Annotated in this window: 99 protein-coding genes and 1 tRNA gene (1 of these 100 only partly in view); 52 read left to right on the forward strand and 48 right to left on the reverse strand. The window is 61.8% G+C overall.

Features of this window, described 5'->3' with window-relative positions; all coding sequences use genetic code 11:
• On the reverse strand, positions 1–129 hold the 5' end (the start) of the coding sequence (gene galU, locus C0V73_RS02470) for a UTP--glucose-1-phosphate uridylyltransferase GalU (RefSeq protein WP_102018397.1). 759 nt of this gene lie to the left of the window's left edge; the window shows 129 of its 888 coding nt (coding positions 1–129); its start codon is at positions 127–129; the stop codon falls past the left edge of the window.
• A gap of 194 nt (positions 130–323) precedes the next feature.
• Here galU and C0V73_RS02475 point away from each other — a divergent pair, with 194 nt between their 5' ends.
• The gene (locus tag C0V73_RS02475; RefSeq protein WP_102018398.1) at positions 324–1,535 is read left to right on the forward strand and encodes a lytic murein transglycosylase; all 1,212 of its coding nucleotides are present in this window, start codon (positions 324–326) and stop codon (positions 1,533–1,535) included.
• A gap of 115 nt (positions 1,536–1,650) precedes the next feature.
• Entirely contained in the window at positions 1,651–2,868 is a 1,218-nt protein-coding gene (locus C0V73_RS02480; protein WP_102018906.1) for a DUF459 domain-containing protein, read from the forward strand.
• A gap of 77 nt (positions 2,869–2,945) precedes the next feature.
• Here C0V73_RS02480 and C0V73_RS02485 read toward each other — a convergent pair whose 3' ends face one another.
• Both C0V73_RS02485 and gltB read right to left on the reverse strand, forming a co-directional pair.
• Entirely contained in the window at positions 2,946–4,400 is a 1,455-nt protein-coding gene (locus C0V73_RS02485; protein WP_102018399.1) for a glutamate synthase subunit beta, read from the reverse strand.
• An 87-nt stretch (positions 4,401–4,487) separates the two neighbouring features.
• The gene (gltB, locus tag C0V73_RS02490; RefSeq protein ID WP_245407876.1) at positions 4,488–9,176 is read right to left on the reverse strand and encodes a glutamate synthase large subunit; all 4,689 of its coding nucleotides are present in this window, start codon (positions 9,174–9,176) and stop codon (positions 4,488–4,490) included.
• A gap of 446 nt (positions 9,177–9,622) precedes the next feature.
• Here gltB and C0V73_RS02495 point away from each other — a divergent pair, with 446 nt between their 5' ends.
• From C0V73_RS02495 to C0V73_RS02515, 5 genes are all read left to right on the forward strand, one after another.
• On the forward strand, positions 9,623–10,669 hold the full coding sequence (locus C0V73_RS02495) for a low specificity L-threonine aldolase (RefSeq protein ID WP_102018401.1): 1,047 nt from the start codon (positions 9,623–9,625) through the stop codon (positions 10,667–10,669).
• Positions 10,670–10,814: 145 nt separating this feature from the next.
• On the forward strand, positions 10,815–11,117 hold the full coding sequence (locus tag C0V73_RS02500; RefSeq protein WP_102018402.1) for a DUF2282 domain-containing protein: 303 nt from the start codon (positions 10,815–10,817) through the stop codon (positions 11,115–11,117).
• A 101-nt stretch (positions 11,118–11,218) separates the two neighbouring features.
• The gene (locus C0V73_RS02505; protein WP_102018907.1) at positions 11,219–12,115 is read left to right on the forward strand and encodes a DUF692 domain-containing protein; all 897 of its coding nucleotides are present in this window, start codon (positions 11,219–11,221) and stop codon (positions 12,113–12,115) included.
• Positions 12,105–12,887 carry a DNA-binding domain-containing protein gene (locus C0V73_RS02510; RefSeq protein ID WP_102018403.1) on the forward strand — a complete coding sequence of 261 codons (783 nt, stop codon included), beginning with the start codon at positions 12,105–12,107 and terminating at the stop codon, positions 12,885–12,887. Before C0V73_RS02505 ends, C0V73_RS02510 begins: the two co-directional genes overlap by 11 nt.
• On the forward strand, positions 12,884–13,483 hold the full coding sequence (locus C0V73_RS02515; RefSeq protein ID WP_102018404.1) for a DoxX family protein: 600 nt from the start codon (positions 12,884–12,886) through the stop codon (positions 13,481–13,483). Before C0V73_RS02510 ends, C0V73_RS02515 begins: the two co-directional genes overlap by 4 nt.
• A 26-nt stretch (positions 13,484–13,509) precedes the next feature.
• Here C0V73_RS02515 and C0V73_RS02520 read toward each other — a convergent pair whose 3' ends face one another.
• On the reverse strand, positions 13,510–13,980 hold the full coding sequence (locus tag C0V73_RS02520) for an Hsp20 family protein (protein ID WP_102018908.1): 471 nt from the start codon (positions 13,978–13,980) through the stop codon (positions 13,510–13,512).
• A gap of 396 nt (positions 13,981–14,376) precedes the next feature.
• Here C0V73_RS02520 and C0V73_RS02525 point away from each other — a divergent pair, with 396 nt between their 5' ends.
• Positions 14,377–15,366, forward strand: a complete 990-nt coding sequence (locus tag C0V73_RS02525) for an alpha/beta hydrolase (protein WP_102018405.1) — start codon at positions 14,377–14,379, stop codon at positions 15,364–15,366.
• A gap of 21 nt (positions 15,367–15,387) precedes the next feature.
• On the opposite strand, the gene hisN is transcribed toward C0V73_RS02525, so the two are convergent.
• Positions 15,388–16,164, reverse strand: a complete 777-nt coding sequence (gene hisN / locus C0V73_RS02530) for a histidinol-phosphatase (protein ID WP_102018406.1) — start codon at positions 16,162–16,164, stop codon at positions 15,388–15,390.
• Positions 16,165–16,487: 323 nt separating this feature from the next.
• A complete protein-coding gene (locus C0V73_RS02535; RefSeq protein ID WP_102018407.1) occupies positions 16,488–17,363 on the reverse strand; it encodes an N-formylglutamate amidohydrolase in 876 nt (291 codons plus the stop codon).
• A gap of 198 nt (positions 17,364–17,561) precedes the next feature.
• Between C0V73_RS02535 and cpdR1 the strand changes: the two genes are divergently transcribed.
• Positions 17,562–17,924 carry a response regulator CpdR1 gene (gene cpdR1, locus C0V73_RS02540; RefSeq protein WP_006726917.1) on the forward strand — a complete coding sequence of 121 codons (363 nt, stop codon included), beginning with the start codon at positions 17,562–17,564 and terminating at the stop codon, positions 17,922–17,924.
• 95 nt (positions 17,925–18,019) lie between these two features.
• Positions 18,020–18,094, forward strand: a tRNA-Val gene (locus C0V73_RS02545).
• A gap of 88 nt (positions 18,095–18,182) precedes the next feature.
• Here C0V73_RS02545 and C0V73_RS02550 read toward each other — a convergent pair.
• Entirely contained in the window at positions 18,183–18,608 is a 426-nt protein-coding gene (locus tag C0V73_RS02550; protein ID WP_102018408.1) for a hypothetical protein, read from the reverse strand.
• Between the two features lies 1 nt (position 18,609).
• Positions 18,610–19,311 (reverse strand): fumarylacetoacetate hydrolase family protein, encoded by a 702-nt coding sequence (locus tag C0V73_RS02555; RefSeq protein WP_245407853.1) that lies wholly within the window; start codon positions 19,309–19,311, stop codon positions 18,610–18,612.
• A 262-nt stretch (positions 19,312–19,573) separates the two neighbouring features.
• Here C0V73_RS02555 and C0V73_RS02560 point away from each other — a divergent pair, with 262 nt between their 5' ends.
• From C0V73_RS02560 to C0V73_RS02645, 18 genes are all read left to right on the forward strand, one after another.
• Positions 19,574–21,001 (forward strand): mannose-1-phosphate guanylyltransferase/mannose-6-phosphate isomerase, encoded by a 1,428-nt coding sequence (locus C0V73_RS02560; RefSeq protein ID WP_102018410.1) that lies wholly within the window; start codon positions 19,574–19,576, stop codon positions 20,999–21,001.
• Between the two features lie 132 nt (positions 21,002–21,133).
• On the forward strand, positions 21,134–24,478 hold the full coding sequence (locus tag C0V73_RS02565; RefSeq protein ID WP_102018411.1) for a transglutaminase family protein: 3,345 nt from the start codon (positions 21,134–21,136) through the stop codon (positions 24,476–24,478).
• Between the two features lie 4 nt (positions 24,479–24,482).
• The gene (locus tag C0V73_RS02570; protein ID WP_102018412.1) at positions 24,483–26,897 is read left to right on the forward strand and encodes a circularly permuted type 2 ATP-grasp protein; all 2,415 of its coding nucleotides are present in this window, start codon (positions 24,483–24,485) and stop codon (positions 26,895–26,897) included.
• Between the two features lie 4 nt (positions 26,898–26,901).
• A complete protein-coding gene (locus C0V73_RS02575; RefSeq protein WP_102018413.1) occupies positions 26,902–27,783 on the forward strand; it encodes a transglutaminase family protein in 882 nt (293 codons plus the stop codon).
• A 92-nt stretch (positions 27,784–27,875) separates the two neighbouring features.
• Positions 27,876–29,141 carry a TadE/TadG family type IV pilus assembly protein gene (locus C0V73_RS02580; RefSeq protein ID WP_210200146.1) on the forward strand — a complete coding sequence of 422 codons (1,266 nt, stop codon included), beginning with the start codon at positions 27,876–27,878 and terminating at the stop codon, positions 29,139–29,141.
• A gap of 258 nt (positions 29,142–29,399) precedes the next feature.
• Entirely contained in the window at positions 29,400–31,862 is a 2,463-nt protein-coding gene (locus tag C0V73_RS02585) for a glycogen/starch/alpha-glucan phosphorylase (protein WP_102018415.1), read from the forward strand.
• A complete protein-coding gene (glgB, locus tag C0V73_RS02590) occupies positions 31,862–34,075 on the forward strand; it encodes a 1,4-alpha-glucan branching protein GlgB (RefSeq protein WP_102018416.1) in 2,214 nt (737 codons plus the stop codon). Before C0V73_RS02585 ends, glgB begins: the two co-directional genes overlap by 1 nt.
• Before the next feature lie 13 nt (positions 34,076–34,088).
• Entirely contained in the window at positions 34,089–35,348 is a 1,260-nt protein-coding gene (glgC, locus tag C0V73_RS02595; protein ID WP_102018417.1) for a glucose-1-phosphate adenylyltransferase, read from the forward strand.
• Between the two features lie 8 nt (positions 35,349–35,356).
• Positions 35,357–36,796, forward strand: a complete 1,440-nt coding sequence (gene glgA, locus C0V73_RS02600; protein WP_102018418.1) for a glycogen synthase GlgA — start codon at positions 35,357–35,359, stop codon at positions 36,794–36,796.
• Positions 36,797–36,799: 3 nt separating this feature from the next.
• Positions 36,800–38,428 carry an alpha-D-glucose phosphate-specific phosphoglucomutase gene (locus C0V73_RS02605; RefSeq protein ID WP_102018419.1) on the forward strand — a complete coding sequence of 543 codons (1,629 nt, stop codon included), beginning with the start codon at positions 36,800–36,802 and terminating at the stop codon, positions 38,426–38,428.
• A 116-nt stretch (positions 38,429–38,544) separates the two neighbouring features.
• Positions 38,545–38,904, forward strand: a complete 360-nt coding sequence (locus tag C0V73_RS02610; protein WP_102018420.1) for a metalloregulator ArsR/SmtB family transcription factor — start codon at positions 38,545–38,547, stop codon at positions 38,902–38,904.
• 10 nt (positions 38,905–38,914) lie between these two features.
• Positions 38,915–39,424, forward strand: a complete 510-nt coding sequence (locus tag C0V73_RS02615; protein WP_102018421.1) for an arsenate reductase ArsC — start codon at positions 38,915–38,917, stop codon at positions 39,422–39,424.
• A gap of 5 nt (positions 39,425–39,429) precedes the next feature.
• Complete coding sequence (locus tag C0V73_RS02620) at positions 39,430–40,131, forward strand: MIP/aquaporin family protein (protein ID WP_102018422.1); 702 nt, start codon at positions 39,430–39,432, stop codon at positions 40,129–40,131.
• The gene (gene arsC, locus C0V73_RS02625; RefSeq protein ID WP_102018423.1) at positions 40,128–40,553 is read left to right on the forward strand and encodes an arsenate reductase (glutaredoxin); all 426 of its coding nucleotides are present in this window, start codon (positions 40,128–40,130) and stop codon (positions 40,551–40,553) included. The genes C0V73_RS02620 and arsC overlap by 4 nt, the downstream gene beginning before the upstream one ends.
• Positions 40,528–41,256: an arsenical resistance protein ArsH gene (arsH, locus tag C0V73_RS02630; protein WP_102018424.1), complete on the forward strand. Its 729-nt coding sequence runs from the start codon at positions 40,528–40,530 to the stop codon at positions 41,254–41,256. The genes arsC and arsH overlap by 26 nt, the downstream gene beginning before the upstream one ends.
• Before the next feature lie 80 nt (positions 41,257–41,336).
• Complete coding sequence (glgX, locus tag C0V73_RS02635) at positions 41,337–43,295, forward strand: glycogen debranching protein GlgX (RefSeq protein WP_102018425.1); 1,959 nt, start codon at positions 41,337–41,339, stop codon at positions 43,293–43,295.
• 88 nt (positions 43,296–43,383) lie between these two features.
• Entirely contained in the window at positions 43,384–43,872 is a 489-nt protein-coding gene (locus C0V73_RS02640) for a MaoC family dehydratase (RefSeq protein WP_102018909.1), read from the forward strand.
• Positions 43,873–43,891: 19 nt separating this feature from the next.
• Complete coding sequence (locus C0V73_RS02645) at positions 43,892–44,959, forward strand: DUF2332 family protein (protein ID WP_102018426.1); 1,068 nt, start codon at positions 43,892–43,894, stop codon at positions 44,957–44,959.
• 61 nt (positions 44,960–45,020) lie between these two features.
• On the opposite strand, the gene C0V73_RS02650 is transcribed toward C0V73_RS02645, so the two are convergent.
• The 5 genes from C0V73_RS02650 to C0V73_RS02675 form a co-directional block, all read right to left on the reverse strand.
• Entirely contained in the window at positions 45,021–46,154 is a 1,134-nt protein-coding gene (locus tag C0V73_RS02650; protein WP_102018910.1) for an esterase-like activity of phytase family protein, read from the reverse strand.
• A gap of 214 nt (positions 46,155–46,368) precedes the next feature.
• On the reverse strand, positions 46,369–46,923 hold the full coding sequence (locus C0V73_RS02660; RefSeq protein WP_102018428.1) for a sarcosine oxidase subunit gamma: 555 nt from the start codon (positions 46,921–46,923) through the stop codon (positions 46,369–46,371).
• Entirely contained in the window at positions 46,916–49,909 is a 2,994-nt protein-coding gene (locus tag C0V73_RS02665; protein ID WP_102018429.1) for a sarcosine oxidase subunit alpha, read from the reverse strand. The genes C0V73_RS02660 and C0V73_RS02665 overlap by 8 nt, the downstream gene beginning before the upstream one ends.
• Positions 49,906–50,226: a sarcosine oxidase subunit delta gene (locus C0V73_RS02670; protein ID WP_054148190.1), complete on the reverse strand. Its 321-nt coding sequence runs from the start codon at positions 50,224–50,226 to the stop codon at positions 49,906–49,908. Before C0V73_RS02670 ends, C0V73_RS02665 begins: the two co-directional genes overlap by 4 nt.
• A 17-nt stretch (positions 50,227–50,243) precedes the next feature.
• Positions 50,244–51,497 (reverse strand): sarcosine oxidase subunit beta family protein, encoded by a 1,254-nt coding sequence (locus C0V73_RS02675; protein ID WP_102018430.1) that lies wholly within the window; start codon positions 51,495–51,497, stop codon positions 50,244–50,246.
• Between the two features lie 305 nt (positions 51,498–51,802).
• On the opposite strand from C0V73_RS02675, the gene rpsU reads away from it, so the two are divergent.
• Together rpsU and C0V73_RS02685 are read left to right on the forward strand one after the other, a co-directional pair.
• Complete coding sequence (gene rpsU / locus C0V73_RS02680; protein ID WP_054148188.1) at positions 51,803–52,030, forward strand: 30S ribosomal protein S21; 228 nt, start codon at positions 51,803–51,805, stop codon at positions 52,028–52,030.
• A gap of 221 nt (positions 52,031–52,251) precedes the next feature.
• Entirely contained in the window at positions 52,252–53,031 is a 780-nt protein-coding gene (locus C0V73_RS02685) for a tetratricopeptide repeat protein (RefSeq protein ID WP_245407877.1), read from the forward strand.
• Between the two features lie 145 nt (positions 53,032–53,176).
• Here C0V73_RS02685 and C0V73_RS02690 read toward each other — a convergent pair whose 3' ends face one another.
• The 3 genes from C0V73_RS02690 to C0V73_RS02700 all read right to left on the reverse strand — a co-directional run bounded on the left by C0V73_RS02690 (position 53,177) and on the right by C0V73_RS02700 (position 56,790).
• Positions 53,177–53,401: an aa3-type cytochrome c oxidase subunit IV gene (locus C0V73_RS02690; RefSeq protein ID WP_102018431.1), complete on the reverse strand. Its 225-nt coding sequence runs from the start codon at positions 53,399–53,401 to the stop codon at positions 53,177–53,179.
• A gap of 132 nt (positions 53,402–53,533) precedes the next feature.
• Positions 53,534–54,298, reverse strand: a complete 765-nt coding sequence (locus C0V73_RS02695; RefSeq protein WP_245407878.1) for a hypothetical protein — start codon at positions 54,296–54,298, stop codon at positions 53,534–53,536.
• A gap of 182 nt (positions 54,299–54,480) precedes the next feature.
• The gene (locus C0V73_RS02700; protein WP_102018432.1) at positions 54,481–56,790 is read right to left on the reverse strand and encodes an EAL domain-containing protein; all 2,310 of its coding nucleotides are present in this window, start codon (positions 56,788–56,790) and stop codon (positions 54,481–54,483) included.
• A gap of 379 nt (positions 56,791–57,169) precedes the next feature.
• Here C0V73_RS02700 and C0V73_RS02705 point away from each other — a divergent pair, with 379 nt between their 5' ends.
• Positions 57,170–57,733 carry a TRAP transporter small permease subunit gene (locus tag C0V73_RS02705; RefSeq protein WP_102018433.1) on the forward strand — a complete coding sequence of 188 codons (564 nt, stop codon included), beginning with the start codon at positions 57,170–57,172 and terminating at the stop codon, positions 57,731–57,733.
• Between the two features lies 1 nt (position 57,734).
• On the forward strand, positions 57,735–59,570 hold the full coding sequence (locus C0V73_RS02710; protein WP_102018434.1) for a TRAP transporter large permease subunit: 1,836 nt from the start codon (positions 57,735–57,737) through the stop codon (positions 59,568–59,570).
• 139 nt (positions 59,571–59,709) lie between these two features.
• Here the strand turns inward: C0V73_RS02710 and C0V73_RS02715 are convergent, their stop codons facing one another.
• From C0V73_RS02715 to C0V73_RS02735, 5 genes are all read right to left on the reverse strand, one after another.
• Entirely contained in the window at positions 59,710–60,816 is a 1,107-nt protein-coding gene (locus C0V73_RS02715; RefSeq protein WP_102018435.1) for a TRAP transporter substrate-binding protein, read from the reverse strand.
• A gap of 256 nt (positions 60,817–61,072) precedes the next feature.
• Entirely contained in the window at positions 61,073–61,552 is a 480-nt protein-coding gene (locus C0V73_RS02720; RefSeq protein ID WP_102018436.1) for a hypothetical protein, read from the reverse strand.
• Positions 61,553–61,628: 76 nt separating this feature from the next.
• Positions 61,629–62,591 (reverse strand): 2-hydroxyacid dehydrogenase, encoded by a 963-nt coding sequence (locus C0V73_RS02725; protein ID WP_102018437.1) that lies wholly within the window; start codon positions 62,589–62,591, stop codon positions 61,629–61,631.
• Between the two features lie 57 nt (positions 62,592–62,648).
• Positions 62,649–63,665 carry a LacI family DNA-binding transcriptional regulator gene (locus C0V73_RS02730; RefSeq protein WP_102018438.1) on the reverse strand — a complete coding sequence of 339 codons (1,017 nt, stop codon included), beginning with the start codon at positions 63,663–63,665 and terminating at the stop codon, positions 62,649–62,651.
• Between the two features lie 76 nt (positions 63,666–63,741).
• Entirely contained in the window at positions 63,742–64,269 is a 528-nt protein-coding gene (locus C0V73_RS02735) for a MarR family transcriptional regulator (RefSeq protein WP_102018439.1), read from the reverse strand.
• A gap of 90 nt (positions 64,270–64,359) precedes the next feature.
• Here C0V73_RS02735 and C0V73_RS02740 point away from each other — a divergent pair, with 90 nt between their 5' ends.
• The 6 genes from C0V73_RS02740 to C0V73_RS02765 all read left to right on the forward strand — a co-directional run bounded on the left by C0V73_RS02740 (position 64,360) and on the right by C0V73_RS02765 (position 70,282).
• Complete coding sequence (locus C0V73_RS02740) at positions 64,360–65,151, forward strand: creatininase family protein (protein ID WP_102018440.1); 792 nt, start codon at positions 64,360–64,362, stop codon at positions 65,149–65,151.
• 58 nt (positions 65,152–65,209) lie between these two features.
• Entirely contained in the window at positions 65,210–65,488 is a 279-nt protein-coding gene (locus C0V73_RS02745; protein WP_102018441.1) for a type II toxin-antitoxin system prevent-host-death family antitoxin, read from the forward strand.
• Positions 65,485–65,880: a type II toxin-antitoxin system VapC family toxin gene (locus C0V73_RS02750; protein ID WP_102018442.1), complete on the forward strand. Its 396-nt coding sequence runs from the start codon at positions 65,485–65,487 to the stop codon at positions 65,878–65,880. Before C0V73_RS02745 ends, C0V73_RS02750 begins: the two co-directional genes overlap by 4 nt.
• Positions 65,881–65,980: 100 nt before the next feature.
• The gene (locus C0V73_RS02755; protein ID WP_102018443.1) at positions 65,981–67,093 is read left to right on the forward strand and encodes a GTP-binding protein; all 1,113 of its coding nucleotides are present in this window, start codon (positions 65,981–65,983) and stop codon (positions 67,091–67,093) included.
• A 67-nt stretch (positions 67,094–67,160) separates the two neighbouring features.
• Positions 67,161–68,147: a WD40 repeat domain-containing protein gene (locus C0V73_RS02760; protein WP_102018444.1), complete on the forward strand. Its 987-nt coding sequence runs from the start codon at positions 67,161–67,163 to the stop codon at positions 68,145–68,147.
• A 299-nt stretch (positions 68,148–68,446) separates the two neighbouring features.
• The gene (locus C0V73_RS02765; RefSeq protein WP_102018913.1) at positions 68,447–70,282 is read left to right on the forward strand and encodes a HAMP domain-containing methyl-accepting chemotaxis protein; all 1,836 of its coding nucleotides are present in this window, start codon (positions 68,447–68,449) and stop codon (positions 70,280–70,282) included.
• A 70-nt stretch (positions 70,283–70,352) separates the two neighbouring features.
• Here C0V73_RS02765 and C0V73_RS02770 read toward each other — a convergent pair whose 3' ends face one another.
• The 4 genes from C0V73_RS02770 to odc2 all read right to left on the reverse strand — a co-directional run bounded on the left by C0V73_RS02770 (position 70,353) and on the right by odc2 (position 74,139).
• Entirely contained in the window at positions 70,353–70,985 is a 633-nt protein-coding gene (locus C0V73_RS02770) for an outer membrane protein (RefSeq protein ID WP_172450047.1), read from the reverse strand.
• 393 nt (positions 70,986–71,378) lie between these two features.
• Positions 71,379–72,077 (reverse strand): OmpW family protein, encoded by a 699-nt coding sequence (locus C0V73_RS02775; RefSeq protein WP_280950970.1) that lies wholly within the window; start codon positions 72,075–72,077, stop codon positions 71,379–71,381.
• Positions 72,078–72,339: 262 nt separating this feature from the next.
• Entirely contained in the window at positions 72,340–72,936 is a 597-nt protein-coding gene (locus C0V73_RS02780) for an N-acetyltransferase (RefSeq protein ID WP_102018447.1), read from the reverse strand.
• Positions 72,937–73,005: 69 nt separating this feature from the next.
• A complete protein-coding gene (gene odc2 / locus C0V73_RS02785) occupies positions 73,006–74,139 on the reverse strand; it encodes an ornithine/lysine decarboxylase (protein ID WP_102018448.1) in 1,134 nt (377 codons plus the stop codon).
• Positions 74,140–74,706: 567 nt separating this feature from the next.
• Between odc2 and C0V73_RS02795 the strand changes: the two genes are divergently transcribed.
• From C0V73_RS02795 to C0V73_RS02805, 3 genes are all read left to right on the forward strand, one after another.
• Positions 74,707–75,600, forward strand: coding sequence for a LysR family transcriptional regulator (locus tag C0V73_RS02795; protein ID WP_102018450.1), 894 nt, complete (start codon positions 74,707–74,709; stop codon positions 75,598–75,600).
• 128 nt (positions 75,601–75,728) lie between these two features.
• Positions 75,729–76,334: a DUF1007 family protein gene (locus tag C0V73_RS02800; protein WP_245407854.1), complete on the forward strand. Its 606-nt coding sequence runs from the start codon at positions 75,729–75,731 to the stop codon at positions 76,332–76,334.
• Positions 76,328–77,446, forward strand: a complete 1,119-nt coding sequence (locus C0V73_RS02805; protein ID WP_102018452.1) for a nickel/cobalt transporter — start codon at positions 76,328–76,330, stop codon at positions 77,444–77,446. The genes C0V73_RS02800 and C0V73_RS02805 overlap by 7 nt, the downstream gene beginning before the upstream one ends.
• A gap of 5 nt (positions 77,447–77,451) precedes the next feature.
• On the opposite strand, the gene C0V73_RS23215 is transcribed toward C0V73_RS02805, so the two are convergent.
• From C0V73_RS23215 to C0V73_RS02825, 4 genes are all read right to left on the reverse strand, one after another.
• A complete protein-coding gene (locus tag C0V73_RS23215) occupies positions 77,452–77,853 on the reverse strand; it encodes a hypothetical protein (protein ID WP_245407855.1) in 402 nt (133 codons plus the stop codon).
• Between the two features lie 14 nt (positions 77,854–77,867).
• A complete protein-coding gene (locus tag C0V73_RS02815) occupies positions 77,868–78,557 on the reverse strand; it encodes a GNAT family protein (RefSeq protein ID WP_102018453.1) in 690 nt (229 codons plus the stop codon).
• Positions 78,558–78,665: 108 nt separating this feature from the next.
• A complete protein-coding gene (locus C0V73_RS02820) occupies positions 78,666–79,364 on the reverse strand; it encodes a tellurite resistance TerB family protein (RefSeq protein ID WP_102018454.1) in 699 nt (232 codons plus the stop codon).
• Positions 79,365–79,451: 87 nt separating this feature from the next.
• Positions 79,452–80,090: a 2-dehydro-3-deoxy-phosphogluconate aldolase gene (locus C0V73_RS02825; protein WP_102018455.1), complete on the reverse strand. Its 639-nt coding sequence runs from the start codon at positions 80,088–80,090 to the stop codon at positions 79,452–79,454.
• 154 nt (positions 80,091–80,244) lie between these two features.
• Between C0V73_RS02825 and C0V73_RS02830 the strand changes: the two genes are divergently transcribed.
• Together C0V73_RS02830 and C0V73_RS02835 are read left to right on the forward strand one after the other, a co-directional pair.
• Positions 80,245–80,733, forward strand: coding sequence for a CYTH domain-containing protein (locus C0V73_RS02830; protein WP_102018456.1), 489 nt, complete (start codon positions 80,245–80,247; stop codon positions 80,731–80,733).
• Positions 80,717–81,625: a CHAD domain-containing protein gene (locus C0V73_RS02835; protein WP_102018457.1), complete on the forward strand. Its 909-nt coding sequence runs from the start codon at positions 80,717–80,719 to the stop codon at positions 81,623–81,625. The genes C0V73_RS02830 and C0V73_RS02835 overlap by 17 nt, the downstream gene beginning before the upstream one ends.
• Here the strand turns inward: C0V73_RS02835 and C0V73_RS02840 are convergent.
• The 4 genes from C0V73_RS02840 to C0V73_RS02855 are packed head-to-tail and all read right to left on the reverse strand — an operon-like array spanning position 81,622 to position 86,286.
• Complete coding sequence (locus C0V73_RS02840) at positions 81,622–83,025, reverse strand: ATP-binding cassette domain-containing protein (RefSeq protein ID WP_102018458.1); 1,404 nt, start codon at positions 83,023–83,025, stop codon at positions 81,622–81,624. The genes C0V73_RS02835 and C0V73_RS02840 overlap by 4 nt on opposite strands.
• A complete protein-coding gene (locus C0V73_RS02845) occupies positions 83,022–83,840 on the reverse strand; it encodes an ABC transporter permease subunit (protein ID WP_172449980.1) in 819 nt (272 codons plus the stop codon). Before C0V73_RS02845 ends, C0V73_RS02840 begins: the two co-directional genes overlap by 4 nt.
• The gene (locus C0V73_RS02850) at positions 83,837–84,772 is read right to left on the reverse strand and encodes an ABC transporter permease (protein ID WP_102018459.1); all 936 of its coding nucleotides are present in this window, start codon (positions 84,770–84,772) and stop codon (positions 83,837–83,839) included. Before C0V73_RS02850 ends, C0V73_RS02845 begins: the two co-directional genes overlap by 4 nt.
• On the reverse strand, positions 84,769–86,286 hold the full coding sequence (locus C0V73_RS02855; RefSeq protein WP_102018460.1) for an ABC transporter substrate-binding protein: 1,518 nt from the start codon (positions 86,284–86,286) through the stop codon (positions 84,769–84,771). Before C0V73_RS02855 ends, C0V73_RS02850 begins: the two co-directional genes overlap by 4 nt.
• Positions 86,287–86,458: 172 nt before the next feature.
• Between C0V73_RS02855 and C0V73_RS02860 the strand changes: the two genes are divergently transcribed.
• The gene (locus C0V73_RS02860) at positions 86,459–87,403 is read left to right on the forward strand and encodes a rhodanese-related sulfurtransferase (RefSeq protein ID WP_102018461.1); all 945 of its coding nucleotides are present in this window, start codon (positions 86,459–86,461) and stop codon (positions 87,401–87,403) included.
• Positions 87,404–87,455: 52 nt separating this feature from the next.
• Here the strand turns inward: C0V73_RS02860 and C0V73_RS02865 are convergent, their stop codons facing one another.
• Positions 87,456–89,690, reverse strand: a complete 2,235-nt coding sequence (locus C0V73_RS02865) for a bifunctional diguanylate cyclase/phosphodiesterase (RefSeq protein WP_172449983.1) — start codon at positions 89,688–89,690, stop codon at positions 87,456–87,458.
• Positions 89,691–89,874: 184 nt separating this feature from the next.
• Complete coding sequence (locus C0V73_RS02870; RefSeq protein WP_102018462.1) at positions 89,875–90,513, reverse strand: NAD(P)H-dependent oxidoreductase; 639 nt, start codon at positions 90,511–90,513, stop codon at positions 89,875–89,877.
• 163 nt (positions 90,514–90,676) lie between these two features.
• Between C0V73_RS02870 and C0V73_RS02875 the strand changes: the two genes are divergently transcribed.
• Entirely contained in the window at positions 90,677–91,072 is a 396-nt protein-coding gene (locus tag C0V73_RS02875; RefSeq protein ID WP_102018463.1) for a helix-turn-helix domain-containing protein, read from the forward strand.
• Positions 91,073–91,104: 32 nt separating this feature from the next.
• On the opposite strand, the gene C0V73_RS02880 is transcribed toward C0V73_RS02875, so the two are convergent.
• Together C0V73_RS02880 and C0V73_RS02885 are read right to left on the reverse strand one after the other, a co-directional pair.
• Entirely contained in the window at positions 91,105–92,478 is a 1,374-nt protein-coding gene (locus C0V73_RS02880) for a GH1 family beta-glucosidase (protein WP_102018464.1), read from the reverse strand.
• A gap of 405 nt (positions 92,479–92,883) precedes the next feature.
• Positions 92,884–94,056 carry a Gfo/Idh/MocA family oxidoreductase gene (locus tag C0V73_RS02885; RefSeq protein WP_102018917.1) on the reverse strand — a complete coding sequence of 391 codons (1,173 nt, stop codon included), beginning with the start codon at positions 94,054–94,056 and terminating at the stop codon, positions 92,884–92,886.
• A 183-nt stretch (positions 94,057–94,239) separates the two neighbouring features.
• On the opposite strand from C0V73_RS02885, the gene C0V73_RS02890 reads away from it, so the two are divergent.
• Positions 94,240–94,875 carry a CatB-related O-acetyltransferase gene (locus C0V73_RS02890; RefSeq protein ID WP_102018465.1) on the forward strand — a complete coding sequence of 212 codons (636 nt, stop codon included), beginning with the start codon at positions 94,240–94,242 and terminating at the stop codon, positions 94,873–94,875.
• 3 nt (positions 94,876–94,878) lie between these two features.
• Here C0V73_RS02890 and C0V73_RS02895 read toward each other — a convergent pair whose 3' ends face one another.
• From C0V73_RS02895 to C0V73_RS02910, 4 genes are all read right to left on the reverse strand, one after another.
• Entirely contained in the window at positions 94,879–95,931 is a 1,053-nt protein-coding gene (locus C0V73_RS02895) for a sugar phosphate isomerase/epimerase (RefSeq protein ID WP_102018466.1), read from the reverse strand.
• A 141-nt stretch (positions 95,932–96,072) separates the two neighbouring features.
• Positions 96,073–97,026, reverse strand: a complete 954-nt coding sequence (locus C0V73_RS02900; RefSeq protein WP_102018467.1) for a substrate-binding domain-containing protein — start codon at positions 97,024–97,026, stop codon at positions 96,073–96,075.
• Positions 97,027–97,095: 69 nt separating this feature from the next.
• Positions 97,096–98,106, reverse strand: a complete 1,011-nt coding sequence (locus C0V73_RS02905) for an ABC transporter permease (protein WP_102018468.1) — start codon at positions 98,104–98,106, stop codon at positions 97,096–97,098.
• A gap of 94 nt (positions 98,107–98,200) precedes the next feature.
• Entirely contained in the window at positions 98,201–99,727 is a 1,527-nt protein-coding gene (locus C0V73_RS02910) for a sugar ABC transporter ATP-binding protein (RefSeq protein ID WP_102018469.1), read from the reverse strand.
• A 176-nt stretch (positions 99,728–99,903) separates the two neighbouring features.
• Here C0V73_RS02910 and C0V73_RS02915 point away from each other — a divergent pair, with 176 nt between their 5' ends.
• The gene (locus C0V73_RS02915) at positions 99,904–100,923 is read left to right on the forward strand and encodes a LacI family DNA-binding transcriptional regulator (protein WP_102018470.1); all 1,020 of its coding nucleotides are present in this window, start codon (positions 99,904–99,906) and stop codon (positions 100,921–100,923) included.
• 15 nt (positions 100,924–100,938) lie between these two features.
• Here the strand turns inward: C0V73_RS02915 and C0V73_RS02920 are convergent, their stop codons facing one another.
• Complete coding sequence (locus tag C0V73_RS02920) at positions 100,939–101,751, reverse strand: hypothetical protein (RefSeq protein WP_102018471.1); 813 nt, start codon at positions 101,749–101,751, stop codon at positions 100,939–100,941.
• A 157-nt stretch (positions 101,752–101,908) separates the two neighbouring features.
• On the opposite strand from C0V73_RS02920, the gene greA reads away from it, so the two are divergent.
• The gene (gene greA / locus C0V73_RS02925) at positions 101,909–102,391 is read left to right on the forward strand and encodes a transcription elongation factor GreA (RefSeq protein ID WP_102018472.1); all 483 of its coding nucleotides are present in this window, start codon (positions 101,909–101,911) and stop codon (positions 102,389–102,391) included.
• 51 nt (positions 102,392–102,442) lie between these two features.
• On the opposite strand, the gene C0V73_RS02930 is transcribed toward greA, so the two are convergent.
• A complete protein-coding gene (locus tag C0V73_RS02930) occupies positions 102,443–103,315 on the reverse strand; it encodes an aldo/keto reductase family oxidoreductase (RefSeq protein WP_102018473.1) in 873 nt (290 codons plus the stop codon).
• Between the two features lie 113 nt (positions 103,316–103,428).
• On the opposite strand from C0V73_RS02930, the gene C0V73_RS02935 reads away from it, so the two are divergent.
• Positions 103,429–104,340, forward strand: coding sequence for a LysR family transcriptional regulator (locus tag C0V73_RS02935; protein ID WP_245407856.1), 912 nt, complete (start codon positions 103,429–103,431; stop codon positions 104,338–104,340).
• A gap of 70 nt (positions 104,341–104,410) precedes the next feature.
• Here the strand turns inward: C0V73_RS02935 and xylA are convergent, their stop codons facing one another.
• From xylA to C0V73_RS02960, 5 genes are all read right to left on the reverse strand, one after another.
• The gene (xylA, locus tag C0V73_RS02940) at positions 104,411–105,721 is read right to left on the reverse strand and encodes a xylose isomerase (protein ID WP_102018474.1); all 1,311 of its coding nucleotides are present in this window, start codon (positions 105,719–105,721) and stop codon (positions 104,411–104,413) included.
• A 182-nt stretch (positions 105,722–105,903) separates the two neighbouring features.
• Positions 105,904–107,358: a xylulokinase gene (gene xylB / locus C0V73_RS02945; RefSeq protein ID WP_102018475.1), complete on the reverse strand. Its 1,455-nt coding sequence runs from the start codon at positions 107,356–107,358 to the stop codon at positions 105,904–105,906.
• Positions 107,359–107,381: 23 nt separating this feature from the next.
• Complete coding sequence (locus tag C0V73_RS02950) at positions 107,382–108,407, reverse strand: LacI family DNA-binding transcriptional regulator (RefSeq protein ID WP_102018476.1); 1,026 nt, start codon at positions 108,405–108,407, stop codon at positions 107,382–107,384.
• Between the two features lie 167 nt (positions 108,408–108,574).
• Positions 108,575–110,158, reverse strand: a complete 1,584-nt coding sequence (locus C0V73_RS02955; protein WP_102018477.1) for a DHA2 family efflux MFS transporter permease subunit — start codon at positions 110,156–110,158, stop codon at positions 108,575–108,577.
• A gap of 33 nt (positions 110,159–110,191) precedes the next feature.
• Positions 110,192–111,376: an HlyD family secretion protein gene (locus tag C0V73_RS02960; protein WP_102018478.1), complete on the reverse strand. Its 1,185-nt coding sequence runs from the start codon at positions 111,374–111,376 to the stop codon at positions 110,192–110,194.
• Between the two features lie 157 nt (positions 111,377–111,533).
• Here C0V73_RS02960 and C0V73_RS02965 point away from each other — a divergent pair, with 157 nt between their 5' ends.
• The 3 genes from C0V73_RS02965 (at position 111,534) to C0V73_RS02975 (ending at position 115,002) form a co-directional block, all read left to right on the forward strand.
• Positions 111,534–112,220, forward strand: a complete 687-nt coding sequence (locus C0V73_RS02965; RefSeq protein WP_102018479.1) for a TetR/AcrR family transcriptional regulator — start codon at positions 111,534–111,536, stop codon at positions 112,218–112,220.
• A 111-nt stretch (positions 112,221–112,331) separates the two neighbouring features.
• The gene (locus C0V73_RS02970; protein ID WP_102018919.1) at positions 112,332–113,090 is read left to right on the forward strand and encodes a TerC family protein; all 759 of its coding nucleotides are present in this window, start codon (positions 112,332–112,334) and stop codon (positions 113,088–113,090) included.
• Between the two features lie 142 nt (positions 113,091–113,232).
• Positions 113,233–115,002: an SLC13 family permease gene (locus C0V73_RS02975; protein WP_102018480.1), complete on the forward strand. Its 1,770-nt coding sequence runs from the start codon at positions 113,233–113,235 to the stop codon at positions 115,000–115,002.
• Positions 115,003–115,343: the final 341 nt, after the last annotated feature.

Here is a 115,343-nt window from a genome sequence, read left to right on the forward strand (position 1 = left end):
ATACTGGATGACCGGCTTGTCGACGACTGTGAGCATTTCCTTCGGCACGGCCTTGGTGGCGGGCAGAAAACGGGTGCCGAGACCGGCAACGGGAAACACGGCTTTCCGGAGCTTTTTAGACTGAACCACTCATCCCTCCTCGAGGATATAATCGATTAACGCCTTCATAACGCGGTCACGGCCAGTAACATACAATTGCTTCAAATTGGCAAAGACTAAGCTTGGGCAGACAACGTGGTAAAGGGTTTGTTGACTGAACAGCATTAACCTGTGGTGAACAGCCTTGTTCCGGCTGCCAACACGAGAATGCACGGGAGATGCCCATGAAAAGACACCGCCCCAGCCTGCTCGGCGCGATCGCCTTGACGCTATCGACGGCGCTCATCCCGCTGGATGCCTTTGCAGACGCCGGTTTCCAGAAGTGGATCCGAGATTTTTATCCAACGGCCGCCAAGGCCGGCATCACCGAGCGAACCTATCGCCAGGCCTTCAAGGGTGTGAGCGAGCCAGACCAGTTCGTGCTCGAGAAAGCGGCCTACCAGCCTGAATTCAAGTCCCAGATCTGGGACTACCTCGACAGCCGCGTGAACCCCTATACCGTCAAGATCGGCCAGGAGATGCTCTCCACGCATGGCCGCCTGCTGACGGCACTGGAGAACCATTTCGGCGTCGACAAGCACGTCCTGCTTGCCATCTGGTCGATGGAATCCAACTACGGCGCAGCACTTGAGCGTCCGGACCGCCTGCACAATGTGCCGCGTTCGCTGGCAACCCTCGCCTATGCCGACAAGAAGCGGGCGAAATACGCGCGCACCCAGCTGATCTCGGCGCTCAAGATGCTGCAGAACGGCGATGTGTCCAATGACAATCTGATGGGCTCCTGGGCCGGCGCCATGGGTCACACCCAGTTCATTCCGTCGAGCTACCTGCTTTACGGCATCGACGCCGACGGCAATGGCAGCAAGGACATCTGGCACTCGATCCCGGACGCTCTTGCAACGGCCGCAAATCTGCTTGCTAAGAACGACTGGCAGACCGGCCGCACCTGGGGCTACGAAATCGTCGTCCCGCGTGGTGGCAACAAGTTTGCCGGCCAGACCAAGACGCTCGCCCAGTGGCAGGCGCTCGGCTTTGCCCGTCCGACCGGCAAGGGCTTCAAGAACGGTGCCGAACGGGCCGAACTCAAGATGCTGGGCGGCGCAAACGGACCGGGCTTCCTGATGACCAAGAACTTCTTTGTTCTCAAGCGCTACAACGCGGCCGACAGCTATGCGCTTGGCGTTGGACTGCTCGCCGATGAAATCGCCGGTTACGGCGGCATGAAGCAGCGTTGGCCCCGTCCCGATGGATCGCTCGACATCAAGGAGAAGTTCGAGCTGCAGAGCCGCATGCAGGCGCTCGGCTATTACGACGGCAAGATCGACGGCAATTTCGGCTCAGGCTCGAAGGCGGCCATCACCGCCATCCAGCAGCGCCTCGGCATGGCTGCAGACGGCCAGCCGTCGCGCGTCCTGCTCGACGCGCTTCGCAACTGATCGCAACCGCTCCACACGACGGAACGATTGACTTGCCCTCCGCCGCGATCCAGAAACATGGGATCGCGGCGGATTGCTTTTGAACGCTGCCGCGACGACGCCGAAGGAGTTTGACGTGAAGAGCCCCCGCGGAACCCTTGCCCGTTTGCTGTGCCTCGGCCTGGCCGTGATGCTCGCCGCAACGACCTTCCTTGGTTCGACCGCAGAAGCGCAGCAACCAGAGCGGCGGCGCACCCTCTTGGACATGCTCTTCGGCCAGCGACAGCCGGCCTACGTGCCGCCGCAGGACGTTCAGCCGCCGAGGGAAGGCAAGACCCGCAAGAAAAACAGTGGCAGCGTCACCACCATCAAGACCCGCACCCCAACGACACGCACCGCGGCCGCTCCGCCGCCACCGCCAAAGCTCGACACGGCCAAGAAGGTGCTCGTGGTCGGCGATTTCGTCGCCAATGCGCTTGGAGACGGCTTGAAAGCGGCCTTCGAGGATTCGCCCGGCGTCATCGTCGAGAGCCGGGCCAATGGCTCGTCCGGCTTGGTGCGCGACGATTTCTACGACTGGCCGGCAGCACTGCCTTCTCTTGTCTCCGAGATCAAGCCCAGCGTGCTGGTCATCCAGATCGGCGCAAACGACCGCCAGCAACTGGTGACCGCAGAAGGCCGCCTCGATTTCCGTACCGATCCCTGGTTCACCGCCTATGGGGAACGTGTGGCCCGGCTGGCGACGGTGGCTGCGGAAACGCGCGTGCCAGTGATCTGGGTCGGCCTACCGGCGTTTCGCCCGCAAAACATGACGGCGGACGCGCTCCGTCTCAACACCATCTATCGATCGAGCATCGAGAAGGTCAGTGGCGAGTTCGTTGACGTCTGGGAAGGCTTCGTCGACCAGGAGGGCCGCTTCATCGTGACCGGCTCCGACATCAACGGCCAGCCGGTGCGCCTGCGCGGCAATGACGGCATCAACTTCACAGGCCCCGGCAAGCGCAAGCTCGCCTTCTATGTCGAGAAGTCCGCGCGCCGCTATCTCGGCGACATGACGAGCCCGGATCTCGTGCGCCTCGATGGCAGCAACCTGCCGGAACTGCTGAGCCTGCCACCCTCGGAAAGCAAAGCCATCGTCACCACCCCGCCGATCGACCTCTTCGATCCGGAACTCGATGGCGCAGACGAGTTGCTGGGTGGCACGCTCCCGCCCTCCTCCAGCTTCCCCACACCCCGCGACCAGCTCGTTCAGAACGGTCGCCTGCCGGATCCGCCGGTCGGCCGAGTGGATTACGTGAAGCGTGTGCCGGCCACCGCAGCGACGACAACAACGCCGGCAACGGCCACGCCTTAAGCTCGCGTGAACACCATCCAAAATTAAAAGGGGCCGCTCGAAAGCGACCCCTTTATCGTTTCTCGATGTGCGCCTTATCAGCGCGGCAGCACGCTCTCGCCCATCAGTGCCTCATCGATGGCACGCGCGGCCTGACGGCCCTCGCGGATCGCCCAGACGACCAGCGACTGGCCGCGACGGGCGTCACCGGCGACCCAGACCTTGTCGACCGACGAACGATAGTCCTTGTCGTTGGCAACGACATTGGTCGAGCCACGACGGTCGGTGTTGAGCTCCAGCTTGCCGTCGAGATCCTTCAGCACGCTGTCGGTGAACGGACCGGAGAAGCCGATCGCGATGAAGGCGAGATCGGCCTTGATGATGAACTCGGTGCCCGGGATCGGCTTGCGGCGTTCGTCGACCTGGCAGCACTTCACGCCCGTCAAAACGCCGTCTTCGCCGACGAATTCGAGGGTTGCCACCTGGAACTCGCGGTTGGCACCTTCGGCTTGGCTCGACGAGGTGCGCATCTTGGTCGCCCAGAAGGGCCAGATGGCGAGCTTGTCTTCCGTCTGCGGGGGACGCGGGCGGATGTCGAGCTGCGTTACCTTGACGGCGCCCTGGCGGAAGGCGGTGCCGACGCAGTCGGACGCCGTATCACCACCACCGACGACGACGACATGCTTGCCGCCGGCGAGGATCGGATCGGCCGGCCAGCCGACGCTGTCGATGTTTTCGCGGCCCACACGGCGGTTCTGCTGGACAAGATAAGGCATGGCATCATGCACGCCATGGAACTCGACGCCTGGAATGCCGGCTTCGCGCGGGGTTTCCGAACCGCCGCAATAAAGCACGGCATCGTAGTCCGCGCGCAGCTTCTCGACGGTCACGTCGACGCCGACATTCACGCCGCAATGGAAGGTGACATTTTCGCCCTTCATCTGCTCTACGCGGCGATCGATGAAGTTCTTCTCCATCTTGAAGTCCGGGATGCCGTAGCGCAGCAGCCCGCCGGGCTTGGACTCGCGCTCATAGACATGCACTTCATGGCCGGCGCGGCCGAGCTGCTGGGCAGCCGCCAGACCCGACGGACCCGATCCGATGATCGCGACCTTCTTGCCGGTATGGATGGTGGCCGGCTGCGGCACGATGAAGCCAAGCTCATAGGCCTTGTCCGCGATCGCCTGCTCGACGGTCTTGATCGCGACCGGCGTATCCTCGAGGTTCAGCGTGCAGGCTTCCTCGCAAGGCGCCGGGCAAACGCGACCGGTGAATTCCGGGAAGTTGTTCGTCGAGTGGAGGTTGCGGATCGCCTCCTCCCACTTGTTGTTGTATACGAGGTCGTTCCAGTCCGGGATCTGGTTATGAACAGGACAGCCGGTCGGACCATGGCAATAAGGAATGCCGCAATCCATGCAGCGCGCCGCCTGCTTGGTCACCTCGGCATCCGACATGGGAATAGTGAATTCGCGGAAATGGCGGATGCGATCGGAGGCCGGCTGATACTTCGCCACCTGCCGGTCGATTTCCATGAAACCTGTAACCTTGCCCATTTTAAAGTCCTGCTAATCTGAGCTTCAACTGCACGGCCGAGCCGTGGGCGGCGACATCCCGGCCCATCCGGGATGTCGAGGTGGCAATCATTCGGCGGCAACGCCCATGCGCATGCGTTCCATTTCCTCAAGCGCACGGCGGTATTCCACCGGCATGACCTTGCGGAACTTCGGACGATACTCGGCCCAGCTGTCGAGGATCTGCTTGGCGCGGTTCGAGCCCGTGTAATGCAGATGGTTCGAGATCAGCTGATAGAGTCGCTCCTCGTCGTGGCGGGTCATATCGCCGGACACGTCGACCAGGCCCTTATGCATGAGATCGCCGCCGTGGTGGTGCAGCTTCTCCAGCATGTCGTCCTCTTCCGGAACCGGCTCGAGTTCGACCATGGCCATGTTGCAGCGCTTGGCGAAATCGCCGCTCTCGTCGAGCACGTAAGCCACACCGCCCGACATGCCGGCTGCGAAGTTGCGGCCGGTTTCACCGAGCACGACAACCACGCCGCCCGTCATGTATTCGCAGCCATGGTCACCCACGCCCTCGACGACGGCGATCGCACCCGAGTTACGGACGGCAAAACGCTCGCCGGCCACGCCACGGAAATAGCACTCACCGGAGATCGCGCCGTAAAGCACGGTGTTGCCGACGATGATCGAGTTTTCCGCGACGATGCGGGCATTTTCCGGCGGACGCACGATGATGCGGCCACCCGAGAGGCCCTTGCCGACATAGTCATTGCCGTCGCCGACGAGGTCGAAGGTGATGCCACGCGCCAGGAAGGCGCCGAAGGACTGACCGGCGGTGCCGTTCAGCGTGACATGGATCGTGTCGTCCTTCAGACCCTTGTGGCCGTAGCGCTTGGCGACTTCGCCAGAGAGCATGGCCCCGGCCGACCGGTCGACGTTCTTGATGTCGACGTCGAAGACGACAGGCTGCTTGGCTTCGAGCGAAGGCATCGCCTTTTCGATCAGCTTGCGATCGAGAATGTCGATGATCGGGTGGTTCTGGCGCTCGGTCCAGTAGGTGGCGGACTTAGGCGCATCGACCTTGTGGAAGATCTTCGAGAAATCGAGCCCCTTGGCCTTCCAGTGAGCGAGCATCTCGTCCTTCTCCAGCAGCTCGGAAGCGCCGATGATCTCATCCAGCCGGGTAACACCCAGCGAAGCAAGGATCTCGCGCACTTCTTCGGCGACGAAGAAGAAGTAGTTGATGACATGCTCGGGCGTGCCCTTGAAGCGCTTACGCAGCACCGGATCCTGGGTGGCAACGCCAACCGGGCAGGTGTTGAGATGGCACTTGCGCATCATGATGCAACCGGCCGCAATCAGCGGAGCGGTCGCAAAGCCGAACTCGTCAGCGCCGAGCAGCGCGCCAATGATGACGTCACGGCCGGTCTTCAGACCACCGTCGACCTGCAGCGCGATGCGTGAACGCAGACCGTTCAACACCAGCGTCTGCTGGGTTTCGGCAAGGCCGATTTCCCAAGGCGAGCCCGCATGCTTCAGCGAGGTGAGCGGGGACGCACCTGTGCCGCCATCGAAGCCGGAGACAGTGATATGGTCGGCGCGGGCCTTGGCAACACCGGCGGCAACCGTGCCGACGCCGACTTCCGAAACGAGCTTCACGGAGACATCGGCTTCCGGGTTGACGTTCTTCAGGTCGTAGATCAGCTGTGCCAGATCTTCGATCGAATAGATGTCGTGATGCGGCGGCGGCGAGATCAGGCCAACGCCGGGCGTCGAGTGACGGGTCTTGGCCACCGTCGCATCGACCTTGTGGCCGGGCAGCTGGCCACCCTCGCCGGGCTTCGCACCCTGGGCGACCTTGATCTGCAGCACGTCTGCATTGACCAGATACTCCGTCGTCACGCCGAAGCGGCCGGACGCGATCTGCTTGATCGCCGAACGCTCGGGGTTGGCCGAGCCGTCCGCCAGCGGCAGGTAACGATCGCTTTCCTCGCCGCCCTCGCCCGTGTTCGACTTGCCGCCGATCCGGTTCATGGCAACGGCAAGCGTCGTATGCGCCTCTCGGCTGATCGAGCCGAAGGACATGGCACCGGTGGAGAAGCGCTTGACGATGTCGACGGCAGGCTCAACCTCGTCGATTGAGATCGGCTTGCGGCCCAGTGCTTCCGCCGACTTGATCTTGAACAGGCCGCGAATGGTGTTCATCCGCAGATTGCTGCCGTTCACCATCTCGGCGAATTCGCGGTAGCGGTCCTGGCTGTTGCCGCGCACGGCATGCTGCAGGGACGCGATGGAGTCAGGGCTCCAGGCGTGGTTTTCACCACGCATGCGGTAGGCATATTCGCCGCCGATATCGAGCGTGTTGGCGAGAACCGGATCCTTGCCGAAGGCCGAAGAGTGACGGGTGACGGTCTCCTCGGCGATTTCGGAAAGGCCGATGCCCTCGATCGTCGTCGCGGTGCCGAAGAAATACTTGTCGACCAGCTCGGAGGACAGGCCGATTGCGTCGAAGATCTGCGCGCCGCAATAGGACTGATAGGTCGAGATGCCCATCTTGGACATGACCTTGAGGATGCCCTTACCCACGGCCTTGATGTAGCGGTAAACGACTTCGTCTTCCGACACTTCCTTCGGGAATTCGCCATGCTTGTGCATGTCGAGCAGCGTGTCGAAGGCGAGATAGGGGTTGATCGCCTCGGCGCCGTAGCCGGCGAGACAGCAGAAGTGGTGCACTTCGCGCGGCTCGCCCGATTCCACAACGAGACCCACCGAAGTGCGCAGGCCCTTGCGGATCAGGTGGTGATGCACGGCAGCGGTCGCGAGCAGCGCCGGGATAGCGATGCGATCGGGACCGATCTGGCGGTCAGAGAGCACGATGATGTTGTAGCCGCCGCGCACGGCCGCTTCCGCCCGCTCGCAGAGGCGGTCGAGCATTTCCGGCATGCCTTCGGCACCGCGCTCCACGTCATAGGTGAAATCGAGCGTCTTGGTGTCGAAACGGTCTTCCATGTGACCGATGGAGCGGATCTTTTCGAGATCGCCATTGGTCAGGATCGGCTGGCGCACTTCCATGCGCTTGGCGTTCGCCATGCCTTCATGGTCGAGGATGTTCGGACGCGGACCGATGAAGGAGACGAGGCTCATGACGAGCTCTTCACGGATCGGGTCGATCGGCGGGTTGGTGACCTGGGCGAAGTTCTGCTTGAAGTAGGTGTAGAGCAGCTTCGACTTGGTCGACATTGCCGAGATCGGCGTATCGGTGCCCATGGAGCCGATGGCTTCCTGGCCCGTGGTCGCCATCGGCGACATCAGGATCTTGGTGTCTTCCGTGGTGTAGCCGAAAGCCTGCTGGCGATCGAGCAGCGACACGTCGCGGCGAAGAGCACGCGGCTCCACCGGCTTCAGGTCTTCGAGGATCAGCTGCGTGCGGTCTAGCCATTCGCGATACGGATGACTGCCGGCAAGCTGCGACTTCACTTCCTGGTCGGAAATGATGCGGCCTTCGGCCATGTCGATGAGCAGCATCTTGCCCGGCTGCAGGCGCCACTTCTTGACGATGCGCTCTTCCGGAACCGGCAGCGTGCCAGCTTCGGATGCGAGGATCACACGGTCGTCGTCGGTCACGAGATAACGGGCCGGACGCAGACCGTTGCGGTCGAGCGTGGCACCGATCTGCTTGCCATCGGTAAAGCAGACGGCGGCCGGGCCATCCCACGGCTCCATCATCGCGGCATGATATTCGTAGAACGCCTTGCGCTCTGGCGACATCAGCTGGTTGCCCGACCATGCCTCGGGGATCAGCATCATCACGGCATGCGCCAGCGAATAGCCGCCGCGCTGCAGGAATTCTAGCGCGTTGTCGAAGCAGGCAGTGTCCGACTGGCCTTCATAGGAGATCGGCCAGAGCTTGGAGATGTCGTCGCCGAAGAGCGGCGAAGACACCGACGCCTGACGAGCCGCCATCCAGTTGACGTTGCCGCGCAGCGTGTTGATTTCGCCGTTATGGGCGACCATGCGGTACGGGTGCGCCAGCTTCCACGACGGGAAGGTGTTGGTCGAAAAACGCTGGTGAACGAGGGCAACCGCCGACTCGAAGCGCGGATCGGCGAGGTCCTTGTAATAGGCGCCGACCTGATAGGCGAGGAACATGCCCTTGTAGACGATGGTCGAGGACGACAGCGACACGGGATAGAATCCGGTTTCCTGACCGCCATACTGGTCGTAGATGCGGTTGGAGATAACCTTGCGCAGCAGGAACAGGCGACGTTCGAACTGGTCCTGGGTGGCTGCATCACGGCCAGCGCCGATGAAGACCTGGATCTGGCGCGGCTCGGTCGCGGCAATCTCGGGAGCCTTCGACAGCGAGGAATTGTCGACCGGCACATCACGATAGCCGATCAGCGTCTGGCCTTCGGACTGACAGACTTCTGCGATGACCTGCTTGAAATGGGCGATCTGCTGTTCGTCCTGCGGAAAGAAGAAGTGACCGACGGCATATTCGCCTGCCTTCGGCAGGGTCACACCCTGAGCCGCCATCTCTTCGCGGAAGAAACGATCGGGGATCTGCACCAGGATACCGGCGCCATCGCCCATCAGCGGATCGGCACCGACGGCACCGCGATGCGTCAGGTTCTCGAGGATGAACAAGCCGTCCTTGACGATCTGATGCGACTTCTGCCCCTTCATATGGGCGATGAAGCCGACGCCGCAGGCATCGTGTTCGTTGCGAGGGTCGTAGAGACCCTGTTTCGGAGGCAGACCGGTGCGCGCGATCGCCGTCTCGGCGACTGCTTCCGCACTGGCGGACCGCATGATCTCTTCGGATGACGGAACCTTCGTCATGACCTTTACCTCCGTTGAAGCCGGACTGGCCGGACTGATTGGACCCATTTCAGGCGCCGATGGGCGCCAGCGACAGCCTCGCCATCCCGATACGGATTGCTTGACCACCCCATGACGCCCGAAAACATGTCGCCTTCGAAATCGGAATTAGGTCAACTAGTCTGACCTAATTTCTGCTTTTCCTATGACAGAAAGTAAACGCTCATGCAAGACGCGGCCAGGAAAATTAACCGGGCAAAGGACGCGAAATTACGGCGACCCTCGCCGATGCGAAATTTAATTACGCACACCCGCATCATTCTTTCGGCTTCTTGCGGACTTGATCTCCGCGGGTCTCTTGTCCACCGGGCCGGATTGATAGCGAGGCGGAAGTGGCTAAAGTCCTCACACCCACCTTCGCCTCAGGAAAGATGCCCATGCACTTCGCTTCAGACAACTGGTCCGGCGCCCACCCCAGGATCGCCGAGAGCCTCACCCGCCATGCTGCCGGCTTCGCCTCCGCCTATGGCACAAGCGATCTGGACAAGGCTGTGGAAGACAGGTTCAGCGCCATCTTCGAACGCGACGTCGCTGTCTTCTTCGTTGCCACCGGCACGGCTGCCAATTCTCTGGCGCTCGCAAGCCTCGCCAAGGCGGGTGGGGTGAGTTTCTGCCACGCCGATGCCCACGTCAACGCGGACGAAGGCGGCGCGCCGGAATTCCTGACAGGCGCGACGCGGCTCTTTCCCGTCGAAGGCGCGGAAGGCAGGATCGACCCACGGGCGCTGGACGCCGCTATTGCCCGCTTCGAACCGGTCTCCCCGCATCACGGCCGCGCCATGGCAGTGACCGTGACCCAGGCGACCGAAGTCGGCACCGTCTACTCCCTCGCCGAACTCGACGAAATTGCAGCCGTCGCCAAGTCGCGCAACCTACCGCTCCACATGGACGGCGCGCGCTTTGCCAATGCGCTTGTATCGCTGGGCGTGACGCCGGCTGAAATGACCTGGAAGCGCGGCGTAGACATCCTCTCCTTCGGCGGCACGAAGAATGGCTGCTGGTGCGCCGAGGCGATCGTCTTCTTCAATCCCGACATGGCAGCCGACATGCCCTTTATTCGCAAGCGCTCGGCTCAGCTCTTCTCCAAGAGCCGCTTCATCTCGGCGCAGCTCGAAGCCTATCTGGATGACGGGCTCTGGCTTGAACTGGCAAGCCACTCGAATGCAATGGCGGATCGCCTGCGCGCTGGCCTTTCGGCCAAGAATACTGCGCGCCTCGCCTGGGATACTTCGGCCAACGAAGTCTTCGCCGTGATCGAAAAGTCGGCAGCCGAACGGGCAAGAGACAAAGGCGCGAAATTCTACGACTGGCAGCCGCCACAGGGCTGGCTCCCCTTGCCGGCCGAGAATGAAACACTAGTTCGCCTGGTAACGAGCTTTGCGACGACGACGGATGAAGTCGATCAATTCATAGAAGTCGTTTGACGGAACCGTTTCTTACAGTCGAAACGCGCACTTCTGCTACAAAAAACCTTGATTTTTCAAAGTCGCAACTCCTCGACATGATGTGTTTGCCAGCCCCGACGAGGGCTGGACCAACAACGCGCATCACGATCCGAGGAGAATTTTTATGACCAAGACCACCCTCAACACCGCCGCCCTCGCCGCCGCCGTCACCATGGCGATCGGCAGCGCCGCCCTCCTGTCCGGCCCGGCCGTAGCCCAGGAAAAGGAAAAGTGCTTCGGCGTCTCCATGGCCGGCAAGAATGACTGCGCAGCCGGCCCCGGCACCACCTGCGCTGGCACCTCCAAGGTCGACTTCCAGGGCAATGCCTGGAAATACGTCGCCAAGGGCACCTGCATGACCATGGCCGCTCCCGATGGTCGCATGGGTTCGCTTGAAGCCCTCGACCGCGACCTCCCCAAGGCCTGAACCGATACGGCATCTGCGGCAAGTCCGCAGGTGCCGTCCCGCTTTTCTTTCCGAGATGAATGCTTGAGGAGCCGGCCGTGTCTGTCCATCCCGCTTTTGAGATCACCCGTTCCGACAGAAGCCGCCAGGGCACTGCCGCCCGCCTCCCCGCCCGCGCCGGCGCCGGCTTCAAGCCTCAGCATGCCGACGCAATCCTGAAAGACGACTTCCGCATCGGCTTTCTCGAAGTCCATGCCGAGAATTACATGGGTGCCGGTGGCCATCCGCACCGCATCCTGACCCGGATGCGCGAGGACTTCCCGCTCTCGATCCACGGCGTCGGTCTTTCCATCGGCAGCCCGACCGGCCTCGACCCCGAGCATCTCCTCCGTCTGAAGACGGTCGTCGACCGCTACCAGCCGGAACAGGTGTCCGAACATTTGGCGTGGTCGACCCATGACAGCCATTTTCTCAACGACCTGCTCCCCGTCCCTTATGACCAGGCAACCCTCGACAGGGTCTGCGACCACATCGATCAGGTCCAGGAGGCGCTTGGCCGCCGGATGCTCCTGGAGAATCCCTCGACCTATCTCGGCTTCGAAGCCTCGACCATGTCGGAGACGGATTTCATCCGGGCGATCGCCCGTCGCACCGGCTGCGGCCTGCTGCTCGACATCAACAATGTCCATGTCTCCGCCACCAATCACGGCTATGGCGCTCGCGACTATCTCGCCGATTTCCCGCTCCTCTGCGTCGAGGAGATCCATCTGGCCGGCCATGCCGAAGATGTAGACGATGCCGGCCTGCCGCTCCTCATCGATAGCCATGACCGCCCGATCGACGATCTGGTCTGGGATCTCTACGACCATGTCATCGCAAAGCTCGGCCCGCTGCCAACGCTCGTCGAATGGGACAACGAAGTGCCGGACTGGCCGGTGCTGAAGCGCGAGGCGCAGCGCGCCGATGCCATTCTCGACCGCCACGCGATTGTCGAGCTGGGACGTCGCCATGCATCCTGATCCGATCCAGAGCGGCACCTTTGCCAAGGCCCTTTTAACGTCAGACCTCCCGGCACCCGACGGGCTGGCGGGGCGCGATCAAGTGCGACCGGAGCGCCGTTTTGCCGTCTACCGCAACAATGTCACGGTTTCGCTGATCGACGCCCTGGCTTCGATCTTTCCGACCGTGAAGAACCTTGTCGGCGAAGACTTCTTCCGGGCGATGGCGCGGCTCTATGTGACCGCCCATCCACCGACCTCGCCCCTGCTCTTTACCTATGGAGGGAGCTTTCCCGCTTTCCTGGAGAACTTCCCACCCGCGGCAGACCTTCCCTTCCTCGCCGACGTTGCGCGCGTCGAGCGCCTCTGGCTCGACGCATATCACGAGGCAGATGCCACACCGCTCGATCCGTCCACCCTTGCAAAGGTGCCGGCGGAAGACCTGGCCGGCATCCGCTTTCGCCCGCATCCCGCCATGCGCATCGCGCGCTTAAGGTACGCCGGAGGCACCATCACCCGCCGAGACCGGGCTGGCATATCGCTCGAAGGCGTGGACCCCGTGGCACCGGAAGGTGTGCTCATCACACGACCGGACTGCGACGTGGCGGTCGAACCGCTGCCGTCAGGCGGCGCGACCTTCTTCGAGGCACTCATCGCCGGGCTAACGCTCGGCGAAGCCTTTGCCGCCGCCGCAGACGAGGAAGACATTGATATCGCCGGATTGCTTGGCCTCGCATTGTCCAGCGGCGCCTTCAACGCAATCGACATCCATCACGAAAGTCCGACCCCATGACCCCTGCTGTCTCGCTCATCGAACTCTATCGCCGGGCCGTCCGCGGGCTGGAAACCGCGCTCGATCGCTGGTTCCTCGGGCTCCTCGCGCGCATCGTCTTCCTCGCCGTGCTTGTGCCCTACTACCTGAATTCCGCACTGACCAAGTTCGACGGCCCCTTCTCGATTGCCGACAGCGCCTACTACCAGATCGCGCTACCAGCCGTGGATGCGGCAGGCGGGGATGTGTCCGCCGTCTCCTTCTTCCCCTGGGGCCTGATGGTGTTTCTCGGCTCCTACGGTGAGGTGATCCTGCCGCTGCTCGTGGTCGCAGGCCTCTTCACGCGAATCGCCGCCCTTTGCATGATCGGCTTCATCATAGTGCAGACCCTCACCGACATCCTCGTGCACAATGTCGACGCAACGACGATCGGCGCGCTCTTCGATCGCTTCCCCGATAGCGTCATCCTCGACCAGCGCTTGCTCTGGATCTTCCCGCTCGTCTATCTCGTGGTGAAAGGGGCTGGCCTCGTCTCGCTCGACAAGCTGCTCTGCACCGTGTGGACGCGCCGCATGAGCGCCCACGAAAAAGGCGGCCGGCTTGCGCCGACCGCCTGACTGGGAGCTTGTAACAGCGACTGTGATCAGTTCACATGCGCCTCGATAGCCTTCGGTGCCGTGCCGACGGGTTCCGCGGCAATCGAGATCCGGCGGGGCTTCATGGCTTCCGGAATGTTGCGCAGAAGATCAATGTGCAGCAGGCCGTTCTTCAGCGAAGCGGCGGTGACTTCCACATGGTCAGCAAGCTGGAAGCGGCGCTCGAAGGCGCGCTTGGCGATGCCGCGATAGAGGAATTCGCTCTGCTCGGCCTTTTCGTCTTCGGCCTTCTCACCCTTGACGGTCAGCACATGCGCATGCGCCTCGATCGAAAGCTCGCTTTCGCCGAAGCCGGCTACGGCCATGGTGATCCGGTAAAGGTTCTCACCGGTGCGCTCGATATTGTAGGGCGGATAGCTCTGGGCCTGTTCCGGCTGACCGAGGCTGTCCAGCATGGTGAACAGGCGATCGAAACCGACGGTGGAACGGTAGAGCGGGGAAAAATCGACGTGACGCATGATGTCCTCCTTGAAGCGACGTTGGCGTTTTTGAAGCCGCGCGCATCCCGCTTGGGGCGATGCTGGCGGCGGTTCGCGGACCCGTTTGGCATCCGCGTGCACGATGTGGGAAATGCCCGATGCGAATTCAAGATCGTCCGTTTCGCCGCCTGACCGCCCCGATGAATAGTCCGTGAACATCAGGTTCAAGCCGCATTCAAGCGATCTATCCTAGTGTCTCTCCATCGGTTGTCTCGACCGACCAGGCCGGAGATATCGTCCCTTCCACTTCGGCCAGGCTTCGCCGGAACCGCCTCCCTCCGTATGCGGTTCCGGCTTTTTTCTTTGACTTCTGCGGGGGCCGCATTCTATCCCGGAGAAACCCGAGGCGCTCTCAATCGACAGGCAGTTGCAGGCATGGATGCCATTCTTCACGCCACCCCCGGCAACCCCATTCCAGGGAACCCGCTTGTCGGCTTCTTCGAGGGACATCGCGGCGTGAAGCTGCGTTACGCAGTCTTCCGCTCCAGTGCTGCCAGGACCAAGGGCACCATCGTTTTGGTGCACGGGCGCAACGAGGCCATCGAGAAATATTTCGAGACGATCCGCGATCTGAACGACCAGGGCTTCTGGGTAGCGACCTATGATTTCCGCGGTCAGGGCGGCTCCGAGCGCCTGCTCAAGGACCCGCGGAAGGGCCATGTCGGCCGCTTCGACCACTATGTCCGCGATCTAGAGATCTTCCTTAAGCAGATCGTCCTGCCCGACACCCGTCTGCCCTTCTTCCTGCTCGCCCATTCCACCGGCGGGCTGATCGCCCTGAAGGCCGCACCCCGGCTTGCCAACCGCATCGAGCGCATGGTGCTGACGGCGCCCTTCGTCGGCCTCGGCGGCCAGAAGACCTCGCCGGAAAACATAAGGCGGCTGGCGACGCTCGCCTCCTTCACCGGCTTCGGCAAGATCAACCTCAACAAGGACGAACCGCTGAAGCCTTTCGAGGGCAATCCCCTGACGACGGACGAATTCCGCTTCGCCCGCAACCAAAAGATCCTCATCGAGCATCCGGAACTGGCGCTTGGGCCACCGACGGCACGCTGGCTCTACGAGAGCCAGAAGGCGATCGACGCCATCAGACGGCCGGGCCATCTGGCCTCGATCACGGTTCCGACCGTCATCATCGCCCCCGGCAACGATCCGATCGTACCCTATCATTTTCAGGAATCGCTGGCGCAGTATTTCCGGGCCGGACAACTCGTGCCCGTGCCCGGCGCCCGCCACGAGATCCTGCAGGAGCAGGACCGCTATCGTAAACAGGCGATGGCAGCCATCTTCGCCTTCATGCCCGGCGGCGAGCCCGACGAGGCGGATCCTGTCGGGGAGCTGACCGATTCGGCGCTAGAGGCCTGAGCTGTCAGTTGAGCGAACGCCTTAGCGGCGCTTCAGCATATCCATGGCCTCAGCATGCACCGCCTTTGAACCGGCCGCAATGATCGAACCACCGGCTTCCGGACGTCCGCCGTCCCAGGTGGTGATGATGCCACCCGCCTGTTCGATGATCGGGATCAGAGCGCCAACGTCATAGGGCTTCAGCACCGTCTCGATGACGAGATCGACATGGCCGGCAGCCAGCAGGCAATAGGCGTAGCAGTCAACGCCGTAGCGGAAGAGCTTGACCTTGTCCTGCACGGCCTGGAAGCGCTCGACTTCCCAATCCTTGAAGAGATGCGGCGACGTGGTGAAGAGGATCGCGTTTTCGAGACTGCCGCAATCGCGCACCTGGTTCTGGCGCTCGCCATCGGGACCTGAGTACCAGGAGCGCTCGCCATCGGCATAGTAGCGCTCGCCGGTGAACGGCTGCTCCATCAGGCCCATGACCGACTTGCCATGCTCCTGGAAACCAATCAGCGTGCCCCAGACGGGCACGCCGGAAATGAATGCGCGTGTGCCATCGATCGGATCGATGACCCAGAGCTGGTCGCTATCCATGCGGATGTTCTCATGCTCCTCGCCGAGAATGCCATGGGTCGGAAACTCGGCCTCAATCAGCTGACGGATGGCGATCTCGGCGGCCTGATCACCCTCGGTGACCGGATCGAAACCGGCCTTCTCCTTGTTGACGACGGAAAGTCCTGAACGAAAGCGCGGAAGGGTCTCGGCCTTGGCGGCATCGGCAAGGCGGAAGAAGAATTCACGGTCAGGGCGCATGGGAAAGTCCGTCGTCTGGAGGGAGACCACGTCTTAAAGCCAGTTGCGCGGAAAGAAAACATCCGAACGCGACAGATCGCTGCCCGCAGGCCCTTCAGGCGACCGCCAGGAGCGAAACTGCGCAAATTTTGGCCTTGCTCAAAAAAGCACCAAAAATCGACTTGACAATGGTGCACCGCAACATCTAACGTCTCACCTACAGTCTTCTGACTGTAAATACCCTCCTTGGGTGTTTCCTCCCTAGACTTAGCCGCGCCACGAGCGCGGTTTTTTTTGCCCGCTGCAATGCAAAGGGTTTTAGGGATAATGTGGGTTGAAAAGCCTTACTCGGCCGCGAGCGCCTGATCGATCGCGTAATCCGCGACGAAATCCGCCATTTGCTGCATGAAGACGGCAATCGAGCCGGCAAGGGCATCGAAATCGGCCCGCTTCTCCAGCGTCGTCTCGTCGATATAGATCGAACGATTGACCTCGATCTGCAGCGCATGCAGCCCACGCGCCGGACGACCATAATGCTCGGTGATGAAACCGCCTGCATAGGGCTTGTTACGCACAGCCGTGTAGCCAAGCTCTTCGAGGAACTGCAGCGCCGCCTGGCTGAGATCCGCCGACGCGCTGGTGCCATAACGATCACCGACGATGAAATCGGGCTTCAGCCCACTGCCGGCGACGCGAATATTGCCGGGCATCGAATGGCAATCGATCAACACGCCGAAGCCGAACATCGCATGGGTGCGGGCAATCAGCCTCCTGAGGCAGGCATGATAGGGCTTGTAGCAGCTCTCGATCCGATCCATGGCGACGGACAGCGGCATGCGGCGCTGATAGATCTCCATGTTTTCGGCAACGATGCGCGGAATGGTGCCAAGGCCGCCGGCCACACGCGCCGAATTGCTGTTGGCAAAGGGCGGCAGCGGATCGGAAAACATCCGGGGATCGAGCTCATATGGCTCTCTGTTGACGTCGACATAGGCGCGCGGGAAATGCGCAACGAGCAGCGGCGCACCGAAGCCAGGTGCCGCCGAGAACAGCTCATCCACGTAATGGTCTTCCGATCGGCGAATCGAGACGTCGTCGAGTCGCGACTCATCCAGGAAGGATGACGGGTAGCGACGGCCGCTATGCGGGGAATTATAGACGAAGGGAATGGTCTGGATCGCGGGCTCTCGAACCTCGAACAGCTCGAATTCGTTGGTCATCCGCTTCCCAGGGCCTCTTCTTTACCAAGTCACAAACTTGTTGTGTTCGCCATGTTGCCAGTTGGCCGCCGGGAAGTCCATACTGCCGGAAATGGCGGAGCAGGCTCACTTTTTCGTTGTTCACCGGTTCTTTACTGCGCCGACCCTAAAGTGAGCGACTGCGAGCTTCCCTATGCAATCGAGTACAGCGGTCCCTAAATGACTCAGAAAATCCTTCTCGCCGAAGACGACAACGACATGCGCCGGTTCCTGGTGAAGGCGCTGGAAAAGGCGGGGTATAAAGTTTCCTCCTTCGACAACGGCGCCAGCGCCTATGACCGCCTTCGGGAAGAACCCTTCTCCCTTCTGTTGACCGACATCGTGATGCCGGAAATGGACGGCATCGAACTGGCGCGCCGCGCCACCGAGCTCGATCCGGACCTCAAGGTCATGTTCATCACCGGCTTTGCAGCCGTTGCCCTGAACGCCGATTCGAAGGCGCCGAAGGATGCAAAGGTCTTGTCCAAGCCTTTCCACCTCCGTGATCTCGTCGACGAAGTGAACAAACTCCTTGCTGCGTAAGGCCTGCCGAAGGGGTTGAAAAAATCTCTTCACAAAACTGCAAAATGCCTATTGACGGGCGAACAGGTTTTGTGGTCTTAAGCCGCTCATCGGATGGGCGTGTAGCTCAGCGGGAGAGCACTACGTTGACATCGTAGGGGTCACAGGTTCAATCCCTGTCACGCCCACCATTCGAATTCTTTCAAGGGCTTGCCGGAAACGGCGAGCCCTTTTTGGTTTCGGCCGGGGCGGCGGCGCTTACGCGCGAATCACCGCAACTCACCCCTTCACCACCGAAACCTCTTCCCCCGCATAAACGACCACATAGCCGCCCATTGGCTTCAGCAGCCGCGCTCGCGCCTCAAGCCAGTCCAGATACGGCGCCTCTCGCCAGATCGCGCCCGCATCGGACTCCACCAGCACGGTCAATTGCGGCCCCTGCCCGTACATCATCATCCGGCTCAGCCTAGGCGCCCATTCATCCCCGAGCGTCGGATCGGTGCGCCAGAGGCAGTAGAAGTCGCGGCAGGTCGACGGCCTGACATCGTAGGCGTCGCAGCCGCCGCCAGGCAGACAGTGGCGACACGGCTCATTCGCCGGTTTGTCGAATTCTGCGATATCGGGAAGGATGCAACAGAGCGAACAGCTGCCGCAATCGCGGCCCGGCACCAGCGCCGGGCCCTGCCCTTTTCCCGAGAGAGCCATGTCAGGCCGCCGGGCCGATGGTAACCGTGATCGGCGAAAGCCCTTCAACGGCGCCTTCAAGCCGGTCGCCCGGTTGGAGCGCGCCGACGCCAGACGGCGTGCCGGTGAAGATCAGGTCGCCGGGCGTCAAGTGATAGTAGCGCGAGAGGTGGCTGATCATCTCGGGTGCCGACCAGATCATGTCGGAGAGATGCCCTTCCTGACGCAGCCCGTCATTGACGAGAAGCGATATCCGCTGCGCCCCGGGCTCGAAGGCTGCAGCCGGCGTGATCGCGCCGATCACGGCCGAGTCTTCGAAGGCCTTGGCGACATCCCAGGGCCGCTGTTTTTCCTTCATCGCGTTCTGCAGGTCACGACGGGTCATATCGAGGCCGACGGCATAGCCATAGACCGCCCCCATCGCTTCATCGGCAGAAACGCGGAAGGCCGGCGCGCCGATTGCGATCACCAGCTCGATCTCATGGTGATAGTCCTGCGTTCCCGGCGGATAGGCGATCGTGCCACCTTCCAGAACGAGGCCGGTCGGCGGCTTGGTAAAGTAGAAGGGCGCGACGCGGTCGACCGTATTGCCGAGCTCTGCAGCATGCGCCGCGTAATTGCGTCCCACACAGAAGATGCGGTGGATCGGAAAGCCTTCATCGAGCCCGAGGATCGGAACGAGTGGGGCTGATGGTACGGGAAACAGCGGACGGGATGCGGACAAGGCACACTCTCTTCGGATGGGACACGCAAGGATCGCAGCAGGACGCTGCGACACAGCCAGCATAACGCCCGCCAGATCGTTACGCATCATTGATAATGGTGCAATGTTGGCGGAAAGCGATCCGCTGAGCGGGCTTGGAACATCGGCCCAAACATGTAACAAAACCGCCGCGACCGCGTTGCATAAAGCGTGAAGAAGATCCGTCGAACAGGGCGAAGGCAGAAGGTTTATCGTCCCGGCAAGACATCGAAAGGCAAGAATTATGAGCATCAAGATCGTGCCGGTCATCATGGCCGGCGGCAAGGGAACCCGGCTCTGGCCGCTGTCACGCGCAGCCGCCGCCAAGCAGTTCATCCGCTTCCTCGGCGACGAGACGCTGCTGCAGAAGACCCTCGCCCGCGTCTCCGACGACGCGATCTATGACGCACCGATCGTCGTCACCAATGAAGACTTCCGCTTCCTGGTCGCAGAACAGGCCCGAGAACTGGGCGTCAAGCTCGACGGCATCATCCTGGAGCCGGAGGCGCGCAACACCGCAGCCGCCGTCGCCGCTGCCGCCGTCATCGTCAGCCAGCGCCATGGCCGCGACGCCCTGATCCAGATCCTGCCCTCCGACCACGAAATCACCGTCGACGATACCTACCGCGCCTGTGTCGCCAAGGCCGCCGATGCGGCCCGCAATGGCAAGATCGTCACCTTCGGCATCACACCCACCGAACCCGCCACCGGTTACGGCTATATCGAGATCGGTGAAGATCTCGGCAATGGCGTGAACAAGGTCGCGCGTTTTGTCGAAAAGCCGAATGCCGATGTCGCGGAAAAAATGCTGGCAAGCGGCAACTATGCCTGGAACTCCGGCATGTTCGTCTTCTCCGCCGGCCAGATGATTGCTGAGCTCCAGAGCCTGGCGCCTGAAGTGCTCGCAGCCGTCGAACAGTCGGTCGAAAACGCCAAGGGCGACCTCGACTTCACCCGCCTCGACGCGGAAAGCTTCGGCCAAAGCCCCAGCATCTCGATCGACTACGCGGTCATGGAAAAGACGCCGAACGCAGCCGTCGTCCCATCCCCCATCACCTGGTCCGACCTCGGCAGCTGGGATGCCATCTGGAAGCTCGCCGAAGGCGATGAGCATGGCAATGTGGTCAATGGCAATGCGACCGTCTCCGACACCACCAATTCGCTGATCATGTCCCGCAACGCTCATCTCGCCGTCCAGGGCATGGAGGGCGTCGCCGTCATCGCCTCGGAAGACGCCGTCTATGTCGGTCGCCTCGACCGCAGCCAGGACGTCGGCAATCTGGTGAAGATGCTCGCCGCCAAGAAGGAAACGGCGCATCTCACCGAAAACCACCCGACGGCGCTGCGCCCATGGGGTGGCTACACTTCGATCCTCAACGGCGACCGCTTCCAGGTGAAACGCCTCTTCGTCCATCCGGAAAAGAAGCTCTCTCTGCAGAAGCATCACCACCGTGCCGAACACTGGGTCTGCGTGCGCGGCACGGCGGAAGTGACGATCGACGACAAGGTGACCGTGCTGCACGAGAACCAGTCGATCTACATCCCGCAAGGCTCCGTCCACCGCCTCGCCAATCCCGGCAAGATCCGCCTTGAGGTGATTGAGGTCCAGACTGGCTCCTATCTCGGCGAAGACGACATCATCCGCTTGGTCGACGAATTCGGCCGCAGCTAATACAGCGTCATCCACTGCACACGCGCGGCCCGGCGGCTTCCACCGTCCGGGCCGCTTGCTTTATGGCGCTGCATTGCACAAGATCGAAGCAAGCCGGAAAAAGCGGCAGGGCGAACAGCGAAGCGGTAAAGAATGGCGATCAAGGCAAGCATCTATCATCTCACCCACTACAAGTATGACAACCCGGTCCAGCTCGGACCGCAGATCATCCGGCTGAAGCCTGCCGCCCATTCCCGCACCAAGGTTCTCTCCCATTCGCTGAAGGTCACGCCCGAGAACCACTTCGTCAATCTGCAGCAGGACCCCTACGGCAACTACCTGGCCCGCTTCGTCTTCCCGGACCCGGTGACAGAATTCAAGATCGAGGTCGACCTCGTCGCCGACATGACGGTCTACAATCCCTTCGACTTCTTCACCGAGGAAGTCGCGGTCAAATGGCCCTTCGACTATCCGGAAGATCTGCGCGACGACCTCAAGATCTACATGACGCCGGAACCCTCGTCCCCGGCACTCGATGCCTTCATGGGAACCGTCGATACGACGCCAGGCCAGGGCACAGTCGACATGGTGGTGGGCCTGAACGCCCGCCTGCAGCACGACGTGGGCTACGTGATCCGCATGGAGCCGGGCGTCCAGACGCCAGAGGAGACGCTCACCTCCGCGCGGGGCTCTTGCCGCGATTCGAGCTGGTTGCTCGTCCAGATTCTGCGCCGCCTTGGTTTTGCCGCCCGCTTCGTCTCCGGTTATCTTATTCAGCTCGCACCGGACCTGAAGGCGCTCGATGGCCCCTCCGGCACCGAAGTCGATTTCACCGACCTGCATGCCTGGACGGAAGTTTACATCCCCGGCGCCGGCTGGATCGGCCTTGACCCGACCTCGGGCCTCTTGACCGGCGAGAGCCACATACCGCTCGCCGCCACCCCCCACTACAAGAATGCCGCTCCAATCTCCGGCGGCTATGTCGGCCAGGCCAATACCGAATTCGCCTTCGACATGCAGGTGAAGCGCGTCGCCGAGCACCCGCGCATCACTAAGCCTTTCTCGGACGACAGCTGGGATGCCCTGAACGCCCTCGGACAGAAAGTCGATGCCGACCTGAAAGCCCATGACGTGCGGCTCACCATGGGCGGCGAACCGACCTTCGTGTCGATCGACGACTTCCAGTCCGCCGAATGGAACACCGATGCCGTCGGCCCGACCAAACGCGATCTCGCCGACAAGCTCATCCGGCGCCTGCGCGAGCGCTTCGCCCCCGGCGGCTTCCTGCATTACGGCCAGGGCAAGTGGTATCCGGGCGAAAGCCTGCCGCGCTGGACCTTCTCGCTCTATTGGCGGAAAGACGGCAAGCCGATCTGGCACGATCCAGAGTTGATTGCCGCCGAACACAAGGACACCGGCGTCACCCACCAACAAGCCGAAGCGCTGATGGCCGGCATCGCGGCCGAGCTCGATATCGAAACCGACATGATCATCCCGGCCTTCGAGGATCCGGCCGAGTGGATCATCAAGGAAGGCAGCCTGCCGGAAAACGTCGACCCGTCGAATTCCAAGCTCGAAAGCGCGGAAGAGCGCGCCCGCATCGCCAAGGTCTTCGAACGTGGCCTGACGATCCCGACCGGCTACATTCTGCCGGTCCAGGCCTGGAACGCCAAGGCCGGCGGCCGGCGCTGGGTCAGCGAGAAATGGCGCACCCGCCGCGGCAAGATCTTCCTCATCCCCGGCGACAGCCCGATCGGTTTCCGCATGCCGCTCGGCACCCTGCCTTACGTGCCGCCGTCGCAATATCCATATATCCACACCACCGATCCCTCGATCCCGCGCGCACCCCTGTCCGATTTTGGCCCGCAGGTCCGTGAGGGCCGCGCCATGCCCGAGGCCTCCCGCAAGAGCGGTGAAGCCCATCAGGATCGCAACGAGCAGAACATCACAGGCTCCGCCGGCGACATCAGGGGTGCCGTGCGCACAGCCATGAGCGTCGAGCCCCGCGACGGCCGCCTCTGCGTGTTCATGCCACCGGTCGAAGCCGTCGAGGACTATCTCGAACTGGTCGCTGCCGCAGAAACTGCCGCTCGTGGCCTTGGTCTGCCGGTCCATATCGAAGGCTACGCCCCGCCTCAGGACGAGCGCATCAATGTCATCCGCGTCGCCCCTGATCCGGGCGTCATCGAGGTCAACATCCACCCGGCCTCCGGCTGGGATGACTGCGTCGCGACGACGAACGCCATCTACGAGGAAGCGCGCCAGACCCGCCTCGGCGCCGACAAGTTCATGATCGACGGCCGCCACACCGGCACCGGCGGTGGCAATCACGTCGTGGTCGGTGGCGCCAATCCCGCCGACAGCCCCTTCCTGCGCCGTCCAGACCTGTTGAAGAGCCTGATCCTGCACTGGCAGCGTCATCCAGCGCTCTCCTACATGTTCTCCGGCATGTTCATTGGCCCGACCAGCCAGGCGCCGCGTTTCGACGAAGCCCGCCACGACAGTCTCTATGAGCTGGAAATCGCCATGGCCCAGGTGCCGATGCCGGCCAGTGGTGCGGCAGCCCCCCTACCCTGGCTCGTCGACCGCCTGTTCCGCAATCTCTTGATCGACGTCACCGGCAACACCCACCGCTCGGAAATCTGCATCGACAAGCTGTTTTCGCCGGACGGTCCGACCGGCCGTCTCGGCCTTGTCGAGTTCCGCGGTTTCGAGATGCCGCCGAACGCCCGCATGTCGCTTGCCCAGCAATTGCTGGTCCGCGCACTGATTGCCCGCTTCTGGAAGAACCCGATCGGCGGCCGCTTCGTCCGCTGGGGCACGAGCCTGCACGACCGATTCATGCTGCCGCATTACCTCTGGCTCGACTTCCTCGAAGTGCTGGCGGATCTCCGCGAAAACGGCTTCGACTTCAAGCCGGAATGGTTTGCCGCCCAGCTCGAATTCCGCTTCCCCTTTGTCGGCGAAGTCACCTACGAAGGATCGAAGCTGGAACTGCGCCAGGCGCTGGAACCCTGGCATGTCATGGGTGAAGAAGGGGCTATCGGCGGCACCGTCCGTTATGTGGACTCCTCCGTCGAGCGCCTGCAGGTCCAGCTGGAGACAGCCAATCCCGAGCGCTTCGTCGTGGCATGCAACGGACGCCAGGTGCCGCTGCGCAAGTCGGACGTGAATGGTGTCGCGGTGGGTGGCGTTCGCTACAAGGCGTGGCAGCCGGCATCGGGCCTGCATCCGGTCCTGCCCGTCAACACACCGCTAACATTCGATATCTATGATACATGGTCTTCCCGGTCGATCGGGGGCTGCGTTTATCATGTTGCCCATCCCGGCGGCCGGACCTACGACACTTTCCCTGTGAATGGGAATGAAGCGGAAGCCCGTCGGCTTGCACGTTTCGAGCCTTGGGGCCATACAGCCGGCTCCTATCCCCTATGGCCCGAAACCGTGTCGCCGGAATTCCCGCACACTTTGGACCTGAGACGACCGCAAGGTATCTGATCTGATGGCACAGAAGACGGCAGCGGAGCTATCCCCGCCAGAAGCGCCGATGAGCGAGGCCCGCACGGCCGGCTATCGCGCGCTGGCGGGCGCCGCCGACGAGATGCTCGACAACAAGGGCAATGTCCGCCCCGTCTGGCAGGCCCTGGTCTCGGCCATCGACACGATGCCGGAGAACGAGCTGCACGAGCGTTTCGCGAGGGCCGACCGTTATCTGCGCGATGCCGGCGTCTTCTACCGGGCTTACGGTTCCGGCGGATCGAGCGAGCGGGCCTGGCCCTTCTCGCATATCCCGGTGATGATCTCCGAAGCCGAATGGCAGGTGCTCGCCGACGGACTGGTCCAGCGCGCCGACCTGCTAGAGGCCGTCGTTGCCGACATCTACTCTGAAAACAAGTTGGTGCAGGAAGGTTTCTTGCCGCCACAGCTGATCGCCTCCAATCCCGAGTTCCTGCGCCCTTTGGTTGGGATCAAGCCCGCCGGCGGCAACTACCTGCATTTCTGTTCGTTCGAAATCGGCCGTGGCCCTGATGGCAACTGGTGGGTTCTGGCCGACCGCACGCAAGCGCCCTCTGGCGCCGGCTTTGCGCTGGAAAACCGCGTCGCGACCGCACGTGCCTTCTCCGACATCTATGCCGAGACGCATGTTCATCGGCTCGCCTCCTTCTTCGGTGCCTTCCGCAAGGCACTGCAGGCGAGCACCCGCAGCAGCGATGAGCGCATCGCTGTCTTGTCGCCCGGCCCCGCCAACGAGACCTATTTCGAACACGCCTATATCGCCCGCTATCTCGGCATCATGTTGCTCGAAGGTGAGGATCTCACCATCGTCAACGGCAAGGTCATGGTCCGCACGGTCGCTGGCCTGAAGCCCGTGAGCGTCCTCTGGCGCCGCCTGGATGCAGCCTTCGCGGACCCGCTGGAACTCGACCAGAACTCCTATATCGGCACGCCCGGCATGGTGCAGGCGCTGCGTAACGGTGCGGTCACCTTCGTCAATGCGCTCGGCTCGGGCATCCTGGAAACTCGCGCGCTTCTCGCCTTCATGCCCACACTCTCGCGTCACCTGCTGGGCGAGGAACTGAAGCTGCCCTCGATCGCCACCTGGTGGTGCGGCCAGAAGGCCGAGCGTGAGCATGTGGCAAACCATCTCGACCGCATGGTCATCGGCTCCGCATTCTCACGCCTGCCCTTCTTCGACGATGGTGGGCGCTCGGTCATGGGCTCTCGCTACAAGGACCCGCAGGGCCGGACCACCGCCGAATGGCTGGAAACGGAAGCCGGAAATCTGGTTGGCCAGGAAGTCGTCACCCTGTCGACGACACCGGCGATCGTGGACGGCAAGCTGACGCCACGCCCGATGTCGTTGCGCGTCTTCGCCGCCCGCACGAAGAACGGTTGGCAGATCATGCCGGGCGGCTTCGCCCGCATCGGCAGCGGCTCCGACGTCTCCGCGATCGCCATGCAGGCAGGCGGCAGCGCCGCCGATGTCTGGATCGTCTCCGACAAGCCGGTCGACCGCACCTCGCTGCTGCCCGCCGAGGAGACCTTCACCCGTAACATGCCCGGCAGCCTGCCGAGCCGCGCCGCCGACAATCTCTTCTGGCTGGGTCGTTACATCGAGCGCGCCGAAGGCGTGTTGCGCATCCTGCGCGCATGGCATGCCCGCTATGCCGAAAGCGCCAATCCGGACCAGCCGCTGCTCGCCTTTGTCAGCGAATACCTCTCCGACATCGACGTCGATACGAAATCCGGCGTGCCGGAAAGCCTGCTCCGCAACATCGACAGCGCCGTCTATTCGGCCAGCAACATTCGCGATCGCTTCTCACCCGACGGCTGGCTGGCGCTGAACGACCTGTCGAAAACCGCCAAGCGCTTCCACGAGAAGGTCAAGCCCGGCGACGACGCAGCGCATGCCATGACCATCCTGTTGCGCAAGCTCGCGGGCTTTGCCGGTCTCGTGCATGAAAACATGTATCGCTTCACCGGCTGGCGCTTCCTCACCATTGGTCGCTTGCTGGAACGTGGCCTGCACATGACCCGCCTGCTCGGCCACATGACCGGCCCCGACGCCCCCGACGGCGCGCTCGACATGCTTCTGGAGATTGGCGACAACGTCATGACCCACCGCAGGCGCTACAACGTCTCGACGGCGCGTCTGACGGTCACCGACCTGCTCGCCCTCGATCCGCTCAATCCGCGCTCGATCCTCTTCCAGCTCAACGAGATCCGGATCGAAGTCGAGCAACTGCCGAACGCCATGGTCAACGGCCAGATGTCCAGCCTCTTCCGCGAGGCCATGCGCCTGCATTCGGGCCTGGCCGTGATGACGCCGGAAACCATGTCGGCCGAGGTCTACACCAATCTGGAACGGGAACTGGAGAAACTCTCCGACATCCTCGCCCAGTCCTATCTGAGCTGACGCCATGCTCTACGACCTCTCGCTTCATATCGGCTATCGTTACGAAGTCCCGGCATCTGGTGCGCATCATATGCTGCGCCTTCTGCCGCTCTCCCTGCCCGATCGCCAGCGCCTCGTCGCCGGTGCCATCACCGTGTCGCCGGAGCCGGACGAGATTTCGACCTTCAGCGATTTCTTCCACCATCCCGCAAGCCATGCGATCCTCCGCGGCCCCCACGAGAAACTCGATATCCGCATGCAGGCCCGCGTCATGGTGCAGGCCCAGCCGATGACCGCCGACTTCTCGCCCCTGCTCGACCGCCTGCCGCAGGAGATCGGCGAAACCTGGTCACTGGACGCCGAGTCACCGCATCATTTCCTCGGCACCAGTCCACGCCTGCCCAGCGACAAGGAAATTGCCGCCTATGTGCGCAGCATGCTGAAGCCGAGCATGACCGTGCGCCAGATCGCCGAGACGCTCTGCAGCCGCATCCACAAGGACTTCAAATACGACGCCAAGGCGACCACCGTGGATTCGACGCCGGCAGAAGCCTTTGCCAAGAAGCGCGGCGTTTGCCAGGACTTCAGCCATGTGATGATCGTCGCCTTGCGAAGCCTCGGCATTCCTGCGGGCTATGTCAGCGGCTTCCTGCGCACCATCCCGCCGCCGGGCAGGGAACGCCTGGAAGGCGCAGATGCCATGCATGCCTGGGTCCGGGTCTGGTGCGGCAAGCTGAGCGGCTGGCTGGAACTTGACCCGACCAACGACATCGCCGCCGGCACCGACCATATCGTCGTCGGCTATGGCCGTGACTATGCAGATGTGGCCCCTGTGATCGGTGTCCTGAAGAGTTACGGCAGTCATCAGACAGCACAAGCGGTCGATGTCATCCCGGTCAAGCAGTAGATCCGGTTTCCATCGAATTTTAGCGACCACATTAAACGGATCGCAATACGCTTGATCTACAACCGTCCAAACGCTGCTTTTGGATGGACATGATGACTACGCCTCACAGCCCCAAGAAATCTTTGATTTCCCGCCTCTGGCACGACCGCGCCGGCAACTTCGGCGTGATTACAGCAATCATCCTGCCGGTGGCCGCAGCCACAGCCGGTGTCGCGCTCGACTTCAATCAGATGGTTCAGGTCCGGCTTGCTCTGCAGGATTCGGCCGACTCTGCGGTTCTTTCGGCGGCCAATGCTCTCGCGAAGAACAACAGCATGTCGGACGAAGAAGTCCTCGACTTCGCCCGCAAGTTCATGAAAGCGCAGTTCAACAACGCCGTCCCCCAGGCGGGAAATGACGAAGCCGATGTTCCAGCAGAGGAAGATCCGCTGGCTGGCGCGGTCGGCAACGTCGAGCGAGAACTAGGCGTGACCGGCAAAACTGTCGAAGTGACGCTGACGACGGAATACACGATGCCGACAAACGGCATGACCTCGCTCTTGGGCTGGAAGGAAGCGACCGTCTCCGTGACCGCGACTGCCCAGTCCACGCCAGAGAGCAAGGCCGCACTATCGATGTACCTGGTCCTCGATCGCTCGGGCTCGATGGCCTTCACAACGGATTCGGTCGACACGGCCGTCTCAAGTTGTGTGAACTACAGCGCCGCCAACTGGGCCTACAAGGACGTACTGCCCGGCAGGAACAACTACATCAATCCGTCCAACCCCTGCTATGTCAAGAAAATGGCAGCGTTGAAGGCGGCATCCGCAACCTTGTTGCAGCAGCTCGTAACCGCTGATCCAAAGAGCGAGCGCTCGCGCGTCGGGGCTGTCTCCTACAATGACAGCACTCAGGCGGCATCAGGCATGGCCTGGGGGGTATCGACGGCGAGCACCTACATCAGCGCACTTCCGACCGTACCCACCGGCGGCACAGATGCCTCTGGCGGAATGAAGGCGGCCTTCGACGCGCTGAAGTCTTCCGTGGCGACTGAAAAGACTGCTCATGCAGCCAAGGGCAACACCGGGTTCGAGCGCTACATCGTGCTGATGACAGACGGCGAAATGACTGGCAACAGCTCAAACTGGAACTCGACCATCGACAATCTGGTGCGCACACGGTGCACCGAAGCCAAGAATGACGGCATCAAGATTTTCACCGTTGCCTTCATGGCGCCGACAAGGGGTAAATCGCTTCTTTCGGCATGCGCCTCGTCTCTGAGCAATTATTACGAACCTCAGACCATGAGCGATCTCGTCAAGGCCTTCGAGGATATCGGTAAGGCTGCCGCCAAGGCCTCGACGCTCCTGACCAACTGAAACATCCAAAACGTTTTGGATTTTCCACGCAATTTGACCGCAGCCTCCCTGGCTGCGGTCTTATCGTTTCTGCTCATGTCAAGATAAGATAGTCAGAACAGACACTTATTTCCGCCTCCCGGACTGGGAACAATTTTCCGCACGCCGCGTCCCGCCTGTTGCAACTGTCTCATTTCGATGCGTAAACTGGCATTCACGGAAGCGGCACCGTCATCGCATCGGCGCCGCCCGGAGACACGAACAACGCCAGGCGGACCGATGATCAAGACTCCCCACAAAGTCGACCTTCCCCTTCCCAAGCGCGGTGTTTCCGATCCGGACGCCCTGGCCGCCGAGATCATGGACAAGCTGACCTACAGCATCGGCAAGGATGCCAAGGTCGCGACCCCGCATGACTGGTTGACGGCGACCATCCTCGTGGTCCGCGACCGCATCATCGACACATGGATGGAATCCACCCGCACCACCTACATGAACAACGGCAAGCGGGTTTATTACCTATCGCTCGAGTTCCTGATCGGTCGATTGCTGCGCGACGCCATGTCGAACCTCGGCCTGATCGACGACATCCGCGAGGCGCTGTCCTCTCTGTCAGTCGAATTCGACGTGATCGCTGGCCTGGAGCCGGACGCAGCGCTGGGCAATGGTGGCCTTGGCCGTCTCGCCGCCTGCTTCATGGAGAGTATGGCGACCGTTAACATCCCGGCCTATGGCTACGGCATCCGCTATGTGCACGGCCTCTTCCGCCAGCAGATGGCAGACGGCTGGCAGGTCGAATTGCCGGAAAGCTGGCTTGCCCACGGCAACCCCTGGGAATTCGAACGCCGCGAAAGCTCCTATGAAGTCGGCTACGGCGGCACTGTCGAAACCGTCGACGGCCCGGACGGCGAACCACGTTATGTCTGGAAACAGGGCGAGCGCGTCATCGCCACCGCCTATGACACCCCGGCTGTCGGTTGGCGTGGTGAGCGCGTCAATACGCTGCGCCTCTGGTCAGCCCAGCCGATCGACCCGATCCTGCTCGACGCTTTCAACGCCGGTGATCACATCGGCGCGCTCCGCGAGAGCAACAAAGCCGAATCGCTGACCCGCGTCCTCTATCCGGCCGATGCAACGCCGGCCGGCCAGGAACTTCGTCTGCGCCAGGAATTCTTCTTCTGTTCGGCATCCCTGCAGGACATCGTCCGCCGCCACCTGCAGCAGGGCAACACGCTCGCACAAATGCCGGAAAAGGTCGCGATCCAGCTGAACGACACCCACCCGGCTGTCTCGGTCGTCGAGCTCATGCGCCTTCTGGTCGACGTGCACGGCGTCGCCTTCGACGAGGCATGGGAGATCTCTTCCAAGACCTTCTCCTACACCAACCACACCCTGCTTCCCGAAGCGCTGGAAAGCTGGCCCGTGCCGCTCTTCGAACGCCTCCTGCCGCGCCACATGCAGCTCGTTTACGCGATCAATGCCAAGGTCCTGCTTGATGCCCGCAAGAAGCGCGGCTTCAACGACCATGAAATCCGCCAGATCTCGCTGATCGACGAAAGCGGCGACCGGCGCGTGCGCATGGGCAACCTTGCCTTCATGGGCTCCCACTCGATCAACGGCGTCTCTGCACTGCACACCGAGCTGATGAAGGAAACGGTCTTCTCCGATCTCCACAAGCTCTACCCGACGCGCATCAACAACAAGACCAACGGCATCACCCCGCGCCGTTGGCTGATGCAGTGCAATCCGGATCTCACCAACCTGATCAAGGAAGCGATCGGCCCGGAATTCCTCGACGACGCTACGAAGCTCAAGAACCTCGACGCATTTGCCGACGACGCGGCCTTCCAGCAGAAATTCGCGGCGGTGAAGTTCGGCAACAAGCAGAAGCTCGCGAGCCTCGTCGCCAGCCGCATGGGCATCAAGCTCGATCCGCATGCGATGTTCGACATCCAGATCAAGCGCATCCATGAATACAAGCGCCAGCTTCTGAACATCATCGAAACTGTCGCCCTCTTCGACCAGATCCGCTCCCATCCCGAACGCGACTGGGTGCCGCGCGTCAAGCTCTTCGCCGGCAAGGCAGCGCCGAGCTACCACAACGCCAAGCTGATCATCAAACTGGCCAATGACGTCGCCCGCGTCGTCAATACGGATCCCTCTGTCCGTGGCCTGCTGAAGGTCGTCTTCATCCCGAACTACAATGTCTCGCTGGCCGAAGTGATGGTGCCGGCGGCCGACCTCTCCGAACAGATTTCGACCGCAGGCATGGAAGCCTCCGGAACCGGAAACATGAAGTTCGCGTTGAACGGTGCACTAACCATTGGAACGCTTGATGGCGCCAATGTCGAAATGCGCGATCATGTGGGCGAGGAGAACATTGTGATTTTTGGAATGACCGCAGACGAGGTCGGACGCGTGCGAGCGGATGGACATAATCCCCGCGCCGCAATCGACGCCTCGCGCGAACTGCAGCAGGCCCTGTCGTCGATCGCATCTGGCGTCTTCTCGCCAGATGATCGCGACCGCTATGCCGATCTGATGCAGGGCATCTACCAGCATGACTGGTTCATGGTCGCCGCCGATTTTGACGCCTATGCCAAGGCGCAGCGTCAGGTGGATGACATCTGGACCGACACTTCGGCCTGGTATTCCAAGACCATCCGCAACACGGCCCGCATGGGCTGGTTCTCGTCGGACCGCACGATCCGGCAGTACAACGCGGACATCTGGAGAGCTTGATGGCAAAATCACCGAAGAGGAGCGGTGACGTAGCGAAGCCGGACACACCGTCGGCAGCAGAAATCGAAGCGATCATTCACGGCACCCATGGCGATCCCTTTGCCTTTCTGGGGGTCCACGAGGCAGGCGCAGGCCACGTCGCCCGTTGCTTCATCCCGGGCGCCGAAACCGTCATTGCCTATAATCTCGCGGGCGAACAGCTCGGCGAACTGACACGTCTGCACGATGCCGGCTTTTTTTCCGGTTCGGTCAAACTCGACGGTGTCCTGCCCGTGCGTTACCGCGCCACCCGGGGCGACGCCGAATGGACGGTGACCGACCCCTACAGCTTCTGGCCGATCCTCGGGCCGATGGACGATTACTTCATCAAGGAAGGGTCGCACCTGCGCCTCTTCGACAAGATGGGCGCCCATCCGATCAAGCACCAGGGCGTCGACGGCTTCCACTTTGCCGTCTGGGCACCGAACGCCCGCCGCGTCTCCGTCGTCGGAGATTTCAACGATTGGGACAGCCGCCGCCACGTCATGCGGCTGCGCCGCGACACCGGCATCTGGGAAATCTTCGCGCCTGATGTTCGCGCCGGTGCGACCTACAAATTCGAGATTGTCGGATCGCATGGTGACGTTCAACCGTTAAAGGCCGACCCCTACGCACGCCGTGCCGAACTGCGCCCCAAGAACGCCTCCATGACCACGCCGGAACTGGAGCAGGTCTGGGACGACGAAGCGCATCGCAAGCATTGGTCGAGCATCGACCAGCGCCGCCAGCCGATCTCCATCTACGAGGTCCATGCCGGTTCATGGCAGCGTCGCGACGACGGCTCCATGCTAACCTGGGATGAAATGGCAGCGCGCCTGATCCCCTACTGTGTCGACATGGGCTTTACCCATATCGAATTCATGCCGGTGACCGAGCATCCCTATGACCCATCCTGGGGCTACCAGACGACGGGCCTCTACGCCCCGAGCGCCCGCTTTGGCGAGCCGGAGGGCTTTGCCCGCTTCGTCAACGGTTGCCACAAGGTCGGCCTCGGCGTCATCCTCGACTGGGTGCCCGCACACTTCCCGACCGATGCCCATGGGCTGCGCAACTTCGACGGCACGGCGCTTTACGAACACGCCGACCCCCGCCAGGGCTTCCACCCAGACTGGAACACGGCGATCTACAATTTCGGCCGTCAGGAAGTCCTGTCCTATCTGATCAACAACGCGCTTTACTGGGCCGAGAAATTCCATCTCGACGGCCTGCGCGTCGATGCCGTCGCCTCGATGCTGTACCTCGACTATTCCCGCAAGGAAGGCGAGTGGATCCCCAACGAATATGGCGGTCGCGAGAACCTGGAGGCGGTGCGCTTCCTCCAGCAGATGAACCACCATGTCTATGGCAGCCATCCCGGCATCATGACCATCGCCGAGGAAAGCACTTCGTGGCCCAAGGTATCGCAGCCCGTCCACGAAGGCGGCCTGGGCTTCGGCTTCAAGTGGAACATGGGCTTCATGCACGACACCCTGAGCTATTTCGCCAGGGATCCGATCTACCGGAAGTACCATCATCAGGAGCTGACCTTCGGCCTGCTCTACGCCTTCTCGGAGAACTTCGTTCTGCCGATCAGCCATGATGAAGTCGTGCATGGCAAGGGTTCGATGATCGCCAAGATGCCAGGCGACGATTGGCAGAAATTCGCCAATCTCCGCGCCTATTACGGCATGATGTGGGGCCATCCCGGCAAGAAGCTGCTCTTCATGGGCCAGGAATTCGCCCAGTGGGGTGAATGGTCCGAGGAGCGTTCCCTCGACTGGAACCTGCTCGACTACGCCCCGCATGAAGGCATGCGCCGCCTCGTGCGCGATCTCAATTTCACCTATCGCTCGAAGGCAGCGCTGCATGCCCGTGATTGTGAGGGCGAGGGCTTCGAGTGGATCGTCGGCGACGACCAGGAAAACTCCGTTTTCGCTTGGCTGCGCAAGGCACCCGGCGAGAAGCCGATCGCCGTAATCTGCAACCTGACGCCGGCCTATCACGACAGGTACGAATTGAGCTTGCCTGCCGCCGGTCGTTGGCGTGAGATACTAAATACCGATGCCGAGATTTATGGCGGCAGCGGCAAGGGTAATGGTGGACGCGTGGAGGCGCATGCCACAGGAAGCGGATGGGCAAAGGCGGGCCTGACCCTTCCGCCGCTCGCCGTGATCATGTTGGAATTGGAACAGTAAGGGGAGGAATTACATGACCGAGAAAACGGCAAGAAGCCTGTCACGCGACGCCATGGCCTATGTTTTGGCCGGCGGGCGCGGCAGCCGCCTGAAGGAATTGACGGACCGCCGGGCAAAGCCCGCCGTCTATTTCGGTGGCAAGGCACGCATTATCGACTTCGCCCTCTCCAACGCGCTCAATTCCGGCATTCGCCGTATCGGCGTTGCCACCCAGTACAAGGCACACTCGCTGATCCGCCACCTGCAGCTCGGCTGGAACTTCTTTAGGCCAGAGCGCAACGAGAGCTTCGACATCCTCCCCGCCTCTCAGCGTGTCTCCGAGACCCAGTGGTACGAGGGCACGGCAGATGCCGTCTACCAAAACGCCGACATCATCGAATCCTACGCGCCGGAATACATGGTCATCCTTGCGGGCGACCACATCTACAAGATGGACTACGAGCTGATGCTGCAGCAGCACGTCACCTCGGGGGCAGACGTCACGATCGGCTGCCTGGAAGTGCCGCGCATGGAAGCGACCGGTTTTGGCGTCATGCATGTCGACGCGACCGACCGCATCATCGACTTCGTCGAAAAGCCCGCCGACCCGCCGGGCATTCCGGGCAATCCGGATCTCGCGCTCGCCTCCATGGGCATCTACGTCTTCCACACCAAGTTCCTGATGGAACTTCTGCGCCGAGACGCCGCCGATCCAGAATCCAGCCGCGACTTCGGCAAGGACATCATCCCTTACGTGGTGAAGAGCGGCAAGGCCGTCGCCCACCGCTTCGCCCAGTCCTGCGTCCGCTCAGACTTCGAGCGCGAACCCTACTGGCGCGACGTGGGCACGATCGACGCCTACTGGCAGGCCAATATCGACCTGACCGACATCGTTCCGGAACTCGACCTTTACGACAAGACCTGGCCGATCTGGACCTATTCAGAGATCACCCCGCCCGCCAAGTTCGTCCATGACGACGAAGGGCGCCGTGGCTCGGCCATCTCTTCGCTCGTCTCGGGCGACTGCATCATCTCCGGATCGTCGCTCTACAAGAGTCTGCTCTTCACCGGCGTCCGCGCCAACTCCTATTCCCGCCTAGAGGGCGCAGTGGTCTTGCCGAAGGTCCAGGTTGGCCGTCATGCGCGTCTCACGAATGTCGTGATAGACCATGGCGTGGTGATCCCCGAAGGACTGATCGTCGGGGAGGATCCGGAAATGGATGCCAAGCGCTTCCGCCGCAGCGAAAACGGGATCTGCCTCATCACACAGGCGATGATCGACAAACTGGGTTAGCCAATTCGATGAAGGTCCTTTCGGTCGCCTCCGAACTTTATCCGCTGATCAAGACCGGAGGCCTCGCCGATGTCGCGGGCGCGCTGCCGATCGCGCTCGCCGCCCATGGCGTCGAGACGAAGACGCTCATTCCCGGCTATCCCGCCGTGATGAAGGCGATCAAGAAGCCGAAAAAGGTCCACGAATTCGAGGATATCCTCGACGAGCGGGCAACACTCCTTGAGGTGAAACACGAAGGCCTCGACCTCCTGATCCTCGACTGCCCGGCGCTCTACGAGCGCTCCGGCGGTCCCTATCTCGACACCCAGGGCCGCGACTATCCGGACAACTGGAAGCGTTTCGCGGTGCTGTCCAAGGTCGGCGCAGAGATCGCGGCCGGGGCTGTTGCGGGTTTCAAGCCGGATCTCGTCCATGTGCATGACTGGCAGGCAGCTCTGGTGCCCGTTTATATGCGGTACTCCGAGGCGCCGGAGGTCCCAAGCCTCATCACCATCCACAACATCGCCTTCCAGGGTCAATTCGGCGCAACGCTCTTTCCCTATCTCGGCCTGCCCACACACGCATGGCACGAAGCGCTCGAATACTACGGCACCATCAGCTACCTGAAGAGCGGGCTTCTGACGTCCCATGCGCTGTCCACGGTCAGCCCCTCGTATGCCGAGGAAATCCTGACACCCGAATTCGGCATGGGCCTCGATGGCGTCATCGCCAGCCGGGCCGCCGACCTCTATGGCATCGTCAACGGCATCGATGCCGATGTCTGGAACCCGGCCAGCGATCCGCTCCTGCCTTCGGGCTATTCGGCCACGACGCTCAAGAAGCGTGCCGGCAACCGCGCGGCCCTCGTAGAGCGCTTTGGCCTCGATGGTGACGACGGCCCGATCTTCTGCGTGATCTCCCGCCTCACCTGGCAAAAGGGCCTCGACCTCCTCCCTGAGGTGATCGACGAAATTCTCGCAGCAGGCGGCAGACTGGCGATACTCGGGTCCGGCGAAAGCGGCATCGAAGCGACATTGCAGGGGGCGGCGGCCCACAACCGCGGCCGGATCGGCATGGTGCTGGGATATGACGAGAAACTCTCCCACTTAATGCAGGCCGGATCGGATATCATTCTCGTCCCCTCGCGCTTCGAGCCGTGCGGCCTGACCCAGCTCTACGCCCTGCGGTATGGTTGCGTGCCGCTCGTCGCCCGCACCGGCGGCCTCGCCGATACCATCATTGACGCCAATGAAGCGGCCCTTGCCGCGGGTGTCGCAACCGGTATCCAGTTTGCCCCGGTGACATCAGAAGCTCTGCGCCGGGCGATCCGCCGCACACTTCGGCTCTACAGTGACCAGCGTCTCTGGTCGCAACTGCAGAAGCAGGGCATGAAGTCCGACGTCTCCTGGGATAGGAGTGGCGCGACCTATGCCGATCTTTATCAACGCCTCGTCTCGAAAGGCCAGTAATCGATGATCTCGACCGTCTCCACGAAACCCTATGCGGATCAGAAACCGGGCACATCCGGCCTGCGCAAGAAGGTTCCGGTCTTCCAGCAGGAAAACTATGCGGAGAACTTCATCCAGGCGATCTTCGACAGCCTTGAGGGCTTCGAAGGCCAAACGCTGGTGATTGGCGGCGACGGCCGCTTTTACAACCGCGAAGTCATCCAGGTTGCGCTGAAAATGGCCGCTGCCAATGGCTTCGGCAAGGTCATGGTCGGCAAGGGCGGCATCTTGTCCACGCCGGCAGCCTCCCATGTCATCCGCAAATACCATGCCTTCGGCGGCATCGTGCTCTCAGCCAGCCACAATCCCGGCGGCCCGACCGAAGACTTCGGCATCAAGTACAATATCGGCAATGGCGGCCCGGCACCGGAGAAGATCACCGACGCGATCTTCGCCCGCACCAAGGTCATCGACAGCTACAAGATCGCCGATGTCACCGACATCGACCTCGACACAGTCGGCAGCTTCGATCTCGCTGGCATGACCGTCGAGGTCATCGACCCGGTCACTGACTATGCCGACCTGATGGAAACCCTCTTCGACTTCCCGGCGATCCGCGCGCTGATCTCGGGCGGCTTCCGCGTGGTGATCGATTCGATGAGCGCCGTCACCGGCCCCTATGCCGTCGAGATCCTCGAAAAGCGCCTGGGCGCACCTTCAGGGTCCGTCCGCAACGAAGTTCCCCTGCCCGATTTCGGCCATCACCATCCGGACCCGAACCTCGTCCATGCCAAGGAACTCTATGACGACGTCATGAGCGCTGATGGCCCGGACTTCGGTGCCGCCTCCGATGGCGATGGCGACCGCAACATGGTGGTCGGCAAGGGCATGTTCGTCACGCCCTCCGACAGCTTGGCGATGATCGCCGCCAACGCCACCTGCGCCCCCGGCTACAAGAACGGCATCGCCGGCATCGCCCGATCCATGCCAACGAGTGCTGCCGCCGACCGCGTCGCGGAAAAGCTCGGCATCAGCATGTACGAGACCCCGACAGGCTGGAAATTCTTCGGCAACCTGATGGATGCCGGTAAGGTCACCGTCTGCGGCGAAGAAAGCTTCGGCACCGGCTCTGACCATGTTCGCGAGAAGGACGGCCTCTGGGCCGTGCTGTTCTGGCTCAACATTGTCGCTGCCCGGAAGCAGAGCGTCAAAGAGATCGTCGAGGCCCATTGGGCCGAATACGGCCGCAACTACTATTCCCGCCACGACTATGAAGGCGTCGATACGGACAATGCCAACTCCCTCGTCACAGCACTCCGCGCCAAGCTCGACAGCCTGCCTGGGACAGCAATCAACGGTCTGACTGTCAGCGCCGCCGACGACTTCGCCTATCACGACCCGATCGACCACTCCGTCTCGAAAAACCAGGGCATCCGCATCCTCTTCGAAGGTGGCAGCCGCATCGTCTTCCGCCTCTCCGGCACCGGCACATCAGGCGCGACGCTTCGCCTCTATGTCGAGCGCTATGAGCCCGACGCCAGCCGCCACGGCATCGAAACGCAGGCGGCCTTGGCCGACCTGATCGCGGCAGCCGAGGAAGTGGCCGAGATCAAGCGCTACACCGGCATGAACGAGCCGACGGTCATCACCTGACCACATCAAGGCCTTCGCGCACACATCGGAACCCCGGCGTCTTCGACACCGGGGTTTTTCTTTGCCAGCAGCATGACCCCAATTGACTCCGCACTCATATCCACTATTCTGGATATATGGATGAAAAATTGACAATCGCGGCCCTCGCCGCCCTGGCTCAACCGACCCGCCTGCAGACATTTCGTCTGCTGGTGGCGCATGAACCCGATGGCGTTCCCGCCGGCGAACTCGCGCGCCTGATCGGCGTGCCGCAGAACACCATGTCGGCGCATCTGTCGACGCTTTCCCAGGCAGGCCTCGTCACCGGCGAGCGCCAGAGCCGCTCGATCATCTACCGCGCCGACCTCGACCGCTTCCGCGCCGTTGCCCTTTACCTGCTTAAGGATTGCTGCGGCGGCAATGCCAGCCTTTGCCAGCCGCTGATCGACGATCTCGCCTGCTGTTCACCCACCCTCGAAGTCACCCGCCCCAACTGAGAGACCGGCCATGTCCGACAAGATCTACAACGTGCTCTTCCTCTGCACCGGCAATTCAGCCCGCTCGATTATCGCAGAAGCGCTCCTCAACCGTCTTGGCCAGGGCAAGTTCAAGGCCTATTCAGCCGGCTCTCAGCCGAAAGGCGAAGTCCACCCCTACACGCTGCAGCTTCTGAAGGGCATGAACTACGACACGAGCTTCGCGCGTTCGAAGAACTGGGACGAGTTTGCAGTCCCCGGCGCCCCTGAGCTCGATTTCGTCTTCACCGTCTGCGACAACGCCGCCGCCGAAGCCTGCCCCGTCTGGCCCGGCCAGCCGATGACTGCCCATTGGGGTGTACCCGATCCGGCGGCTGCCGAAGGCACGGATAGCGAAAAGCACTTCGCCTTCGCCGAGGCCTATCGCATGCTCAACAACCGCATCTCGATCTTTGTCAGCCTGCCGATGATGAGCCTCGACAAGCTCTCTCTGCAGAAGCGGCTGAACGATATCGGCAGCAGCACACAGACGGCCGGCTGAAGACCATGGCCGATCTTTCCCGCCGCCTCGCAGCCGAGGCGCTTGGCACAGCCATGCTGGTCGCAACCGTTGTCGGTTCCGGCATCATGGCGGACCGCCTTTCCGATGACGTGGCAATCTCTTTGCTCGGCAACACGATCCCGACCGGCGCGATACTCTTTGTGCTGATCACGATCCTGGGGCCGATCTCCGGCGCCCATTTCAACCCAGTCGTCACTATGGTCTTTGCCCTGCACAAGGAGTTGGAGGCCTCCGCCATCCTGCCATACGTTCTCGCCCAGATCCTCGGCGGCATTGCCGGGACGCTTGTCGCCCATGCGATGTTCGAGCTACCGATCTTCCAGGTCTCGGAAACGGTCCGTACGGGATCGGCGCAATGGACGGCGGAGGCGGTAGCAACCTTCGGCCTGCTCCTCACCATCCTCGGCGGGTTGCGCTTCAAGGCGGACGCTATCCCGATGCTGGTCAGCCTCTACATCACGGCGGCCTACTGGTTCACCGCATCGACCTCTTTCGCCAATCCGGCCGTCGCGATCGCCCGCAGCCTGACCAATACCTTTGCCGGCATCCGCCCGATCGACCTCACCGGCTTCATTCTCGCACAGATTGCCGGCGCGCTGATCGCGGCCGCCATCGCCGCCTGGCTCTTCGCCGAGAGCCGCAACCAAATCCCCCCGATCATACCCGAAGGAACGGAACGTCCATGACCGTCACCATCTATCACAATCCTGCCTGCGGCACCTCGCGCAACACGCTCGACCTCATCCGCCATGCGGGCATCGAACCAGTGGTCATCGAATACTTGAAGACCCCGCCGAGCAAGGAAGATCTGGCAAAGATGATCGCCGACTCCGGCCTCTCCGTGCGTCAGGCGATCCGCGAAAAGGGCACGCCCTATGAGGAGCTTGGTCTTGCCGATCCCGCGCTCTCGGACGACCAGCTGCTCGACGCCATGATCGCGACGCCGATCCTGATCAACCGTCCGCTCGTCGTCACTGACATGGGCACGCGCCTCTGCCGTCCGTCGGAAGTCGTCCTCGACATTCTGCCATCAGACGCCTTCACCTCCGCCTTCGTCAAGGAAGACGGCGAAGCCGTGCTCGATGCGGAGGGCAAGCGCATTGTCTGATGCAAAGATAGACCTGCCCGCAGCCGATCTCGATCACCTGCGCCTGCCGGATCTTGAGGCACTGCGCCGCCCCTTCTCAACCCACAAGCCGCGTATCCTGATCCTCTATGGCTCACTGCGTCAGGTGTCCTTCAGCCGCCTGCTGGCGATGGAGGCCAAGCGCCTGCTCGAGCATTTCGGCGCCGAGGTTAGGGTTTTCGACCCCTCCGGGCTGCCTCTGCCTGACGATGCGCCAGTCGGCCACCCCAAGGTCCAGGAACTGCGCGACCTCTCCGCCTGGTCTGAAGGCCAGGTCTGGGTGAGCCCCGAGCGCCACGGCACGCTGACCGGCATCATGAAGGCACAGATCGACTGGATTCCCCTGTCCGTCGGCGCTGTCCGTCCGACCCAGGGAAAAACGCTTGCCGTCATGCAGGTCTCCGGCGGCTCGCAGTCGTTCAATGCCGTCAACGCCATGCGCCTGCTCGGTCGATGGATGCGGATGATCACCATCCCCAACCAGTCCTCGGTGGCCAAGGCATATCAGGAATTCGACGGCGAAGGGCGGATGAAGCCATCGTCCTATTACGAGCGCGTCGTCGACGTCTGCGAGGAACTGGTGAAGTTCACGCTCCTCACCCGCGACATCTCGGACTACCTCACCGATCGCTACAGCGAGCGCAAGGAAGAGGCCGTGAAAGCAGTGAACCTTAAGGCCATGTAAGCGCAACCGCTCTGGCCGAAGATCGCTCGCCTGCTATTGTTCCATCAGGCGAGCGAATCAACCCGACCACGAGGCGAGACATGACGGATGCGATGCTCGGAGCTATCATCGGCAAGACCGGTGCCGATTTCCGCCTCTGGTCGCATCATGCGGATCTCGTAGAGCTCTGTCTCTTCGATGAGCGGGGCGAGACCGAGCTCACCCGCCTCTCGATGAACCGCGGCGAAGGCGATGTGCACCATGTTCTCGTCGAGGGTTTGAAGGAAGGCGCCCGCTACGGCTTCCGCATCCACGGCCCCTATGACCCGGCGCAAGGGCACTGGTACGATTCATCCAAGCTGCTGGTCGACCCTTACGCCACCGAGCTGGACCGACCCTTCGTTTACGACGCGCGCCTCGGTCAGTTCGGCGTCGATACCGCCGACCTGATGCCGAAAGCCATCCTGAAGGCGCACAAGCCGCTAAAAGCGATGATGCCGCTCGGCGAGCGCACAGGCTTCATCTACGAGGTCAACGTCAAGGCGCTGACCATGCTGCATCCCGAGGTGCCCGAGACTCAATGCGGCACACTATCCGCCCTCGCCCATCCCGCCATCCTCGCCCATCTGCGCCGCATCGGCGTCGATATGGTCGAACTGATGCCGATCACCGCCTGGATTGATGAACGGCATTTACCTCCGCTCGGCCTCACCAACAGCTGGGGTTACAACCCCGTCGCCATGATGGCGCTCGATCCGCGCCTCGTGCCCGGCGGTGTGAAAGAATTGCGCGAGACGGTTGCCGCTCTGCATGCCGAAGGCATTGGCGTCATCCTCGACCTCGTTTTCAACCATACCGGCGAGAGCGATATACACGGCACCACGCTTTCCCTGCGCGGCATCGACAACCGCTCCCTCTTCCGCCATGTCGCCGATGATCCGGGCTCACTGGTCAATGACACCGGCTGCGGCAACACGCTCGCCTGCGATCATCCGTTTGTGCGGCAACTCATCGTCGACACGCTCCGTCACTTCGTCCTCTCGGCCGGCGTTGACGGGTTCCGCTTCGACCTCGCTCCGATCATGGGCCGCCATTGGGACGGCTTCCATAAGGATGCCCCGACGCTGAAGGCCATCCTTGAGGACGAGGTGCTGGAAGATCGCATCCTGATTGCCGAACCCTGGGATATCGGGCTGGGCGGCTACCAGCTCGGCCGTTTCCCGCCCGCCCTCCTCGAATGGAACGACCGCGCCCGCGACACCTTCCGCCGCCATTGGCGGGGCGATACGGGCACGACAGGAGATCTTGCAACGGCGCTTGCCGGCTCCGCCGATCTCTTCGCCCATGACGGCCACGGCCAGACCCGCAGCGTCAATTTCATCGCCGCCCATGACGGTTTCTCGCTCTACGACCTCGTATCTTATGAACACAAACACAACGAGGCGAATGGCGAGCAAAACAGGGACGGCCACAACGAGAACCATTCGTGGAACAACGGCGTCGAAGGAGCAACCTCCGACAAGGTGATCCTGAAAAAGCGTCGGCAGGATGTCGAGGCACTTCTGTCCACGCTCTTTGCCAGCCGCGGCGCGGTGATGCTGACGGCGGGCGACGAGTTCGGCCGGACGCAAAGCGGCAACAACAATGCATATTGCCAGGACAATGCGCTCACCTGGCTCGACTGGTCGAAGGCCGACGAGGAGCTGATCGAAACCACCGCCCGTCTGGCCGCCATGCGCCAGCGTTTCTCCTGCTTCATGGACACCAGTGTCCTGACCGGCGACGGCGATGTCAGCTGGCTGAACACTGACGGTCTGCCCATGACAGTCGCCGACTGGGAAACGCCCGATCTCGGCGCGTTTGCCATGGTGCTCGCCGGCATCGACCGCGAAACGGGTAAGGAGTGCCGCGTTGCCGTGCTCTTCAATCGATCACCTGAGCCGAGGGACTTCGCGCTCCCCGCACACGACAAGCGCAAATGGCGCCGCCTCGAGACAGGCCGTAGTGCCGCTAAGCTGACGGTGAAGGGGCGTAGTGTCGATTTCTGGATCGAAACCTGAGTTTTTCCCCACCAGTGACGTTAGCCTCTTCCTCAGGACATCAAGCGGCTGTAGCCTGCGGGAATTATTGAAGGATCAGGTTCTTTTCATGCCGCAAGAGATTTCGCTCAAGGACGTGCCGGGCCTCGTTGGAACCATCGTCGGCGTATCCGACTGGATTACCGTCGACCAGCCGATGATCAACGCCTTCGCCGGCGCCACCATGGACCACCAGTTCATCCACACCGACCCGGTGCGGGCCGCGGCCGAGACACCTTTTGGCGGCACCATCGCCCACGGTTTTCTGACCGTTTCGCTTCTGTCGGCCATGAACTACAATTGTCTCCCCAAGATCCGTGAACAGACGCTTGGCATCAACTACGGCTTCGACAAGCTGCGCTTCATGTCCCCGGTGAAGACTGGCAAGCGGATCCGAGGCTCGTTCAAGCTCGCGGAAGCCCGCTTCCGCGGCGCCGGCATGCTGATGAACACCTATGAGGTGACGGTTGAGATCGAGGACGAGCGCAAGCCGGCGCTGACCGCCGACTGGATCACCATCTCGCAGTTCGATCCCAAAGACCGTCCGGAAAACGTCTGACACGAAAGGCACTGCAACGATGGGTGACGAACGCAGTCAACTGATCCGCCAGAGTTTCCTCCGTCAGGCGAAGGCCTGCGCCGATCTCGGCTCGCCGTTCACCGCGCGCCTGTGCACGCTCGCCGCAGAGCGGCTGACGGATGAGACGAGGATCGGCACTATGATCCTCGGCTGGCCGGGAAATCCTGACGGTACCGGCGATGCACTCGCGCTGCGTCTCGCCGGCACGCTTCACGCCTTGGTCAGATCCGGCCAGGACTCCGCCCTAGCAGCCGTCTACCCGCCCCATGGCGTCGATGACGACACGCTCTGGGCCGCGATCGAGGCCGCGATGCGCCGGGACGAAGCCTTCATGCTGGAGCGCCTGAAATCAGCGCCGCAGACCAACGAGGTGCGCCGCTCCTCCGCCCTGCTCCCCGGTTTCCTCACCATTGCGGCGCAGACCGGCAAGCCGCTTATCCTCTCGGAAGTCGGTGCCAGTGCTGGCCTCAACCTGCAATGGGATCGCTACAGCTACCAGCTGGGAGACTTCCGCTGGGGCCAAGCCTCCGCTGTCGAACTCGCCCCGCGGTGGGGCGGTCCGCTGCCGCCGCAAGCCCCAATCGAGATCACCGAACGCGCCGGCTGCGACTTGAACCCGCTCGACCCATCTTCAGAAGACGACCGCCTGCGGCTCTTCTCCTATATCTGGGCCGACCAGCAGGATCGCCTCGACCGCACAGCAGCAGCCCTTGAAATGGCGACCGAAAGCAGCCTGAAGGTGGAAAAGGCCGATGCCATCGACTGGCTACGCAAGCGTCTGACAACGCCGCGTCCGGGCATGGCCCATGTGATTTACCACACCATCGCCTGGCAATATCTGCCACCCGCGCTGAGGGCCGAAGGTGAAGCGCTGATCGCCGAAGCCGGCGCCCGCGCGACGGAAGCCGCACCGCTGGCCCGCCTGCAGCTTGAGGCCGACGGCAAGCCGGAGGGGGCCGCACTCCTGCTCACGCTGTGGCCGACAGGGGAGACGCGCGAGATTGGACGGGCGGATTTTCATGGGCGCTGGGTGAAATGGGTGGGGTGGCAAGCCGCGTCCCCATAAAAGCCGACCGATCGGACGCGGATCTGTAATGCCATACGTCTGATCGGTCGGCGGTTGCCCGTCAATGCGGGCGCTTTACGACCTTGAAGGCGACGAACTGGGTCTTCTGCTCACCGTTGAAGTTATTGTCGGAGGCCAGCACCAGCAGCTCGCTCCCATCCTTGGCCTTCGCGAAGGTCATCGCTTCGATATTGTCAGGCACCAGACCCATGGCGCGCAAGTCAAGGATCTGGCTCTTGCGGACCGGCACTACGCGCGCGTCCCCGGCGACGAGCGATGCGATCTGCGACACATCGGTGCCCCCCTGCAAATCGATCATGAACAGCTTGATGCTGCTGCCGAAATCCTGCGCGAAGGAACGTTCGATCGCCAAGACCCTGTGGTCGTCGAGAGCCAGGATTTCCGGAAGCCCATTGTCGTTCCATCCATCAGCCCTTTCCGGGGCCTGCGGGATCGGTTCGATCGGATAGACATACTGTGCTGTCACAGCCCCGCTCTTGGCGTCGTAGCGGAACATCCGAGCAAGGCTTCCGTTGACCAGAGATGCAGCCGGACCATCCTGATAGAGCGCAGCTTCCAAGGCAACGAGGAGGTCGCCAGAAGGGAGAAAGGTCATCGCCTCAAAGGCATTGTTGTTGCGAATGCCCGTCGTCTTGTCGGCACTCGGCGCAACCATCGCCAGGGCCGGAAGTTCACGGACGAAACCGCCATCACGTCCGGCCGCACGGACGAAAGGCGCAAGACCGGCTTTCGCGTCGCCTTCACTCGACCAGAAAAGGCCATCCGCCCCGAGGCGCAGAGATTCCGGATCGACCGATTTGGCAGCGAATGGCTGGCCATTCGTATCCTTCAGGGTCACAGTCTTGAGAACAGAAACAGAATGAAGCGCGGTGGCATCGACATCGATGGCGAGTTCGTAGAAGCGCGCTGGCCCTTTTTCGGATCGATCATCGCTGAGAGCCAGAAAATGACCACTTGACGGATCGTAGTCCAGTCCGGAAATGCCGCCAAACTCGACGCCGTCGAACATCTGGCCGGTCGGGAGGGAAAATTCACCGATATAGGAGAGGCTGATTCCAGCCTCGCAATCGCCGAATGGGCAAGCGGTCTCAAAGGGAGTACCGGCATCGAGGGCGAGTGCGGAGGTCGACAGCAGAACGCTGAGCACACCGGCAATGAAACTGGTTTGGGTCATGAAAAACACTCACGATTGAGGGAGTGAAGCCTGCGCTTCCGGGACAATATGTCCCTCGATCATGACGTGGCTATTACCGCCAGGTTTCAGTTCTGCAACCTTGGGGTCTAGCACCAAGAAGCAGGAGGCCCCAATATCCGAAACGGCCTCATTGGTTGCAGCAAAAAAGGCCGGGTCACCCCGGCCTCCCCAAATCCCGTCAAGCACCCGCCCCTCAGAGCGAGGCATCCTCAGCGCCTTCGGACAGCATGCCGAACGCATACTCCGCGAACGATCGCCAGCATTCGACGCGGAACGTGTCTTCCTCGGCGCGATAAAGGATGATCTCGATCTTGCCGAAGACCGTGCGCGTGACTGCGCCGACCGGGAAGGCCGCGAGCGACAGATCGAGCGGGCAGGCCGCGTTCAGCGTATCGGCGGCCGCAGGCCCCGAGACGATAATTGCGGTGTTGCGGTGGGAGATGTCGGTCGCCGAATGAACCACGCCGGAGGCGGCGCAGTCGGCCATCAGAGCATCACCCTTTTCGTCGATCAGGAACCATTCGTCCGGACCGATCCAGAAGGCCGTGCGGCCCTTGGCGGAGGCAGACGTCTTCGGCTTCGTCGGAAGCTTGAGACCAAGCGTCTTGGAGAGGCCCGCCACGGCATCACCGCCAGCGCGCAGCGAGACGCGGGTCGCGGGAAGCGCCGGGGTGAGACGCACCTTGGCGCTGCCGCCATGGAAGCCGGCAAGAACGGTCTTGCGCTCTGCAACAGACATATCAGCCATGGATGCGGCCTCCTTCCTTGTCAACGAACACCATGTCGGTGACTTCCACCGCGATGGTCTTGTCCTTCATCGGCACGTAAAGCGTCTCGCCCATGCGGGCGCGGCCACCGGCCACCATGGCGATCGCAATCGAGCGACCGAGGTTTTCCGACCAGTAGGACGAGGTGACATGCCCAAGCATGGTCATCGGCTTTGGCTGGTTCGGGTTGGCGACGATCTGCGCGCCCTCTTCCAGCACTTCGTTCGGATCCTTTGTGAAGATGCCGACAAGCTGCTTGCGGCCTTCCTTTACGAGATCCGGACGCTTCATGCCGCGAATGCCGACAAAGTCGGTCTTCTTCTTCGACACCGCCCAGGAGAGGCCGGCGTCGTCAGCCGTCAGCGTGCCGTCCGTATCCTGGCCGACAATGATATAGCCCTTCTCGGCGCGCAGCACGTGCATGGTCTCGGTGCCGTAGAGGCAGGCGCCGAGCGACTGGGCGCGTTCCCAGATCTGGCGGAAGACATCCCCACCGAAATCGGCGGGCACGTTGACTTCGAAGCCGAGTTCACCGGTGAACGACACGCGGAAGAGACGCGTCGGCACGCCGCAGAACTTGCCTTCGGCCACGCTCATATGCGGGAAGGCCTCGTTCGAGATGTCGATGCCCTCGACGAACGGCGCGATGATGTCGCGCGCCTTCGGACCCTGGACAGCGATGACCGCCCATTGTTCGGTGGTCGAGGTGAGCCAGACCTTCAGATGCGGGAATTCCGTCTGCAGATAGTCTTCCATGTGGTGCATGACACGCGGCGCACCGCCCGTCGTGGTCGTCACGTGGAAGCGATCCTCAGCGAGGCGACCGACAACGCCATCGTCATAGATGAAGCCGTCTTCACGCGTCATGATGCCATAACGCGCCTTGCCGGGCTTCAGCGTGTCCCAGGCATTGGTATACATGAGGTTCAGGAACTCGGCGGCATCTGGGCCGACGACCTCGATCTTGCCGAGCGTCGAGGCGTTGAACACGCCGGCCGCCTCGCGCACCGTCTTGCCTTCGCGGTTGACGGCGGCATGCATGTCCTCGCCGGCCTTCGGGTAATACCAGGCGCGCTTCCAGTTGCCGACATCTTCATAGACGGCACCTTGAGAGACTTCGTAGGCATGCATCGGCGTCTTGCGCACGGGGTCAAACAGGGCGTCGCGCGAATGGTTGATCAGCGTGCCGAAGGTGACGGGCGTATAGGGCGCCCGGAAGGTGGTGAGGCCGACCTGCGGGATCTCCTTGCCTAGCACTTCCGCCGCAATGGCGAGGCCGTGCATGTTGGAAAGCTTGCCCTGGTCCGACGCCATACCGTTCGTCGTGAACCGCTTGATATGCTCGATCGAATGCATGCCCTCGCGCACGGCGAGCCTGATATCCTTGGCGCAGACGTCGTGCTGGAAGTCGACGAAGGCCTTGACGTTGTCCTCGCGGCCAGCGCCTTCGGCAGCGCCGATCATGCCGCCGGTCCAGGCATGCGCATTGGCTCCCGCCAGCGAGACGGCAGGCGTTTCGGTCGCACCCCCAGCCTTGGCCGAGGAGAGACCGGCGGCGGTCGCCTCATCGAGCAGCGCCTGTAGATCATCGGTGCCGTTGCAGCCACCGACGGAGACGCAATCCTGCACATAGACGTCAGGCAGGAAACGGTCGTTTGCGGCGTCATATTTCAGTTTGCCGCGCGACTGCGAGAACATATGCACCGATGGCGTCCAGCCGGCGGACATCAGGAGTGCATCGACCTCGATCTTGCGGGTGGAGCCGCCACCATTGCGGCGAACGGTGATCGAGCGGACGCGGAGGCGACCTGACGTGTCGACCACACCATGGCCGGTCAACACTTCGATGCCGAGCGCCCGCGCCTGAGCCAGAACGCCCTCGCCCGGCTTTTCGCGGGCGTCGACGATGACAGGCACCGAGACGCCTGCCTTCTTCAGATCGATCGCCGCTTCATAAGCCGAGTCATGTGCCGTGTAGACGCCGACCTTGGCACCGACGGCAACGCCGAAGTGGTTGAGATAGGTGCGGCCGGCAGAGGCCAGCATGATGCCCGGACGGTCGTTGTTGGCAAACACCATATGGCGTTCGATCGAACCGCTGGCGATCACTACGCGCTTTGCACGCACCTGCCACAGCCGCTCGCGCGGCTGGTTCTTCGACGGCTTGGCGACATGATCGGTAACACGCTCAACCAGCGCCACGTAATTGTGGTTGTGATAGCCAAACGCCGTGGTGCGGGAGAGCACGGTGACGTTCGACATGCCCTTAAGCTTCGTGACGACACCTTGCGCCCAGTCCCAGCCGCTCTGGCCGTCAACGGTAGCGCCCGTATCGAAATGAAAGGCACCGCCCATTTCCGGCTGTTCGTCAACGATCATGACGCGCACGCCCGTCTGGGCGGCGGCCAGTGCTGACGCGAGACCGGCGGCACCGCCCCCGATGACAAGCACGTCGCAATGCGCATAGCGGTTGGCGTAATGATCCGGATCCGCTTCCTTCGGCGCATGGCCGAGACCGGCGGCACGACGGATGAAGGGCTCATAGATCTGGTGCCAGGCAGCCTTCGGCCACATGAAGGTCTTGTAGTAGAAGCCGGCGGCGAAGAAGGGCGACAGCAGATTGTTGACCTCGCCGATGTCGAGCGACAGCGACGGCCAGCGGTTCTGCGTCTGTATCTTCATGCCGTCGAAGACTTCCTGCACGGTCGCCCGCACATTCGGCTGGCGGCGGGCAGCATCACGCGAAACGTCGAGCAGCGCATTCGGCTCTTCCGGACCGGCGGTCAGGATGCCGCGCGGACGGTGATACTTGAACGAGCGGCCGGCAAGATGCATGCCGTTGGCGATCATGGCAGACGCGACGGTGTCGCCTTCGTAGGCCGTCAGCGTGCGGCCATCGATGGTGAAGCGGGCAGTCAGCGCCGGCGTCAGGCGGCCCTTGCCGGGAATACGGTTGGCAGCACTCATGCCTTTTCTCCCTTCGATGCAGACGGGGCAACCAGAGTTGCAGGATCGGGCATGGGTTCACCGGCCTTGTAGGTCAGCAGGATCTTGTCGGAGATGGTGTCGCGGGCCGCGTTGAAGAAGCGACCGCAACCATGGATATGGCGCCAGCGTTCGAAGATCAGGCCCTTCGGATTGTCACGCAGGAAAAAGTAATCCGCGAATTCCTCGTCGGTGATCGAGGCGATGTTTTCCGGGCGCGCGATATGCGCTTCACCGGCGGCGCGAAACTCAAGCTCTGCACGCTCTTCTTCGCAATAGGGGCATTTGATGACCAGCATGATGGACGATCCCTAATTCAGTGCGCCACGGCAGCGGCGGCTGCCTCGTCGATGAGGCGGCCGGTACGGAACCGGTCGAGCGTCAGACCCTGGGCCAGCCGGTGCGGCTCGCCCTTGGCGATGAGATGAGCGAACAGGTTGGCCGAACCCGGCGTTGCCTTGAAACCGCCCGTCCCCCAGCCGGCATTGACGAAGAGGTTCGGAACCGGCGTCACACTCTGGATCGGCGAACGGTCGGCGGTGTTGTCGGTGATCCCGCCCCACTGGCGCATCATCTTCACACGACGGAACATCGGGAACAGCTCGCAGATCGCATCGAGCGTATGCGTGATGATCTGCATGCCGCCGGTCTGGCTGTAGGAGTTGTACTGGTCGGTGCCGGCACCGATGACCAGCTCGCCCTTGTCCGACTGCGAGATATAGGCATGCACGGTGTTCGACATGACCACGCAAGGGAAGATCGGCTTCAAGGGCTCGGAGACGAGCGCCTGCAGCGGCGTCGAGTGAACCGGAAGACGAACGCCTGCCATGCCCATGACGACAGAGGAATGGCCGGCCGCGGAAACGCCTACCTTCTTTGCGCCGATGAAGCCCTTGGTCGTGTCGACGCCGGTGACTTCACCGCTCGGACCACGGCGGATGCCGGTCACTTCACAGTTCTGGATGATGTGCACGCCGCGATCGGACGCCGCGCGCGCATAACCCCAGGCGACAGCATCGTGACGGGCCGTGCCGCCACGACGCTGGAGCGCTGCACCATTGATCGGGTAGCGGGCGGTCTTCGAGATATCGAGCGGCGGGCAGAAGGTCTTGGCCTGCTCCGGCGTCAGCCACTCATTGTCAATGCCATAGAGATTATTGGCATTCACATGGCGCTTGAACGACTGCTGGTCATGCACATTGTGCGACAGCATCATCACGCCGCGCGGTGAATACATGACATTGTAATTGAGGTCCTGGCTGAGGCCCTCCCAGAGCTTCAGGGAATGCTCGTAGATGTCCATGCTCTCTTCATAGAGATAGTTGGACCGGATGATCGTCGTGTTACGGCCGGTATTGCCACCGCCGAGCCAGCCTTTTTCAATCACCGCGACATTGGTGATGCCGTGCTCCTTGGCCAGATAATAGGCCGCGCCGAGACCATGGCCGCCGGCGCCGATGATGATGACGTCATAGGACTGCCGCGGCTCGGGAGAGACCCACTGAGCCTCCCATCCCTTGTGGGCACGCATGGCCTCACGGACAACGGCAAAGACCGAATATTTGCGCATTCGCCTTAAACTCCTGTGGTTCAGGCACTGGGGTAGGACGATACACCTCGCAGATCAACCCACGTCGTGACGTCCGTTTTGCGACGCATTATCATCCGTCTTTCGACACCCTGTCAGAAGGGCACTCATCGACGCAAAATTCTTGGCCAGAAGCCTTGCGCCATATGGACTTCGCCCCTTTGTTCTGGTAATTCGCACCCCAATCGCCGGACTCACTTGGCCGGGCGAACTTTTATGCTGTTTCCGTTGATGTGACCTCCATCGACGGAAGGACCAACTCAAAGAACCAAAGGAACGGGATAAACGTGCAGGTACTAGTCCGCGACAACAACGTTGACCAGGCGCTCCGCGCTCTCAAGAAGAAAATGCAGCGCGAAGGCATCTTCCGTGAAATGAAGATGCGCGACTTCTTCGAAAAGCCGTCCGAGAAGCGTGCACGCGAAAAGGCTGAAGCCGTTCGTCGCGTCCGCAAGCTCGCACGCAAGAAGATGCAGCGCGAAGGCCTTCTGCCGGCTCCTGCTCGCGCTCGCTGATCAGCCTAGATTTAGACGTTTTCCTATGAAATGAGGGCGGGGGCGAGACGAATCGCCGCCGCTCTTTTGATATGAAACACCAACTTGCGCTGTCTGAAGCCTGATGCGGCGCAGACAGCGGCCGGACGATGCGCCTCATGACGAAAACCTCCGTGCTGACGACTGCCTCCCATTCCGACCGCAAGCATCGCCTGGCATCAGCCGTGGTTCTGCTCGCAGCCATGACACTGGCAGGATGCGCCACGACCACGGAGACGACAGACGTCATCCGCATCGATCGCGCCCAGGGATCCGACGAAAACATTGCATCGCTGACCGCCGTCATTCAGGCCAATCCGCGTGACCCCGAGGGTTACAACGTGCGCGGCTCCGCCTATGGCCGTTCCGGCCAGTTCAAGCAGGCGCTTGACGATTTCAACACGGCGCTGCAGCTCAATCCGCAGTTCTTCCAGGCTTATGCCAACCGCGCCCTCGTCTATCGCAACATGGGCAAGCCGGTCGAAGCCGCAGCCGACTACAATATGGCGCTGAAGATCAACCCGAATTACGACGTCGCCTATATCGGCCGTGGCAATATCTACCGCCAGGCCGGCCGTGTCGACGAAGCCTTCGGCGACTTCAACCGCGCCATCCAGCTCGACACGACGGATGGTCGCGCGTTCCACAATCGTGGCCTGATCTATCAGCTGCGCGGTGACCACGCGAAAGCGATCGATGACTTCTCGAAGGCCATCTCGCTGTCCTCGCGCGCACCGGAACCCTATAACGGTCGCGGCGTCTCCTACATCGCGCTGAACGACGACGAAAACGCGTTTGCCGACTTCAACCTCGCCATTGAGCTCAACGGCAACATCGCCGAGAGCTGGGCCAACCAGGCGCTCGTCTACGAGCGTCGCGGCGACAAGGCACGCGCGGCAAAGTCCTACAGCCATGCGCTGCGGCTCGACCCCAAATACGAACCCGCCAAGCAGGGCCTTGCCCGCACACGCGGCACGACCTGAAATTCACCTCAGGCAAGCAGACCAGAACGGCGGGGCAACCCGCCGTTTTTTTATGCTCGGTCAACACTCCGGTTGACGACAGGAGCAAATGAAAAAGGCGGCCCGTTTCCGGACCGCCTTTTGTGCATGAAAACTGTGTCGCGGCTTAGCGCATCATGAAGACGCCGGCGACCGACAGAACGATCCAGATGAAGAAGCCACCGAGCAGGCCTGCACCGGCAAAGAAGCCGGCAGCCATGGCGATCATCAGGGCGACCAGCAGTGCGGTGCCGTACTTGGTACCCGCGATGAACAGGTCGTAGGTCTTCTCGTGTTCCTTGTAGTCCATCGAAGCACCGGTTTCGACCGGACCGGAATGATGTTCGCTCATGTTCGATCTCCCAAATCGTAGGACTGGCGGCACCACTGCAGAATCACGCGGGACGCAGCCGTGGGCAAAATTTTGTCTTTTTCCCGCATACACAAACGCCAGCCCGAGTGCAATCGCCTCCGGGGTTCGTGGTCAATAATCCCGACCGGCAATCGCGCCCGTGATCTTGCCATCCGCCACCAGCCGCGCCGAGGGCAGGATGGTCAGCGGCGTTGTCGGCAAGGGCCCGACTCCGCGCCCGAACATCAGCCGCCGCTCGTGCACACCCGAATCGAAGAAGGGATAGCGCTTGAGGAGCTTGGTCCCGGTCGTGTGGGTATTGGTCGCCATCAGGGTGAGCTCCCGCCCATAGATCTCCGTCATCCGGCGGTCGACCACTGTCTCGGCATAGAAGACCCGCTTGTAGAAGGCAGCATGTGCGGGACGTACCGGCTGGAGGACCCTGTCGGCCTTGAAATAGGCCGCTGCCACGATGCTCGGCCGAAGCGTGATATAGGGAAGAACCGGGACTTCGGCTGCAAAGGCTGGATCCACAGCGAAACGCGCGGGATCAATGATCGTCAGGCCGGCATCCAGATAGGCTTGCATGATGTCAGGGAACACCTGAGCCGACTGCGACAGCCGATGATCAGGCGTCACGTGGTGAAGCCTGATGGTGCTGACCAACTCCTCGAAATAATAGATTCCAAAGACATAGGCGTGCGGATCGAAGTCAGCCTCGTCGATCATGCTCGGAGCCGAGCGAGGTATCATGTCGGCAGCCTTGTAGGTCTTGTAGCGGAGTTGTTCGATATCCTCGAAGTCCTCCTGTGTCTCAATTCGACGATACTCGATAAAGTCGAGATGACGCATCAAGCGCTCCGAGAAGCCTTCCAGTTCCATATTTTTGCCGCCCATCATGGTTAACACCATGTGAACGGGTATCACGCATTGTTCCCCCTCGCGCCCCCCAATATTAAGGATAGATTAACACTCCATAAGTTAAGGTTAACAGTATCGTTTGAGACCGTTGGGCCCAAAACGGGCTGCTCAATAGAGCTTTGGGATACGGGCATCAGCTCGAAATTTACGCCGCAGCGTCAGGCAACGCCGATCCGTTCAGCCAGTCCGGTCGCCGCCGCTTCTTCCGCGAGCGCTTCGATCGCATGCGCGGCGATCGGCATAGAGAAGACATAGCCCTGGATGAGGTCTGCGCAGTTGTGCTTCTTGATGAGTGACAGCTGCTCCCGCGTTTCCACGCCCTCGACGACGATGCCAATGTCCAGACCGCGTGTGAGGCTGACGATACCCCGAAGCAGCTTGAGGCGACGGGGATCCTCGCCAATATTGCGCACGAAGGAGCGGTCGATCTTCACAATATCGACCGGCAGCGTATCGAGGTAGCTCAGGCTGGAAAAGCCGGTGCCGAAGTCATCGATCGAGATGGTAATGCCGAGGGCTCTGAGGCGGTCGAGCACGGCACGCGCGGCAGAAAGCTCCTCGATCAGGCTGCTTTCCGTCACTTCAAGGTGCAGACGTTTGGCCGAAAGTCCGGTCTCATTGAGGATCTCTGCGACCGTTGCCGCAAGGTCCCCGTGACGGAGGTCGTGAACGGAGAGATTGACGGAGACGCCGATCGGCTCCGGCCAGGCCCGGCAATCGGCACAGGCCTTGCGCAAGACCTGATGCGTGATGTCAGTAACGATCCCCATCTCTTCGGCAATCTGGATGAAGATATTGGGCGCAATCGGCCCCTTCTCCGGATGATGCCACCGCGCAAGCGCCTCGCAACAGGCGAGCACCCGGCCATCGGGTGTGAACATGGGCTGATAGACGACGGTGATGCCGTGATCGTCCACAGTTGCCCTGAGGTCTGCCTTCAGCCGCTGGCGCTCCAGATAGCGGGCATCCATTTCCTTGGCAAAGAGCGTGAACTGTCCACGGCTGCGCGCCTTCGATTCAAACAGCGCAATGTCAAGCTTGACGGGCCACTCGTCCATCTTGACGTCTGCGCTCTCAAGCAGCACCGCGCCGGCGGAGAAACTGACGGTGATGACGGCACCGTCAACCTCGAAGTTGCTGCAGGCGGCCGCGTGCAGGCTGCGCATCTCCTCATCCAGATCCTCCCGCCCCTCGACATTGGGGAAGAAGCAGATGAAGTGATCCCCGACCTGGCGGCCGACGACGGCCTTGCCGACCGCAAGCTCGGTCAGCCGGGCAGCGATCGCGACAAGCAGTTTGTCGCCGGTCAGGTGACCCTTGAGGTCGTTGACATGCTTGAAGTCGGTCACATCGAGGATCATCAGACCGACCACGGGCCCGAACTCCCCCGGACGCTCCAGGCGCTCGCGCACCAGCTCGGTAAAATAGCCGCGCTGCGGAAGCCCCGTCAGACTGTCGTACCGCGCCATGTGAAGGATCTTGCGGTCGGCGCGCACACGTGCGGTCACATCTTCGAAGATCAGAACCACGCCGCCTTCATCCCGCCGCTTGGCGGAGAATTCCAGCACCAGATCCTCGGAGAAATGCATGACGGCGCGATTGGAAAGACCCTGCGTCAGCTGCGAGAGTTGCTTCTGCAAGAGACTGGGCATCGATCCGTCGATGAAGGTGTGGCGCACGCCATAGCGCAGCACCACGTCCAGATCGCAGCCCGTCAGGCGCCGTCTGTCGCCGAGGCTCAAGAGTTCGCAGGCCTTGCGATTGACCACCTCGATCCGGTTGTTCGGATCGAGCATCAGGAGACCATGGGTCATGTTGCTGAGCGCGGTATCGAAGCGGTCGGCAATCTTGGCCATCTCGCGCGAGGCGATGACGTTTTCGTAGAGGAAGTCGCGCACACCATTGGCCATCGCGCGGGTCGTCAGCCAGAATGGGATCAGCATCAGCGACAGCAGCGACTTGAAGATGTCCTGCGCCAGAAGGCTGCCGATCACCATGGGCGCGCAACAGGCGAGTGTCTGCAAATCCACCGCCAGACGCGAGCCATAGTTACGGCCGACGATCGAAACCATCGTGGCCATGGCGACCGAAATGCAGGCGAGTTCGGCAAACGTGTCCTGGAAGGCCAGCATCGCATAGCCGCTGCCAATGCCCAGAATGGCCGTGGTCAATGCGCCGCCGAGAACATAACGCCGTTCCCAGGCTGCAATCTGCTCGCGCGTGAGCTTCGCCTTGTCCTCGCGATCGAACAGGAAGAAGGAGTGAAGCCGGAACGAGAAGACCAGCACGAAGCAGGCGCAGAGCAGAAGGTAGAAGGAGGCACCCGTCTGCACATAGACGGTGACGAAGGTCAGGATGTGGACAACCATGCCGGTGAACAGCGTGAAGCGGTTGTCAAAGAGAGAGCTCACGAACGACAGATATACATCCGTGGGCACATTGTGGTCATGCCCCTTGTCGGCCCTCATAGTTTGCCCTCCCGGCGAGGTTGGACTCGAAACCTCAGATGTCAAATGATGTCTCTTCCAATCCTTATTCCCGTTTCCGGGGGCAAAAAGCATGTTCTAAAACGTCACAGTAATGCGCAAAGCGAAGCAAATGCTAAAATGCACTGCTTCGAAGCGGGACGCAAACAAGTAAGTGAGAACCTGTTAAGGCCGGCATAGGGAAACCGGTAAAATGCGACCAAATGACGAAACGGCAAAGCATGACGATTTCGTCCGGGGCCGACCGCGCCGAACCAAAAACCTTCGACTTTGGTATGCGTCACGGGAGGACAGGTGCTGTCCAGTTGCGCGCCGTTTACCATTGCTCTAAGCACAAAAAGACAAGGGGAGAAAAAACACAATGACAATCCTGTTGGCTGTTTCCCGGGTGATCGACGCGATCAACGGGGCCATCGGGCGCTGGGTTTCCTGGCTGCTCCTGGCCGCCGTTCTGATCAGCGCCGGCAATGCCGTCATCCGCAAAGTCTTCGACATTTCATCCAATGCCTGGCTCGAGCTGCAATGGTACCTTTTCGGCACCGTGTTCATGCTCGCCGCCGCCTATGCTCTGCTCCGCAACGAACATATCCGCATCGACATCCTGTCGAGCGGCTGGAAGAAGCGGACGCGCGACTGGATCGACCTGATCCTCCACACCATTTTTCTAGTGCCTTTCGCTGCCCTGATGGCCTATCTCGCCTGGCCCTGGTTCTGGCTGTCCTTCCGGTCCGGCGAAGTGTCCTCCAGCGCCGGTGGCCTGATCATCTGGCCCGCCAAGGCGATGGTCCTGCTTGGCTTCATGATGCTGACGGCTCAGGCCTTCTCCGAAATCATCAAGCGCGCCGCCGTGCTGATGGGCCGGATCGAGGAGCCGAACGCAGTCACGCCTGAGCCAGAAACTGAGACCGAAGGCAGGGAGGCCTGAGATGATCGACCTTATCGCCCACAATCTCGCGCCGATCATGTTCACGACCGTCATGGCCATGCTGCTGCTTGGCTATCCGGTCGCCTTCACGCTTGCAGCCGGTGGTTTGATCTACTTCGTGCTCGGCGTCGAACTGTCGATCTTCTCGTCGGAGATCCGCCTCTTCTGGCCGCTGCTCCAGTCGCATCCGGAGCGCATCTACGGGATCATGTATAACGACACTCTGCTGTCGATCCCGTTCTTCACGCTCATGGGCATCATTCTGGAACGATCGCGCATGGCGGAAGACCTGCTCGACACGATCGGCCAGCTGTTCGGCCCGATCCGTGGCGGTCTTGCCTATGCCGTCATCCTCGTCGGCGCGCTGCTTGGCGCAACCACCGGCGTCGTCGCAGCCTCGGTTATGGCCATGGGCCTGATCTCGCTGCCGATCATGCTGCGCTACAAGTATAATGGCCCGCTGGTCTCGGGCACGATAGCGGCCTCCGGTACGCTTGCCCAGATCGTTCCGCCTTCGCTCGTTCTGATCGTCATGGCCGACCAGCTCGGCCGCTCGGTCGGCGACATGTATGTCGGCGCGCTCTACCCGGCCCTGATGATCATCGCGGCTTACTGCGCCTACATCTTCGCGGTCACCATCATCAAGCCGGAATGGGCACCTGCCCTTCCCAAGGAAGCTCGCACTCTCGGTGATGGCGTAACCTCGCTTCTGGTGATGATCGCCATCGGCACGGGCCTTTACTTCCTCGGCTATCACATCCTGTTCACCGGCATCGCAAGCGCCGAGTGGCAGTTGGTGGCGGCACTCGCCTTCGGCGTCATCTCCGTCTACGTCTTCGCGCTCGTCAATCGCGGTATGCAGTTGAACGTGATCTCGCGTCTCGCCCAGGAAGTCATCATCGTCATGGTGCCGCCGCTGGCGCTGATCTTCCTGGTTCTCGGCACGATCTTCCTCGGCATCGCAACGCCGACAGAAGGCGGCGCCATGGGCGCGACCGGCGCTCTGATCATCGCCGCAGCCAAGGGACGCCTGAACCTCGCCATCCTGAAGAACGCTCTCGACGCCACCACGCGTCTCTCGGCCTTCGTCATGATGATCCTGATCGGCGCCCGTGTCTTCGGTCTGACCTTCTACGGCATCAACGGCAATGTCTGGGTCGAAGACCTGATGCTGGCGCTTCCGGGCGGGGAGTATGGCTTCCTGATCGTTGTCACGATCATCGTCTTCATCCTTGGCTGCTTCCTCGACTTCTTCGAGATCGCCTTCATCATGGTGCCGCTTCTGGTCCCGGTCGCCCAGAGCCTGGGGATCGACCTCGTCTGGTTCGGCATCATTCTGGGCATCAACCTGCAGACCTCCTTCCTCACGCCACCCTTCGGCTTCTCGCTCTTCTACCTGCGCTCGGTCGCGCCGGAGGGCAGATGGAGGGACAAGGTCACCGGCCAGATGCAGGACGGCATCAAGACGCTGGACATCTACAAGGGTGTGCTGCCCTTCATCATCATCCAGTTCCTGGCGATCATCACGGTCATCGCCTTCCCGGGTCTGGTGATGCATTACAAGGGCGATGCAGTTGTCCAGGATCCGAGCACGATCCAGATCACCATCCCGCAGCCGACCGACGGCGGCGGCATTACCATGCCGTCCTTCGGCCTGCCACCGCTCGGCAGCGAGGCACCGGCTGGCGGTGCAGGCCAGCAGCCGGCACTCGGCCTGCCGCCCCTCGATCTCGGCCAGCCTCCGGCCATCCAGCCGCCAGCAGGCGCGGCACCAGCCGCACCTGCCCCAGCACCGGCACCTTCGATGGACCTGAGCCAGCCGCCTGTCATTCAGTAACGGCGGCTAAAGTCCACAGCACGACGACAGATCCGCAGAACCCCGGCCTCGCGCCGGGGTTTTGTTTTGCCCGAAGGCGCAAGAAAAAAGCCCCGGTCGCGAGGACCGGGGCTGCTGACTGTCGAGATGCAATTGTTGATCAGAGCTTGTTGGCGCGCTGCTGCATCATCATGAAGGTGTCGAAGGTGTAATCCGGCAGCTGCATCCAGAGATAGGCGTCCTTCTTGAACGCCAGCTGGCTGTCGTAGATCTTCTTGAAGGCCGCGTTGGAGGCATTGATCTCTTCATACGTCGCAAGCGAGGCTTCGTAGCAGGCGGTCAGGATTTCCTGGCTGAACGGACGCAGCACGGCGCCGGAGCCAACGAGTTCCTTGACCGCGACCGGGTTCTTGACGTCGTACTTCGCCAGCATGTTGGCGTTTGCGAAGGCGCAGGCGTCATGCAGGATTGCCTGATAATGGGCCGGAAGGCTGTTCCACTTTTCGAGGTTGACCATGGCATGCAGCGTAGCGCCACCTTCCCACCAGCCAGGATAGTAGTAGTACTGCGCGACCTTGAAGAAGCCGAGCTTCTGGTCGTCATAAGGACCGACCCACTCGGTGGCATCGATCGTGCCCTTTTCCAGCGCCGGATAGATATCGCCACCAGCGATCTGCTGCGGCACGACGCCGAGCTTTTCGATGACCTTGCCGGCGAAACCGCCGATGCGCATCTTCAGACCCTTGAGGTCATCGAGCGTATTGATCTCTTTACGGAACCAACCACCCATCTGCGCACCGGTATTGCCGGCCGGCAGGCCGTAGAGGCCCTGGGTGGCGAAGAATTCGTTCAGCAGTTCGTTGCCGTTCGCCTGATAGAACCAGGCGTTCTGAAGGCGGGCATTGAGACCGAACGGGACGGCTGTCGCAAGGGCGTAGGTGGGGTCCTTGCCCCAGTAATAGTAGTTGGCGGTGTGCGACATCTCGACCGTGCCTGCGGCCACGGCGTCATTGGCCTGAAGTCCGGGCACGATTTCACCCGCAGAAAAGACCTGGATTTCGAAGTTGCCGTTGCTGGCGGCCTTGACGCGTTCCGCGACGTCGTTGGCAGCACCGAAAATGGTGTCGAGCGCCTTCGGGAAAGACGAGGTCAGGCGCCAGGTGATTTTCGGATTTTCCTGCGCGATGGCGGGTGCTGCCAAGACGGCAGACGCAGCAGCGCCTGCACTGGCCACGCCAGCCTTCTTGATGAATGAACGACGATCCATGAACTACCTCCCAGTTGTTGCCCCACCGGCGGGCATCGTCGGCCCCTCCCGGCAGCGATGCGCGAGCTAACCATTTTGTCCAAAGCCTTTCAAGCGCTTGGGAGCTATTCTTTTGGATGAGAGCTTTCACTTGCGCGTGCCAATTTTTATCAACCGCGATGTTAGCGCGAACACGCATTTACTTCCCAGAGACCTACAACCAGGGCGATGTGCAAGCCATTTTTACAAGGACATTTTCGGCCGGTGACAGGCGCGCTCAGGGCAGCATGAGGAGCGCCAGATCAGCATCCGGCGCGTCTGTTGCCTCATAGGAAAAGTGTTGTCCGCGCACGAGCGTCAACACGGTCGCCCCGGCGGCATCGCTGATCGTCACGCTGCCGTCCTCGTTCTGCGTCCAGTTGCTGGCGCGCGTCAGGCCGGGCCAGACTTGCTCGCAGTCGGGTGGCGCAAAGAAATCTCGGCTTCGGCTGGTCAAGGCCGCTCCGCGTTCGACGAGACAGACCGTCCGACTTTTAAAGTTGGAGACCGAGAAGATGGCCGGCGGGGAAACGGTACCCGCCTGCAGCGAGGCGGATAGTCCAGACGGCGAAGCACCTGGCGTCGGGATCGTTCCAAGGACGATCGGATCTGCCACTAAGGGCTCGGAGGGCTGCGGCATGGCCCAGAAGCTGAGCCCGACAGCCGAAACACCTGCACACACCAGTGCCGTCGTCACGATGACGAGAGAGGCGTTCATCGGAGCATCCTTCCGCTCGAAACCCCATGTCCGAACAGGATGCTCCCTCAAGCTTGCGGAAGGCTGAACTGCCGAATCAGGCAGGTTTGTGTGGCGTCTCCGGCACTGGCGTCAGCGGTTTGCCGGTCTGAAACCAGGCAATGAGATTGTCGACAACGAGGTCGGCCATCGCATCGCGCGTCGGCACGGAAGCAGACGCAACATGCGGAAGCAGGGATAAATTGGGCAAGTCGATCAGCGCCTGAGGCACGCGAGGCTCATCCGCAAAGACATCGAGGCCGGCTGCAGCAATCGTCCCCTTCTGGAGCGCCGCGATCAAAGCTGGCTCATCCACAGTCGAGCCACGACCGACATTGATGAGCACGCCATTCGAGCCAAGGGCTTCCAGCACCGCGGCATTGATCGCCCCATTGGTCTGAGGTGTGGAGGGCACGATCGAAATCATGATATCGACGGCCGCGGCCAGTCCGACGAGGCTGTCGTGATAGGCATAGGGCACATCCGTGCGCGGTCGTCGCGTGTGGTAGGCGATCTCGACTTTGAATGGCGCAAGCCGCGAGGCGATCTCCATGCCGATACGACCGAGACCATGAATCCCGACCTTCCGCCCCTTGAGTGACAGGGGCGACAACGGAAACGCACCTTCCTTCTCCCAACGCCCCTCACGCAGGTAGCGCTCTGCGAAGAAGAACTGGCGCAGGGTATTGAGGAGCAGCGCGATCGTCGTATCGGCCACTTCATCGTTCAGGACATCAGGCGTGTTGGTGACCACGATGCCGTGCGCGGCCGCAGCCTTCACATCGACACCGTCATAACCGACACCAAAGCTGCCGATCACTTCGAGTTTGGGCAGGCGATCGATGAGCGAGGCCGGGAAACGACCCGACACAGTAGCTCCGCGCACGCGCGACAATTGCTCCGGCGTCGCCTCGGTCGCCGACGCGTCAGCGACCTCCAGCAGTTCAAACGTTTCGGCAAGACGGGCACGCACCCGCGAATGAATGCGACCGGGGATCAAGACGAGGGGGCGATCGGACATAACTGTCTCCTGGCAGGCAAGGATGGGGAGCGGCCGGATTGAACAACCGGCCGACGCTCAGCGGCGGATCGGACCCGTCGACTGGCGGATGCGCATCTCGGGCTTGATCAGGTGTATGCCGTCAGGCTCATGGCTGCCGGCAAGCTTGTCGAGAAGCGCGCGGGCCGCAAGCCGCCCGACCTCAGCCTGACCGTTCCAGACGGTGGTCAGCGACGGCGTGGCAATCGAGGCTTCCTCGAGGTCGTCATAACCCGTGACGGAAATGTCCTGGCCGGGAATGAGCCCCGCACGCGCAATACCGTTCATCAACCCGATCGCGACCAGATCGTTCCAGCACACCGCCGCCGTCGGCTTCTGGGGGAGCGAGAGGAAATTCACCGCGGCCTCGAAGCCACCCTGCTTGGTGCGGGGACCCGGAATGCGCAGACCGGGATCAACCTCGATGCCGGCCTTGCGCAGCGCGTTGACGTAACCTTGGTAGCGGTCGCGCCCAGTCGAAGTCTGATCCGTGCCCCCGATCATGGCTATCGAGCGATGGCCAAGACCGATCAGATGATTGGTGGCGAGCGAAATGCCATAGGTGTCGTCACCGCGATAGATCGGAACGTCGAGGCCCTCCATCGAACGCGCGATGAAGATGGCTGGCATGCCGTTGTTTTCCGCCAGCAGCACATCCTCCGGCGGCGTGCCGATCGCTGGCGACATGATGACGCCGTCACCACCGAGCTGCAGCAAAGTCTCCACGAACATCCGCTGTTTGTCGACGCTGTCGTAATGGTTGGAAAGAATGAAGGTGTGGCGGCTGCGGTCGAGCTCGGTCTCGATGGCTTTCAGGATTTCGCCGTAGAACGGGTTCATGATGTCATGCACCACGACGCCGATGATCCCGGAGCGCGAGGTGCGCAGGCTGGCGGCACGACGGTTGTAGATATAGCCGAGGGCGCGCGCCTGTTCCTTGATCTTCTCGCGGGTATCGGCGGCGACAAGCGGGCTGTCACGAAGCGCAAGCGAGATGGTGGCGGTCGAAAGACCCAGCGACTCCGCAATGGTCGAAAGCTTTACCTTTTGTGCCACGTTTCCTCCCTCGCAGCAGATCGGCGGGCATTTCATCGCCCTTAAAAGTTTTAATTAAACAATTTAAGGAGCCGTTTCAATCGTCTTCCTCGGCCTCGTTCGAAGGTCGTATGACCACATTGCCGGAGAGATTGCCCTCGATAAGAGACAAGAGCTTCACCAGCGTCTTCAGCTCCTTGCCCGACAAACCCTGAACCGCCTGCGTCTCACAGGCTTCCATGGCGCCTGCGATGCGGGCAACGCTGCCGCGACCTTCATCGGTCAGATAGACCTTGGTAAGCCGGCCGTCGCGATCATCGGTGCGACGCAGGACAAAACCCTGCGCCTCCATACGCCCGATCGTGCGGGTCATGGTCGGAGCCTTTACGCCAAGCTGATGGGCGAGCGCCCCGGGCGTCTGCCCGTCTTCCTGGGCGAGCAGTTGCACGACGCCGTCCTGGCCGGGGTAAAGACCGCTTGCGGCAAGACCATGGGAAAGATGGGTGCGCATCGAACGCGCAACTTGGGTAACGCTGGCACACAGAACGCCGGAGCGTGGTGGCTCCTTCTTCTTGCTCTTCTTCTTTTCGCCGCGGTCCTTGTCGGCCTTGTCCTTTTTCGCCATGACTCTCCCCGGTCGACACACGCTGCGGTCGCCACTTCATACACGCAGCGATGGCTGCAATGCATAACGAAGATCAGGAGCTTAGACCAGATGGCGAAACCAGCCCCGTGGTTCAAGGATAACGATCCGGAACTGACTGCCGCAGATCGGCACGACTGGATCGCCGTCCTGCCGCTCGGCGCCCATGAGCAGCACGGCCCCCACCTGCCCTTCGAAACCGACACGATCATCGCGACCGGCATAACTGGGCGTGTGGTCGCAGCACTTCCCGAACACCTGCCTGTCACCATGCTACCGGTCGAACCTGTCGGCTATTCCATCGAACACATGGACGTCGAGGGCACCCGCAGCCTCGCCTTTGACGAAGCCGTCAATCGCTGGCTGGGCATCGCCGAGGACCTCCATCGCCAGGGCATCCGCAAGCTCGTCCTGCTCAATGCCCATGGCGGCAATTCCCCGCTCCTGACAATTGTCGCGACGGAAGCCCGGGTTCGTTTCGACATGCTGGTGGTCGCCACCAGCTGGACCCGCTTCGGCCAGCCGGAGGGCTGGATGAGCCCGGAAGACAAGGCTATCGACATCCACGGCGGAGACATAGAGACCTCGGTGATGCTGGCGCTGGCGCCTGAGAAGGTCGACATGACGGAGGCCGCCGCCTTTCCCTCGCGCCAATCCGAGTTTTCCGCCAGGTACAGACACCTGCGCGCCTATGGTCCACACGCCTTCGGCTGGAAGATGTCGGACCTCAACCCCGATGGCGTCGCCGGCAACGCGGCGGCGGCAACCGCGGAACGGGGGGAGCAACTGATTGCGCATGCCGTGAGGGGCATTTTGGAACTGCTGGATGACGTGCGTGGGTTTGATGTGGCAACATTGACGTGAGCTTGCAGGCTCGAGAGGTAAGGCGCATATTCATTGCGAGAGATCGTGAGGAAGAAGCATGCGTGTTTCCATGGAGCAGGCAGCCGCACGGGTGGAAGAACTCGTAGAACGAGCCGAACGCGGAGAGCCCGTCATCATCACCCGCGACGGGCAGGATGCTGTCGTGCTGCGACCGGTTGAAGCTTCAGAAAGGCGGCCAACTCTCTCGCAAGAGGAACGGCGGCAGCTCTTCAAGCAGCTACAGCAACGCGTTGCAGAGATACCAGACCCCTTTCCAGATGAAACGGCAGCGAGAAGCCAGGACTTTCTATATGACGAAAATGGTCTACCTAAGTGATCGTGGTCGACACCTCGGCGCTGATGGCGATCCTCAAGACAGAGACTGCAGCCGTTGAATGCGAGGCCATTCTGTCGGATGGATCTCGGCGCCTTCTAATGTCTGCTGCCATCTTGACTGAAGCCCACATCGTCGCTGCGCGCAATCAGCGGCTCGCAGAAATGAAGATGCTCATTACGGCATCGGTCATTGAAATCATCCCTCTGACGTCATCACGCGCTGAACTCGCCGCCGCAGCCTATAAGCGCTTCGGCAAGGGCTTTCACCCCGCAGCCCTCAATTTCGGCGACTGCTTTTCCTACGCCACGGCCAAAGAGTTTGACTGCCCCCTCCTCTATGTCGGTGACGATTTCGCCCGCACCGATATCCGCTCGGCCCTGTCCGCCGCCTGACCCCACACGAAAGCCTTTGAACTGGCAAAGCGGAACGCCTATATGGGGGTAACACCATTACAGCCGCATCGCCCGGCGCCCCCTGACATCAGAGGCTTTCATGACCGAAGCATCCGCGAAACCGACACCCGTCACCGTGCTCACCGGCTACCTCGGCGCCGGCAAGACGACGCTGTTGAACCGCATTCTCTCCGAGAACCACGGCAAGAAATACGCTGTCATCGTCAATGAGTTCGGCGAGATCGGCATCGACAACGACCTGATCGTCGAGTCGGACGAAGAAATCTACGAGATGAACAACGGCTGCGTCTGCTGCACCGTGCGCGGCGACCTGATCCGCGTCGTGGAAGGTTTGATGCGCCGCCCGGGCCGCTTCGACGGTATCATCGTCGAGACCACGGGCCTCGCCGACCCGGTACCGGTCGCCCAGACATTCTTCATGGACGACGACGTTCGCTCCAAGACCGAGCTCGACGCCGTCGTCGCGCTGGTCGATGCCAAGCACCTGCCGCTGCGTCTGAAGGACAGCCGCGAAGCCGAAGACCAGATCGCCTTTGCCGATGTCGTCGTCATCAACAAGGCCGATCTCGTCAGCCATGATGAGCTGCACCAGATCGAGCACATCGTGCGCGCGATCAATCCTTCGGCCCGCATCTACTCGACCACCCGTTCCGGCGTTGATTTGTCGAAGGTCCTCGACCAGGGTGCCTTCAATCTCGAGCGCGCGCTGGAAAACGATCCGCATTTCCTCGATCACGACGACCCGGACCACGTCTGCGGCCCGGATTGCGATCAAGATCACCACCACCACGGCCATGACCATCATGACCATGATCACGGGCATGATCACCATCATCATGACCACGGACACGGCCACCACCATCACGACCACGCCCCGTCTGCCATCCACGACGTGACCGTGACCTCTGTCTCGCTTCGCGGCGGCGAGATGAACCCGGATCGCTTCTTCCCCTGGATCCAGAAGGTGACCCAGACACAAGGCCCGAACATCCTGCGCTTGAAGGGCATTATCGCCTTCAAGGGCGATGAGGAGCGCTATGTCGTCCAGGGCGTACACATGATCGTCGAGGGTGACCACCAGCGCCCGTGGAAGGATGGCGAGAAGCGCGAAAGCCGGCTTGTCTTTATTGGCCGCGAGCTCGACCGCGAGAAGCTGGAAGCAAGCTTCAAGGCCTGCGAAGCCTCTGCCTGAATCGAACGAGCGGGGCGCGTTTGCGCCCTTCTCCGCCTGACCTCTGCCTGAAAGAAAGCCTTGTAATATGCCGACAGTCGCCCCTCTCGATATCGAAGGTCACGTTGTCTCGACCCATTTCCTGGGAGACATCCCGGTCTTTGCTGCCGCGACGGGTGCCATCCATCGGCTGGACGGCGGCGAAAAGGTAACGGAGGCCAATGCCGGCCTCCTCACCTGCGTCAAGGATGCCGCCAGCCAGACGCTGCTGACTGGCGGCGAAGACGGTCGCGTGTTGCGCATTGCGCATGACGGCACCGTGAGCGAACTTGCCCACGTGCCGCGCAAGTGGATCTCGGTTGTGGCGCCGGGCCCTCAAGGGGCCGTGGCGTATGCCCATGGCAAGTCGACATTTGTCCGCCTCGCTGATGGGACTACAAAGGAATTCACCGAGGAGCGCACGGTCGAGGCAGTCGATTTTGCGCCCAAGGGCCTGCGCATCGCCGTCGCCCGCTACAATGGCGTGACGCTCCACTGGGTTGGCACGGCAGGTGCTCCGGTCGATCTCGACTGGAAGGGCGCCCATACCGGCGTCACCTTCTCGCCCGATGGCCGCTTCGTCGTGACCATGATGCAGGAATCGGCGCTGCACGGCTGGAAGCTCGACGGCAAGGCCGCCGACACCCGCCATATGCGCATGACCGGCTACCCCGCCAAGGTCAAATCCCTCTCCTGGTCACCCAAGGGCAAATGGCTTGCCTCTTCAGGCGCACCCGCCGCTATCGTCTGGCCGTTTTCCGGCAAGGACGGCCCGATGGGCAAGGCGCCCCTAGAGCTCGGCACCCGCGCCAACATCCTTGTCACCCAGGTCGCTTTCCATCCGATCGAAGAGGTGCTGGCGATCGGTTTCATAGACGGCATGATCCTCGCGGTCCGCATCGCCGACAATAAGGAGGCGCTACTGCGCCGCCCGGGTAAGGGTGCGATCACCTCGATTGCCTGGAGCAGCACCGGCAAACTGCTCGCCTTCGCCTCCGAAGCGGGCGACTGCGGCGTCGTCGACATCACCGGCTGATTGCTGAAAATCACGCCTCAAAGCGTTTTAGTTGCGTGTAAACGCGTGAAAAATCGCGCCTAAGGTCAAATAGTATAAAAATTTGCACTGTCTCGTTCATCAATTACTCACCTTAACCATGTGGTAGTAATTACCTCCCTAATTTGAGGGAGGACGAGCGAGAGACAAAACAGCCGCGTCTCGTCGGGACTGGGAATCATTCCAACATAGCCTATTCAATTCTTCTTCAACCATGGCTGCCTGGCCGCGGGCGCTTATCCATGCGCCGCGCCGACGGGCGGACTGCGAACGGACGCAACATGAATCTCAACCTGAAAATTGTGGTGACGGCAGCAGGTCTTTGCCTTGCAGCCGGGATAGTCGCCGTCGCGGGTGTTGGTGCCCAGACGCTGCAGACGCTCAAGGTCAACGGCCCGATCTACAAGCAGATCGTGGACGGAAAAGATCTGATCGCCGACATCCTGCCGCCGCCGCTCTACCTGATCGAATCCTATGCGCTGGCCAATGAGGTCTTCGTCCATCCGGACACAGCAGGGGTAAACCTGCCGCGCTTCGATCTGCTCAACAAGCTCTATGATGAGCGCCGGGAATACTGGAAGAACTCGACGCTGCCCGAAAATCTGCGCGCCAAGCTTTATAATGAAGTCATCGCAAAGGGTGATCTCTATTGGGCCACGTTGCAGAACGACCTCAAGCCCGCGCTTGTTGCCGGCGATGCCAGCGCTATCACTCCGATTCTCTCGAAGCTCAAGCTCCAATTCCATGACCACGAGACCTCGGTGAACGAACTCGTCACGATGGCGAGCGAGTATCTGGTTGATCGAGAAGGGTTTGCGGCAGCCGAATCCGCCAGCCGCGAGGCTCTTGTCCTGACCCTCGGCCTGCTCCTGATTGCGACAGCACTCGGCAGTGTCTTCTTCATCCACCGCCGCGCGTTGAAACCGCTCGGAGAAATCACCGACTTCATGACCAACATGGCATCGGGCGACTTCACCGCCACCGTCCCGCACGCCAACCGCCGTGACGAAATTGGCCACATCGCTGCAGCCGTCGAGGTCTTTCGTCAGTCAGGTCTCGAAAATCAGCGTCTGCAGGCCGAAACGGAGGCCGCCCGCGCGGAAGTCGACCGGGAACGCAACTTGCGTGACAAGGACCGCTTGATCGAGGCCGAAGCGCTGCGCTTCGTCATCGAGGCGCTCGGTGCCGGCCTTCACCGTCTTGCGGAATGCAACATCCGCATGACCCTGGACGACGCCTTCGATGCCCGCTTCGAACCCTTGCGGCAGGACTTCAACCACTCGATCGCCACCTTCCAGGCGACGCTGGAAAAGGTCATGGAGGAAACCCGCCGTCTGCTGGAAAACAGCCAGGAGATGCGCGAAGCTTCCAGCAATCTGGCAAACCGCACCGAACAGCAGGCCGCAGCGCTCGAGCAGACGTCGGCCGCACTCGAACAGGTGACGGCAACGGTGCGTGCTTCTGCGCAGCGCACCAGCGATACACGTGAACTGGTGCGCGAGGCCAAGAACTGTGCCGTCGCCTCAGGCGGTGTTGTGCGATCGGCCGTGTCAGCCATGGAGCGGATCGAAACGGCCTCCTCCGAGATCGGCCAGATCATCGGCGTCATCGATGAGATCGCCTTCCAGACGAACCTGCTCGCGCTCAACGCCGGCGTCGAGGCGGCTCGTGCCGGGGAAGCCGGTAAGGGCTTTGCGGTCGTTGCCCAGGAAGTGCGGGAACTCGCCCAGCGCTCGGCCACCGCTGCACGGGACATCAAGGGGCTGATCCAGAAGTCCAGCATCGAAGTCTCGTCCGGCGTGCAGCTCGTCGGCGAGACGGGCAGCGCGCTCGACCAGATCGGCGAGTTCGTCAGCCGGATCGACACCAATGTCGATGCGATCGCAACCGCTGCCCGCGAACAGGCGGTTGGCCTGCAGGAAATCAGCACCGCCATCAACAGCATCGATCAGATGACGCAGCAGAATGCCGCCATGGTCGAGGAAACGACAGCGATCAGCCACACTCTGGCGGAGGGCGCCGTGCAGTTGACCTCGCTGGTCAACCGCTTCCAGTTGAACCGGCGCAGCGACATCAGGGCAGAAGGCACCCGCGAGATCGACCACCGCGCGGCCTGACCACTGTCCAAAAACGAAAAAGCCCGGCCTCCTCGCGGAAGCCGGGCTTTTCTATGTCAGATCGATCGGATCAGAACTTGACTGCGAGGCCGACATTGACCGTGTGCTGGTCGAAGTCGACGTCAGTGCCGCCGAGGTCGCCGCTGCCGAAGTCGTTGTAACGATATTCGACGCGGGTGAACATGCGGTCGGTCAGGGCGTAATCAACGCCACCGCCGATGGTCCAGCCATGCAGCGTGTCGTCGAAGCTGCCAACTGCGGTGTCGCCTTCGATGTTGGTGCCAGCGTAACCACCGGCAACGTACAGCAGAGCGCGATCCATGGCATAGCCGACGCGGGCGCGAGCCGACCAGTTCATGCCGGACTCGAAGTCGCCAACGCCAGCAACAGTCTCGTCATTCCAGTCGTAGTTCAGGTCGCCTTCGAGACCGACGACCAGCTGGTTGCCGAGGTCGAAGTTGTAGCCGACGAAACCGCCGAGACGTGCACCGTCGAAGCTTTCGGTGCCTGCGACGCCTTCAACTTCGCCGTCACCCCAACCATAGCCGGTCAGAATACCTGCATAGCCACCTGCCCAGGAAAACTGCGGCACGGTTTCGACGGCTACCGGCGGTTCTGCCGGAGCTTCGTAGATTGCGTCAGCCGCAAAAGCCGAGGTCGAAATCGCCAGAGCGGCGGCAGATCCGAGAAGGATGCTCTTCATCATGTTTTTAACTCCTGTGTTACAAGGCCACTTATAACGCCATCTCTGGTTAAAGTATGTGATGATTATACAACATAACCATCTAAACCTAACCGGCGCATTTGTTCCCGCCCGTGCGAAATTCTCGCGCCGGACCCCGCAGCAAGAAGCTCCAAGCAGGAAAATGGTTCCTTGGTATGGCGGAAAAAAGATGCGCTGTTTCAGGAAGGCGTGAGGAGTGCGTGAGATTTGCAACACTAGCCGTTGAGATACGGAAGCTGAGAACCGAATACCAGATGGCCAAGTGATTGGTGTAGCAACAGATTTTGGCGAAAGGCTTCCCGCTAGAGCAAACGGCAAGGGGCGGCCGCCATCGGCCACCGCCCCTCAAAGAAAACTTGGCTCGGAAGGCAATTAGAACCGGTAGGTGATACCCGCACCGATCAGCCACGGATCGAGCTTCGCCTTCCCCGAGACCGCAGAACCGTTCACGGTCGCGTCGAAGTCGGCTTTCAGGAAGAGCTTCTTGACGTCGAAGTTCACGCCCCAGTGCTCATTGACCATATAGTCCGCTCCGACCTGAAGTGCCGTGCCGAAGGTGTTCTTGACGTCGAGGCTGCTCGCCGCATCGCCCTTCTGGCTGTAGAACATCGTGTAGTTGACGCCCGCGCCGACATAGGGCTTGAAGGCACCGAAATCGGTGAAGTGGTATTGCAGCGTCAGCGTCGGCGGCAGCACCCAGGTCTTGCCGACCTTGCCAAGGCTGGCCAGACTGCCTTCACCGTAGATATTGGCATAGGTCGTACCAAGGATCAGTTCGGCCGCGATATTGTCGGTGAGGTAGTAGCTGATATCCAGCTCGGGGATCACGCTGTCGCTATAGGACAGGCCCGAACCGGCAGCGCCATCGACGAAACCCGAATCATGCGTGACGACGCCGAGGCCGCGTACGCGGATCTGCCAGGGGCTGGACGCAGCCACCGTCTCGATCGCCGCTTCCGGTGCCGGTTCCATGAGCGGCGCTATGTCCGCCGCAAAGGCAGCCGGAGCGAGCAGCAACAGTGTGGCGGTCGCGGCAAGAGCGCGGGTCGGGGCAGTCCGGACGGTGGTCATCATTCTCTCCTTGAAACAACTAATGGCGTTGAGCCAATGCCAGCTAGCAGCCCGGGAGAGACGAGCATCTTGAGCCAGATCAATAGGTTAGATCTTAATTATATAAAACAACCATCGCCCGTGTGACTGTGACCGGCGCGACACAGCCAGAGTTGACGATTGAAAAACACCGCAGAAGCGCTGTGCAAAACAGAGCGCAAAGGAAAGGGCCCGGCGCGACGAATCGCGGCCGGGCCCTTCAGCGAGCATCCGGGAGCCTTGTTCAGGCTGCGCGGCGCAGGCCCGTCGGCTGCGACAGCTTGCGACCGGACGGGACCACCATGCCGGCAGCTCCTTCGAGCCAGCCATGCACGAGTTCCAGCGCCAGGAAGCGGTCGCGCGCAAACGGACCCGGCATCACCAGATGCTGCGTCTTGTCGGCAAAGAAGCCGAAGCGCTCATAGTAAGGGGCGTCACCAACGAGAAGCACGGCGCCATGTCCGCGCTTGCGGGCCTCAAGAAGCGCTGCCCGCATCAAGGCGCCACCGATGCCCTTGCCGGCATGTGCCTCGTCGACCGCGAGCGGGCCGAGCAGAAGGGCGTCGATCGCCCTGCCCTCACGGCTGATGCCGGCTTCGACGTTCCACAGGCGGACTGTGCCGATGACATGGCCGGCAGCGTCACGGGCTACGAGGGCCAGGCCCTCGGCCGGAATCCGGCCGCTGCGGATCTTCTCCGACGACTTCTTGCGGCGATCCTTACCCATGGCGCGGTCGAGCAAAGCCTCGCGTGCCACGACGTCGGCCGGCGTTTCATGATCAATGACGAATGCAGGCGCCGGCGCGAAAAGCGCGCGCATGCTGGTCAGAACAGCGGCCATTCTGGCCTCCTATCCCAAGCGATGACGATGATTGTGAAGGTCCGTGCCGGCTGGCCGGCACGGGAGACGTCAGATGACGTAGGACTTCAGCGGGTCGAAGCCATTGAACGCCACCGCCGAATAGGTGGTGGTGTAGGCGCCGGTGCCCTCGATCAGAACCTCGTCGCCGATCGAAAGCGAGATCGGCAGCGGATACATGTTCTTCTCGTACATCACGTCGGCCGAATCGCAGGTCGGACCGGCGAGAACGCAGGGCTCCATCGCGTCGGCGTCATGGGCGGTGCGGATCGGGTAACGGATCGCTTCGTCCATGGTTTCGGCGAGACCGCCGAACTTGCCGATGTCGAGGAACACCCAGCGGTGCTCATCGTTGTCAGACTTCTTCGAGATCAGCACGACCTCGGCCTTGATCACGCCGGCATTGCCGACCATGCCGCGGCCCGGCTCGATGATGGTCTGCGGGATGTTGTTGCCGAAGTGCTTCTTCAGCGACGCCTTGATTGCCAGGCCATAAGCTTCTGCCGACGGGATGTCGCGCAGGTACTTGGTCGGGAAACCACCACCCATGTTGACCATCTGGAGGACGATGCCCTGCTTGGCCAGCGAGTTGAACACGCGCTTGGCATCGGCAAGAGCGCCGTCCCAGGCATCGACCTTGGTCATCTGCGAACCAACATGGAACGAGACGCCGAAGGATTCGAGTCCGAGCTGGTGTGCGTAGACGAGAACGTCGACGGCCATCTGCGGCACGCAGCCGAACTTGCGGGAAAGCGGCCATTCGGCGCCTTCGCCGTCCGTCAGGACGCGGCAGAACACACGAGCGCCAGGAGCAGCACGGGCGATCTTCTCGACTTCCTCGTGGCTGTCGACGGCATAGAGGTTGACGCCGAGTGCGAAGGCACGCGCGATGTCACGCTCCTTCTTGATGGTGTTGCCGAACGAGATGCGCGAAGCATCTGCACCGGCATCGAGCGCCATCTGGATCTCGGCAACGGAAGCGCAGTCGAAGTTCGAGCCCAGCGAGGCCAGGAGCTGGAGGATCTCCGGCGCCGGGTTCGCCTTGACTGCGTAGTAGATGGCGCTGTCCGGCAGGGCATGACGGAAGGCACCGAAATTGTCGCGCACGACGTCGAGGTCGACCACGAGGCAGGGACCTTCGGGACGTCGGGTGTTGATGAAGTCGAGGATGCGAGCAGTGGTCATCGATGTAACCTTCCATATTCCAGCGATACCCGAAGCTGCCAAGCTTCGGATGGACAAAGGACGGCGAGACATCGCTCGAAACCAGTCGGTGGAGACACCGGTACCGTACGAACGCTCGACGCGCGAAACGATGGATCAACGCACTCTGGAAACGAGTACAATAATCCGCTTTGTCTGCCATGGATTGGAGGGAGACCCTACCGCACTTCCGGCAATGATGGTGTGCCTCTGAAGTAACTCCAGCTGATGGAAAGCCGGAAGAGACTAGAAAGGCCCGCACCGTCGTTGCTTCGTATGTCCTCGCATTTTCCGGTTGGCCGGAATAGCGACTGGAGGGGTTAGTTCCAGGTACCTTACCGATGACCTCACCTTAGGGATTAATCCCCATTCGAGGGTCGGCGGACACACACGGGCACGTGCGACTTTGGGCTGAACACGAGATAAGAAATGTGTCGATCATAATCAAGAGGTTTTTTCGCCCCTGGTTAATTTTGCCGACTTGGACACTTTTCTTTGAACAATTTCCTCCATACGTTCACAAATAGCGGTAAATTTTGGGGGATTGGGATGGACACGCTCACTCGTATTCGTGCCTTCATCGATGTGGTCGAAGCCGAGGGCTTTTCCGCAGCCGCCCGCAAGACAGGCCGCTCCAAGGCGCTTTTGTCCAAATATGTCAGAGAGTTGGAGGATGAGCTCGGCGCTTTGCTGCTCAACCGCACCACACGGCAATTCTCGCTGACCGAGGCCGGCCACACCTATTTCCGGACGGCTGCCGACATCCTGAAGGAGATCGACAACCTCGCGGATCTCGTGCGCGAGAACAATGCCGACCTCAAGGGCAAGCTTAAAGTGACGGTCCCCCGCACCTTCATCGATGCCGATGTCGGCCAGTCGCTCATCGATTTCGCCAAGGAGAACCCGCAGATCTCGCTCGAGATCGTCGCGGAAGATCGATTCGTCGACCTGATCGAAGAGGGTTTCGACCTGGGCATCCGAATCACGAAGCTCGACGATTCCGGCATGATTGCCCGCAAGCTCTCCGACTTCCGGGTCTACGCCTGCGCCACGCCAGCCTTCATCGCCGAAAATGGACCGCTGACGCATCCGAGCGAACTCTCTCGCATCCCGTTCCTCATCGACACCAACTCCCGGTCCCACAACAGCCTGCGCTTTCTCGATACCGATGGCGACATGATCTCGGTCAGCGTCACAGGCCCGATCGAGGTGAATAGCCCTCTCGCAACCCTCAGGGCTGCCCGCGCCGGCATGGGCATCGCGATGATCCCCGACTTCATCGCCCGCCCCTATCTGGCCTCCGGCGAACTCGTCTCGCTCTTCGACGATTTCATCGCCAAGGATCGCGGCATCTGCGCCGTCTATCCCCATCGCCGCTATCTGCCGGCCAAGGTCCGCGCCTTCGTTGACTACCTTCACGCATGGTTCAAGCGCTATTCCTGAGCCATAGAGCCGGCACAGGGTCCCACTTTTGTCCCAATCATCGGACAGGGAGAGACCAACAGCTGGAATTCGGGAAGGGTATTCAAAGCATGCGGAAGAGGCTCGGTTACTGCGCGGCCGGAGCGGTCATGGCGTTTGCATCGCCGGCCCTCTCCCATCCGCACATCTTTGCCGAGGCCCGCGTGGAGATCGTCGCGACGGATGACGGCATGCTGAAGGAACTGCGCAATGTCTGGCGCTTCGACGATATCTTCTCCTCCAGCGTCCTCATGGATTTCGACAAGAACAGCGACCTGAAGCTGGACCACAGTGAGTTGAACGAGATCGGCAACACGATCCGCGATTCTCTCGGCGACTACAGCTATTTCACCTTCATCTCGAAGGACGGGGCATCGAGCGAGATCGCAAAGCCCGAGATCTTCAATGTCGACTTCAAGGACAACCAGCTTCTCGTCTTTTTCGTCGCCAAGCCCAAGACACCACTGAAGATCGGCGGCCGCATGACCTTCGGCGTCTATGATCCCACCCTCTACACGGCGATCGACTTTGCCAAGGACGAGGACATGGTGGTCGAGGGCAAGCCTTTCGAGGCCTGCACCCACAAGGTCGTCCGCCCCGATCCCGACCAGGTGATCGCCCAGAACCAGTCCAATCTGACCGAAGCCTTCTTCAACGATCCGGCCGGCACCGACATGGGCAAGCTCTTCGCCACGCGGCTGGAGGTGACATGCTGAAGATTGCCGGGCATCCGTCCCTCGCACGCTTCGTCCTCGCCGTCCTTCTGTGCCTCCTGCTCGCCGGCTTCGCGCACGCCGCCTCCCCGCTCGGCATCGGCACGGCCGAACCGAGCTACCGGCCGACAGGTGGCCCCTTCGCCGAGCTGCTTGTCTGGATCAATACGCATCAACAGGCCTTCTACCGATCCTTGACGAATGCCCTCAAGGCCATGCGCGAGGATCCCTGGAGCCTTGTGACTCTCGTCGGCCTCTCCTTTGCATACGGTGTTTTCCATGCCGCAGGCCCCGGCCATGGCAAGGCTGTCATCTCGTCTTACCTGCTTGCCAACGAGATCGAGCTTCGCCGCGGCATCCTCGTCTCCTTCGTCTCGGCCTTCCTGCAGGCGGTCGTCGCGATCACGGTCGTCGGCGTCACCTACTTGGCTCTGCGCGGCACATCGATCAGCATGACCGACGCAACGCGGACGCTCGAAATCGCAAGCTACGCGATGATCGTGGCCTTTGGCATCTGGCTCCTGATCCGCAAGCTGAGAGCATCCTTCGCCACCTCGGTGCAGACCGCGGGCACCGGCGCGCTGTTCGGCACCCCGGAAACACCCACCACCAGCAGCGTCACCGCCTCGCTCTTTGCCGAACCGGCGACAACAGCGACGCCCCGCGAAACGGGTGCCTCCCGCTTCCGCGCCATGGCAGTCGCCCATGATCATGACGCGCTGGCCCCCGGCTCCGTCTGCCATGAATGCGGGATCGCCCATGTGCCGGATCCGGGCCTGGTCAGCGGCAGCACATTCAGCCTGCGGGATGCTTGGTCGGCGGTGATTGCGGTCGGAATGCGCCCCTGCTCCGGTGCGCTGCTGGTCATGACCTTTTCGCTGCTGAACGGCCTGCTGCTCGGCGGCATCCTGTCCGTGCTCGCCATGGCGCTTGGCACGGCCATCACCGTCTCAGTGCTGGCAAGCCTCGCCGTCGGCGCCAAGAGCGTCGCTCTCAGGCTCTCCGGCCCCGGCTCCCGTAGAGCCGGCATTGTCGCAAGCGCAATCGAAGTGGGCGCTGCTCTGCTGGTGATACTGCTCGGGAGCCTGCTTCTTGCCGCAAGTCTGACCGCCTGAGGCGATCAGCCCTCGTCAGCCTCATGGCTGCGCTGATGACGCGAGCGCAGCCAGAGGATGAGGAAGATCGCCATCAAGGCGACGGCACCAACCAATGCGCCGAGTTCCGGCGAATAACGGCCGAGCCAGAGTACGACCGTCGGCACCACAAGCATCAGTCCGAAGATTACGGCGACAACGACAGCGGCCTGTTTCGTCTGCGAACGCGGGGACAGTTCAGCACCGTCTTTCCGCATAGCCTTCCTCGGCTCCGGCAGGAAACGGAAGGCATAGACGACGAGACCGATCGCCACGCAAAGGCCGACCGACCAGGCAACGGTCGCGCTCTTGTAGCTCGCATAGGCGAGTGCGGCGACAACCACAGCCGTGCCGACATTGAGAATGATGCTGAAGATGTTCGGCTTCACGGTGTCATTTCCTATCAGGTCGCGGAGGCTGCGATTTCGGCCCGCAGCTCTTCCAGCCGACGCATCTGGCGTCCGGCATCGTCGAAATTTTGAGGATCGAGCCAGGCCTCGAAGGCAGCCCGGATGAGTGGCCATTCGCCGTCGATCATCGAGAACCAGGCCGTGTCACGATTTTTGCCCTTGGACAGCATATGCTGGCGGAAGATGCCTTCGAAGCTAAAGCCATAGCGCTTGGCCGTCACCTTGCTGGGCTCATTCTCGTTGTGGCACTTCCACTCGTAGCGGCGATAGCCGAGATCATCGAAGACATGCCGGGCGAGCAGATAGTGCGCTTCCGTCGCAAGCGGCGAACGGCTCATTGCGGGACCATGCGCCACGCCACCGACCTCGACCACGCCATTTGCCGGATCCGGCCGCATATAGTTGGCCATGCCAACGACCTTGCCGGTCGCCTTGTCCCGAAACACTTCCGTGACCCATCCGCCCTTCTGGACGGCGCTCAGCCAGGCATCGAAATCCTCGATGCCCTTGAAGTCCGGCTGCGCGAAATAAGTCAGAAGCGGGTTGATCGCCATGCCGCCCAGCCCATCCCAGAGGGCCTCGAGATGAACAGCACGCCCATAAGGCTCGACCACGACAAAACGACCCTCCAGCCTGACGGGCTGGGGAGCCGGACATCCCTTGAAGCTGGATAGGTCACGCATGGCAAAGTCTCGGGGTCAAACAATTGCCCGAGGCTTAAGTCACGCAGGCGGCAAAGGCAACCGCCGTCGCGGACACCCGGGTGGACCGGATGCCGCAGACGCGTGGCGTCAAAGGCTGATCTTGGCAGAGGCGACGGTCGCCTCGATATGGTCGACCAGCGCATCCGGAAGCCCAAGGCGGCCGGCAAGCATGTCGAGATAGCCACGCTCCGTGCGGGTATCCGGCTCGATCGTCAGGCGCGAGGCAGTGTAGATCTCGACGCGCTGCTCTTCGGTCTTGGCCGAGGCAACCAGCGTGTCCAGATCGATCGGCTTGGCAAGCTCGGCCTCGATGAAGGCTTCCGCCTCGGCGCCGAGGCCAGACAGATGAACCTTGTCCATGATCCGCGCCCGTTCGCTCGCATCGATATGGCCGTCGGCCTTGGCGGCGGCGATCATCGCGCGCACCAGCGACAGGGCAAAATCATCGGAGACAGCCTGGGGCTCGGTGCTGAAGGGCGAATCCTTCGGCGGCGGCAGGAGTTCAGGCAATGACTGGGTCGGTTCGGGCTTCTGACCAGCCTGGTAATTCTTGTAGGCCTGGTAGCCGAGACCGGCGATGACGGCGAGACCGCCGAGCTTCAGGGCATTGCCGCCGAGCGAGCGTCCGGTCTTCGTGCCGAGCAGCACAGCCGCAAGAGCCCCGCTCTTCCAGGGATTGGCCTTCGCCATGCCCAGGAGATCGTTCCCCTTCTGGCCGAGCGACCCTGATGCTCCCGGCATCTGCGATCCCAGAAATTGATCCAGCAGCTTCTTGGCGTCGAACATCACGGTCTCCTTGTTGTCTCTGTCGCTCCCTAGATAGGAAGCGACTTCGACATTACAAAGAGGATGGCGATGAAGCTGGCTTAAATGTCACCCCTTGAGGGCTGCAGCTTCGCTGGCAAGCTTGGTGATACCAGCCCAGTCGCCGGCAGACACCAGTTCCTTCGGCGCGACCCAGGAGCCGCCGACGCAGACGACGTTCGGTAGCGACAGGTAATCCATGGCGTTCTTCAAAGAGATGCCGCCGGTCGGGCAGAACAGCGTGCCGGCAAGCGGCGAAGACAGGGCCTTGAGGTAAGCGGCGCCACCGGCCTGTTCGGCGGGGAAGAACTTCAAAACCTTGTAGCCTTCTTCGCGCAGCGCCATGACTTCGGATGCGGTCGCCGCACCGGGCAGAAGCGGAATGTCGGACTGACGCGCGACGTCGAGCAGTTCCTGCGTCGTGCCGGGGCTGACGATGAACTGCGAGCCGGCATCGACAGCTGCGGCATAATGAGCGGCATTGAGGATGGTGCCGGCGCCGACCACGGCACCTTCGACTTCCTGAGCAACGAGGCGCACCGCTTCCAGGGCTGCCTCGGTGCGCAGCGTGATCTCGATTGCCTTCAAACCGCCTGCGACAAGTGCGCGCGCCAGGGGCACGGCGGTCTTGGCATCTTCGATGATCAGGACCGGCACGACCGGCTGCAGCTTCAGGGTGGAGAGGAGCTTTTCGGTTTTGTCGCCCATGGCAGGACCCTCTTTTAAAACGATTAGATCGGCAATTCACTAACCCGCGCCGACCGCGATGTCGAGACCGACAGGTAGCACGGAATCTTTCGGGTTTCCTAACACCTCCGCCTCCGCTATGGTCACATGGCGTAATATTTCGGAGCGTGAGTGTATGGCGAAGGAAATCGAGCGCAAGTTTCTCGTCCGGACCGATGGCTGGAAAAGTGCCGTCACTTCCGAGACGAAAATCCGGCAGGCCTATATTGCAGCCGAAACGGATCGCTCCGTCCGCGTCCGCACACGCAACGACCAGACCGCCCAGCTGACCATCAAGTTCGGCAAAGGCCATCTCATCCGCGACGAATTCGAATATCCGATAGCCCATGACGATGCGCTGGAAATGCTGGCCTTTTCGATTGGCAACGTCATCGAGAAGACCCGCTACACGGTCGACTTCGAAGGCTTCACCTGGGAGATCGATGTCTTCGAAGGTGTCTATCGCGGGCTCATCACCGCAGAGGTCGAGATGGGCTCGGAAGACGACGCCCCAGCCCTCCCGGCATGGCTCGGCCGTGAAGTGACAGGCGACAAGCGCTATTCCAACCAGGCCCTTGCCACCGAGCGCATGCGGCCGGAGCTGGTGCATGCCATATCGCATTAGGCCGGACCGGCCTCTTCTTGCCGAGGTCCGGCTTGTTGCCCGCCAGGAGCTGGACAAGGCGATCGAAACGCTGGAGGCGAGACCGGACGGTCTGCACGAAGCCATCCACGCCGCCCGCAAGAAATTCAAACGCCTGCGCAATCTCTATCGGCTGGTCGCGAGCGGCGACAAGCCGTTCCAGAAGGCGGAGAACGCAAGGTTGCGCGATGCGGCCCGCAGCCTGTCACGCATGCGCGACGCCACGGCCCTGATCGAAACCGTCCAGCACCTGAGCAATCATACGCTGACCGAGGATGAGGCCGAAACGCTGTCGTCCGCCCGCGCAGTGCTGGCTCTCCGCCGGGACGAAATCGCTGAGACGGAAAGCGATCTCGAGGCGAAGGTGGCCAACGCGGTCGCCGAATGCCGGTCGGGGATCGAGGCTCTTGAGGGCCTGTCTCTCCCGTCCAAGACGGGTCACGCCGCCCGCCTCATGGCCAAAGGCTGGCGCAAGGGCCTCGACGAAGCCCGCAAGTCACTCGAAATCTGCAAGGGCGAAAGCCACGGCGAGGCCTTTCACGACCTGCGCAAGGCAGCCCAGGCCTACTGGATGAACCTTTCCCTCCTGCGCGACCTTTGGCCAAGCGCCTTCGATGCCAAACGCCAGGACACCAAACAACTCGTCGACCTTCTCGGCCACGAGCACGATCTGACCGTGCTCACCACGCTGATCGATCATGAACCCGAGACGTTCGGGGATGGCGAGGGTCTGTCCTTCCTCCTCGCCATCATCATCCGCCGCCAGCAGGACCTGCGCCGGGAGGCACTTGATCTGGCCGACCAAGTTTTCGCCGACCCCGCGAAGAGCGAGGCCGGCATCATCGAGGCATTGTGGATGCGCGCGGCGACCTAGAGGCCGCCGATCTGCACCTGCCGGTCGCAGGTTTTCTCGATCATTACAGCATCATGGCTGACGAGAAGCACCGCGCAGTTTCGCTCCCTTGCCAGTTCGGTCAGCAGATCGATAGTCTCCTGCTGGGTGATCAGGTCGAGACGCGAGGTCGGCTCATCGGCGAACAGGAAGACCGGATCGAGCAACAGCACCCGCAAGAGTGCGAACCGCTGCAACTCGCCACCGGAAACTTCCGTCGGCAGGCGCGTCAAGAGCACCGGCGAAAGCCTGAGACGCTCCATCAGCGGCTGAACGCGGGATGCGTCAAGCCGATGCAGGCGAACGAGATCGGCAATCGCCTCGCCCAGCGTGATCTTCTGCGGGAAGGCCGAGGGTGGATCCTGGTAGAGCTTCTGATAGCGAACGGCCTTGGCCTGCGGCAGGCGGGTCACCTGCCCGGCGTCGGCCTTCAACAATCCCAGCAGAACGTCACCGAGCGAACTTTTGCCCGATCCGCTCGGGCCGGTGATCCCGACGATCTCGCCGGGACGAAGCGACAGGTCCTGCCCGGAAAAGAGCATCTTGCCACCCCGCGTCTTGGCGAGGCCCGAGGCGATCAGGATCGGATCAATATCCTCAGGTGCAGCTGAGGTCCTCGAAGGCCAGTTTTCCGGCTCGGCCGCGATCAGGCGACGGGTATAGTCATGCGAGGGAGCCCTAAGCACATCCGCTGCCTCGCCCGTCTCGATGATTTTGCCCTCCAGCATGACAGCGAGGTCGCCGCCCATCTGCCGCGCGAGCGCCAGATCATGGGTGATGACAAGCACCGTACCGCCGGCCGCCACCTCCTGCATCAGAAGCGCGATCACCTCGTCGCGTCTGCTGACATCGAGACCCTTGGTCGGCTCGTCGGCAATAATGATGCGGGCACCGCCGGCACGCGCGGCGGCAAAGGCAACGCGTTGCGCCATGCCACCCGAGAGCTGTCCCGGCAACTTGGCTTCAGCATCGAGCACGCCCAGCGCTTCGAGATCGGTGCGGGCGGCGGAGATGGACTCGTCTTCCCCGAGACGACCGAGATAGCGATGCCCCTCGGCCACCTGCTCGAGCGCAACCATGGTCGGGTCAAGCGCCAGCCACGGCTCCTGCGGCAGCACGCCGACCTTGCGGCCCCAGAGCGGTCGAAACAGCTTCGGCTCGGCAAGCGAGAGCGTCTGCCCTTCGATCGCCACAGATCCAGTCGCGGTCAGCCCCTCCGGGAGAATGCCGATGATCGCCTGGGCGAGCAGGCTCTTTCCCGAGCCGGTTTCGCCGAGGATGGTAAAGGGCCGTCCGGCTTTCAGGGAAAACGAGACCGGGGCAACGATCTCGCCGGTCACGGCAGAAACAGAGGCCGCTTCGACGGAAAGAAGAATGGTCATGGCTTGTCCTTTCCGCCGATCAGCTGCAGCGCAAGCACCATCAGGAAGATCACGGCAATCGGCTGCAACAGCGCATGCGGCGCTTCCTGGTAATAGGGCAGAAGCTCGATCATCATCGAACCGAGCTCCGGTGTCGGCGGCCGAACCCCGACGCTGACGAAGCCGAGGGCCGCAATCGCCATGATCGCGGACGCCGCACCATAGGCGGCAACCGTCAGCAGCATCGGCGCAAGCTCCGGCCAGAGATGCCGGCGCAGGATATAGGCCGGGCCAAAACCGAGCAGCCGCGAGGCTTCCACCGCCGGTGACAGCAACAGAGGCCGTGCCATGGCCCGCGTCAGGCGGAAATACTCGACCCACAACACCAGCGAGATGCCGATATAAAGCATCGCCGGATTGTCGGGCACGATCGCCGTCAGCATCAACACCAGCAGCAGCCCCGGCAGCGCGAGGAAGGCCTCGGATACCGCACCCACGGCACGGTCGGCAAACCCACCGCGCCGGGCAGCGAGAACCCCGAGCAGCACGCCGGGGATCATTGCGGTAAAGACGGAGAGCAGTGCCAGCCCGAGCGAGAGGCGAAGAGCTGCGGCCAGCCGCGCCTGCATCGAGCGCCCGAGATGGTCATAGCCGAACCAGTCGGCGACGCTCGGCCCCTGCAGCGTCAGACGCAGGGTCTGCTTGAGCGGATCGGCTCCACCGAAAATGAGCGGCAGGAAGGCAAAGGCGAGCAAACCGCCGAGGATTGCCACACCCACAAGCCGGCGCAGCGGCCAGCGCGCGGGGCGCGGCGCTACATAATCAAACGTCGTCATGCGCTGCGCCTCCTCGGATCCACGCCATGGCAGAAGAGATCGACCAGCGCGTTGAGCGCGACGAACATCAGTCCCATGACGAGCGCGGTCCCCTGGATCATCGGCACGTCCCGCCCGAAGATCGCATGCACCAGCGCATGGCCGATGCCCGGCCAGGCAAACAGCGTCTCGACGACCACGACGCCTTCAACGAGATAGACGAACTGCACGCCGAGATAGGTGACGATAGGGACCGCGACATTGCGAAATCCGTGCCGCGTAAAGACCTGCCATTCGGAGAGGCCCTTGGTTCGCCCGAAGGCGTAGTAGGGCGAGCGCGATACGGCGACCATGGCATCGCGTGTCACCCGGTTCGACACTGCGGCCAGTCCGAGCGCCAGCGTCAGCGCAGGCAACACGAGATGCGCCCCATGGGTGTGCCCCGCCGCCGGCAGCACATTGAGCGTGATCCCGAAGACAATGATCAGGATGAGGCCCACCACGAATTGCGGCAACGCCCGCAAACCCGTCGACACCAGCATCAGCGTCCGGTCGAGCACGCCACCGGGCCTGAGCCCCGCGAGAATGCCGAGCGGCGGACCGATGAACAGCGACAGCACGATCGCGGCCAGTGCCAGCTCGATCGTATGACCGAGCTGCATGCCGATTTCCTCGATGACCGGCTTGCCGGTGACCAGCGACGTTCCGAGATCGAAGCGAAGGAGGTCGGTCATCCAGTCGAAGAGGGCGACGATGGCTGGCTTGCCGAGGTCGAGTTCGGCGGCAACCTTGGCAGCTGCCGCACTGTCGACGACGTCAAAGCCATAGCGGCCGGCAGCGATCCGGTAGGCGAGGTCGCCCGGAAGCGACCTCGTCATCACGAAGCAGATGAGCCCCACCATGAACGCGACCAGAGCCGCCTGAATGAGGCGGTTCAGGATGGCCTTGCTCATTTCGCCCACCGCATGGTTTCAAGCCCGAAGGAACGCTCGAAGGGATCGATCGTGGCGCCCTCCAGCTTCGGCGAGAAAGCCACCGTCTGCTGGTACCAGGCGATCGGGATAACGGGCAGATCGGCCTGGATCGCCGCCACGGCCTGATGGCGAAGCGTCTCGCCCTCAGCGGAATCCGTGACGCGCGTGAGATCATCCAGTGCCTTTTCGAAGCCGGCATTCGTCCAGTTCATCGCACCCCAGTCACCACCACCAGGGCCGTAATCGGAAAGCATGGTGCCGATCGGATCGGGAACCAGCGCGAAGTTGCGCGCCATCAGTGCAAGCTCCAGCGAACCGTCCTGATGCTTGGCCGGGATCTCCGAGGAATTGGTCGAGTTGATCGTCAGCGCCACCCCGATTTCCTTGAGCTGGTCCTGCAGGACAGCGGCGATCAGTGGCAGTTCCGGGCGGTCAGGATAGGTTGTCAGCGTCAGCGCGAAGGGCTTGCCGTCCTTCTCCAGGATGCCGTCGGCACCCGGCGTCCAGCCGAGTTCGGCAAGCAGCGCCTTTGCCTTCTCAGGATCATAGCCAAGCGGTGCGAGAGCAGCATCATGCCAGATCTTCAGGCTCGGCGGGAAGAGTTGCGTGGCCGCTGCCGGATAACGCAGGATCGCAACGGCAAGCCCTTCGCGGTCGATGGCCAGGCTCAAGGCCTCGCGTGCCTTGACGTCGGCGAGGAAGGCATGGCCGGCATTGACCTTCAAGAGCACGCTGCGCGGGATCGACACCGACTGCAGCACGACCTTGTCGCTCTTGGCGAGACGCGTGCGGCTCGCGGGATCAAGATTGAAGACATAGTCGGCGTCGCCGCTCTCGGCCATCAGCGCGCGGGTCTCGGCGCGGCTGACGGAGAGATAGGTCGCCTTCTCGATCTGCGGCTTCTCGCCCCTATAATCGGCGAAACGTTCAACGGCGAGGCTCTGCGGCGCCTCGAGCTTGGTGAGCTTGAACGGCCCCGTACCGATGATCGCCTTGACGTCCGCACTTTCATAGGCAGCCGGCGCCAGGATCTGGGCGCGGTTTTCGGCAAGGAAGGCCAGCAGCGGCACAAAAGGCTTCGACAGCGAGACGACAACCGCCCCTTCCGCGTCAGCCTTGATCTCGGTGATTGGTGCCTTGCTGAGAAGCCCGGCCTTCGCCCTTGCGATGTTAAGCGCAGAGGCAACCGCCTCGGCCGTCAGCCCCGTGCCGTCCTGGAATTTCACGCCTGTCTGCAGTTCAAAGCGCCAGGTCAGGCCGTCTTCGCTCACCGTCCAGCTCTTCGCGAGCGCCGGCACCGGATTGCCGTCCATATCAGCTTCGACAAGCGTTTCGACGATCCCCATGCGCAGGAAAATGTCTCCGGATTTAGCGGGATCGAGACCGGTGATCTCGAAGGGCGCGACGATATCGACGACACCGTCCGTCGCCATGGTGGGCGCCGAACCGGCCAGCAGCGTCATGAGCGCGACAGCGATGATATTCTTGAACATTAGCATCACCTTTAATGTTATAAAGTTACATCCGTCTAGCCAAACCGATCCGCGCTGTCCAGTGCTGCAACGCACTCGCCCACAACCCTCACCTCACTTGACGATTTTCAAACTTGACCCGGAAAGCGGAAATCCGTTGCACGGCAGGGTCCGAGGCGGTATTTCGCAGGCCATGACAGAACATTCGACAGCCCCCCGCCCCGAGACAAGCGGCGCCTTTTGCGTCGCCGCCCTCTATAACTTTGCCAAGTTTCCGCGTTTCGAGAGCTTTCAGGAACCGCTCGAGGCACTCTGCAAGGCTGAAGGCGTCAAGGGCACGCTGCTCATTGCCCATGAGGGCATCAACGGCACGATCGCCGGCACCGATACCGCGATTGCCAAGGTTCTGGCATTCCTGCGCAGCCAGCCGGAATTCAGTGCGCTGGAGCACAAGGAAAGCCGGGCTTCGAAGATGCCCTTCCTGCGCATGAAGGTCAGGCTGAAGAAGGAAATCGTGACGATGGGCGTCGAGGATATCGACCCCAACGAGATCGTCGGCACCTATGTCGACCCGAAGGACTGGAACGATCTGATCTCAGATCCCGAGACCATCGTCATCGACACCCGCAACGACTACGAAACCGCCATCGGCATCTTCCGCGGCGCCGTCGATCCGAACACCAAGACGTTTCGCGAGTTTCCCGACTGGGTGAAGAACAATCCCGGCCTGCACAACAAGCCGAAGATCGCGATGTATTGCACAGGCGGCATCCGCTGCGAGAAGGCGACGGCTTTCATGAAGCAGCAGGGTTTTGAGGAGGTCTACCACCTCAAGGGCGGCATCCTGAAATATCTGGAGGAAGTGCCGGAAGAGCAGAGCCTCTGGGATGGCGCATGCTTCGTCTTCGACGAGCGCGTGTCTGTCACCCATGGCCTGAAAGAAGGCGATCACAAGCTCTGCCACGCCTGCCGCAACCCGATCACCGCCGAAGAACTGACACATCCCCACTACGAGGAAGGTGTCTCCTGCAGCCATTGCTACGAGAGCCGCACCGAAGCCGACCGCGACCGTTATCGCCAGCGCCAGCTGCAGATCGCGCTCGCAAAGAAGCGCGGCGAAAGGCACATCGGCAGCTGAACACTGACCACAGGAGAAGCCCCGAGCATTACTGCCGGCCTCCCTCAGGACCTCACACCAGCACACCACCATCGCGGCTGGCGGCAAAGGCAAGTTCGGCTGCCTTGGCGCGCAGCTCCATTGGCCGCAGCATCAGTTCGCCGATTTCGCGGGGTGTTTGCGGACGGCCAAAGAGGTAACCCTGCAACTGGTCGCATCCGGCCAGTCGCAGAATAACGGCCTGCTGTTCGGTCTCAACGCCCTCAGCGGTAACAGGGATACCAAGCGACCGCGCAAGCGCCACCGTCGCCTGCAGCATCTCGACGGCGCGATGCCCCCGGTCGAGCGACTGGACCAGTGAGCGATCGATCTTCATGCGGTCGAAGCCGAACTGCCTGAGATAACCGACGCTGGAGAAACCGGCACCGAAATCATCGAGCGCAATGCGCAGCCCAAGCGCCTTCAGCCGTTCCAGCGCGAGGCGAGCTCGGTCCGGGCTCTGGATGAAATAGGTCTCGGTCATTTCCAAAACGACCCGGCCCGGCTCGATGTTCGCCTCCTCGAAGAGATCTGCAACGCGATCGACGAAGGCGGGGTCGCGGAACTGTCCGGGGGAAACATTCACCGACAGCTTCAGGTCGGGCCAGTGCGAAAGCTGACGCAGTGCCTGGCTCAGAACGCAAAGCCCAAGCTGGTCGATCAGCCCGCTCGCTTCGGCGATCGGAATGAAGACATCGGGCGAAACAGGTCCATGACCCTTGCGGGTCCAGCGCGCCAGCGCCTCGACGCTGACAAGCGAGAAGGTCTTCGCATCAACGACCGGCTGATAGACGACGGTGATCTCGCCACGGGCGATCGCGCTCCGGAGATCGATTTCCATCTGGTTGCGGGTTTCACGCTCCTCGTCCATGCGCGGATCGTAGAGTGTCCACCGCCCCCGACCACCGTCCTTGGACGAATACATGGCCATGTCGGCCCGACGCGTCAGTTCGCTGCCGTCCACCTGGCCGCCCTCGGAAACGCAGATGCCGATGCTGCAGCCGACGACAACGGTGCGTTCGCCAAGAAGCACGGGCTCGTCGAAAAAGGCGATGATCGAGGTGGCAAGCGTATAGGCGCGCGCCTGTGCATCCTGGCCCGTCAGCACGATGCCAAATTCGTCTCCGCCGATACGGGCAAGACCAGCCCCCTCGCCCACCAGAACCGCAAGACCAGCGGCCACGGCCCGGATAAGCCGGTCACCGGTGGCATGGCCATAGGCGTCATTGATCTCCTTGAAGCCATCGAGATCGAGATAGAGCAGGACCACGTCCTCGCCCACATCACGCCCATGGCGAACCGTATCCTCGAGCAGCTGGTTCAATCCCGCACGATTGAGAAGGCCGCTCAGACGATCGGTCTGCGCGAGCTTGACCGCATTCGCCTCATCTCTCCGGACGCGGCGCATCTCGGCATTGCCGATAACCACGAGCAGGAGAGCATAGATCGTGACGATCACGAGGGCAGCCTTGATCAGCGGCTTCACCTGTTCGCGGCTCTGGTCGCCCGGCGCGCGCGGTGTCCAGGCAAGCGACGCGATCGCCTCTCCTGAGGGCGCGGAAATGGTGACGGAGGTTTTGTTCGTCGATGGCGGCACGAGAACGAGACCCGGCAACACATAGGCCTCCGACAGCCGCTCGACCGTCGATGAAGACAGATGCCGGATGAAGGCGAGATAAACGTAGTTTTCGCGCGGCTGGCTAATCTCCCCGGATTTCGGGCGGATCAGCGCCACCCCTGCCGAACCGATCCCCTTTTGCGTCCGGATGAAGCCGAGCGCCTGCGGGACGAGGCCACTCTTGCCACTCTGGACCGTGTCGAACAGCCCCATCAGTGCCGGCGTCAGATATCCTGTCACGCGCCCTTCGAGCGGCTGACCGTCGGAATAAGCCATCTGCGGACGCCCCTTGGCATCGAGCACGATCGCCACGTCGAACAGATCGCTGTCGAAGGTCATGTCGCCGAAATTGCTGATCATCCACGCCATGTCGGGATGGTCGTAAGCATTGGCGGCCGCATCATCCCAGGCGGTGTAGTCGAGGAGTGTCGCGCCGAGCTGATGCTCAAAAGTCTGGACCGCACCGACCAGCGTCTCGCGGGAGCGTTCTTCGTCGAGATGATTGGCATAGCTGGCGACACGGTCGAGCGCCGTCATCACAATCGAGGCGACCATCATTGCCATGGTCGCGAACACCACGAGCAACACCGCAACCGCCACGCGGCGGGTCGCAAGAGGCCGGAGCCGTCTGTCCAAATGCTGAAGCCGCATACACATTACCCAAGGCTGAGGCGCCACCTTGCGGCAGAATGTGTTCAATTTGACTTAACATACTGAACAGCATGCAGAATAACGAATGATCCGGTTAAACGAATATTCGGACGACGAAGAAGGGCTCCGGTTGCCCGGAGCCCTTGGCAGGCCGGCCTGGAGGCACCGGCAGCTCATGTGTTGATCAGGCGACGACGGATACGAATTCGTCCTTCGGACGGCGCACCTTCTTCAGGCCGGCAAGCCAGTCGCCCTCGGCCGCACGATAGCCGATCGGCAGGATGGTGACCGAGCGCAGGCCCTTTTCGCGCAAGCCCAGGATCTCGTCGAGCTTGGCAGCGTCGAAACCTTCCATCGGGGTCGCATCGACACCTTCGAATGCGGCAGCCGCAACAGCCATGCCGAAGCCGATATAGGCCTGGCGGGCGGCGTGCTCGAAGTTCACGTCCGCGTCGCGGCCCGGATACATGCCGAGCAGCATCTGGCGATAATTTTCGAAGCCTTCGTTCGTGAAGCCGCGCTCTTCATTGGTGAGGTCGAACATATGATTGATGCGCTCGACCGTGTAGTTGTCCCAGGCGGCGAAGACGAGCAGATGCGAGCCTTCGGTGACCTGCGCCTGGTTCCAGGCGATTTCCTGGATCTTGGCGCGAACGTCCTTGTTCGTCACCACGATCACTTCGAAGGGCTGCAGCCCGCTGGAGGTAGGCGCGAGGCGGGCCGCTTCGAGAATGCGCTCGACCTTGTCTTCGGAGACGGTCTTGGCCGGGTCCATTTTCTTGGTGGCGTAGCGCCAGTTCAGCTTTTCGATCAGTGCGGACATGGTGTCGATCCTGGTTGGACCCGGTAGCGCGCCGTTAAGAGTTGGCATCGCGAACGAGGTCTGGTATCAATTCGTAACCAGGCCTAGATATGTAACCGGGAATTTTGTGCAAGAAGGCACATTTTTGATACCAGGTTACACCGATGGAACGATTGGACCCGCCATGTGCGACAATTATGATCCGAGCAAGTGCCAGACCGTCAGCGAAATGCTGGCCCGTTTGGGCGATAAATGGACGGTTTTGGTCATCATGATGCTCGGAGACGGCCCCCAGCGCTTCTCGGATCTCAAGCGATCGGTGGTCGGAATCTCGCAGCGTATGCTGACATTGACACTGCGTTCACTGGAGCGGGACGGCATCGTCGAGCGCACGGTGCATCCGACCGTGCCGCCCAAGGTGGAGTATGCGCTAACCGATCTCGGTCGTTCCTTCGGCGAGCCGATCCGGGCGCTGGGTGGCTGGGTCTTCACCCATCACGACCGCATCCAGACGGCCCGCGCCGAATTCGACCGGCGCACCGAGATCGATGCCGGCAACAAGCTGATCAAGCTGGGCTGAAGGTGGCAAACGGGGCATGAAGCCCCGCCACCTCAATCCGCCGTGAAATTCCCCTTCGGAAATTCGAGTGCCAGATCGCGATACCACTTCCCGCTCTTCTTGATGGTCCGGACCTGCGTGTCGTAATCGACATGCACGAGGCCGAAGCGCATCTTGTAGCCTTCCGCCCATTCGAAATTGTCCATCAGCGACCAGGCGAAGTAGCCCTGCATCGGATAGCCCTCGGCAATCAGGTCGGCGACCTTGTCGAGATGTTCGGCGTAATAATCGAGCCGCGGCTGGTCTTCGACCTCGCCACCCTCGACCTCCATGTTGTAGCAGGCGCCGTTCTCGGTGATGTAGCAGACCGGCAGGTCATAGCGGGCATAGAGCCGCTCGACGAGCGACTTCAAAGCAGGTGCATAGACCTCCCAGCCGATATCCGTCTTCACGTCCGATACAGGCGCCGCGTTGACGGTCGCCGGGAATTCGGCACCGGGCGTCGGATCGTCAGCGACGCGCATTGGCGTATAGTAGTTGAGACCCCACCAGTCGAGAGGCTGGTTGATGATGGCAAGATCACCGTCTTCGATCTTGGGCATGCGATGCCCCAGCGCCGACAGGAACTCGGCGGGATACTCGCCCTTGAAGACCGGATCGAAGAAGACGCCATTGTGGAACTGATGCGCGCGCTCGGCGGCAGCGAGATCGGTAGCACTGTCCGAGCCCGGCAACGTCTCGTGCGCATTCAAAACCAGCCCGACCGGCACCTTCGGCGACACATCGCGGATCGCTTGCACGGAAAGGCCATGCGCCAGATTGGTGTAATGCAGGGCATGCAGGGCTGCATCCATGCTGCGCTCGCCCGGCGCATGCACACCGTAGAGATGGCTGAGCCAGACCGAACACCACGGCTCGTTGAAGGTCGCAACCGCATCGAGCCGATCGCCGAGCCGCTCCATCACCACCTTGGTGTAGCGCTGGAAGGCCTGCGCCGTGGACCGCGCCGTCCATCCACCCTCGCCCATCAGCGCCAGAGGCAGATCCCAATGGTAAAGCGTCGCGTAGGCCTTGATGCCGCGGGCCTTCAATCCGTCCACGAGGTTGTCGTAGAAATCGAGGCCCTTCTCGTTGATCGGTCCAGTCCCCTCGGGCAGCACGCGCGGCCAGGCGATCGAGAAGCGATAGCCGGTCACCCCCATGTCCTTGATAAGGTCGAGATCGCTTTCCCACCTGTTGTAGTGGTCGCAGGCCATATCGCCATTATGCCGCCCGAAGACCCGGCCCGGCATATTGGAGAAGGCATCCCAGATCGAGGGCTTGCGCCCATCCGCCTTCGACGCTCCTTCGATCTGGAAGGATGCGGTGGCCACACCAAACAGGAAGTCACCGGGAAAACGCGAGGCGAGCGCCTTGGGATCGATCATCAAACATGTCCTTCGTCATATCAGGGCGAACAGGGGGCGCCCGATGTCAGTGACAAGCGATTTAGAGCAAAGGCGCGACGCGGTGAAGACGGCCGGACCAAAAAACTGCAACGTTGCAGGAAATCCATCCTAACTTTGAGGGGCCAGGTCGGAGCGCAGCTTCGGTGTGGATAGCTTCAACATAGAGCGCCTGCGTCACCTCCTCTCCCCTCGGGGAGAGGGTCGCCGAGCGAAGCGGAGGCGGGGTGAGGGGGCGGTTCGGCGAAGCATTTGCCTTTGCCTGATGGCCTTGTGCTTCGCTCCCCCTCATCCGGCGCTTTGCGCCACCTTCTCCCCGCTGGGGAGAAGAGGGAGAAACCCGCCAACGCCTCCACCACCCCGCGCTAAAAAGAGGGAAGGTGAACCTTACACCTTCACCCAGCCACCATTCTTCTTGCCCGACTCGATGCAGGCCTCGACAAACGCCACACCCTTCACACCATCATCCACCGTCGGATAGACCACCGCCGCATCGACCGCAGTCCCGGCCTTCGCCGCATTGATGGCGTGAGCCGCTTCCGTATAGATCGTCGCGAAAGCTTCGAGATAGCCCTCCGGATGGCCGGACGGAATGCGGGTGACACGGCCAGCGGCCGCATTCGCCCCTGCCCCGCCGCGCGTGATCAGCTGCTTCGGCTCGCCAAGGCGGGTGAACCACAGATAGTTCGGATCGGCCTGCGTCCACTCGATCCCGGCCTTGGTGCCGTAGATGCGAACCTTCAGACCGTTCTCGTTGCCGGTAGCCACCTGGCTGCACCAGAGCAGCCCCTTGGCGCCGCCTTTGAAGCGCAGCATCACATGGGCATTATCATCGAGGCGGCGCCCTTCAACGAAGGTGTGCACATCGGCGGCCAGCTCATCGAGTTCCAGACCCGAGATGAACGAGCCAAGATTATAGGCATGCGTGCCGATATCGCCGGTCGAACCACCCGCACCCGACTGCTTCGGATCCGTGCGCCAGGCGGCCTGCTTCTGGCCGGTCTGCTCGATCGGCTCGGCCAGCCAATCCTGCGGATACTCCATCTGTACGAGACGCAGATCGCCGAGTTCGCCGGAGTACACAAGCTCGCGCGCATGCCGCACCATCGGATAGCCGGTGTAGTTGTGGGTCAGGATGAACAGCGCCTTCGCCTTGTCGGCAACGGCCTTCAGCGCCTTGGCATCTTCAAGGTTTGAGGTCAGCGGCTTGTCGCAGATGACATGGATGCCGCGCTCCAGGAAAGCCTTGGCCGCCGGGAAGTGCACATGGTTCGGCGTGACGATCGACACAGCCTCGATGCCATCGGGGCGCGCCGCTTCCTTCTCCGCCATCTCTTCGTAAGAGCCGTAGCAGCGCTCGGGGTCGAGCCCGAGCTCACGGCCTGACGCCACGGACTTTTCCGGCGTCGACGACAATGCGCCGGCAACGAGGTCGTACTGGTCGTCGAGACGCGCTGCCATGCGATGCACCGCGCCGATAAACGCGCCAGCGCCGCCGCCGACCATGCCCAGCCGGATCTTCGGTGTCCGTTCGCCCGATTTGCTTGCTTCGATCGCCATGATGCGTCCTCCTTCTATGAGCTTCGTCTGGAGTTCACGCTCCAGATCCGTTAGACTGGCATCCGAGAAGAAGGATGCCCTGACAGTGAACATCTGAGATCCGCCTCTTCTGAGGCAAAGCGAACAAGCCCGCGTCAGCGATCACCGCGACGCTGAATGGAAGCTTTTGCAAGGATCTCAACCATGCCTTTTCTCGATCCGAGACAACCCTATCCAATCACGCTCGCCGATGGCACGCCCCATCGCGAGACCGTTCAGCTTGCTGCCGTCATCGATCATCCCCGCATGGAGATCGGCGAGTTCAGCTACTTCACCCATTCCGGCACGGCAGAAGAAACGGCAGCAGCACTCGCGCCCTATCTCTACCCCTTCAGCCAGGAACGGCTGGTGATCGGCCGTTTCGTGCAGATTGCCCGCGAGGCGATCTTCATCACCAGTTCGGCCAATCATGCCATGTCGGGAGTGACGACCTATCCCTTCCGCGTCTTCAGCCCTGATACCATCGACGGCTATCAGGACCTGCCTTTCCTGGATACCATCATCGGCCACGACGTCTGGATCGGTCATGGCGCAACGATCATGCCGGGGGTCACGATCGGCTCCGGCGCCATCATCGCCGCCCGCGCCGTGGTGACCCATGATGTGCCGGCCTACACCATTGTCGGCGGCAACCCGGCAACCGTCATCCGAAAGCGTTTCACGGACGAGGAGATTGCCGACCTGCTGGCGCTTGCCTGGTGGGACTGGCCGCTCGACAGGTTAGAACGGGCCCTGCCCCACCTTGAGAGCGGCGACATCGCCGCCCTCAAGCAGGTCTGACGATCAGAGCCCCAGCATCCGGCGGTTCGCGGCATCATCCGTGCCGCCGGACGCGAAGTCGTCAAACGCCTTCTCCGTCACCCGAATGATATGCGCCCGGACGAAATCGGCTCCTTCGCGGGCGCCATCTTCCGGGTGCTTCAGCGCGCACTCCCATTCGACAACGGCCCAGCCGTCGAAATCGTTCGCTGCCATCTTAGAAAAAATCGCGCCGAAATCGACCTGTCCATCGCCCAGCGAGCGGAAGCGCCCGGCGCGATTGACCCAACCCTGATAGCCGCCATAGACGCCCTGCCGGCCGGTCGGATTGAATTCCGCGTCCTTGACGTGGAACATCTTGATCCGGTCTTTGTAGATGTCGATGTTGTCGAGATAGTCGAGGCACTGCAGCACATAATGCGACGGGTCGTAGAGCATGTTGGCGCGGGAATGGTTCTTCACGCGCTCGAGGAACATCTCGAAGGTCACGCCGTCATGCAGGTCTTCGCCCGGATGGATCTCGTAGCAGACGTCAACACCCTGCTCCTCGGCATAATCGAGGATCGGCAGCCAGCGGCGCGCAAGTTCGTCAAAGGCGGTCTCGACCAGACCGGCCGGGCGCTGCGGCCAGGGATAGATATAGGGCCAGGCCAGCGCGCCCGAGAAGGTCGCATGCGCCTTGATGCCGAGATTGCGAGAAGCTTTCAGCGCGTACTTGACCTGCTGCACGGCCCATTCCTGGCGGGCCTTCGGATTGCCGCGCACTTCCGGCGCCGCAAAGCCGTCGAAAGCCTCGTCATAGGCCGGATGAACCGCAACCAGCTGGCCCTGAAGGTGCGTGGAAAGCTCGGTGATCTCAACGCCGTTCTGGCGCGCCACACCGGCGAGTTCGTCGCAATAATCTTTGGATTCAGCCGCCTTTTTTAGGTCCATCAGCTGGCCGGCCCAGGTCGGGACCTGCACGCCGACATAGCCCTTTTCGGCTGCCCACTTCGTAATCCCATCCCAGGTATTGAACGGTGCGGCATCACCCGCAAACTGGCCGAGAAAGATCGCCGGTCCCTTGATCGTCTTCATGAATTCTCCTCCCTGAGTATTCCTGCAACGTTTCCGTGAACGATTACAGGAGATGGAATTTCGACACAACCGCAATGATGTTCACAGCGGAAATCTGCCCGGGAAAAACCCGGGCAGACCATGGCGTTGAAGTCCTGCGGATCAGAACGGCGAATCCGGGAAGTAGTAGTTCTTCGCGTTGTCAGGTGTGATCAGCGTCGCGTCGAGCGTGTAGGTGCCATGCACCGGAACGCTGTCGTAGAGGGCAGCAGCCGTCATCTCCATCGCCGTGCCAACCATCGACGGCGGATAGAGAACGTTGACCGGAACCATCTTGTCGCCGTCCATGACCTTCTTGATCATGTCCTTCGAACCGGCACCACCGATGATGTACTGGATATCGGTACGGCCCGCCTGTTCGATCGCCTGCAGCACGCCGACAGCCATGTCGTCGTCCTGGCACCAGACCACATCGATCTTCGGATACTTGGTCAGGTAGTCCTGCATGACCTTGAAGGCGTCGTCGCGGTTCCAGTTGCCGAACTGGCGATCAAGGATCTTCACGTTCGAGCCGGCGATGCCCTTGTCGAAACCATCCTGGCGCTGCTGATCGATCGGGATCGGCATGCCGCGGATGACGACAACTTCAGCGTCCGGGGTCGTCGCGGCGATGTACTTGCCAGCGACTTCACCGAGAGCCGGGTTGTTACCGGCCACATAGAGGTCACGGACGGTGTTGTCGTTGACCGACGGTGCGCGGTCGACGAGAGCGACGAACTTGCCGCTGTCCTTGATCTGGCGGATGGCGTTGACAAGCGGATCCGGATCCGTCGGCAGGATCACGAGTGCATCGATGCCTTGCGTGGCAAGATCCTGCACGGCATTCGCCTGGCTGGACGGATCAGCGGAGGTCTTGACGACCACGTTGAGGCCCGGATGACGCTCCATGAGCTGCTTGGCAATACGCTCGGCGTGATAGATGACGCCCGATGTCCAGCCATGCGTCGCAGCCGGGATCGAAACGCCGATCGTCTTGGCGTCCTGGGCCTGCGCTGCGCCGAAGATCGACACCAGCGCGGTCATGGCGACAGCCATACCCATAAGTTTCTTGTGCATTGGTTTCCTCCCAAAGTGACGAGGGTCGAGTGTGAACGAACCGGGCGACCCTCCTGCCCGGTCGTTTCTTCACGCCTTGCGCGCCAGCGACCGCTGGACGAGCATCGCGATGATGATGATCGTGCCCTGGATGGCGCCGATCAGATATTCGGAGATGAAATTCGATAGCAGCATGATGTTGCCGACCAGCTCGAGGATGAAGGCACCGCAGATGGTACCCCAAACGCGACCCGCCCCACCCTTGAGGGCCGTGCCACCCACGACGACGGCCGTAATCGCCTGCAGCTCCCAAAGGATGCCTGTCGTGGCAGACGTCGAGCCGAGACGCGGCACATAGAGCAGCACGGCAATCGCCACACAGAGCCCCTGGATGACGAATGCAATGGTGCGCACCCGGTCAACGGCAATGCCGGAATAGCGCGCGACATCGCGGTTCGAGCCGACGGCGACGACATGGCGGCCATAGCGGGTGCGGTAAAGCACGAAGGCGGCAATCGCGGTCACCACCAGAATGATGACGATCGGCACCGGCACCCCGAGGATCGAACCAAAATAGACCGGGCGATAGAGGGCCTGCTGTTCGGCATCGCGCAACGTGATCGCACCGCCCTGGGAGAGCCAGGTGGTGAGGCCACGATATATGCCCATCGTGCCGAGTGTGGCAATGAACGGTTCGATCTTGCCGACAGTGGTGATCAGACCATTGGCCAGACCGCAGAGCGAACCGATGATGACGGCGAGCGCCATGGCGGCCGCAATCATCAGGCCGGGATCGGCAATCGCGCCGGAATTCATAAACAGGATCATCAGGCTGGCGACAAAGGCCACCATCGAACCGACCGAGAGATCGAGATCCCCCGAGGAAATGACGAAGGTCGCACCGACGGCTATGATCGCGATGAAGGCAGAGCGTGTCGCGACATTCGCAAGATTGGTGAGGCCGATGAAGTTCGGGTTCACCAGGGCGCCAACGATCAGCAGGATCAGAAGCGCGGCAAAGGGCGCCACGGCGCGCATATCCACATCGCGCCACGTTCGGCCGGCACGGCCAGGTGTGGTCGTTTCAGTCTCGGCAGTCATGTTGTCCCGTCTCCTCCCGCGCACCTCGACTGGAGGTCGCGCACCCTGAAGTCTTCGTTCAAGCCCGGTCTTGTCGCCGGGCTGCGCCAATCGCTCAGCTCGCCATCTGCCGTTTCAGGCCGGCGGCGTAACGCATGATCGTCTGCTCGTTGATGTCATCGCCCTCGAGCATGCCTACCATGCGGCCTTCGCGCATGACGGCGACCCTTGTGCAAAGCCCGATCACCTCGGGCATTTCCGAGGAGATGACGATGATCGAGCGGCCCTCGCGGGCGAGCGCTGCGATAAAATGATAGATCTGCTGCTTGGTGCCGACATCGATGCCGCGCGTCGGCTCATCGATGATGATGATCTGGGGCTCGACTTCCATGATCTTGGCGAGCAGCAGCTTCTGCTGGTTGCCACCCGACATGCGACCGACCCGCACCTTCTCGTCGCGCACACGAATGTCGAAACGGCGCTTGGCGCGCGCCATGGCCTTCGCCTCGCTGGCGGGGTCGAGGTAACCATGGCGGACGTGATTGTCCATCGACTGCAAGGTCAGGTTTGCGGTCATGCCCTCGCCGAGCAGCAGCCCCTTGCCCTTGCGATCCTTTGTCATGTAGGCGAGCCCGCGCCGGTTCGCCTCGCGGAAGTCGCCGGCATCGAGAACACTGCCCTTGAGCCGCACCTCGCCCGAAAGCCGGGGCCTTAAACCCGCCACCGCCTCCATCAGCTCGGTCCGCCCTGAGCCGATCAGGCCGGAAAAGCCGAGCACTTCGCCGCGTTTCAGCTCGAAACTGGCATTTTTGACGAAGCCCGTCGTCAGTTCCCTGACCGACAGCACGATCTCTTCGTCAACATTGGGTTCATGCTTGGCAGGATAGAGGCTCGACAATTCACGGCCGACCATCAGCTGCGCGATCGCCTCGCCATCGAGCGCCGAGGTCGGCGCCGTCTTCACCCATTGGCCATCCCGCAGCACCGTGACCCGGTCGGTGAGCTCCATCACCTCATCAAGCTTGTGGCTGACGAAGACGAAACTCGTGCCCCGCGCGCGCAGCTTGCGCACCTGATCGAACAGCACTTCCGTTTCGTCCCGGGACAAGACAGCCGTCGGCTCGTCCATAAAGACGATCCGCGCCTTGCGGCTGATTGCCTTGGCGATCTCGACCATCTGCTTGTCGGCGACAGCCAGCGAGCTGATCAGCGCATTCTCGTCGATCCTCGACCCCAACTGGTCGAGCACGCGCCGCGCTTCGGCCCGCATCACCTTGCGGTCGAGAACGCCGAAGCGCGTCACCTCGCGGCCGAGAAACAGGCTCTCGGTGACCGTCAGATGATCGGCAAGATTGAATTCTTGGTGGATGAGCACGATGCCAAGCGCCTCGGCCGAGCCATTCGCCGGCAGGATCACCGGCTCGCCGTCGAGCAGGATGCGTCCCGCCGTCGCCTGCTCGAAGCCTGAGAGTATCTTCACGAGCGTCGATTTGCCCGCGCCGTTCTCGCCCATGAGCGCATGAACCTCGCCCGGCAACACGTCAAAATCGACGCTGAACAGCACCTGCACGTCGCCAAATGATTTGGCGATACGCTCCGCCACGAGCACGGGTTTCCGTGCTTCGCCCCCAGCCAATGTCATGCAATCCTCCCGGCGGCTCCTCAACCGCTATGCCATTTGTGTAAACCTTTACATGGCCGATGTAAAGGTTTACATCAATCGCTCATGGGGACAATTTGAGCCCTGCCGGCTTTCGCAGCCGGAACAGGAACGGTAAGGTCTCCAACGATTCCATGCGGATAGGGGGATGGAGCCGCGTGCCGAATTCAGCACCAGCAACGATCGAGGATGTGGCGCGCATCGCGGAAGTGTCGATCGCGACTGTGAGCCGCGCGATCCACACGCCCGATAAGGTGGCGAAATCCACCCGGCAGCGGGTGAACCAGGCCATCGCCATCACCGGCTACACGACCAATGCCATGGCGCGCTCGTTGCGCATGGGCAGGTCGAACATGATCCTGATCCTTGCTCCCGACATCGGCGATCCCAACTTCTCATCGACCCTGATCGGCCTCGAAAACGAAGCGCGTGCCCATGGCTATGGCGTGCTCATAGGCCATACCCAAAACGATCCGGAGCGCGGCCTCGAATACTTGAAATTCTTGAGCTCCGGCCAGGCAACAGGCCTGGTGTTGTTCACCGGCCACGAGCCCTTCGGCCATCAGGTGCTCGGCCAGCGCCTGCCGCCGTCGGTGGCCGTCTTCGAACCGGTCTTCGGCTCGAAGATTTCCTATGTCGGCGTCGATGATGTGGCAGGCGCCCGGAAGGCCGCCGAACACCTGCTCTCGGCTGGCCACCGCTCCATCGCCTTCATCGGCGACAGCAAGACGCGGCTCGGCCACCAGCGCCGCCGCCAGGGCTTCGACATCGCACTGGACGCCGCCCGCATTCCGCCCAATCAACGCTTCGTGCTGGAAGGCGAAGGCACCATCGAAAGCGGGCGCCTCGCCGTCGAGCAGCTTTTCATGCGCGACCAACTGCCCTCGGCCTTCATGTGCGTCAACGATGCCACGGCCGTCGGCGTGCTGAACGGCCTCACCGCCCGCGGCTACGACCTGCCACACGACTTCTCCGTCATCGGCTTCGACGACGTGCCCCAGGCGACCTATGTAAACCCCGCACTCACCACCATCCGCCAGCCCCGCACGGCGATTGGCCGCCAGGCCATGTCACTGCTGATCAAGTCGCTGGGTGACCGCACGATGGAGCGCCAGGAAATCCTGCTGATGCCGGATCTGATTGTGCGGGGGTCTGTGACGGGGCCTGCGCGGCGATAGGGCGATACAGCAGCGCTATTGGATCTGCACGTGGATGTGGTCGTCGTGACGCGCCGCGCGGCATCCCTGGAAGCGGACCGCCGGAGCCGCAACGCCCAGCGCATCCGTGAGATGCGGCTCAAGGAAGACTTTCTCGATCCCATACTCGGCAGCACCTGTCTCCGCGAGCCAGGAAACGGCCGCCCGCATTCGCTCGGGCTCAATCCTGTAGACAGGAAAAAACGGCTGTAGCCATGCGAGATCCCAGCGCATCGTCAGCCAGTCATCACGCCCGGCACAAGGCTGCTTGTCCGTTGAATTCGGTTGCTCGAAGGCAAAATAGCCGATCGGCGACCGCGTGACGCCATTGAGGAAACGATCCTCGCCATCACGATAGTAGAACGCAAGATCCAGCTTCCGGCCATCGGCATGGGAAAGATGCGGCAGCAGCGGAAACCCGTCGACGAACGGAAAGTTGGCATCCAGGGCGACAGTGACCGTGCCAGGGAAACGCGCGTCTATGTGGTCTGCCAGCCCCTCGGCCATCCGCAACAGGCCGGGCGTGACATAGTTCCGGTTGAGGGCACAGTAGAGGGGCGATCGCACAACGAGATGATCCGCTGGCTTGGCAAGGCAGGAGAGCGCTACGCGGCCGAAATGCGGTGCGATGAACGTCGCGGCGGAGGTCACGCCTATGTAGAAGGCAAAGAAAAGGCTGAGCCTTGCAAGCATGCTACCAAGGCGCAAAACCCTGGCAACACCGAGTGTCGCAATGTAGGCGAGCCCTCCGAGCTGTGTCAGCGCTGTAAGCAGAATGAATAGAATAATCCGGGTCGCGATTTTCGCCATGGAAACACTTAGGTGCTGAAACTGTTAGGAGACTGAGGGAACGCCCGACTGAATGCAACTGCAGCTGTAACTGCACCTCTTCCGGCGCCAGCACTTCTTGGCATACCCGCCAGCTGCCCCTATGTTGCCAGCCCACGATTTATGATCGGAATACCCCATGAGTGTCGCCTTTACCAAAGAAGAGAGTTCGGAAACAGCAGCGGAACTCCATCTGCCGGATCGTCCGATCTCGCAGCACCCAAACCTGGTGACGGCGCAAGGGCTCGCACGGCTTGAGGCCGAGGCGGAAGAGGCCCGCGTCGCCTATCTCGCGGCGCAGTCGGTCGAGGATGTGAACGAGCGTCGTCGCCAGTCGGCGGTCCCCTATCGTGACCTCAAATACCTGACGGAGCGCCTGCGCACCGCGCAGGTGATCCCAGAGCCCGAAACCAATGCCGTCGTCGCTTTCGGCAGCAAGGTCACCTTCGAGCGGGACGACGGCCGCGTCCAGACCTACCGCATCGTCGGCGAGGATGAAGCCGATCCGAAGACCGGCTCGATTTCATTCGTTTCGCCTGTTGCAGCCCGCCTAATGGGCAAGGCAGTCGGCGATGTGGTGACGGTCGGCGACCAGGAGCTGGAGATTACGGCCATAGCTTGAGGGCCGGTCGTCCAGCGACGCCTTCACCGCCGTCATCTCTCTGGGACGTCCTCAGCCCGCTGCGCCAATTCCGTCCAGTTCCGTCATGACATCCACAGGCAGATCCATATCGGCAACGGCAAGATTCTGCCTGAGATGCGCCCGCGACGAAGTGCCTGGAATGAGCAGGATGTTCGGCGACCGTTTCAGAAGCCAGGCGAGCGCCACCTGCATTGGCGTGAGGTTCAGCCGTGCGGCCACGTCGGACAGAGTTGACGACTGTAGCGGCGAGAAGCCGCCCAGCGGGAAGAACGGCACATACGCTGTCCCCTCGGCAGCCAACTGGTCAATCAATGCGTCGTCGGCCCTGTGCGCCAGATTGTACATGTTCTGCACGCAGACGATCTCGGTAATCTTGCGGCCATCCGCCACCTGCTTGGGCGTTACGTTGGAAAGGCCGACGTGCTTGACCAGCCCCTGCTGCTGCAATTCTGCCAGCACGGTGAGGGGTTCCTCGAGATCACCTTCGGCAGGGCCATGCACATCGAACATCGCCCGCAGGTTGACGACGTCGAGCGCGTCGAGCCCGAGGTTCTTCAGGTTGTCATGCACGGCCTGCGTCAAAGCCTCCTTAGAAAAGGCTGGGTTCCATGAGCCATCGTCGCCGCGCACGGCACCGATCTTGGTGACGATAACGAGATCGTCGGCGTAAGGATGCAGGGCCTCGAGGATGATCTGGTTGGTAACGTGTGGGCCGTAGAAGTCGCTGGTATCGATGTGATCGACACCGCTTTCGACCGCCTCACGAAGAACGGCGACAGCCTCTGCCCGGTCCTTCGGCGGACCGAAGACCCCGGGGCCGGCCAATTGCATGGCGCCGTAACCCAGACGTTTGACGGTGAGATTGCCCAGCTTGAAGCTGCCGGCATTTTTCAGATTGGCCATGTCGATTTCTCCTTGGTGTGGTGAACAGCTATGTACTGCACCCGCACTTTGAGGATAATGGGAGGCAATCCGGACGGGCCGTCCGGAAAACAGAACAATGATCAGGAGCGGCAATGGTCGATACACCCGAGATGAGCGATGTCAGCGCTTTTCTCGCTGTCGCCCGCGCCGGCGGGTTTCGCGAGGCGGCACGCCTGGGCGATACAAGCGCCTCCGCTTTGAGCGATGCGGTGCGCCGGCTGGAGGCAAAACTCGGCGTCCGGCTTCTCAACCGCACTACACGCGCCGTCGTGCCGACTGATGCCGGTCGCGGGCTGATGGAACGCATCGGCCCCGCCTTCGGGGAAATCGGGGCCGCGCTCGAACATATCAGAAGCTTCGATGGCCGCGCCGCCGGCACGCTCAGGCTCAATGTACCCGCTAGCGCCGCAAGAATGGTGCTACCGGCGATCGTCCCCGGCTTCCTCGCCGCCTATCCGGACATCCGGCTGGAAATCGACACCGACGAGAGCCTGATTGATGTCGTCGCCGCCGGTTACGATGCCGGCATCCGCTATGACGAACGCTTGGCACGGGACATGATCGCGGTGCCGATCGGCCCACGCCAGCAGCGCTACGCCCTTGGCGCATCTCCCGCCTATCTTGAAGCACACGGTCATCCGCAGCATCCCCGCGACCTGCTGACGCATAACTGCATCCGCAGCCGCTTCGCGGGGCGTCCCGTGATGGCCTGGGAGTTCGAGAAGGATGATAAGACGCTGGTCGTGGAGCCCAATGGGCAGCTGATCGTGCAGGCCGGCGATGCAAGTGACCTCGGCATCCGCACCGCCATTTCAGGCGCTGGTATCTTTGCCCTGTTCGAAGACTGGCTGAAACCGCATTTCGACAGCGGGGAGTTGCTGCCGGTGCTTCAACCATGGTGGCTTAGCTTTTCCGGCCCCTTCCTCTACTACCCGGAGCGCCGTCTCATGCCGACGCCGCTGCGCGCCTTCGTCGACTACATCAAGACCAGCCGGCCCGGCTGATCCGCCCCAGAAACGTCAAAGGCCGGGACGCTTCCGCGCCCCGGCCCCTGTCTCATCGAGAACCGCGAAATCAAACGTAACGGTTGACCACGTTCTCCAGCAGTTCCTGCTTGCCGGAAACCGGCTGCGGGTTGACGTTCTTGGCTTCAACGCGGGCAGCGATGGCGTCGAGGCTTTCTTCGCCGCGCAGCATCTTCTGGTTCTCGGCCTTGTCCCAGCCGGCGTAACGGCTATTGAGCGGAGCCGACAGCGCCTTGTCCTCGACCATCTTGGCAGCAGCCTTCAGGCCGCGGGCGCAGCAATCCATGCCGCCGATATGGCCGATCAGCAGGTCTTCGGCGTCGAGCGACTGTCGGCGCAGCTTGGCGTCGAAGTTGGTGCCACCGGTGGTGAATCCGCCGGCCTGCAGGACCTGGTAATAGGCCAGCGCCATTTCCGGAACATTGTTCGGGAACTGGTCGGTATCCCAGCCCGACTGGTAGTCGTTGCGGTTCATGTCGATCGAACCGAAGATGCCGAGCGCATTGGCAAGCGCCAGCTCGTGCTCGAAGGAGTGGCCGGCGAGGATCGCATGGCCCTGCTCGATGTTCACCTTCACTTCGTTCTCGAGACCGTAACGCTTCAGGAAGCCGTAGACGGTGGCAACGTCGTAGTCATACTGATGCTTCGACGGCTCCTGCGGCTTAGGCTCGATCAGGATTGCGCCCTTGAAGCCGATCTTGTGCTTGTATTCGACGACGAGGTTGAGGAAGCGGCCCATCTGGTCAAGTTCGCGGGAAAGATCGGTGTTGAGCAGCGTCTCATAGCCTTCACGGCCACCCCACAGCACGTAGTTCTCGCCGCCGAGACGCTGGGTCGCGTCGAGGCAGGTCTTCACGGTTGCGGCAGCAAAGGCGAAGACATCAGGATCCGGATTGGTGGCTGCACCCGACATGTAGCGGCGATGCGAGAACATGTTCGCCGTACCCCAGAGCAGCTTGACGCCGGTCTCTTCCTGCTTCTTGGCGAAGTAGTCGACGATCTCGTTCAGGTTCTTGGTGTTCTCGGCAAAGCTGTTGCCCTCAGGGCGAACGTCGGCGTCGTGGAAGCAGTAATAGGGTGTGCCGAGCAACTGGAAGAATTCGAAGGCGACATCGGCCTTCAGCTTCGCAGCATCCATCGTGTCCTTGAACCACGGACGCTCAAACGTGTTGCCGCCGAACGGGTCGGTGCCCGGCCAGACGAAGGTGTGCCAATAGGCAATCGCAAAGCGCAGATGGTCTTCCATGCGCTTGCCGAGGACGACTTCGTCCGGATTGTAATGGCGGAAGGCCAGCGGATTGGTGCTGCCTTCGCCTTCATATTTGATCTTCTGGATATTGCCGAAGAAACCTGTGCTCATGGGTAGTACTCCTTGGTGTGTGTTCGTTGAATTGTGATGGCACTGGGTGGGGTTCCCCCTCACCCTGCCCTCTCCCCGCTGGGGAGAGGAGAATGTCGGCGCGTGCCGCTTGTCTCTTCTCCCAGCCGGGAGAAGGTGCCGGCAGGTCAGGCGCAACGTATTGCGCCGGGGATGAGGGAGCATCAGCTGCCGAGGGAACGGATCGCCGGATACAGCGCCCTGTAACGCCGGTAAGCAGCCTCATAGGCAGAGGTCAGATCCTTGACCGGCTCCACCGTCTCCGCCGTTTGAGGCGCCGTGCAGACCGACAGCGGATCCGCCCCGCTTGCCGCAATCAGCCCGAGGCGGGCCGCCCCGAAGGCAGCCCCGAAGTCGCCGTCGGCGGGAATGTCGACCGGCATATCGAGCGCCGTCGCAATCGAGGACAGCCAGTAGCGCGAGCGAGAACCGCCGCCGATCGCCGTGACGCGGCTGATCGAGGTGCCAGCAGACTTCAGCGCCTCAAGGCTATCGCGGATCGCGAAGGTGACGCCTTCCAGAACCGCCTGCGTCAACACCGCGCGGTCGCTCTCATGGCCAAGCCCGATGAAAGCACCGCGGATCTTCGCATCGTTGTGCGGTGTGCGCTCGCCCGAGAGATAGGGAAGGAACGTCACTCCTGTGGGAGCCTTCAGGGCATCGCCGAGTTCGCCGGTCAGCTCGCCCGCCGATTTACCGGTCACGCTCGAATGCCAGTTCAGCGCATCGGTGGCCGATAGGATGACACCCATCTGGTGCCAGGTATTGGGCAGCGCATGGCAAAACGCATGCACGGCGCTTTCCGGCTTCGGCAGATAGGAAGCATTGGCGGCAAACAGCACGCCCGAAGTTCCGAGCGAGACGAAGGCCTGACCTTCGGCAACCGTACCCATGCCGCAGGCCGAGGCCGCATTGTCCCCTGCCCCGCCGGCAATCACGACATTGGACCCGAGGCCCCACTTCTCGGCCAGTTCGGCACGCAGCGTACCGGCGCGATCGGTCCCCTCGACGAGACCGGGCATCTGCTCGATCGTCAGCCCCGTGGCGTCGAGCAGTTCCGTCGACCAGGCCCGCTTGCCCGTATCGAGCCAGCTGGTGCCGGCCGAGTCGGACATGTCAGAGAGATATTCCCCCGTCAGCCAGAAGCGCAGGTAATCCTTGGGCAGCAACACCTTGGCGACCTTGGCAAAGGTCTCGGGCTCGTTGTTTTTCACCCAGGCGAGCTTCGGTGCGGTGAAGCCGGGAAAGACGATGTTGCCGGTGAGCGCCCGGAAGCGCGGGTCGGCATCGAGGGCTGCCGCTTCCGCATGGCTGCGCGTATCATTCCAGAGGATGCAAGGCCGCAGCACCCGACCCTTGGCATCGACAAGCGTCGCGCCATGCATGTGGCCGGAAAGGCCGATGCCCCGCACGGCTGCCAGCTCCTTGGGATGCGCTGCTTTGAGCGCCGCAATCGCCTCTTCCGTCGCATGCAGCCAGTCGCCCGGCGCCTGTTCCGACCAGCCGGGATGCGGTCGCTGCACGGTGAGACCAGCATGGCCAACGCCAATCACCTGCTGGGCGTCGTTGATCAGCATCGCCTTGATGCCGGACGTGCCGAGATCCAATCCGAGATACATGGGTGTCCTCCATTCCTCTGCCTTCAGGGCAGATTGTCCTTCAAGAATATGTCGATACGAATGCGCTCCTGGTCGGCCACGACCGGCAGCCCATCGGCCTTGGCCTTCAGGACACGGATCGCACTGCGCACCTCATGTCCCGCATCCTGGTTGAGCACGGCGTCGATCAGCCCCGATTGCAGCGCACCGCGCGTCGTCTCGGTCAATTCATGCGCGATGACGACCGGACGCCGCTCGGCCGGCACGCATTCCAACGCCTTGACGAGGCCGCGATTGCCAGCCCCCAGGCTGTAGAGGGCGACGATATCGTCAAGCCCCGAGAAGAGTGCCGCAACCAGCCGCTCGACGACTGCAGGATCGTCACGGCCCTCAAGCACCGGCAAAAGCTCAAGTGTCGGGAAGTCCCGCGCCATGACGGAGGCGAAGGCCTCGCAGCGTTCACGATGGTCGCGCACCAGCATCGATCCGGCAAGCACTGCAACCTTGCCCTGACGCCCCCCTGCAAACCGACCAAGCAAACTTGCAGCCGTGCGCCCGGCCGCCGCATTGTCGATGCCGGCATAATGATCGCGCTCCGTGCCGGAGAGATCCGACACCAGCGTGACCAGCGGAATGCCGGCCGCGATGACCTCGGATGCAGCGACCGCCACTTCAGGCGCATCCACGGCCACAAACGCGATGCCGGCCGGCTGCTCGGCCGCAGCATCTCTCAGCGCACCGGCGAGCGCTGCTGCGTCAAAGGCCGGCACATCAACCAGGCGGATCGCGATCCGCTCGACGCCCGCGCGGTCCCGCGCCTCGTCGAGCGCGAGCCGCAGGCCCCGCATGAAGGAATTGTCGTTTGAAGGAATGAGGAAAGTCAGCGGATAGGTCCGCCCCTTGGCAAGATTGGCCGCCGCCACGTCGCGCACGAAGCCAAGTTCGTGCACCGCCTTGTCCACCTTCTCACGGGTCCGCGCACTCACTCCCGGCCGCCGGTTCAACACCCGGTCGACGGTGGCGAGGCTCACGCCTGCATGGCTCGCGATGTCGTGGACTGTCGGCTTCATTCTCTCCTCCGGCGCCGTTCCTACACCACCTCATGAGGTACGTAAATCAGAAATTGATGTACGTACCTCTTTCACAGGCAAAAAAGAGGCCGCCCCAACTTGGGACGGCCGAGATCTGGAGATCGATGTGAAGACTGGACCGCGAAGCTTATGCGGGCATGGAGATGTCAGTGCCCGGCGCCTGCGGGTGCGGCACCCTGCGGCTTCTTCAGCAGCAAGACCAGGAACACAAGAGCAATGAAGAGAACGGTCAGCCCCATGAACACGTCCATGAAGGACAGGAGCCAGGCCTGCTGCGTCACCACGCCGGACAGCTTCTTGATCGCAACCGCTGTCCCGTCGAGGCCGTAGCTGTCGTAGTTTGCACCCACGCTTGCCAGCCAGTCGAGCGCTGCCTGGTTGCTCCAGGAAAGCTGCTCGGAGAGCCGTGCATAGTGGTCGTCAGTTCTCTGCGTCAGCATGGTGTTGATGATCGCGAGCCCGACCGCCCCGCCGAGGTTGCGGGTCAGATTGAACAGGCCAGAGGCGTTCTTCATCCGGTCAGGCGGCAGCGTGCCGAGCGCCAGATTGTTGATCGGCACCATGCAGATCATCAGCGAGCAGCCGCGCAGGATCTGCGGCGCGAGCAGCTCATAGAAATCCCAGTCCGCCGTGATGCCCGTCATCATGTAGGTGCCGAGCGCGAAGCCCGAAAAGCCGATCATCATCATCACGCGCGGATCGAGCTTGTTGGAAAGCACACCGGCGACCGGCGCCGTCAGGAACATCGCAGCCCCCGACACGAACATGGTCTCGCCGATCATCAGCGAGTCATAGCCCCGGATGCGACCGAGATAGAGCGGATAGAGATAGGTGAGCCCGTAAAGCCCCACCCCCATGACGAAGGAGAAGAGCGAACCGAAGGCGAAGTTGGCATTCGAGAAGGCCCTGAGATCAACGACGGGCAGTTCGACCTTGAACACCCGCCAGAAGAAGATGGCCCCGCCGATAACCATGGCGACCGTGCCCATGACGATGTGGTGGTCGTTGAACCAGTCCTTGTTGTTGCCCTCCTCCAGCACGAACTCCATCGTACCGAGGAAGACCGCCATGGAGGCAAGCCCCCACCAGTCGAACTTCTTGAGGAGCTTGAGATCCGGCTTGTCGAAATCGATCAGGCTCCAGGCGGCCGCAGCCACCAGCATGCCGGGAATGACATTGATCAGGAACAGCCAGTGCCAGGACATCGCATGGCTGATGTAGCCACCGATCGTCGGACCGATTGTCGGCGCCAGTGTGGCAACAAGACCGACCATCGGCGAGACGATGTTGCGCTTGGACGGCGGGAAGATGGTGAAGGCAGCAGCAAACACCGATGGGATCATGCCACCACCAATAAAGCCCTGGATCGCCCGGTAGACGATCATCTGCTCGATATTGGTGGCCGTTGCACACAGGGCGCTGGCAAGCGTGAAGCCGGCCGCGCAGAAGGTAAACAGCACACGGGTCGATACGATCCGTGCGAGCACACCCGACAAGGGGATCATGATGACTTCGGCGATCAGGTAGGAAGTCTGCACCCAGGCGATTTCGTCAGAACCGGACCCGAGGCCCGCCTGGATTTCGGCCAGTGATGCCGAGACGATCTGGATGTCGAGGATCGACATGAACATGCCGAAGACCATTGCCAGGAAGGCAAAGACGCGTCTGGGATCCATCCGCTCCTCGGTAGGAGCCGAGGCAGCGAGGTCATGTGTGGTGGTTGCGGCCATGACACGGCCCTTTCGATAACGACTGCCGGTGGTTTACTTCGCGGCAAGCGCCCGGCCCTCAGGGGCCGTGCGGGTGTCGACGTCGACGATGACACTGAGGCCGGCGCGCAGATGGCCGCCGGCGAGGGCGTCTTCGGGAAGGGCGATACGAACAGGCACGCGCTGCACAACCTTGGTGAAATTGCCCGTGGCGTTTTCGGCCGGTAGCATCGAGAAGATGGCGCCGGAGGCCGGCGCGATGGAGGTCACCGTGCCTTCGAGCGGCTGATCACCATAGGCGTCCACATGGATCGAAACCTTGGAGCCGGGCACCAGATCGGCGATCTGCGTCTCCTTGAAATTGGCCTCGATATAGAGCTCGCTGGTCGGAACGAGAGCCGCGAGACGCTTGCCGGCGGAAACTAGGTCACCAGCCTGAACGGCGAGATTGCCGATCACGCCGTCATAAGGTGCCTTGAGAACCGTGAAATCGAGGTCGCGCTTGGCCTTGTCGATCGCCAGCTGCTGCAGGCGAACCGTGCTCAAGGCCTCTTCGCGCTGCGCCTTCAGGAGCGCCAGATTGGCTTTCGCGGAAGAAACAGCCGCCTGCCCGGCCACGAGATTGGCGCGTGCCTGGTCGAGCGACACCTTTGCGTTGTCGAGATCAGCAGTGGTGCCGACAGACTTGGAGGCAAGGTCGCTCGCCCGATTTGCGGTGATTTCAGCACCGCGCGCGGCCGCTTCGAGCGCACCGAGCTGGGCTTCGTACTGCGCCACGCTCGCCTCGCCGCCGATGATCTGCGCATCCATGCGCTTCACCGACAGTTCCGCGCTTTCCTTGTTGGCGAGCGCCTGCTCATAGGCAATCTGATAGTCGCCGCCATCGAGCGTTACGAGCGGATCGCCGGCATGGACGATCTGGTCGCTGGTCACATTGACCTTCTCGACATAGCCGGACACCTTCGGCGAGATGATAGCGATATCACCCTCGATATAGGCATCCTCCGTCGACACCATGAACCGACCCTCGGTCCACCAGCCGTAACCATACCAGGCCGCGCCGCCGAGGAGTACTGCAAGGATCACCGGGAGAACCGGGCTGCGCTTCTTCGCCTTCGGGGCGTCGGAGATGGACGGTGTAGGGACCCCGGTATCCGTTTCAGTTGCGGGCGCGGCCTCATTCCGGTCGACTGGAGTAGAATTGGAACGAAGGGCGGTGGATCTTTGCGTCGCTGACATGATACGGACCGGGGATTGGTTGAATTTGTTCGAACTGAACCGTTCGGTTCGATTGACATATAGCCTTTGCTAACGCATATCAAGGCATAGAAACGCGGATTTTCAGTGAAGATCCGATTGGGTTAATAGTCTTGAAGGCAGAATGCCGAGGCAGAGGATGAAACAGGAAGAGATCACAATAGCAGCCCCCGAGGGTTGCGGTGGGGTCGGCCGTTTCGCAGCGGGCGCAGACCCTGTGAAGCGAGGCCAGATCCTGGACGGCGCGAAGCGCGTCTTCATGAAGCTCGGCTATGACGCCGCAAGCATGAATGACGTGACCCGCGAAGCCGGCGTTTCCAAGGGCACCATCTACGTCTATTTCCAGAGCAAGGAAGATTTGTTCGGCGCGCTCGTAGAACGGGAAAAGAGCGCCTTCGATGCCACTATCCGACAAATCCTTGACGAGAGCGCCACCGTCGAGGACGGCCTGCGTGGCTATTCTCATGCCTATGCCCATTTCATTCTCGACACCGAAATGATCCCGACAATGCGCATCCTGATGGGTGTGCTGGACCGCATGCCAACGCTCTGTCAGCGCTTCTTCGCGTCGTCACCGACGAACATCAAGGTCCTGCTGCAGGACTATATTGCGGCTGCCGCCGACAAAGGTGAACTCGAAGTCGAGGACACGGATCTCGCCGCACGCCAGTTCATCGACCTGTCGACGGCCGGATATTTCAAGAAGCGTCTGTTCAACGACATCCCGGTGCGTCCTGATGACAAGGAGATTGCACGCGTGGTGGATTCAGGAGTTCGCATGTTCATGAACTTCTACGGCCCGAAAAACACCGAAGCCCGAGGCTGATCATCGACGGAACTTTGTTCCGATCTCGGACTTTAAATCGCTGCTTGCCATTCCCCGGGATATGTCTCATGTCCTAGGTCCCCCATCCGTTTGATCAGCACGGAAGACATCATGGAAAATATCAGCGTTCTCCTCCAGGACCCCGCCGCCTGGGTCGCACTCGTGACGCTCGTCGTCATGGAAATCGTGCTCGGCATTGACAACCTCATCTTCATCTCGATCCTGACCAACAAGCTGCCCGCAGAGATGCGCGAAAAGGCCCGTCGCATCGGCATCGGCCTTGCACTGGTCATGCGTCTGGCCCTGCTTGGCACCGTCGCCTGGATTGTCCAGCTGACAACGCCCGTCTTCGAGCTCTTCGGCCAAGGCTTCTCGTGGAAGGACATGATCCTGATCGCCGGCGGTCTCTTCCTCGTCTGGAAGGCAACGAAGGAAATCCACCATGCCGTGGACCCGGTCGACAAGGAAGAGGACTTCATCGCCTCGACCGCATCGACGACCTTTGCCAGCGCCATCGGCCAGATCCTGCTGCTCGACCTCGTCTTCTCGATCGACAGCATCATCACCGCCGTCGGCATGACCCCGCATGTCCCGATCATGGTCGTCGCCGTGGTCGCAGCCGTCACCGTCATGCTGGTGGCAGCCACCCCGCTTGCCAACTTCATCGAGAAGAACCCGACCATCGTCATGCTGGCGCTGGCCTTCCTCATGATGATCGGCACGACGCTCATCGCCGAAGGCATGGGCTTCCATGTGCCGAAGGGTTATGTCTACGCCGCGATGGCCTTCTCGGCCTTGGTCGAGGTGCTCAACATGTTCGCCCGCCGCAAGCGCGAGCGAGACCGCGTGGCCAAGACCGCGGTTCATTGAGCTCCAGCTGAATTGAAAAGAAGGCCTGTCGCGAGATGGGCCTTTTTTATCTGCAGCGATCGCGCCGGAACCGATTGGCTCTTGCCGGAATTGCTGTCAGCGCTTACGCCTTCATCGACCATCCGCATTTGGCCGGAGCCCAATGACATACGAGCAAATCCTCGCCTTCGGCCTCATCGCGGTGATGATGGCCGCCTTTCTCTGGGAGAAGTTTCGCTACGACGTCGTGGCCTGCGTGGCGCTCGTCGCCGCGGTCGTTCTCGGGCTGCTGCCGGCAGCCGATGCCTTTTCCGGCTTCTCTGACGACCTCGTCATAATCGTCGGCAGCGCATTGGTGGTCAGTGCGGGTGTCGCCCGCTCCGGCGTGGTGGATCTCGCCATCAAGCGCTTCTTCCCGGCCCTGACATCGCTGCACGGTCAGATGCTGCTCCTGCTGGTCACCGTGACCGTGCTCTCGGCCTTCATCAAGAATATCGGCGCGCTCGCCATCATGATGCCGGTCGCCTTCCAGTTCGCCCGCAGATCGAGCGTCCCGCCATCTGTCTTCCTCATGCCCATGGCCTTCTCCGCACTGCTTGGCGGCTTGATGACGCAGATCGGCACCTCGCCGAACATCGCCGTCTCCCGCCTGCGGGAGGAGCTGACGGGTCAGCCCTTCACCATGTTCGACTTCACGCCGGTCGGCGCAACGCTCGCGGCAGCCGGTATCGTCTTCCTGATCTTTTTCTACTGGCTCGTGCCGCGCCGCGAGAACCAGAATCCGTCGCTGCAGGAGGCACTCGAAGCCTCGAGCTTCGCGACGGAAGCCATGATCACCCGCCAGTCTCCCTTCGTCGGCAAGACGCTGCATCACCTGCTGCAAACGTCCCACGGCGAGGTGACGGCCTCGGCCATCCTGCGTGGCCAGACCCGTCTGTCGCCCTTCCCGGATGTCCTGCTGCACGAGGAGGACACGCTTCTCCTGGAAGGACCGTCCGAGGCTTTGGACCGTATCGTCTCGCAAGGCAATCTCAGCCTGTCCGGGAACACGGATGGCGACCGCAAGCGGCGTGGCGACATCTCCTCCGTCGAGGCCGTCATCGGACGCGGTTCGCCGCTGATCGGTCAGACAACCAGCGAGCTGTCACTGGTCCACACCTACGGCGTCAACCTCCTGGCCGTCAGCCGCCAGGGCAAGCGCATCCGCGAGCGCCTCGGCCAGTTGACCTTGCGCTCGGGCGACGTCGTCGTGTTACAAGGCCTGCGCCAGCAGATGCCGTCCATCCTGACCGAGCTTGGCTGCCTGCCGCTGGCCGAACGCGAAATCCTGCTCGGCACCAGCCGCAACATCTTCATCCCGCTGGCAATCCTCGTCATCGCCATGGGCGCAACCGCGCTCGGCCTGGCGCCTGTGGCCATCGCCTTCTTCGCCGCAGCCCTTGCCATGGTTGCCTTCGGCGTCATCCCTGTGAGCGAGGTCTACCGTGCCGTCGACGGGCCGATCCTGGTCATGCTGGCCGCCCTGATCCCCGTTGCCGATACGCTGCGCACGTCAGGTGGCAGCGACGTCATTGCCGGCTGGCTCAACGCAGTGGCTGGAGGAATGCCCGCCTGGGGTGCTGTGGCAATGATCCTGCTGACCGCCATGGCCGTCACGCCCTTCCTCAACAATGCAGCGACGGTTCTTGTCATGGCCCCGATCGCTGCAAGCTTCGCGACCGGCCTCGGCTACAAGCCGGAGGCCTTCCTGATGGCCGTTGCCATTGGTGCAGGCTGCGATTTCCTTACCCCCATCGGCCACCAGTGCAATACGCTGGTCATGGGCCCCGGCGGCTACCGCTTTTCGGACTATCCGAGGCTTGGGCTTCCCCTCTCCATCCTCATCGTCCTGGTCTCGGTCCCGGCCCTGCTGATGGTCTGGCCGGTCAACTGATCCGGCCAGGGCGCGGAAGAATGCGCACAAAGAAAAACCTGCGTCGGCGGACGCAGGTTTTCCTTGGGGGCGGGGACTTGGGGAGAGCGCAGGCCGGACGGTTAAGGGGCTCGCCTGCCATTTCGTTGGCCACGGATAGAAACCGGAAAAACTCCCGTGTTCCCCATATCCCGTCGCGTCCGGTTGGCACGGCCTGCGCTCTGCCTTAAGAACGCCGGATCCGGCCCCAGGTTCCGGCTTTCCCAAAAAATTTTTGACGATTTTTTCAGCGCCGCTTGAAAGGCCGGTTTCCGTGGTTTTTCTTGACGCAAGGCCCTGAATATGGCCTAAGGCCACGCTGT

Source organism: Rhizobium sp. TH135, from assembly GCF_002855515.1.
GTDB lineage: Bacteria > Pseudomonadota > Alphaproteobacteria > Rhizobiales > Rhizobiaceae > Allorhizobium.

Bases quoted from the DNA above. Each gene is read 5' to 3' on its own strand.
- C0V73_RS02755 (WP_102018443.1), top strand. From the start codon at position 65,981: ATGACCGAAGCATCCGCGAAACCGACACCCGTCACCGTGCTCACCGGC.
- C0V73_RS02670 (WP_054148190.1), bottom strand. From the start codon at position 50,226: ATGCTGGTCATCAAATGCCCCTATTGCGAAGAAGAGCGTGCAGAGCTT.
- C0V73_RS02535 (WP_102018407.1), bottom strand. From the start codon at position 17,363: ATGACCAACGAATTCGAGCTGTTCGAGGTTCGAGAGCCCGCGATCCAG.
- C0V73_RS02610 (WP_102018420.1), top strand. From the start codon at position 38,545: ATGGATGAAAAATTGACAATCGCGGCCCTCGCCGCCCTGGCTCAACCG.
- cpdR1 (WP_006726917.1), top strand. From the start codon at position 17,562: ATGACTCAGAAAATCCTTCTCGCCGAAGACGACAACGACATGCGCCGG.
- C0V73_RS02795 (WP_102018450.1), top strand. From the start codon at position 74,707: ATGGACACGCTCACTCGTATTCGTGCCTTCATCGATGTGGTCGAAGCC.
- C0V73_RS02870 (WP_102018462.1), bottom strand. From the start codon at position 90,513: ATGTCCGCACTGATCGAAAAGCTGAACTGGCGCTACGCCACCAAGAAA.
- C0V73_RS02645 (WP_102018426.1), top strand. From the start codon at position 43,892: ATGGGTGACGAACGCAGTCAACTGATCCGCCAGAGTTTCCTCCGTCAG.
- C0V73_RS02965 (WP_102018479.1), top strand. From the start codon at position 111,534: ATGAAACAGGAAGAGATCACAATAGCAGCCCCCGAGGGTTGCGGTGGG.
- C0V73_RS02620 (WP_102018422.1), top strand. From the start codon at position 39,430: ATGGCCGATCTTTCCCGCCGCCTCGCAGCCGAGGCGCTTGGCACAGCC.
- C0V73_RS02865 (WP_172449983.1), bottom strand. From the start codon at position 89,690: ATGCGGCTTCAGCATTTGGACAGACGGCTCCGGCCTCTTGCGACCCGC.
- C0V73_RS02705 (WP_102018433.1), top strand. From the start codon at position 57,170: ATGACAATCCTGTTGGCTGTTTCCCGGGTGATCGACGCGATCAACGGG.
- xylA (WP_102018474.1), bottom strand. From the start codon at position 105,721: ATGAGCACAGGTTTCTTCGGCAATATCCAGAAGATCAAATATGAAGGC.
- C0V73_RS02960 (WP_102018478.1), bottom strand. From the start codon at position 111,376: ATGTCAGCGACGCAAAGATCCACCGCCCTTCGTTCCAATTCTACTCCA.
- C0V73_RS02775 (WP_280950970.1), bottom strand. From the start codon at position 72,077: ATGACCACCGTCCGGACTGCCCCGACCCGCGCTCTTGCCGCGACCGCC.
- C0V73_RS02485 (WP_102018399.1), bottom strand. From the start codon at position 4,400: ATGGGCAAGGTTACAGGTTTCATGGAAATCGACCGGCAGGTGGCGAAG.
- glgB (WP_102018416.1), top strand. From the start codon at position 31,862: ATGGCAAAATCACCGAAGAGGAGCGGTGACGTAGCGAAGCCGGACACA.
- C0V73_RS02720 (WP_102018436.1), bottom strand. From the start codon at position 61,552: ATGAACGCCTCTCTCGTCATCGTGACGACGGCACTGGTGTGTGCAGGT.
- C0V73_RS02605 (WP_102018419.1), top strand. From the start codon at position 36,800: ATGATCTCGACCGTCTCCACGAAACCCTATGCGGATCAGAAACCGGGC.
- C0V73_RS02560 (WP_102018410.1), top strand. From the start codon at position 19,574: ATGAGCATCAAGATCGTGCCGGTCATCATGGCCGGCGGCAAGGGAACC.
- C0V73_RS02905 (WP_102018468.1), bottom strand. From the start codon at position 98,106: ATGACTGCCGAGACTGAAACGACCACACCTGGCCGTGCCGGCCGAACG.
- C0V73_RS02975 (WP_102018480.1), top strand. From the start codon at position 113,233: ATGACATACGAGCAAATCCTCGCCTTCGGCCTCATCGCGGTGATGATG.
- C0V73_RS02850 (WP_102018459.1), bottom strand. From the start codon at position 84,772: ATGAGCAAGGCCATCCTGAACCGCCTCATTCAGGCGGCTCTGGTCGCG.
- C0V73_RS02660 (WP_102018428.1), bottom strand. From the start codon at position 46,923: ATGGCTGATATGTCTGTTGCAGAGCGCAAGACCGTTCTTGCCGGCTTC.
- C0V73_RS02685 (WP_245407877.1), top strand. From the start codon at position 52,252: ATGACACTGGCAGGATGCGCCACGACCACGGAGACGACAGACGTCATC.
- hisN (WP_102018406.1), bottom strand. From the start codon at position 16,164: ATGCGCCCTGACCGTGAATTCTTCTTCCGCCTTGCCGATGCCGCCAAG.
- C0V73_RS02710 (WP_102018434.1), top strand. From the start codon at position 57,735: ATGATCGACCTTATCGCCCACAATCTCGCGCCGATCATGTTCACGACC.
- C0V73_RS02900 (WP_102018467.1), bottom strand. From the start codon at position 97,026: ATGCACAAGAAACTTATGGGTATGGCTGTCGCCATGACCGCGCTGGTG.
- C0V73_RS02745 (WP_102018441.1), top strand. From the start codon at position 65,210: ATGCGTGTTTCCATGGAGCAGGCAGCCGCACGGGTGGAAGAACTCGTA.
- C0V73_RS02585 (WP_102018415.1), top strand. From the start codon at position 29,400: ATGATCAAGACTCCCCACAAAGTCGACCTTCCCCTTCCCAAGCGCGGT.
- arsC (WP_102018423.1), top strand. From the start codon at position 40,128: ATGACCGTCACCATCTATCACAATCCTGCCTGCGGCACCTCGCGCAAC.
- C0V73_RS02860 (WP_102018461.1), top strand. From the start codon at position 86,459: ATGACAGAACATTCGACAGCCCCCCGCCCCGAGACAAGCGGCGCCTTT.
- C0V73_RS02615 (WP_102018421.1), top strand. From the start codon at position 38,915: ATGTCCGACAAGATCTACAACGTGCTCTTCCTCTGCACCGGCAATTCA.
- glgX (WP_102018425.1), top strand. From the start codon at position 41,337: ATGACGGATGCGATGCTCGGAGCTATCATCGGCAAGACCGGTGCCGAT.
- C0V73_RS02575 (WP_102018413.1), top strand. From the start codon at position 26,902: ATGCTCTACGACCTCTCGCTTCATATCGGCTATCGTTACGAAGTCCCG.
- C0V73_RS02920 (WP_102018471.1), bottom strand. From the start codon at position 101,751: ATGGCGAAAATCGCGACCCGGATTATTCTATTCATTCTGCTTACAGCG.
- C0V73_RS02640 (WP_102018909.1), top strand. From the start codon at position 43,384: ATGCCGCAAGAGATTTCGCTCAAGGACGTGCCGGGCCTCGTTGGAACC.
- glgA (WP_102018418.1), top strand. From the start codon at position 35,357: ATGAAGGTCCTTTCGGTCGCCTCCGAACTTTATCCGCTGATCAAGACC.
- C0V73_RS02510 (WP_102018403.1), top strand. From the start codon at position 12,105: ATGCATCCTGATCCGATCCAGAGCGGCACCTTTGCCAAGGCCCTTTTA.
- C0V73_RS02520 (WP_102018908.1), bottom strand. From the start codon at position 13,980: ATGCGTCACGTCGATTTTTCCCCGCTCTACCGTTCCACCGTCGGTTTC.
- C0V73_RS02930 (WP_102018473.1), bottom strand. From the start codon at position 103,315: ATGGCCAATCTGAAAAATGCCGGCAGCTTCAAGCTGGGCAATCTCACC.
- C0V73_RS02565 (WP_102018411.1), top strand. From the start codon at position 21,134: ATGGCGATCAAGGCAAGCATCTATCATCTCACCCACTACAAGTATGAC.
- C0V73_RS02950 (WP_102018476.1), bottom strand. From the start codon at position 108,407: ATGAAGCCGACAGTCCACGACATCGCGAGCCATGCAGGCGTGAGCCTC.
- C0V73_RS02805 (WP_102018452.1), top strand. From the start codon at position 76,328: ATGCTGAAGATTGCCGGGCATCCGTCCCTCGCACGCTTCGTCCTCGCC.
- glgC (WP_102018417.1), top strand. From the start codon at position 34,089: ATGACCGAGAAAACGGCAAGAAGCCTGTCACGCGACGCCATGGCCTAT.
- C0V73_RS02830 (WP_102018456.1), top strand. From the start codon at position 80,245: ATGGCGAAGGAAATCGAGCGCAAGTTTCTCGTCCGGACCGATGGCTGG.
- C0V73_RS02700 (WP_102018432.1), bottom strand. From the start codon at position 56,790: ATGAGGGCCGACAAGGGGCATGACCACAATGTGCCCACGGATGTATAT.
- C0V73_RS02970 (WP_102018919.1), top strand. From the start codon at position 112,332: ATGGAAAATATCAGCGTTCTCCTCCAGGACCCCGCCGCCTGGGTCGCA.
- C0V73_RS02935 (WP_245407856.1), top strand. From the start codon at position 103,429: ATGGTCGATACACCCGAGATGAGCGATGTCAGCGCTTTTCTCGCTGTC.
- C0V73_RS02735 (WP_102018439.1), bottom strand. From the start codon at position 64,269: ATGGCGAAAAAGGACAAGGCCGACAAGGACCGCGGCGAAAAGAAGAAG.
- C0V73_RS02780 (WP_102018447.1), bottom strand. From the start codon at position 72,936: ATGGCCGCTGTTCTGACCAGCATGCGCGCGCTTTTCGCGCCGGCGCCT.
- C0V73_RS02570 (WP_102018412.1), top strand. From the start codon at position 24,483: ATGGCACAGAAGACGGCAGCGGAGCTATCCCCGCCAGAAGCGCCGATG.
- C0V73_RS02955 (WP_102018477.1), bottom strand. From the start codon at position 110,158: ATGGCCGCAACCACCACACATGACCTCGCTGCCTCGGCTCCTACCGAG.
- C0V73_RS02525 (WP_102018405.1), top strand. From the start codon at position 14,377: ATGGATGCCATTCTTCACGCCACCCCCGGCAACCCCATTCCAGGGAAC.
- C0V73_RS02740 (WP_102018440.1), top strand. From the start codon at position 64,360: ATGGCGAAACCAGCCCCGTGGTTCAAGGATAACGATCCGGAACTGACT.
- C0V73_RS02515 (WP_102018404.1), top strand. From the start codon at position 12,884: ATGACCCCTGCTGTCTCGCTCATCGAACTCTATCGCCGGGCCGTCCGC.
- C0V73_RS02910 (WP_102018469.1), bottom strand. From the start codon at position 99,727: ATGACATTGGCTGGGGGCGAAGCACGGAAACCCGTGCTCGTGGCGGAG.
- C0V73_RS02800 (WP_245407854.1), top strand. From the start codon at position 75,729: ATGGCGTTTGCATCGCCGGCCCTCTCCCATCCGCACATCTTTGCCGAG.
- C0V73_RS02675 (WP_102018430.1), bottom strand. From the start codon at position 51,497: ATGCGCAAATATTCGGTCTTTGCCGTTGTCCGTGAGGCCATGCGTGCC.
- C0V73_RS02765 (WP_102018913.1), top strand. From the start codon at position 68,447: ATGAATCTCAACCTGAAAATTGTGGTGACGGCAGCAGGTCTTTGCCTT.
- C0V73_RS02495 (WP_102018401.1), top strand. From the start codon at position 9,623: ATGCACTTCGCTTCAGACAACTGGTCCGGCGCCCACCCCAGGATCGCC.
- C0V73_RS02580 (WP_210200146.1), top strand. From the start codon at position 27,876: ATGACTACGCCTCACAGCCCCAAGAAATCTTTGATTTCCCGCCTCTGG.
- C0V73_RS02500 (WP_102018402.1), top strand. From the start codon at position 10,815: ATGACCAAGACCACCCTCAACACCGCCGCCCTCGCCGCCGCCGTCACC.
- C0V73_RS02840 (WP_102018458.1), bottom strand. From the start codon at position 83,025: ATGACCATTCTTCTTTCCGTCGAAGCGGCCTCTGTTTCTGCCGTGACC.
- C0V73_RS02550 (WP_102018408.1), bottom strand. From the start codon at position 18,608: ATGGCTCTCTCGGGAAAAGGGCAGGGCCCGGCGCTGGTGCCGGGCCGC.
- greA (WP_102018472.1), top strand. From the start codon at position 101,909: ATGAGTGTCGCCTTTACCAAAGAAGAGAGTTCGGAAACAGCAGCGGAA.
- C0V73_RS02820 (WP_102018454.1), bottom strand. From the start codon at position 79,364: ATGTTCGACGCCAAGAAGCTGCTGGATCAATTTCTGGGATCGCAGATG.
- C0V73_RS02825 (WP_102018455.1), bottom strand. From the start codon at position 80,090: ATGGGCGACAAAACCGAAAAGCTCCTCTCCACCCTGAAGCTGCAGCCG.
- C0V73_RS02880 (WP_102018464.1), bottom strand. From the start codon at position 92,478: ATGATCGATCCCAAGGCGCTCGCCTCGCGTTTTCCCGGTGACTTCCTG.
- C0V73_RS02760 (WP_102018444.1), top strand. From the start codon at position 67,161: ATGCCGACAGTCGCCCCTCTCGATATCGAAGGTCACGTTGTCTCGACC.
- C0V73_RS02835 (WP_102018457.1), top strand. From the start codon at position 80,717: ATGCCATATCGCATTAGGCCGGACCGGCCTCTTCTTGCCGAGGTCCGG.
- gltB (WP_245407876.1), bottom strand. From the start codon at position 9,176: ATGCGGTCCGCCAGTGCGGAAGCAGTCGCCGAGACGGCGATCGCGCGC.
- C0V73_RS02770 (WP_172450047.1), bottom strand. From the start codon at position 70,985: ATGAAGAGCATCCTTCTCGGATCTGCCGCCGCTCTGGCGATTTCGACC.
- C0V73_RS02885 (WP_102018917.1), bottom strand. From the start codon at position 94,056: ATGGCGATCGAAGCAAGCAAATCGGGCGAACGGACACCGAAGATCCGG.
- C0V73_RS02695 (WP_245407878.1), bottom strand. From the start codon at position 54,298: ATGGGCGGCAAAAATATGGAACTGGAAGGCTTCTCGGAGCGCTTGATG.
- C0V73_RS02725 (WP_102018437.1), bottom strand. From the start codon at position 62,591: ATGTCCGATCGCCCCCTCGTCTTGATCCCCGGTCGCATTCATTCGCGG.
- C0V73_RS02845 (WP_172449980.1), bottom strand. From the start codon at position 83,840: ATGACGACGTTTGATTATGTAGCGCCGCGCCCCGCGCGCTGGCCGCTG.
- arsH (WP_102018424.1), top strand. From the start codon at position 40,528: ATGCGGAGGGCAAGCGCATTGTCTGATGCAAAGATAGACCTGCCCGCA.
- C0V73_RS02895 (WP_102018466.1), bottom strand. From the start codon at position 95,931: ATGAAGACGATCAAGGGACCGGCGATCTTTCTCGGCCAGTTTGCGGGT.
- C0V73_RS02475 (WP_102018398.1), top strand. From the start codon at position 324: ATGAAAAGACACCGCCCCAGCCTGCTCGGCGCGATCGCCTTGACGCTA.
- C0V73_RS02715 (WP_102018435.1), bottom strand. From the start codon at position 60,816: ATGGATCGTCGTTCATTCATCAAGAAGGCTGGCGTGGCCAGTGCAGGC.
- C0V73_RS02890 (WP_102018465.1), top strand. From the start codon at position 94,240: ATGCCTTTTCTCGATCCGAGACAACCCTATCCAATCACGCTCGCCGAT.
- odc2 (WP_102018448.1), bottom strand. From the start codon at position 74,139: ATGACCACTGCTCGCATCCTCGACTTCATCAACACCCGACGTCCCGAA.
- C0V73_RS02855 (WP_102018460.1), bottom strand. From the start codon at position 86,286: ATGTTCAAGAATATCATCGCTGTCGCGCTCATGACGCTGCTGGCCGGT.
- C0V73_RS02650 (WP_102018910.1), bottom strand. From the start codon at position 46,154: ATGACCCAAACCAGTTTCATTGCCGGTGTGCTCAGCGTTCTGCTGTCG.
- C0V73_RS02875 (WP_102018463.1), top strand. From the start codon at position 90,677: ATGTGCGACAATTATGATCCGAGCAAGTGCCAGACCGTCAGCGAAATG.
- C0V73_RS02665 (WP_102018429.1), bottom strand. From the start codon at position 49,909: ATGAGTGCTGCCAACCGTATTCCCGGCAAGGGCCGCCTGACGCCGGCG.
- C0V73_RS02815 (WP_102018453.1), bottom strand. From the start codon at position 78,557: ATGCGTGACCTATCCAGCTTCAAGGGATGTCCGGCTCCCCAGCCCGTC.
- xylB (WP_102018475.1), bottom strand. From the start codon at position 107,358: ATGTATCTCGGATTGGATCTCGGCACGTCCGGCATCAAGGCGATGCTG.
- C0V73_RS02690 (WP_102018431.1), bottom strand. From the start codon at position 53,401: ATGAGCGAACATCATTCCGGTCCGGTCGAAACCGGTGCTTCGATGGAC.